Source organism: Geodermatophilus dictyosporus, assembly GCF_900115505.1.
Lineage (GTDB): Bacteria > Actinomycetota > Actinomycetes > Mycobacteriales > Geodermatophilaceae > Geodermatophilus > Geodermatophilus dictyosporus.
Window position 1 is genome coordinate 55,056 of the sequence record NZ_FOWQ01000012.1, and the last position, 92,204, is coordinate 147,259.

A 92,204-nucleotide genomic window follows, 5' to 3' on the forward strand; every position below is an offset into this window, starting at 1 on the left:
GCTGGGTCCAGTAGACGTCGAAGGCGTCGTAGGTGGACGCCTCGATCTCGGTCATCCACTTGCACGCCGAGACGTAGCCGTAGAGGCCGGGGATCAGCATCCGCACCGGGAAGCCGTGCTCCACCGGGAGCGGCTCGCCGTTCTGGCCGAAGGCGATCATCGCGTCCTCGACCTCGAGAGCCGCGCGGGTGGAGGCGCCGATCGTCATGCCGTCCTGCGAGCGGCAGACCAGCTGGTCGGAGCCGGCCTGGATGCCGTTCTCCCGGAGGAGGGCGCCCAGCGGGACGCCGGTCCAGCGGGCCGTGCCGGCCAGGGTGCCGCCGACCTCGTTGGAGACGCAGGTGAGCGTGATGTCGCGCTCGACCACGTCGTCGCGGTCGAACAGGTCGGCCAGCGTGTAGCTGCGCGGCGCGTCGAACATCCCGCGCAGCGCCAGCGAGTACTCCGCCGGCCGGATCTGCGGCACGGTGATCGCGGTGTCGACGCGGTAGAAGTCGCGGTCGGCGGTGAACAGCGGCGTCAGGCCGGGGACCTGCTCGGCGAGGTCCGCGCCGGCGGGCAGGGCCGGGGCCGGCGACGACGGCGTCGGCAGGCTGAGGTCCCCGCGCGCCCCGCTGACGTCGAAGCGGCGCTGCAGCAGCCGCCCGGCGCCCCCGGTCACCGCGGCCGCGCCGAGGGCGGCCCCGCCGGTGACGAAGAAGCGGCGGCGGTCCATGCCCGCGCCCTTGCGGTCGGCCATGGCGAGCGCGCCGCGCAGCCGGTCGAGCACGACCTCGTCGGCGTGCCGCCGGGTGGCCTCGTCGGCGGGGTCGTCGGCGGGGTCGTCGGCGGGGTCGTCGTCGGCCGGGTCGTCGTCGGCCGGGGCGTCGCCGGCCGGCGGGGCGGCGTACCGCGCGGGGGTGGGCAGGGTCAGCGGCCGGACCAGGACGAGCAGGGCGACCACGCCCGCGGCGGCGCCGGCCACCGAGGGCAGCGCGTCGAGCGGGCCGCCGGCGGGGCGGGTGACGGCGGCCAGCGCGCCCACCAGCCCGAAGAGGGCGATCCCGGCGACCCCGGTCCGGCGCGAGCGCAGCGAGACCAGGCCGAGGACCACCGCGTAGAGCGCGACGAGCACCAGCGTGCCCACGACGAGGGCGATCTTGTCGTTCTCGCCGAACGTCACGATGGCGAACTGCTTGACCGGCTCGGGGACCAGCGTGATGACCGCGTCCCCCACCGCCACGACGGGCGAGGAGGAGGGACCCACGAGGGCGGCCACGAGCTCGGCGGCACCGAGGGCGACGGCCGCGGCGAGCAGCCCGGCGAGCGCCGCGAGCGGCCGGCGCCGGCCCCGGCGGGCGGGCGACTGGGCCCCGCCCGGTCCGGTGGCCGGCGCGGCGGCCTGCTCGGTGGTGGTCACGGACTGTCTTCGCCGTGGACCGCCCGTTGGGTTCAGATCTGCGGTAACGGTTCAGTAACGGGCCGTCAGCGCAGCCCGGCCTGCCGGCGCGCGGTCATCGCGCGGTACCACTCGCTCGACGGTCGCAGCGCGAGCGCGACGACCCCGACGAGCGTGATGAGCAGCGAGAAGACCGACAGCGAGTCGAGGAAGCCCGAGCCCGCGATGCCCCCGCCGGTGCCGGACAGGGCGCTCAGGCCGAGAAGCACGCTCAGGCCCCCGAGCACCAGCAGGACGACGCGCGCCCAGTTGCGGCCCTTCCAGGCCAGCCAGATGAACAGCGCCTGCAGCGCGGTGAGCAGCAGGCCGAGCACCGCGCCCACGACGATCCCGGTGCGGACGACGTCCTCGCTGATCGTGGGGTCGTCGACGGCCGCGGCGGCCTGCGCGACCAGGCCGTCGACGTCGGAGAGCTGCACCACGGACGCGACGAGGCCGAGGATGAAGGTGGCGAGGAAGGCCCCGATCCCGACACGGACGGTGGTCGGCCGCTCGGGCGCCTCCGGCGGGAACTGCGGGCCGGGAGCCGACGGGGCGGGCGTGTAGCCGTGGGGCTGCCCGGGCCAGCCCTGCGGCGGGGGGCCCTGCGGCGACGGGTACTGCGGCGGCGGGTACTGCGGCGGCGGGTTCTGCCAGCCCTGCCCCGGCGGCGCCTGCCAACCCGGGTGTCCCTGCGGCGGCCGGCCCTGCTGGGGGTCCGGGCCGCCCTGTCCTGACGTCATCGCCTGCTCCCTGTCGTCCCTCGGGTGTCCTCCGATCGTCACGGACGGTGCGGACCGGGGCCAGGAGGAGGGGCTGATCGACACCGGATCGGTGCGGGACGCGCGAGGGCCCGCCGCCCCACGGGGGACGGCGGGCCCGGCTGCGGGTTCACGCGCGGCGGACCGTGAGGCCCTCGTCCGCCAGGTCCGCGGGCGCGTCGACGAGGACCTCGTCGCCGTCCCGCACCTCGCCGGCCAGGAGCGACCGGGCCAGCGGGTCGCCGATCGCCGACTGCACGAGCCGGCGCAGCGGGCGGGCGCCGTAGACCGGGTCGAACCCGTTGATCGCCAGCCACTCGCGCGCGGCGTCGGTGACCGTCAGCGTCAGCCGGCGCGCGGCCAGCCGGCGGGCGAGCACACCGACCTGGATGTCGACGATCCCGGCCAGCTCCTCGCTGCCCAGCGCGCGGAAGACCACGACGTCGTCGAGCCGGTTGAGGAACTCCGGCTTGAAGTGCGACCGGACGACGTCCATGACCGCGGCGCGGCGGGTCTCCTCCGGCAGCGACTGGTCGGCGATGAGCTGCGAGCCGAGGTTCGACGTCAGGATCAGGATGGTGTTGCGGAAGTCGACCGTCCGCCCCTGCCCGTCGGTGAGGCGGCCGTCGTCGAGGACCTGCAGCAGCACGTCGAAGACGTCGGGGTGGGCCTTCTCCACCTCGTCGAGCAGCACGACGGTGTAGGGCCGCCGCCGCACCGCCTCGGTGAGCTGGCCGCCGGCCTCGTAGCCGACGTAGCCGGGAGGGGCACCGACGAGGCGGGCCACCGAGTGCTTCTCGGAGTACTCGCTCATGTCGATGCGCACCATCGCCCGCTCGTCGTCGAACAGGAACCCCGCCAGCGCCTTGGCCAGCTCGGTCTTGCCGACGCCCGTGGGGCCGAGGAACAGGAAGGAGCCGGTGGGCCGGTCGGGGTCGGAGATGCCCGAGCGTGCCCGGCGGACGGCGTCGGCGACGGCGCGGACGGCGTCGGGCTGGCCGACGACACGCGTGGCGAGCTCGTCCTCCATCCGCAACAGCTTGGCCGTCTCGCCCTCGAGCAGCCGGCCCGCGGGGATCCCGGTCCAGGCCTGCACGACCTCGGCGATGTCGTCGGGGCCGACCTCCTCCTTGAGCATCGACTCGCCGGTCTCCACCGACTCCTCGGCCCGGGCCAGCGAGCGCTGCAGCTCGGGCAGCCGGCCGTAGCGCAGCTCCGCGGCCCGGGCGAGGGCGCCGTCGCGCTCGGCGCGGTCGGCCTCGGTGCGCACCGACTCGAGCTCCTCCTTGATGCGCTGGATCCGCTCGATGGCCGACTTGTCCTGCTGCCAGCGGGCGGTCAGCTCGTCGAGCTGCTGCCGGCGGTCGGCGAGGTCGGCGCGCAGCGCGGCCAGGCGCTCCTGGGAGGAGGGGTCGTCCTCCTTGGCCAGCGCCATCTCCTCGATCTCCATCCGGCGGACGGCCCGCTCGACCTCGTCGACCTCCACCGGGCGGCTGTCGATCTCCATCCGCAGCCGGCTGGCGGCCTCGTCGACCAGGTCGATGGCCTTGTCGGGGAGGAAGCGGGCGGTGACGTAGCGGTCGGACAGCGTCGCGGCGGCGACGATCGCGGCGTCGGTGATGCGCACGCCGTGGTGGACCTCGTAGCGCTCCTTGAGGCCGCGCAGGATGCCGATCGTGTCCTCGACGGAGGGCTCGCCGACGAAGACCTGCTGGAAGCGGCGCTCGAGCGCGGGGTCCTTCTCGATGTGCTCGCGGTACTCGTCGAGCGTGGTGGCGCCGACCATGCGCAGCTCGCCACGGGCCAGCATCGGCTTGATCATGTTGCCGGCGTCCATCGCCGAGTCGCCGGTGGCGCCGGCGCCGACGATGGTGTGCAGCTCGTCGATGAAGGTGACGACCTGGCCCTCGGCCTCGGTGATCTCCTGGAGCACGGCCTTGAGCCGCTCCTCGAACTCACCGCGGTACTTGGCGCCGGCCACCATCGCGCCCAGGTCGAGCGCCATGAGCCGCTTGCCCTTGAGGCTCTCGGGGACGTCGCCGGCCACGATCCGCTGGGCCAGGCCCTCGACGATCGCCGTCTTGCCGACGCCGGGCTCGCCGATGAGCACCGGGTTGTTCTTGGTGCGGCGGGACAGCACCTGCACGACGCGGCGGATCTCGGTGTCGCGGCCGATGACCGGGTCGATCCTCCCCTCGCGGGCGCGCTCGGTGAGGTCGACGGCGAACTTCTCCAGCGCCTGGAAGGTGCTCTCCGGGTCGGCGGTGGTCACCTTGCGGTTGCCGCGGACGGTGCGGAACGCCGCCAGCAGCGCGTCGCGGGTGGCCCCGGCGCTGCCGAGCACCGCGCCGGCCTCGCCCTCCGAGCCGGCCAGGCCGACCAGGAGGTGCTCGGTGGAGACGTACTCGTCGCCGAGGGCGCCGGCCTGCTCACCGGCGGCGTTGACGACGCGCAGGAGCTCGCGCGACGGCGAGGGCGCGGCGACGGTGGCACCGCTGACGCTGGGCATGCGCCGCAGTGCGGCCTCGGCCTTGGCGCGGACGTCGGCCGGGTCGGCCCCGGTCGCGGTCAGCAGCGGTCCGGCGATCCCGTCGGTCTGCTGCAGCAGCGCCACCAGCAGGTGCAGCGGCTCGAGGGCGGCCTGCCCCCGGTCGACGGCGAGCCGCTGGGCGGCGGCGAACGCCTCCTGGGAACGGGTGGTGAGCTTGCTCTCCATGGTCGGTGCGGACGGTCCTCTCGTCAGGGGGGAGCCGGGGTCGTCCCGGCCGGTTCGGGTGTCGTGAGCTGCAACGAACCAGGAGTTGAGTCTGTTCCGCTCAAGTCCCGTGGACCCCCGGGGACAACGGGGTCTTGCCTCGGAGGGGTTGACGAGCGACACAACTGCATGCCACGCGACAAGATGACTCCTACACTCGTCGCCATGACCCAGACGTCCGAGGACCCTCGTCTCCCCTCGCCGAGCGTGGCCCTCGACGACCAGCTCTGCTTCGCCCTCTACGCCGCCTCGCGCGCGATGACCGCGCGCTACCGGCCGATGCTGGAGGAGCTGGGCCTCACCTATCCGCAGTACCTCGTGATGATGCTGCTGTGGGAGGAGGACCAGCAGACCGTCGGCCAGCTCGGCCACCGGCTCGCGCTGGACAGCGGGACCCTGTCCCCGCTCCTCAAGCGGCTCACCTCCGCGGGCCTGGTCACCCGGCACCGCCGGGTCGAGGACGAGCGCTCGGTGTCCATCGCGCTCACCGACGAGGGGCGCGCCCTCCGGGACAAGGCGTTCGCCATCTCCCAGGACATGATCTGCGCGCTGCGGCTCGACGTCGACGACTTCGCCGACCTCAAGCAGACGCTGCACGTGCTCACCCAGCGCGTGACCGAGGCGCCGCGCAGCTCCTGACCGTGCGGTGGGTTGCGCCCAACCCACCGGGGTAGGGCGCCGGGGTCCGGCCGGCCAGACGACGCCGGCACCCCGAACGGAAGGCACCCGCATGCCCACCCGCACCGCACGCACCGCCTGGAACGGCACCCTCGAGCAGGGCTCCGGCCAGGTCGAGCTGAGCAGCAGCAAGGTCGGCACCTACGAGGTCAGCTTCCCCAAGCGCGCCGCCGACGAGGCCGGGGGCACCACCAGCCCCGAGGAGCTCGTCGCCGCGGCCCACTCGGCCTGCTACGCGATGCAGCTGTCGGCGAACATCGCGCAGGCCGGCGGCACGCCGCAGTCGCTGGAGGTCAGCGCCGACGTCTCCCTCGGCCCGGACCCGGCGGGCGGCTTCCGGCTCACCGGCATCGAGCTCACGGTGCGCGGTGAGGTCGAGGGCCTCGACGCCGCGGGCTTCGAGAAGGCCGCGCAGGACGCCAAGGTCGCCTGCCCGGTGAGCAAGGCGCTGACCGGCGTCGACATCTCCCTGGACGCCTCGCTCGACAGCTGAGCCTCGCACACGACGACGGCCCGCCCCCCTCGAGGGGAGCGGGCCGTCGTGCGTCCTCAGCGGGCGGTGCCGACCCGGTCGTCGTCGGCCAGGGCCGGCTCGGACTCGCGCTGCAGCCGCTCCTCGCCGCTCTCGGTGCGCAGGGCCACCTCGCGGATCAGCAGGACGGCGACGACCGCGACCACGGCGATGACCGCGGAGACGAGGAAGACCCGCCCCGTCGCGTCGCCGTAGGACACCCGGATGAGCTCCTGGACCGGCGCCGGCGCGTCGGCGAGGTCGGCCAGGCCGACGCCGCCCCCACCCGACGCGGCGGCGGCCTGCGGCGGCAGCCCGGCGGCGATGAGGTCGCCGACCCGGGCGCTGAGCACCGCGCCGAGCACCGAGACGCCGATCGTGCCGCCGAGGCTGCGGAAGAAGGCGACCGCGGAGCTGGCCGCGCCGAGGTCGGTGGCCGCCACGGTGTTCTGCACGGCCAGCACCAGGTTCTGCATCGTCATGCCGATGCCGACGCCGAGCACGAACAGGAAGACCCCGAGCAGGATCACGTCGGTCTCGTGGTCGACGGTCGCGAGCAGCCCGAAGCCGGCCACGACCAGGACCGAGCCGGCCACCAGGTAGCCCTTCCACCGGCCGTACCGGGTGATGAGCACGCCCGAGACGGTCGAGGAGACCAGCAGCCCGCCGACCATCGGGACGGTCAGCAGGCCGGCCGCCGTCGGCGAGTAGCCGCGCGAGATCTGCAGGTACTGGCCGAGGAAGACCGACGAGCCGAACATCGCCACACCGATCGCGACGCTGGCGACGACGGCCAGCGTGGTCGTCCGGTCGCGGAAGAGCCGCAGCGGGACGATCGGCTCGGCAGCCCGCAGCTCGGTGACCACGAAGGCGACGACGGCGGCGACGCCGCCCGAGAGGAACAGGGCGGTCTCCGTGGACGCCCAGGCGAAGCTGTCACCGGCGAGGGTGACCCAGATCAGCAGCGCCGAGACACCGGCGGTGAGGAACGCGGCACCGAGGTAGTCGATGCGCACCTCCCGCCTGGTCACCGGCAGGTGCAGGGTGCGCTGCAGCAGCACCAGGGCGACGACGCCGAACGGGACGCCGACGTAGAAGCACCAGCGCCAGCCCAGCCAGCTGGTGTCGACCAGCAGCCCGCCGAGCAGCGGGCCACCCACCGTGGCCACGGCCATCACGCTGCCGAGCAGGCCGGAGTACCGGCCGCGCTCGCGCGGGCTGATCATCGCGGCCATCGCGATCTGCACCAGCGCCTGCAGGCCGCCCAGGCCCAGGCCCTGCAGCACGCGCCAGGCGATGAGCGTCTCCACCGACTGGGAGAGGCCGGCCAGCATCGAGCCGACGACGAAGACGACGATCGAGACCTGGATGAGCAGCTTCTTGCTGAACAGGTCGGCGAGCTTGCCCCAGATCGGCGTGGACGCCGTCGACGCGAGCAGCGTCGCGGTGACCACCCACGTGTACTGGGACTGGGTGCCCCGCAGGTCGGTGATGATCGTGGGCAGGGCGTTGGAGACGACGGTCGAGGACAGGAAGGCCACGAACATCGCCAGCAGCATCCCCGAGAGCGCCTCGAGGATCTGGCGGTGGCTCATCCGGCCCTGCTGCTCGACCGGCGCGTCGGCGGCCGGGACGCGGACGGACGGCGCGACGGCGGCCGGGACGCGGGTGGCGGTCCCGGTCCCGGGTTCGCGGGTGGTGGTCACGGTGCTCCTGGACGGTTCGCGGTGGGTCGGGGCGGGCCGCGACGTCGGTGGCGCGGGTGCGGGGGCGGGAGGGCGGGCGCCGCTCACGAGGCGGCCCTGACGGGCTGGCGGGGTGACGTGGCGGCGCGGTCGAGGTCGGCGGCGAGGCGCTCGACCAGCCCGCTGAGCAGGCGGGCGTCGTCCTCGTCCCAGTCGGCGAGCGCGGCGGTGGCCCAGGCCGAGCGCAGCTCGCGGGTGCGCTCGAGCGCGGCGGCACCGGCCGGGGAGAGCCCGATGAGGCTGGCCCGGCCGTCGTGCGGGTCGGGCCGGCGCTCGACGTAGCCGTCCCGCTCGAGGGCGGCGACCTGGCGGCTGACGACGGAGACGTCGACGCCGGCGTGCGCGGCCAGGGCGCTGCAGCGCTGCTCGCCGTCCCGCTCGAGCGGGACCAGCAGCGTCCAGCCGAAGGAGGGCAGCCCGCCGTGGACGGACTCGACCGCGCGGGAGGGAACGTGCCGGCCGGTGCGCAGCAGCTGCACGACCCCGGCGACCAGGCGGTCGCGGGTGGCGGAGGTGAGGGGCATGGCGTCCTCGGGGGAGCGGAAGTGCTTGCAGACCACAACCATACGTCTAGTTGGTTGCGGTCGGCAACTTCCTCCTCTCCTCGTCAGTCGGTGCGGCCCGCGTCCTCCCGGAGCTCGGCGGCCAGGGCGGCGGCGGCCGACTGCAGCAGCGGCACCACCCGCGAGACGGCGTCCATGCCCAGCCGGCCGGCCGGCCCGGACACCGAGATGGCCCCGGCCGCCCACCCGCCGGGCACCGGGACGGCGACGCAGCGGACGCCGGCCTCCTGCTCGCCGTCGTCGACGGCGTAGCCCTGCGCGGCGATGCTCGGGAGCTCGGCGAGCAGCCGGTCGGGGTCGGTGACCGTGCGCTCGGTGCGCACCGGCATGCCGGCGCTGTCGAGCAGCCGGCGGGCGTGCTCGGGCGCCAGCTGCGCCAGCAGCACCTTGCCCACGCCGGTGCAGTGCAGGTGCACCCGCCGGCCCACCTCGGTGAACATCCGCATCGAGTGCCGGGACGGCACCTGGGCGGCGTAGACGACGCGGTCGCCGTCGAGCATCGCCAGGTTCGCCGTCTCGCCGATGGCGTCGACCAGCCGGGTCAGGTGCGGCTGGGCCCAGGTGGCCAGCGTGCGCGAGGAGCACTCGCCCAGGTGGATCAGCCGCGGGCCGAGGACGTAGCGGCGCGACGGCACCTGCCGCACGTAGCCCCGGCCGACGAGCGTGCGCACCAGCCGGTGGATGGTCGACACCGGGAGCCCGCTGTCGGCCGCCAGCCGGCTGATCGCCACCTCGCCGCCGGCGTCGGCCATCAGCTCGAGCAGCACGAACGCCCGCTCGAGCGACTGCACCCCCTCCGCCGCCCCTCCGGCCACCGCCGCACCTCCGTCCGGGACCCGTCTTGCGTCCCGGCGAAGGGGCGCACTACCGTCCGGGCCACCGTTTTCCAGACTGTAGACCGCTGTTTCCACATCGCGGAACACTCGGCATCCCCTGGCCGGCCCGGCACCGGGACCGGCACGACCGGATGCCGTGACCGGCGGGAGCGAGTAGACCCATCCCATCCACACCGACGCGACGAGGCGGACGGGAGGCCGGCACGTGAGCGGCATGCACGGCACGGAGACGACGGCGGGACCGGTCGAGGGCCCGGTCCCGCCGGAGGCCACCAGCGCCACCGGCGAGGCAGGCAGCAACCCCCAGGCCATGGCCGCGGTGGTCCGCGCGGTCGAGGCGGCGCTGCCCCCGGACGCGGTCGTCAGCGACCACATCCGGCTGCGCACCTACGAGTGCGACGGGCTGGCCCACTACCGGGTGACGCCGGCGCTGGTGGTGCTGCCGGAGACCACCGAGCAGCTGGCCGCCGTGGTGCGGGCCTGCTCCGAGCAGGGCGTCCCGTTCGTCGCCCGCGGGTCGGGCACCGGCCTGTCCGGCGGCGCGCTCCCCCGGGCCGACGGCGTCCTCGTCGTCACCTCGCGGATGCGCACCATCCACGAGGTCCGCCCCGAGGACCAGCGGGCCGTCGTCGACCCCGGCGTCATCAACCTCGACGTCACGCACGCGGCCAGCCCGAAGGGCTACTACTACGCGCCCGACCCGAGCAGCCAGCAGATCTGCTCGATCGGCGGCAACCTCGCGGAGAACTCCGGCGGGGCGCACTGCCTGAAGTACGGCTTCACCACCAACCACGTGCTCGGCGCGGAGTTCGTGACGCCGCAGGGCGACGTCGTCCAGCTCGGCGGGATGGCGCCCGACAGCCCCGGCTACGACCTGCTCGGCGCCGTCGTGGGCTCCGAGGGCACGCTCGGCATCGCGACCCGCACGATCGTCAAGCTGACCCGCCTCCCGCAGGAGGTGCGCACGGTGCTGGCCGGGTTCGCCTCCACCGACGACGCCGGTGCGGCCACCTCGGCCATCATCGGCGCCGGCATCGTGCCCGCGGCGATCGAGATGATGGACGCGCTGGCCATCGAGGCCGCCGAGGCCGCCACGAAGTGCGACTACCCGGCCGGCGCCGGCGCGGTGCTGGTGATCGAGCTCGACGGCGCGGCGGTCGAGGTGGAGCACGAGTTCGCCGAGGTCGAGCGGATCTGCCAGGAGCACCACGCCTTCGCCACCCGGGTGGCCACCGACCCGGCCGAGCGGGCGCTGATCTGGAAGGGCCGCAAGTCCGCGTTCGCCGCGGTCGGCCGGATCAGCCCGGACTACATCGTGCAGGACGGCGTCATCCCCCGGACGGCGCTGCCCGGCGTGCTGCGGTCGATCGCCGAGCTGTCGGAGTCCTCGGGCGTGCGGGTGGCCAACGTCTTCCACGCCGGCGACGGGAACCTGCACCCCCTGGTCCTCTTCGACGACGCGGTGGAGGGCGCCGCCGAGGCCGCCGAGGCCGTCAGCGGCGCCATCCTCGACCTCTGCATCTCCCACGGCGGGTCGATCACCGGCGAGCACGGCGTCGGCATCGACAAGGCCGCCTACATGCCGAAGATGTTCAGCGACGAGGACCTCGACACGATGCAGCTGGTCCGCTGCGCGTTCGACCCCGACGGCGTGGCCAACCCCGGCAAGGTCTTCCCCACCCCGCGGCTGTGCGGCGAGGTGCCCGGGAAGAAGAAGGGTGCCCCGCACCCGCTGGTCGCGGCCGGCAAGGCGGAGGCGTTCTGATGACCACCCTCGACGTCGACCTGACCGCCGCGCGCGCCGCGCTGTCCTCCGCCTGCGGGGAGGTCGCCGACGCCACCCCGGCCGACGCCGTCGACGGCGTGACGCCGGCCCTGGTGGCCCGCCCGGGCTCCACCCCGGAGGTCGCCGAGGTGCTGCGGGCCGCGGCGGCGCACCGCCTCGCCGTCGTCCCGCGCGGCCGCGGCACCAAGCTCACCTGGGGCCGGCCGCCCGAGCGGGCCGACCTCGTCGTCGACCTGAGCCGGATGGACGCCGTCCTCGACCACGCCGCCGGCGACCTCATCGTCGAGGCCCAGGCCGGGACCACCCTCGCCGAGGTGCAGCGGACCGTCGCCGGCGCCGGCCAGCGGCTGGCGCTCGACGAGACGGTGCCCGGCGGCAGCGTCGGCGGCACGCTGGCCACCAACGCCAGCGGGCCGGGCCGGATGGCCTTCGGCACCGCCCGCGACCTGCTCATCGGCGTCACCGTCGTCCGCGCGGACGGCGTGGTGGCCAAGGCCGGGGGTCGCGTGGTGAAGAACGTCGCCGGCTACGACCTCGGCAAGCTGGTCATCGGCTCGTTCGGCACGCTCGCCGTCGTCACCGAGGCGGTGTTCCGGCTGCACCCGCTGCCGGCCGCCCGCAGCGTGGTCTCCGCGCCGTTCGAGCGGCCGGAGGAGGCCCAGCGCCTGGTGCAGGCGGTGCTGCAGGCCCAGGTGGTCCCCTCCGCGGTCGAGGTCTCCTGGCGCCCCGGCGGTACCGGAACCGTCTCGGTGCTGCTCGAGGGCATCGAGGCCGGCGTCGAGGGCCGCACCGCCACCACCCGGCAGCTGCTGGGCGAGGCGTCCTCCGCGGCCGCCGAGCTGCCGGAGGACTGGGCCACCCTCCCCTGGTCGGGCCGCCCCGGCCGCCCGACCGCCCTCAAGGCGACCTTCGCGCTCTCCGGGCTGGCCCGGGTGCTCGAGACCGCCCGGACGGCGGCCGCCGACGCCGGGCTCGACCTGGACCTGCGCGGGTCGGCCGGGGCGGGCGTCCTGCACGGCGCCCTGCCCGCCGACGCCGACCCCGCCGCGGTGGCGGCGGTCGTCGAGCGGCTGCGCGCCGAGTGCACCGCCGTCGGGGGTGCGCTGGTGGTGCTGGACGCCGCCCCCGAGGTGGCTGCCGCGGTGGACGCGTGGGGTCCGGTGCCGGCGCTGGACCTCATGCGCCGGGTGAAGGAACGGTTCGACCCGGAGCGCCGCCTGGCGCCCGGACGGTTCGTGGGAGGCATCTGATGACGACGACGCCGGAGCGGCCGGTGGAGCTGGGCATGCCCGGCCGCGGCGCGTTCGACGAGCACCACCCGCCGTCGAAGGAGCTGATCAGCGACTGCGTGCACTGCGGGTTCTGCCTGACCACGTGCCCCACGTACACGCTGTGGGGCGAGGAGATGGACTCCCCGCGGGGGCGCATCTACCTGATGAAGTCGGGGCTCGAGGGCGAGCCGATGACCGACTCGATGGTGCAGCACTTCGACGCCTGCCTGGGCTGCATGGCCTGCGTGACGGCGTGCCCGTCGGGCGTGCAGTACGACAAGCTCATCGAGGCCACGCGGGCGCAGGTGGAGCGCAACCACGACCGCTCGCCGGGCGACCGCGCGCTGCGCAACGCGATCTTCGCGCTGTTCCCCTACAAGCGCCGGCTGCGCGCGCTGCGCGGCCCGCTGCGGCTCTACCAGCGCAGCGGCCTGCCGAAGGTGATCCGCCGCAGCGGCCTGCTCGAGCGGCTCGCGCCGAAGCTGGCGGTGATGGAGAGCCTGGCCCCGCCGCTGGAGAAGCGGGAGCCGATCCCCGCCCGGACGCCGGCCGCCGGTGCCCGCCGCGCCGTCGTCGGACTGCTCACCGGGTGCGTGCAGGGCGAGTTCTTCCCCGGCGTCAACGCCGCCACCGTGCGGGTGCTGGCCGCGGAGGGCTGCGACGTCATCGTCCCGCAGGCGCAGGGCTGCTGCGGGGCCCTGTCGGTGCACAACGGCCGCGACGACGAGGCCAAGCGCTTCGCCCGCCGCACCGTCGAGGCCTTCGAGAGCGCGGGCGTCGACTGGGTCGTGGTCAACGCGGCCGGCTGCGGCTCGAGCATGAAGGAGTACGCCGACCTGCTCGCCGACGACCCGGCCTACGCCGAGCGTGCGCGGGCCTTCACCGACAAGGTGCGCGACGTCTCGGAGATCCTCGCCGAGCTCGGCACCGTCGCCACGCGCCACCCGCTGGAGGTCACCGTCGCCTACCACGACGCCTGCCACCTGGCGCACGCCCAGGGCGTCCGGGCGCAGCCGCGGGCGCTGCTGCAGGAGGTCCCCGGCCTGCAGCTGCGGGAGATCCCCGAGGCGGCCATCTGCTGCGGCTCGGCCGGCATCTGGAACGTGCTCAACCCCGAGCCCGCCCGCGAGCTGGGCGACCGCAAGGCCGCCAACATCGTCTCCACCGGGGCGGCCCTGCTGGTGACGGCGAACCCGGGTTGCCTCATGCAGGTGGCCTCCTCGCTGCAGCGCCGCGGCGCGGACATCGGGATGGCGCACACCATCGAGGTCCTCGACGCCTCGATCCGCGGCCTGCCCGTGTCCTCGCTCGGGGTCCGGGGGTCCTAGCCGCGCCCCGGGGTCCCGGCGCCCCTGCTCCTCCGCACCACCGCACGTCCCACCCAGCCACGCGCCCTCACCGTCGTGGGAAGGAGCTCCGTTGTTCGAGCAGGTCGTCGACCCCGTCGGGGGGTCACTCGCACTCAGTGCCCTGGTGGCAGCGGTACCGCTGCTCACGCTGTTCGTGCTCCTCGGCGCGCTCAAGGTCAAGGCGTGGCTGGCCGGGCTGATCTCGCTGGCCGTCGCGCTGGTCCTGGCGATCATCGCGTTCCGGATGCCGGTCGGGCAGGCCGTGCTGTCGGCGACCGAGGGCGCGGCCTTCGGGTTCTTCCCGATCCTGTGGATCGTCATCAACGCGATCTGGGTCTACAACCTCACCGTCGCCACCGGGCACTTCGACGTCCTGCGGCGGTCGTTCGAGAAGGTCAGCCCCGACCAGCGGATCCAGGCGATCATCATCGCCTTCTGCTTCGGCGCGCTGCTCGAGGCGCTGGCCGGCTTCGGCACCCCGGTGGCCATCAGCGTCGTCATGCTCATGGCGCTGGGCTTCCAGCCGATGAAGGCCGCCGCGGTGGCGCTGATCGCCAACACGGCGCCGGTCGCCTTCGGCGCGCTGGCCACCCCGATCGTCACCCTGGCGACCGTCACCTCCGGCGTGAGCGACGACGCCCGGCTGACCGTCGACACCCTCGGCGCGATGGCCGGCCGGCAGACCCCGATCCTGGCCGCGTTCGTGCCGCTGGTGCTCGTCCTCGTCGTCGACGGCAAGCGCGGGATCAAGGACACCTGGCTGGAGGCCCTCGTCGCCGGCGTCTCCTTCGGCATCGCCCAGTTCATCGCCGCGAACTACATCTCCGTGCCGCTGACCGACATCATCGCCGCGCTCGTGGCAGCGGCCGCCGTCGTCGGGGTCGTCCGCGTGCGCAAGGCGAGCTACGAGCCGGTCACCGCGGCCACGCTGGCCGGGGGCACGGCGGCCGCCGGGGGCGGCGGTCGTGACCGCGGCGGCGTCGGCGCCACCGCCGGCGAGGAGCTCGGTGACGCCCCGGGCCGGCAGGCCGCGCGCGACCCGCACGCCCCGGCCGCCGGGACCGACGGCGCGCCGGTGCTGCCCGACACCCGCGCCGAGGTGGTGAAGGCCTACGCCCCCTACGGGATCATCATCGTGATCTTCGCCCTGGCCAACCTCGGCCCGGTGAAGAGCGCGCTGGGGCAGGCGCCGTGGACGACGACGTTCCCCTGGCCGGGGCTCAACGTGTTCGCGGCCGGGTCGGACACCGAGCTCGCGTCGACGACGTTCACCTTCAACTGGCTGCCGGCCGCGGGCACACTGATGATCTTCGCCGGCCTGGTCACCATGCTGGTCCTGCGGATCTCCCCCGCGAGGGCGCTCAAGGCCTACGTCGACACCTACCGCGAGCTGAAGTGGGCCATCGTCACCGTCATGGCGGTGCTGGCGCTCGCCTACGTGCTCAACCAGTCGGGGATGACCAGCCACCTCGGCCGGGCACTGGCCGAGACGGGCTCGTTCTTCGCCTTCCTGTCGCCCATCCTCGGCTGGATCGGCGTCGCGGTGACCGGCTCGGACACCTCCGCGAACGCGCTGTTCGGGGCGCTGCAGGTGCAGGCGGCGACCAACGCCGGCCTGGACCCGGTGCTGCTGGCCGCGGCCAACTCCTCCGGCGGCGTCATGGGCAAGATGGTCAGCCCGCAGAACCTGGCCATCGCGGCGGCCGCGGTGGGCATGGCCGGCCGGGAGGGCGAGCTGTTCCGGAAGGTCTTCGGCTGGAGCATGCTGCTGCTCCTGCTGATGTGCCTGATCGTGGTGCTGCAGGCCTCACCGGTGCTCGGCTGGATGGTGCCGGGGTCCTGAGGGGGGACCCCTCCGCGGCGTCCCGCTGACGACGGCGCCCCCGTACCGGTCCTCGGTACGGGGGCGCTGTCGCGTCGGCTCAGCCGCGGCCGGCCGACTCCGCCTCGCGGGCCTCGCCGAGCCGGTTGAGCCGGGCCAGCAGGTCGCCGAGCGTGGCGACGTCCTGCGCCGGCCAGCCCGACAGGTCGGCCTCCCAGCGGGCGCGGCGCGCCTCGCGGATGCGGGCCAGCCGGGCCGAGCCCTCCGCCGACGTGGTGAGCACCTGGGCCCGCCCGTCGTCCGGGTCGGGCTCGCGGGTGACCATGCCGAGCTCGACCAGCGAGGACACCTGGCGGCTGACCGTGCTCTTGTCCAGGCCCAGCCGGGCGACCAGGTCGCTGGCGCGCAGCGGGCCGGCGTCCTGCAGCAGGGCCAGCAGGCCGTAGGCCGCGCCGTCCAGGTCGGGGTGCAGCTCGCGCGCCAGCCGCGCCGAGATGGCCCGCGACCGGCGCAGCAGCAGGCCGATCTCCCGCTCCAGCCGGACGAAGGACTCGTGCGCGTCCGGCTGCTGCGGCACCTGCTCGGCGCTCACCTCTCGTCCCGGGGGTGCCAGACGACGAGCGCGGAGCTGGCCTGCCGGACCGGCACCAGGTCGGCCCGCCGCAGCGGGGTGCCGAAGCCGCTGCGCAGGGCGGACTCCGCAGCGATCCGCCGGCGGTCGGTGTCCTCGAGCTCGTCGACCAGCTCGTGCACCCGCTGCCGCAGCGCCTCGACCTGCGACTCGAGGTCGATGATCCGCTTGATGCCGGCCAGGTTGACGCCGTCCTCCTGGGACAGGCGCTGCACCTCCCGCAGCAGGGCGACGTCGCGCGGGCTGTACCGGCGGCCCCCGCCGGGCGTGCGACCCGGCGTCACCAGGCCCAGCCGGTCGTACTGACGCAGCGTCTGCGCGTGCATGCCGGCCAGCTCGGCGGCCACCGAGATGACGAAGACGGGGGCGTCGTCGGCCACGGCGCGGGCGGCGTCGCGCCGCCCGCGTCCGTCGGCGCTCACCGGGAGCTCCCCTTGTCCGCGCCCTTCTCCACCATCGCGGTGATCTGCGGCCGCGGGTCGGGCAGCTCGGCGTCGAGGGTCTTGACCGCCCGCTCCGCCTCGGCGGACAGCCGCTGCGGGACGGCGACCTCGATGGTGACCAGCAGGTCACCGGAGCGGCCGCGGCCGGGGACGCCCCGCCCGCGGACCCGCAGCGTCCGTCCGCTGGCGGTGCCCGCGGGGACCTTGAGCGTCACGTTGCCGTCGAGGGTGGGCACGGTGAGCGTCGTCCCGAGGACCGCCTCGGGGAAGGTGACCGGCACGGTGAGCGTCAGGTCGTCGCCCTTGCGCCCGAACAGGTCGTGGTCGCTGACGTGCACCACGACGAACAGGTCGCCGGCCGGGCCGCCCCGCCGGCCGGGGGCGCCCTTGCCCGCCAGCCGGATGCGCTGCCCGTCCTTGACGCCGGCCGGGATCCGCACGGTGATCGTGCGGGTCTGCGTGGTGACGCCGTTGCCCGCGCAGGTCGGGCACGGGTCGTCGACCACCGATCCGCTGCCGCGGCAGGCGCGGCAGGGCTCGGAGAAGGCGAACGCGCCCTGGCTGCGGCTGGTGACGCCGGCGCCGCCGCACACCTCGCAGGTGTGCGGCGAGGTGCCCGGGCGGGCACCGCTGCCGTGGCAGGTCGGGCAGGTGCCCGGGCTCTGCATGCGCAGCGGCACCGTCACGCCGAGGACGGCCTCCTCGAACGACAGCGTCGCCTCGGTCTCGACGTCCTGCCCGCGGGCCGGGCCGGACGCCGCCTGCGAGCGGGCCCGCGCCGAGCCCGGCGCGGCAGCGCCGCCACCGCCGAAGATGTTGCCGAAGATGTCGCCGAGCCCGCCGGCACCGGCGCGGCCGGCCCCGCCCGCGGCGCCCCCGAAGAGGTCGCCGAGGTCGAAGGGCTGCCCGCCCCCGGTGCCGCCGGGGAAGCCACCCGGGAACCCGGCCCGCGCCCCGGCACCGCCGGAGCCGAAGAGCCGGCGGGCCTCGTCGTACTCACCGCGCCGCTTGGGGTCGGAGAGCACGTCGTAGGCCTCGGAGACCTCCTTGAAGCGGTTCTCGGCGTCGGTGTTGCCCGGGTTCTTGTCCGGGTGCAGGTCGCGGGCCAGCTTGCGGTAGGCCTTCTTGATCTCCGCGGCGTCCGCGCTCTGGGAGACGCCCAGCGCGGCGTAGTAGTCCTTCTCGATGAAGTCCCGAGTGCTCATCGGGCGCCTCCTCTCCTCACGTCGGGACGGCCGGTCAGCCGGCGGCCGGGGTCTCCCCCGGCACACCGCTGCCGGGCGTCGTCTCCGTGCCGGTCGCGTGCTGGGCGGCCGGCTCCGGCGCGGCACCACCGGCCGGCTCGGTCACGGCCACCATGGCGGTGCGCAGCACGCGCTCGCCACGGCGGAAACCCTGCCGCAGCACCGTCGTCGCCGTCGGCACCTCGACCGTGTCGGACGTGTCGTGCAGGACGGCCTCGTGCAGCGCCGGGTCGAACGGGTCGCCCGCGACGCCGAAGGCCTCCACGCCCAGCCCGTCGAGGACGCCGAGGACGCGGTCGGCCACCACCTTGAAGGCGCCGGTGAGGTCACCGTGGTCGCGGGCCCGCTCGATGTCGTCGACGACCGGGAACAGCTGCGCGGCGAACCGCTCGGCGGCCTGGTCGACGACGAGGGTGCGGTCGCGGTCGACGCGCCGCCGGTAGTTGGCGTACTCGGCGGTCACCCGCTGCAGGTCCTCGGTGCGCTCGGCCAGCTGGCGGGCCGTGTCCCCGGCCCCGTCGTCACCGGCCGCCACCGCGTCCGGGGTGACCTCCGGGCCGGCGACCGTCTCGTTCTCGCTCATCTGCTCCCCTGGCGATGGGTCGGCTGTGGACGGGCCCGGCGGGGCGCCGGCCGGCTGCTCGCCGGCCGGCGCCCGCACCGTGCCGCTGACGGGGTCGATCCGCCGCTTGTCACGGATCACGACCCGCGGCTGCTCGTCCCCCTGGCTCATCGGCGGTCGGCGTCCTCGTCGACGATCTCGGCGTCGACGACGTCGTCGTCACCCGACGGGGCCGAGGCACCCGAGGCACCCGGGGCACCAGAGGCGCCCGCGGCGCCGGTCGCACCGTCACCGGTGCCGCCGGCACCGGCCTCGGCCTGCTGGGCGTAGAGCGCCCCGCCGACCTCCTGCGAGACGCGGGCGACCTTCTCCTGCGCCGACTTGATCGCGGCGATGTCCGAGCCGCCGAGGGCGGAGCGCAGCTCCGTGAGGGCCTCGCCGAGCTCCTCCTTCTTGTCGGCCGGGATCCGCTCGCCGTTCTCGGCCAGGAACTTCTCGGTCTGGTACTGCAGCGACTCGGCCAGGTTGCGGGTCTCGGCCTCCTCGCGGCGGCGCTTGTCCTCCTCGGCGTGGGCCTCGGCGTCGCGCATCATCCGCTCGATGTCGTCCTTCGGGAGGGCCGAGCCGCCGGTGATGGTCATCGACTGCTCCTTGCCCGTGCCGAGGTCCTTGGCGGTCACGTGCACGATGCCGTTGGCGTCGATGTCGAAGGCGACCTCGATCTGCGGGACACCGCGCGGCGCCGGGGGCAGACCGGTCAGCTCGAACATGCCGAGCTTCTTGTTGTACATCGCCATCTCGCGCTCGCCCTGGAAGACCTGGATCTGCACGGAGGGCTGGTTGTCGTCGGCCGTCGTGAAGATCTCCGAGCGCTTGGTCGGGATCGTGGTGTTGCGCTCGATGAGCTTGGTCATGATCCCGCCCTTGGTCTCGATGCCCAGGGACAGCGGGGTGACGTCGAGCAGCAGGACGTCCTTGACCTCGCCGCGCAGCACGCCGGCCTGCAGGGAGGCGCCGATGGCGACGACCTCGTCGGGGTTGACGCCCTTGTTGGGCTCCTTGCCGCCGGTCAGCTCGCGGACCAGGTCCGAGACGGCCGGCATGCGGGTCGAGCCGCCGACGAGGACGACGTGGTCGATCTGGCCGATGGAGATGCCGGCATCCCGGACGACCTGGTTGAACGGCGCGCGGGTGCGCTCGAGCAGGTCGGCGGTCATCCGCTGGAACTCGGCGCGGGTGATCGTGACGTCGAGGTGCAGCGGGCCCTCGGCACCGGCGGTGATGTAGGGCAGGTTGACGTTGGTCGACTGCGCGCCCGACAGCTCGATCTTGGCCTTCTCGGCGGCCTCGCGGAGCCGCTGCATGGCCAGCTTGTCCTTCGACAGGTCGATGCCGTTGGAGGCGTTGAAGGTCTTGACCAGGTGGTCGACGACCTTCTGGTCCCAGTCGTCGCCGCCGAGGTGGTTGTCACCCGCGGTGGCCTTGACCTCGATGACGCCCTCGCCGATCTCGAGCAGCGAGACGTCGAAGGTGCCACCACCGAGGTCGAAGACGAGGATCGTCTGCTCGGTCTCGCCCTTGTCCAGGCCGTAGGCCAGCGCGGCCGCGGTCGGCTCGTTGACGATGCGCAGGACGTTGAGGCCCGCGATCTCACCGGCCTCCTTGGTGGCCTGGCGCTGCGCGTCCTCGAAGTAGGCCGGGACGGTGATGACGGCGTCGGTCACCGGCTCGCCCAAGTAGGTCTCGGCGTCCCGCTTGAGCTTCTGCAGGATGCGGGCGCTGATCTCCTGCGGCGTGTAGCGCTTGCCGTCGATCTCGCCGGTCCGCCAGTCGGTGCCCATGTGGCGCTTAACCGAGCGGATGGTGCGGTCGACGTTGGTGACCGCCTGGTTCTTGGCCGACTGGCCGACGAGGACCTCGCCGTTCTTGGCGAAGGCGACCACCGACGGGGTGGTGCGCGAGCCCTCGGAGTTCGCGATGACCGTCGGCTCGCCGCCCTCGAGGACGGTGACGACGGAGTTGGTGGTGCCGAGGTCGATACCGACCGCTCGAGCCATGGAGCTGGCCTCTCTTCCGTGTGCGTGCTGGGGTCGTGCTGGTCCGGAGGTCGTCGGGCGGGCGCCGGCGCGGCGCTCACAGCCGCCTTGCGTCGGGTCCGCTCAACTTTCCTGCCCACCCTAACGGCACTCCCGCCACGGGTGTTCCCCGCCCCGCCCACGTCCTCCCCCGTGACACGGCCCACACCGCCCGTCACCGCCCCGTTGCCCCTCCTCCCGCAGTCCCCTCCAGCGGTGCCGCCCTCACCTCGTGGTGCCCGTCCTCACCCCGCAGCGCGAGGTCGGGCACCACGGGGTGAGGACCGCGGTCGCCGTCCACAGATCCGCACGACGGCGACCACCCGGCGGGCGGGGTCACCAGACTCCCCGCGTGCACCCCGTCCTACGAGCCGCAGCCGACCGCCAGTGGGGGTTGTTCACCGCCGTCGACGCCCGCCGGGCGGGCTACGGCCACGACGAGATCCGCGTCCTGTGCCGCACCGGGATCTGGGTGCGGTTGCGGCGTGGCGTCTACACGACCGCCGAGCGCCTGGGCGACCTCGGTGGGCGGCCGCACGGCGTCGACTGCCTGGCCGCCCTGCTCCTCCTGGACCGGCCCGAGACCGTCATCAGCCACGGCTCGGCCGCCCGGATCCTGGGCCTCCCCGTGTGGGACGGGCTCGAGCGCACGGTCCGCCTGACCGACCCCCACCAGTGGCGGGCCGGCTCGGGCTTCCGGGTGAACTGCGCACCGCTCGACACCCACGAGGTGGTCCGGCGCGGCCCCTTCCGCCTCACCTCCGTGGCCCGCACGCTGGTCGACTGCGCCCGGGAGTGGCCGCTGGAGGACGCCGTCGTCGCGCTGGACGCCGCACTCCTCGCCGGACGGACGACACCCCGCGAGCTGTCCCGCGTGGCGGCGGCGCAGCACTGCTGGCGCGGAGCACCCCGCGCGCGACGGGCGATCGGACTGGCCGACGGGCGTGCGGAGTCACCCCTCGAGACCCGCGGGCGACTGCGCATCGTCGGGTCGGACCTGCCGTCGCCGGACCTGCAGGTCGAGATCCGCACCGGCCCGCGACTCGTCGGCGTCGTCGACGCCTGGTTCGACGACGCCGCGGTCGCCGTCGAGTTCGACGGCCGCCTGAAGTACACGGACCCCTGGGGCGACCGTTCCCCCGGCCAGGTCGTGTGGGAGGAGAAGCGGCGCGAGGACGGGCTGCGTGCGCTGGGCATCCGCGTCGTCCGCATCGCCGACGCAGATCTCGGCGACGGGTGGCCGGCCGTCGCGGCGGACATCGCCGATCTGCTGGCCGCACCGGGGCCGGCGGTCCGGCGCTTCGCCGCGACGCCACGCACCCGCGGCCGACTACGGACCGCGTGAACCGCGTCGACTCCGCACCCGCCCGCACCTCGTGGTGCCCGACCTCACCCTGCAGGACGAGGTCGGGCACCACAGGGCGAGGACGACGGCGCCGGAAGACCGCACCGGACGACGGCACGGGACGACGGCACCGGACGACGGGGGACGACCCGCGGGTGACCCGCCTCACTCGCGGCCGACAGACACCACGGCGCGGGACACCCCGGTCAGGTGTCCCGGCCGACCCGCCGGTCCCGAACGGGCCGGTCAGCGGGCCGACGGCGGGGCTGCGAGCACCGTGCCGCGACGGTGGGTCGGGGCTCGGCGCCCACGGTTACCGCCGAGTAACCTGTGGTCCGGCCAGCTATCGTGCTGGGCTGCGTGGGCACAGGCGCCCACGCGCGATCCGCCGCCGGTCCGCGGGCCGGTGAGGACGGCGGCGAGGCCCCTCTCGCACCGTCCGGGCGGACGGGAGCAACCGACGCCGCTGGGCGTGGGGAGAGGGAATCATGACGGGCCCCCTGCAGATCGTGCTCGGCACGATCAGCGCGCTGTTCCTCATCGTGGCGGTCGTCTTCGCCTACCGCGCCGTCCGCGCGATGGTGCGGATCATCCGGACCGGCCAGCCGGACGCCACCCGCAACGGCCCGGTCGGACCGCGGCTCAAGACGCTCGCCGTCGAGTCGCTCGGCCACACCCGGATGCTCAAGTGGTCGGCCATCGGCGCCGCCCACTGGTTCGTCTTCATCGGCTTCTACGGCCTGTTCCTCACGCTGGTCGAGGCCTTCGGCGAGGTGTGGAACCCGGCCTTCCACCTGCCGCTGATCGGCGAGTGGAGCCTGTGGAACCTCTTCGCCGACGTCATCGGCGCCGGCACGGTCCTCGGGATCCTGTACCTGATCTACCGGCGGCAGAAGGACCACCCGCGCCGGCAGGGCCGCACCAGCCGATTCGCCGGCTCCAACGAGGGCCGCGGCTACTTCGTCGAGGCCGTCGTCCTCACCGTCGGCACCTGCATCCTGCTGATCCGCGGGCTGAAGGTCTCCTCCGGGCTCACCGAGGCGCCCACCTGGTCGCACCCGGTCTCCAGCCTGCTGGCCACCGTGCTGCCCGACAGCCCTGACCTGCTCAGCGTCGTCGCCTTCGTCAAGATCGTCGTCTCGCTGGCCTGGCTCGTGGTCGTCAGCCGGATCCTCAACATGGGCGTCGCCTGGCACCGGTTCAGCGCGTTCTTCAACATCTACTGGAAGCGCAACGACGACGGCAGCGTCGCGCTCGGCCCGCTGCAGCCGATGACCTCGAACGGCAAGCCGATCGACTTCGAGGACCCGGGCGAGGACGACGTCTTCGGCCGCGGCAAGATCGAGGACTTCACCTGGAAGGGGATGCTCGACTTCACCACCTGCACCGAGTGCGGGCGGTGCCAGAGCCAGTGCCCGGCGTGGAACACGGGCAAGCCGCTCAGCCCCAAGATGGTGATCATGGACCTCCGCGACCACCTGTACGCGAAGGCCCCCTACCTGCTCGGCGAGAAGACCGCGAGCGAGACCGCGCCGGACTACGACGTCCTGAAGCCCAGCGACGAGCAGGTCTGGGCGTCGGGCTACGCCCGCATCGAGGGCACCAACGACGCACAGGCGCACCGCCCGCTCGTCGGCACCCTCGAGGAGGGTGGGGTCATCGACCCCGACGTGCTGTGGAGCTGCACCAACTGCGGCGCCTGCGTCGAGCAGTGCCCGGTCGACATCGAGCACGTCGACCACATCGAGGACATGCGCCGCTACCAGGTGCTCATCGAGTCCAACTTCCCGTCCGAGGCCGGCGTGATGCTGCGCAACCTCGAGAACCGCGGCAACCCCTGGGGCGTGAGCCCGAGCACCCGCGAGGACTGGATCAAGGACATGGACTTCGAGGTGCGGATGGCCGACGGCCCGCTGCCCTACGACGTCGAGTACCTGTTCTGGGTCGGCTGCGCCGGCGCCATCGACGACCGCGCCAAGAAGGTCACCAAGGCCGTCGCCGAGCTGCTGCACACCGCCGGCGTCGAGTTCGCCGTCCTGGGCTCCGGGGAGACCTGCTCGGGTGACCCGGCCCGCCGCATGGGCAACGAGTTCGTCTTCCAGATGATGGCCCAGGAGAACGTCGAGACCCTCAACGGCGTCTTCGAGGGCCGCGTGCCGGGCACCCGCAAGATCGTCACCACCTGCCCGCACTGCTTCAACTCGCTGGGCCGCGAGTACCCGCAGGTCGGCGGCGAGTACGAGGTCGTGCACCACACGCAGCTGCTCAGCCAGCTGGTGGAGGAGGGCCGGCTCACCCCGGTCACCCCGATCGACCGCAAGGTCACCTACCACGACCCGTGCTTCCTCGGCCGGCACAACAAGGTCTACACGCCGCCGCGGGAGATCCTCGACAGCGTGCAGGGCCTCTCCACCCAGGAGATGCACCGCTGCAAGGACCGCGGCTTCTGCTGCGGCGCCGGCGGCGCGCGCATGTGGATGGAGGAGAAGATCGGCAAGCGGATCAACGTGGAGCGCACCGAGGAGGCCCTGGGCCTCGACCCGGACGTCATCTCCACCGCCTGCCCGTTCTGCATCACGATGCTCTCGGACGCCCTGACGTCGAAGAAGCAGAACGGCGAGGCCGCCGAGCACGTCGAGGTCCTCGACGTCAGCCAGATCCTGCTCCGCTCGATGGCCCCGGTCGGCACGCCGGGCACCGAGCACGGCGCAGAGGTCGGCACCGCCGACGACGACGTCGCGGGCACCGGCTCGGCCGCCACGGGACACGGCCAGGCATAACGCGCGGAGCACCACCCCACGGACGCCGTCGGCGACGGAAGGACCCCCTGCCCCCCACCACCCGCACGCTCGCGCGCGGTGGGGCCCTGCAGGGGGCCGCCGGCCGGCGGCGTCCGTCGTCCCGGGCCGGTGCCGGAGGGCGGCGCTGACCAGCGGATTGGTTGCAGCGTGCACCCGGCAGGCACCATCGGGGGGTGACCCGCACCGCCGCCGCCCCCGGCACCGCCGCCACCCCCGACCGACGGCGGGGCCTGCTCCTGGTGGCGGTGGCCATCGTGCTGACCGCGGCCAACCTGCGGACGGCGGTCTCCTCGGTCGGCCCGGTGCTCGAGGAGCTCGAGGCCGGGCTCGGCGTCTCCAGCGCCGCCGCCGGCGTGGTGACGACGATGCCCGTGGTCTGCTTCGCCGCGATCGGCTTCGCCGGCCCACCGCTGGCCGCCCGCTTCCGCGACGCGCACGTTCTCGCCGGCGCCCTGCTGGTCATGGCCGCGGGGCTGGTGCTGCGCGCCGTCGTCGACTCCTTCCCGCTCTTCCTGGTGGGGACGGCGCTGGCCATGGTCGGCGGCGCACTGGGCAACGTGCTGCTGCCAGGACTGGTCAAGCGCTGGTTCCCCGCGAACACCGGGCTGCTGGTGGGCGCCTACAGCGCGGCCATGGCCATCGGCGGCGCGGTCGCGGCGACGGCCACCGCGCCGATCGCGGCCGCGGCCGGCCCCGACGGCTGGCGGCTGGGCCTCGGCGTCTGGGCGGTGCTGGCCCTCCTCGCGGCGCTGCCCTGGTTCCTCACCCCGCGGCGGCCCGGCAGCTCCCGCGGGGAGCACCGCGCCGTCCGTCTCGGGCCGCTGCGCCGCAGCCCGACCGCACTGGTCCTGACGCTCTTCTTCGGCCTGCAGGCGACGCAGGCCTACGTCGTCATGGGCTGGTCCGCGCAGTACCTGCGCGACGCCGGCCTGAGCGCCGCGGCGGCCGGGCTGCTGCTCGGGGTCAACTCCGTCGTGGTCATCCCCGTCAACGCCGTCGCGCCGGCGCTCGCCGTGCGGCAGCGCCTGCAGCGGCCGCTGCTGCTGGGGTTCATGGCCTGCTACGTCGTCGGCTGGGGCGGGCTGTTCCTGGCCCCGCGCAGCGTCCCGTGGCTGTGGATGTCGGTGCTCGCCGTCGGCATGGGCACCTTCAGCATGGTGCTCGCGCTCATCGGCGTGCGCGCCCGGACGGCGGAGACGACCGCGGCGCTGTCGACGTTCACGCAGAGCTGGGGCTACGTCCTGGCCGCCGCCGGCCCGCTGCTGGTGGGCGTGCTGCGCGACGTCACCGGCGGCTACACCGGCATGTTCTGGCTGGTCGGCATCACCACCGTCGGCCTGACGGTCACCGGGTGGCTGGCCACCCGCCCGCGCCACGTCGACGACGAGCTGCCCGGCTGGTCGCCGGCGGCGGTCAGCCCTGCGGACGCCGCGTCTCGGCGCGGGTGAAGTTGCGGAACGAGCGCGACGGCGTGGGGCCGCGCTGGTCCTGGTAGCGGGACCCGTAGACCGCCGAGCCGTAGGGGTGCTCGGCGGCCGAGGTCAGCCGGAACAGGCACAGCTGGCCGATCTTCATGCCCGGCCACAGCGTGATCGGCAGATTCGCCACGTTGGACAGCTCCAGCGTGATGTGCCCGGAGAAGCCCGGGTCGACGAAGCCCGCCGTCGAGTGGGTGAGCAGGCCGAGACGGCCCAGCGAGCTCTTGCCCTCCAGTCGCGCGGCGAGGTCGTCGGGGATCGAGACCAGCTCGAGGGTCGACCCGAGCACGAACTCGCCGGGGTGCAGCACGAACGGCTCGTCGCCGTCGGTCTCCACCAGCGTGGTCAGGTCGTCCTGCTGCTGCGCCGGGTCGATGTGGGTGTAGCGGGCGTTGTTGAACACGCGGAAGAAGCGGTCGAGCCGGACGTCGATGCTCGAGGGCTGCACCAGCCCCGCGTCGTGCGGCTCGATGCCGAGACGCCCCTCGGCGATCGCGGCGCGGATGTCGCGGTCGGACAGCAGCATGGCGCGGAGTCTAGGGAGCGCGGTCTCATCCTCCCGGGTCAGACCCGGTGCCCACCTCCTCAGCCGGGCCGGGCCGCGTGCCGATGCCGTCCTGCTGGCCCGTCGGAGGCCGGCATCGCCCGGGCGTGCTCCCGGGCCGGGAGGAGGGCACGTGTCGACCCTGAGGAGGCGCACCCAGGCGGGTGTGCTGGTGACGGCCGTGGTGGCCGGCTACGCGGGAGCGGCGGCCTACACGGCGCTGGCCGCCCCCGCCGTGGCGGCCGCCGCGGACTTCGGCCCCGGTGACGGACTGACCCGCTACGTGGTCACCGCGACGACCGGGGACGCCGCCGGGCTGCTGGAGCCGCTGGCGGCACTGGAGGGCGTGGCCAACGTGCAGCGCCTCAGCGACGGCCGGGCCCTGGTGGCCACCGGCTCGCTCGACGAGGACGACCTGGCCGCGGTGGACGGCGTGGCGGCGGCGGAGCCCTCCCCCACCGCCGAGGTGTTCGGCACGGTGAGCGACCCCTACGTGCCGGCCTACGGGTGGTACCTGGACAACACCGGCCGCAACGCGCCGGGGCAGACCGCGGTGCCCGACGCCGACACCGACGCGCCCGACGGCTGGGCCGGCGGCCGTGGCTCCGGCGTGGTCGTCGCCGTCGTCGACACCGGCTACGACTCCGACCACGAGGACCTGGCCGGCGCGCTGTGGACCAACCCGGCCGAGCCCTGCGGCACGCTCGACACCGACCGCAACGGCAAGGCCGGCGACTGCCACGGCTGGAACTTCACGACCAACTCGCCGGACGTCGACAACGGCGCCAACGGCAGCCACGGCGCGAGCGTGGCCGGGTCGGTCGGCGCCCGCGCCGACAACGGCCGCGGTGCCGCCGGCATCGCCCCCGAGGTGACGATCATGCCGCTGGCCGTGGGCAGCGGGAGCGGGGTCGACGTCCTGCTGGGCGCCGAGGCCATCCGCTACGCCGCCGACCACGGCGCCGACGTCGTCAACGCCTCCTGGGGCGGCCAGCTCTCCGGCTGGCCGCTGGAGGTGCTGCGTTCCGCGGTGGCCTACGCGGGCTCCAAGGGCGTGCTGGTCGTCGTCGCCGCGGGCAACGACTCCGCCGACCGCGACCGCAGCCCGGTCTACCCGGCCAACCTGACCGAGCCGAACGTCATCACCGTCGGCTCGAGCACCGCCGCCGACACGGTGAGCACGTTCTCCGCCTACGGCGCCACCGCGGTCGACCTGTTCGCGCCGGGCAGCCGGGTGCTCTCCACCTGGAACGACGGCGGCTACCGCCTCGTGGACGGCACCTCGTTCTCCTCCCCGATGGTCGCCGGGGCCGCCGCCCTCTACCGGGCCGCACTGCCCGGCGCCACGGTCGCGCAGGTGCGCCAGGCGCTGCTGGAGGACGTCGACCAGGTGGCGGCCTTCCGCGGCCGCTCGGTCACCGGTGGCCGGCTCTCGGTCGCCGGCCTGGCCGACGCCGGGCTCGGGGCGGTCGACTACACCTTCTCCGGGATGACGGCACCGGCCGGTGTCGTGGCCCCGCGGATCGCGGTGACCGGCACGGCCGCGCCGGGCTCCTTCGCGGTGACGCTCGGCCTGGGCATGTGGCACGAGGGCACCGTGTGGGCCGTGGCCGACGTCCCCGTCGTGCTCGACGGCGCCACCGTGACGACGGACGACGAGGGGCAGGCGACCTTCGCCCTCGGCGCCCGCACCAGCCTGGCCGGCCTCGACCTGGCCCCGACCGTGCCGCTGGCCGACGGGCGGTACGTGCTCACCGTCCAGCTCACCCGCGACGGCGCGCCGCTCGGCACCACGCGCGCGGCCCCGCTGCTGGTCGGCTCCGGCGCCCAGGCCGGTCCCGGCACGGGCGGGGACGAGGGCGGCTCCGGCACCCCGGACACCGGCACCCCTGACACCGGCACCACGCCCGGCACCACGCCCGGCACCACGCCCGGCACTGGCGACGGCGGCACGGGCACCGGCGACGGCGGGACGGGCACGCCGGGTACGGGCGACCCCGGTGCCGGCACGCCCGACACCGGCAACGGCTCCGGCGGCTCCGGCGGCTCGGGCACCGGGGACCCTGGCGACGGCGGCACGGGCACCCCCGGTACCGGGGACCCCGGCGCCGGCACGCCCGACACCGGCAACGGCTCCGGTGACTCCGGTGACTCCGGTGGCTCCGGGGAGGGCAGCGCGCCCTCGCCCGTTGTGCCGGGCACCCCCGCTCCCGGCGGCACCCCGCCGCCGTCGGGCAGCGGCGGGACGCCCTCGCCGGGCGAGGGCGGCGAGCTCACCTTCCCCGCCCGCGGGCAGTTCCGGATCACCTCGATCAGCCCGGTGCGGGTCAGCGTGGACGGCGGCACCCAGGTGCGCATCACCGGCGAGGCCCTGCCGGACGGGGCGCGGGTGCTCGTGGGTACGACCGGCGCGGCACAGGTGGTCAGGAGCACCACCACCGAGCTGGTGTTCCGCGCACCGGCCCGCGTGGTCGGGCGGTACGACGTGACGGTCTTCGCCCCCGACGGCCGCCTCCAGGTGCTCGGCCTCGTCCTGGAGTACGTCGACACCACGTCCGGCGGGACCGCACCGGCACCCGGTCCGGGCGGGACCACGCCGGCACCCGCGCCGGCACCGGCACCCACCCCGGCACCGGCTCCCGACCCGGCACCGGCACCGGCACCGAGCCCCGCGCCGGCACCGAGCCCCGCGCCGGCACCCGGACCGGCGGCCGGCGACCGGTCCGACGTCCGGACCGGCCCGGCCGGGCAGCGCCTGGTGCGCTCCGCCCGCCTGGCCGCGCTCCCCGCGTCGGTCTGGGCGCAGGACTGCTCGTCGTCCTGCCGCGGCGTCGTCCTGGACGCCTGAGGGCCGGGTCGGGCCGGGGGCCCTCACCGCCCCCGGCCCGGCCCGCTCGGCTGACGTCCGACCGCCGCCTGCCGACACCTGGCGCACGACCCACCCGAGGCGGGAGGACCCGCGTGCCGGAGACCATCCCGCGGACGACCGCACGACGCGAGGCCCGTACGACCGTCCGCCCGACCGGGGAGGGGCGCACCTTCTCGGCGGAGGAGCTGGTCGTCTCCAAGACCGACCCGCGCGGCGTGATCACCTACGCCAACGACGTCTTCCTCAGGGTCGGCGCCCACACCCTCGACGAATGGCTGAGCGGCTGCGGTCGGAGGCCACCGGCTTCCTGGCCGACATGCGCCGCTGAGCCCCGGGGCGCCGGGTGCGGGTCCCCGCCGCACCCGGCGGCCGCATGTACCGTGACCGTCAGTGCGGCGGCCGGTCGGCCGCCCGGTCCTGACGTCGGGCGGGGTCCCCGCGCCCTGGCGTGCGCGCGGGGAGGGGTCGTCCTGGAGGTGCGCGTGTCCGCGGATGCCGCCGCGCGCCCCGAGACCGCGGGCGTCTTCGCCGGCGACAGCGAGAACGGCCGGCTGATGGCCGCCTTCGACTGGTCGACGACGCCGGTCGGGCCGGTGGAGGACTGGCCGGCGGGCCTCCGCCACGCCGTCCGCACGGTGCTGGCCTCGCGGTTCCCGATGATCCTGACCTGGGGCCCGCGGTACACGCAGTTCTACAACGACGCCTACGCCACCCTCATCGGCGCCAAGCACCCCGGCGCCATCGGCGAGGACCTGCGGGTGACCCTCGCCGAGGGCTGGGCCGCGCTGCAGGAGCCCGTCGAGCACGCGATGGCCACCCGTGAGGCGTCCTGGATCCCCCAGCTGCTGCTGCTCCTCGAGCGCGCCGGGTACCGCGAGGAGACCTACTTCACCGTCTCCCACGCCCCCGCCTTCGGCGACGCCGGCGAGGTGGCCGGCATGCACGCGGTCTGCACCGAGGTGACCCGCCAGGTGGTCGCCGAGCGGCGGCAGCGGCTGCTGCACGCGGTGTCCACCGCCGCCGGCCGCCGCGAGGACGAGCACGACCTCGCCGTGCAGGTCTGCCGGGCGCTGGGCGAGGAACCGCTCGACGTCCCCCTCGCCGCGGTGTACCTCACCGGCGACGGCGGGCGGCTGCGGCGGGCCGCCGTCGCCGGTGAGGCCGCCGACCGGCTGCCTGCCGTCGCCGCGTCCGCCGAGGAGCTGCGCCGGGTGGACGTCGCCGCCCTCGGCGTCGCCGGCGGCCCGTTCGGCGACGCGGTCGGCGACGCGGTCGTGCTGCCGCTGTCGGGCGGGGCCGGGCGCGAGCCGGTGGGCGCCCTGCTGGTGGGCGTCAACCCCAACCGGGCGCTGGACGCCGAGTACCGCACCTTCCACGAGCTGCTGGCCGGCCAGGTGGCCGGCGCCGTCGTCGACGCGCGGGCGTACGCCGCCGAGCGCGCCCGTGCCGAGGCGCTGGCCGAGCTCGACCGGGCCAAGACGACCTTCTTCTCCGACGTCAGCCACGAGCTGCGCACCCCGCTGACCCTGCTGCTGGCCCCGATCACCGACGCGCTGGCCGAGTCCGGCGGGGCGCTGCCGCCGGCCGTCCGCGAGCAGCTCACCCTCGCGCTGCGCAACGGCCAGCGGCTCAAGCGGCTCGTCGACGACCTGCTGGAGTTCGTCAGCATCGAGTCCGGCCGGACGGCGGCCGTGCGGGTCGGGGTCGACCTGGCCGCCACCACCGCCGAGCTGGCCGGCGTGCTGCGGGCCGCCGCCGAGCGGGCCGGGCTGACCCTCACCGTGGACTGCCCGCCGCTGTCGCGACCGGCCGCCGTCGACCCGCGCATGTGGGAGAAGGTGGTCCTCAACCTGGTGGCCAACGCGGTGAAGTACACCTTCGTCGGCGGCATCGTGGTGCGGCTGCGCGCCGAGGACGACGAGGTGGTGCTGCAGGTCTCCGACACCGGCGTGGGCATCCCCGCCACCGAGCTGCCCGCGCTCTTCGAGCGCTTCCACCGGGTGCCCGACTCCCCCGCCCGCAGCCGGGAGGGCACCGGCCTGGGCCTGGCGCTGGTGCGCGAGCTGGCCGGGCTGCACGGCGGCACGGTCGACGTCCAGAGCGCGCCGGGGGTGGGCAGCACCTTCACCGTGCGGCTGCCCTTCGGCGAGCCCGACACCACCGAGGTCCCGCCGTCGGTGCCGGCCGCCGTCCGTGGCGCCGCGCTGACCCCCTGGGACGACGACCCGAGCTGGTCCGAGCGCCCGGCCGCGCCCCCCGGCGTCCTGGGCACCGTGCTGGTCGTCGACGACAACGCCGACATGCGCGCCTACCTGACCCGGCTGCTGGCGCCGTCCTGGACGGTGCGGACGGCGGCCGACGGCGAGGAGGCGCTTCGCGACGTGGCCCGGTCGCGGCCCGACGTCGTGCTGACCGACGTGATGATGCCCGGCGTCGACGGCTTCGGCCTGCTGCGGGCGCTGCGCGCCGACCCGGGCACCCGCACCGTCCCGGTCGTCATGCTGACCGCCCGGGCCGGGCAGGAGGCCGCCGTCGAGGGCTTCGACGCCGGCGTGGACGACTACCTGGCCAAGCCCTTCGAGTCCGCGGAGCTCCTCGGCCGGCTGCGGTCGGTGCTCGAGCGCTCCCGCGGCCGCCGCGAGCCCGCGCCACCGGCTCCGGCAGCCCCCCGGGCCGCGGCCCCCGTGCCGCGCCCGCCCCGTCCCCGCGCCGAGCGGGCCGCTCCCGTGCCGGCACCGGCCCCGGCTGCGTCGGGTCCGGTGCCGGCGACCGCGTGGCGCTTCCCGTCCACGCCCGCGTCGATCCCGCCGCTGCGGCGCCGGTTGCGCGCGCTGCTCACCGACGCCGGCCTCGACGAGCACCGCGTCTACGACCTGCTCCTGGCCGCCTGCGAGGCCGCCACCAACGCCGTCGAACACGCTCAGGACCCGACCGAGCCGTTCGTCGACGTGCGGGTGACGGTGGAGGACGGCGCCGTGGAGATCGCCGTCCACGACCACGGCCAGTGGCGCGAGCGGACCGCCAGCATGGACCGCGGCCGAGGGTCGATGCTGATGAGCGCCTTCGCCGACGTCGTGGCGACGACCGGTCCGACCGGGACGACGGTGGTCATCCGCAGCCCGCGCCCCTCCGACGGGCACACCGCGGCCTGAACGGTGCCGCGGCTTGCTACGCTGGTGGACGGCTCCAGGGCCACCGCGGGTGTAGTTCAATGGCAGAACATCAGCTTCCCAAGCTGACAGTGCGAGTTCGATTCTCGTCACCCGCTCCGTAGAGCCGCAGGCCAGCGGCCTGTTGGTCCTCTGTAGAAGTTCTGTAGGACTACTTGACAGACCTCTCTGCACCGCTCGTGACCCTGGTCTTCCGCTCGTTGGGTCATGAGTAGGTCACGCTGGGGCCACCGTATGACCTGGTGAGCGCCCCAGCCGCTGGTGGTTGCGGCCCCCGCGACTCCGCGCCTGGCCGCTGTCCCAAAGCGGCCCACTCAGGGACAGCCGGGACGTCTTGCGGGTCGTGCTCTCGTCGGGGACGGGCGGCCGGGGGCAGTCGTCAGCCTGCGGCCGTCGCGGCCGGTGCCTCGGTCCCTGCGTCGCCGGCCGGGCCGGCGTAGGGGTTGTCGATGATGTAAAGCCACCCGCCGTCGGGCTGGCGTTGAGCAACCTCGGCCGTGATCGCCGACATGGACTCGCCTCCGGCGGTGAGTGTCCACTTGTTGCTCAGGATGGCCAGATCACCCGCCTCGATGATGTATCGGGTGGTCACAGTCATGCGGCCCTTCATGGCGCACACCTGGATGACCTGCTCGCGGATGGCCTCGTGGCCCGTGATCGTCGAGCCGTCAGGCAAGACCATATGGGCGTTCTGGGCGTACAGGCCGACAAAGCCCTCGACGTCCTCCTTGTTGATCGTCCGCTTGACGGCCGAGTGGATGTCCTCGAGGGCCAAGCCGTGTGCCATGGAGTCACCTGTCAGCAGGAGGACGGGCCGGACGGACCGTAAGCCCATTCTTGACGCCGAGATGGGCGCGGTCTCGCGTCGCCTCTCCGGCCGGGGCTCCCGCGCATGTTGATGACCCCCCGCGGCCGACACCGCTCGCTGAGCAACCCCCAGGAGTCCGAAGCGATCTGACTGTCTCTGAAGCCGCATTCAGGGTCATTTACGTCCAGCCGACGTTGTCCCAGGTCCGTTGCTGGGTGGGTCCCTCAGCGGCTCACCAAGGGCTAGCACGGAAGTGGCACGAGGTGGAGAGTCAGGCGCTCATCCGATTCCCCCGGAGGACTGTTCCATGTACCTGCGACTCTCTCGCGCGACCTTCGACCCCGGCACCATGAGCGACGAGCAGATCACCGTCCTGGATCAGGGAGTTGCGGACGCACTCAAGACGCAGCCGGGCTTCATCTCCTACCAGAGCGGGGTGAACCGTCAGGCTGGCACCATGGTGGCGATCAGCACCTGGCAGGACGAAGAGTCGGCCAACTTCCCCCGAGAGGCTCTCGGCGGAGTCATCCCCAAGGCCATGGACCTCGGCCTCCGGATGGAAGCTCCCGAGATGTACGACCTGGGCGTCACAGCCTGACTTGGGGGCCGACCCCAAGAAGACGTTGCGGAACGCTGTGGGCGCTGGTCGAGCCGCTGATCCCACCGCACAGGCCCGCTGTGCACGGGCGCACCGGCCGGCCCCGCACGGCTGACCGGGACGTGCTCGAGGGCATCGCGTTCGTGCTGTCGCACGGATCGGCTGGACCAAGCTGCCCGGCGAGTTGGGCTACGGGTCGGGCTGGACCTGCTGGCGGCGGATGCACGAGTGGGCCGAGGCCGGCGTCTTCGACCGACTGCACACCGTCGTGCTCCACCGGCTCGGCGAGCAGGGCCGACTGGACTGGTCGCGGGCCAGCCTCGACAGAGTCAGCGTCCGGGCGAGAAGGGGGGGGTGAGCTGACCGGCCCCAACCCCACCGACCGGGCCAAGGCCGGCAGCAAGTACCACCTGCTCGTCGACGCGCACGGACCACCGCTCAACGTGGCCGTCTCCGGTGCCAACCGGCACGACAGCCCCTTCGTCGAACCGCTCCTCGACGGCATGCCGGCGATCCGCCGCGGCGGCCGCGGCCACCCACACCGCCGACCGCTGAAGCTGCACGGGGACAAGGGCTATGACAACCCGCGGGTGCGCCGCTACCTGCGCCGCCGCGGCATCACCGCGAGGATCGCCCGCCTCGGCCGGGACTCCAGCGCTCGCCGCGGCCGGCCCCGCGGGGTCGTCCAACGAACCCTGGGCTGGCTGCTGCCCTACAAACGCCTCCCGCTGCGCTACGACCGCGTGATGATCGGCAGCTCCCAAGCTGACAGTGCGAGTTCGATTCTCGTCACCCGCTCTCCCCTTCCGCCGGGGCGAGTCGCCTCCCTCCACTGGCCTGCCACGAGCCCGTCGACGTCTGATGACTCTGTCTCTCCGCGCTTCACCGTCTTGACCTGCGGGAACTGTCTTACCCCGGTCGTAAGTTCGGCTCGTGGAGGAGATCGGGGAGGACGCGCCGCCGGTGGGCGGTCTCCTCGGCCTGCTCGTCGCCGAGTCGCCGGAGGTGCGGCGGCTGCCGGTGGCGTTGCTGTCGCGGGAGCAGAAGGCCGCCGAGTTGGTCCGGGTGCAGGCGGTCAAGGCGATGACCGCTGCCTACGAGGCGGAGCTGGTGCTGGGTCTGGCCGACGACAGTCCCGACGACCTGGACCCGGCGCCCGGGACGCCTGGTATCAAGCGGGAGTCGTGGGCGCCTGACCCGGAGCTGCCGGGCGTGAGCGAGTTTTTCACCGCGGAGTTGGCGGTGGTGCTGAACTGCGGGCGCCGCAGCGCCTCCCTGCTGGCGCACCGGGCGTGGGTCTACCGCGAGTCGCTGCCCGGCACCTGGACGGCACTCGCGGAGGGTGTGCTGGACGAGGCGCGGGCGAAGGTGCTCGTCGACGTGCTGCAGCACACCGACCCGGCGGTGGCCCGGCAGGTGGAGTCCCAGCTGCTGCCCCAGGCCACCGGCTGGACCACGCACACCCTGCGCAAGCGGGCCGTCGCCGCCCTCCTCGCTGTCGACGCGGACGCGGTCGATGCCCGGCGCAAGGACGCCGAGCGGCAGGCCGACGTGCGCGTCTACCCCTCCCCGCGCGAGGGCATGTCCACGCTGGCCGCCGATCTGCCGGCGCCGTGCTTCGACCTGGTCGACCAGCTCGCGGTCCTGCTCAAGCAGGACGGCGACGACCGGCCGATCGGGCAGCTGCGCGCCGCCGTGCTCGCCGACCTCGTCCAGCGGCCCTGGGACGACACCCGCCCGCCGGTCACCGCGCACCTGCAGCTGTCCGCCACCCTCAGCGCCCTGGCCGGCCACTCGAGCGAGGCCGGGGAGGTCAACGGGCTGCCGATCACCATCGGCCACCTCCGCGACCTCCTCACCCGGCTCGACGCGCTGGGTGTCCGGACACCGGCGGGCGGGTCGGCGATCCTGGCGCTCACCGACGACGACGGCGCCCTCCGCGCCACCACCACCCTCGACCGGCTCCGCCGCCTGGCCAAGCGCGGCTGTGCCACCCACCCGGCCGTCGACTGCGGGTGCGCGGTGCTCGACCGGCCGGCCGAGGTCGACACCTACCAACCCAGCGCCGGGCAGCAGACGTTCGTGCACACCCGCGACCGCACCTGCCGCTTCCCCGGCTGCGGCCAGCGCGCCGGGTGGGCCGACGCCGACCACGTCATCGCGCACGCGCACGGCGGGCCCACCGACTGCGCCAACCTGTGCTGCCTGTGCCGCAGCCACCACCGGCTGAAGACCTTCGCCCCCGGCTGGCGCTTCCAGATGAGCCCCGACGGCGTGCTCATCGTGACCACCCCGTCGGGGATCACCCGCACGACGAAACCGCCGGGCGTGCGACGACCACCACCGGACGACACCGGCCCACCGCCACCGACGCCGCCGACCGAGCCGGACGACGACCCACCACCGTTCTGACCGGCGCAACGGGAGCGGCCGTCGACCTCCGTCGACCAGGCCGGAGCGGACACCCGACAACCCGGTTGTCCGTACCTCGTGCGGCTGCGAGGGTCGCCGCGTGCCCGAGCCCGGACAGCTGGCGTCGGTCCTGCGGACCTGGGCCGCGTGCGGCCTCGGGGACCAGGTGGCGGGCGCAGCGGCGCGGCGGACCGGCGCCGCGGCGGGCACCCACACCGTGGTGCTCGTCGAGGGGGCCAGCGACCACGAGGCCGTCCTCGCGGTCGCGGCCGCGCGTGGGCGCGACCTGGCCGCCGAGGGCGTGTGCGTCGTCTCCATGGGTGGGGCGACCAACGTGCGCCGGTACCTGCCGCTCCTGGGGCCCGGCGGGCTCGACGTCCGTGCCGCCGGCCTCTACGACGCCGCGGAGGAGCCCGTCTTCCGGCAGGCACTGGCCGCGCGAGAGCACGGGCAGGGGCACGGAGCCGCGACACCCCGGCCGGACCTGGCCCGGTCCGGCTTCTTCGCGTGCGTCGCCGACCTCGAGGAGGAGCTCATCCGGGCCGTGGGCACCGCCGGCGTCGAGGCGGTGGTCCGGGAGCTCGGCGAGTCGCGCGGGCTGGCCACGCTCCGCCACCAGCCCGCCCACCGGGGATGCTCCCCGGAGCAGCAGCTGCACCGGTTCCTGGGCACCACCAGCGGCCGCAAGGCCCGCTACGCGCGCGCCCTCGCCGAGCGGCTCGACCCGTCGTCGACGCCCGCGCCGCTCGAGCGCCTGCTCACCGCCACCCGGCTCAGTGCACCACCGGCACGCTCTCCAGGGTGAACTCGCCGCTGCGGAGCTCCCCCGCGCGCTCGTAGACGGCCGCGACCGCGCCCCGCGGCATGGCCGCCGACCACGACAGCCGCCAGGCCCCGGGCACGGCACCGTCGCCGAAGAGCCGCTTCCCGGGGCCGACGACGACCGGGTAGGTGAGCAGCCGCAGCTCGTCGACGAGGTCCTCGCGCAGCAGCGTCTGCACCAGCCCGGCGGAGCCGTGCACCTGCAGCTCCCCGCCGTCGCGGTCCTTGAGCGCGCGGACGGCCGACGGGACGTCGCCCTCGAGCAGCCGCGCGGTGCCGTCCCAGTCCACCGACGTCAGCGTCCTCGAGGCGACGTGCTTGGTCCTGCGGTTGAGCGCGGTGGCGATCGGGTCGCCGTCCTGCGGCGCGTGCGGCCACCAGGACTCGAAGATCTCGTAGGTCCTGCGGCCGAGGAGGAAGTCCTCCGCGCCGGCGAACCACCCGACGATCCGCTCGCCGGTCTCGTCGTCGAAGTACGGCGGCTGCCAGCCACCGGAGGCGAAGCCGCCCGAGGTGTCCTCGTCCGGAGCGCCGGGTGCCTGCACGACGCCGTCGAGGGTGAGGAAGGCGGTGACCACCAGCCTGCGCACGGGGAGCTCCTCTCGTGGGGGACACAGCGTCGACCGCCCACGGCGCACGGACTCATCGGTGCGACGGCGCTCACCGGGGTGACGGCGACCGATGAGTCCGCCGGCCGGCACCGGTCGTCAGGGCATGAGGACGGCGGAGGTCGTGGCCGTGCCGGCGGTCGACGACGGCCCGGCCTGGGCGCAGGTGGCCCTGCTAGTGACCCGCGGGCACGCCGTCGTCGTCACCGTCCACCCGGAGGCAGCCGTCGACCTCGCCACCGTCGACCTGCTGGCGCGGTTGGTGCTGGCCGCCCGCCGCTCGGGCGGGCGGCTCGTCCTCGACCCGCCGCACCCGGGGCTGCGGCGGGTCGCCGGCCTGCTCGGCCTGCGCGAGGCCCTCGGCCTCTGAGGGTGCTCAGTCCGTGCCGGACTCCATCGCCGCCCGGTCCAGCAGCTCCTCGTCACCGCCGCGGGCGCCCAGGGAGGCGATCGCCTCGGCGCCGCCCTCGACCATGTCCCCGATCAACCCGGTGGCCGCGGCCTGCGCCGCCCCGACCAGCGCCGGCTGCTCGGTGCCGACCATCCCCAGCCGGGCGTACTGCTCGAGCTTGGCCCGCGAGTCGGCGATGTCGAGGTTGCGCATGGTCAGCTGGCCGATCCGATCGCCGGGGCCGAAGGCGGGCTCCTCGGTGCGCTCCATCGACAGCTTGTCCGGGTGGTAGCTGAACGCCGGCCCGGTGGTGTCGAGCAGCGACCAGTCCTCGCCGCGGCGCAGCCGCAGGGTCACCTCGCCGGTGACCGCCATGCCGACCCAGCGCTGCAGCGACTCCCGCAGCATCAGCGCCTGCGGGTCCAGCCAGCGGCCCTCGTACATGAGCCGGCCCAGCCGCCGGCCCTGCAGGTGGTAGGTCTCGAGGGTGTCCTCGTTGTGGATGGCGTTGACGAGCCGCTCGTAGGCGGCGTGCAGCAGTGCCATGCCCGGCGCCTCGTAGATCCCGCGGCTCTTGGCCTCGATGACCCGGTTCTCGATCTGGTCGCTCATGCCCAGCCCGTGCCGGCCGCCGATGGCGTTGGCCTCCAGCACCAGGTCGACGGCGGAGTCGAACTCCTTGCCGTCGATCGACACCGGCCGGCCGTGGGCGAAGCCGATCGTGACGTCCTCGGTCGGGATCTCCACGGCAGGGTCCCAGAACCGCACGCCCATGATCGGCTCGACGATCTCGATGCCGGTGTCGAGGTGCTCCAGCCGCTTGGCCTCGTGGGTGGCGCCCCAGATGTTGGCGTCGGTGGAGTACGCCTTCTCCGCGCTGTCCCGGTAGGGCAGGCCGTGCGCGGTCAGCCACTCCGACATCTCCCGGCGCCCGCCGAGCTCGTCGACGAACTGCGCGTCCAGCCAGGGCTTGTAGATCCGCAGGGAGGGGTTGGCCAGCAGGCCGTACCGGTAGAAGCGCTCGATGTCGTTGCCCTTGAACGTCGAGCCGTCGCCCCAGATCTGGACGTCGTCCTCGAGCATCGCGCGCACCAGCAGCGTCCCGGTGACCGCGCGGCCGAGCGGGGTCGTGTTGAAGTAGCTGCGCCCGCCGGAGCGGATGTGGAAGGCGCCGCAGGTCAGGGCGGCCAGGCCCTCCTCGACCAGCGCCTCACGGCAGTCGACGAGCCGGGCGATCTCCGCGCCGTACGCGCCGGCGCGACCGGGCACCGAGCCGATGTCGGGCTCGTCGTACTGGCCGAGGTCGGCGGTGTAGGTGCAGGGGACGGCGCCCTTGTCGCGCATCCACGCCACCGCCACGGAGGTGTCCAGACCACCGGAGAAGGCGATCCCGACGCGTTCGCCGACGGGCAGCTGGCTGAGCACCTTGGACATGGCATCAGTATGCACGACTCTGCATGACGACTCACCGACGGGCGGAGGCGGCTCAGTCTCCCGTGGCCACCGGGCGGGCGGGGTCGCTGCTGTACTGCGACCAGGAGCCGGGGTACAGCCGCCCGGCCGGGAGCCCGGCCAGCTCCAGGGACAGCAGGTCGTGGCAGGCCGTCACGCCGGAGCCGCAGTACACGACCACCGGGTCGTCCCCGGTCACGCCCGCGGCGGCGAACCGCTCCCGCAGCGCGTCCGCGGGCAGGAAGCGGCCGTCGGCGTCGAGGTTGCCCCGGCACGGCACGTTGACCGCACCGGGGACGTGCCCGGCGCGCGGGTCCACCGGCTCGTGCTCACCGCGGAACCGGGCGGGGTCGCGGGCGTCGACCACGACGTTCGCCGGGTCGAGGACGTCCGGCACGCCGGCCAGCCGCTCGGCCGGCCACGGCCGGGGGGTGGACACCGCCGGCGCCACGTCGGGGGCGGGCTGCTCCAGCGGGCCGTCCCAGGCGGCGAGCCCGCCGTCGAGCAGCGCGGCCTCGTGGCCGGTCGCCCGCAGCAGCCAGACCAGCCGGGCGGCGACCGTGCCGCCGGCGTCGTCGTAGGCGACCACGGTGGTGTCGTCACCGATGCCGAGGGCGGCCATGCCGGCGGCGAACACCTCGGGATCGGGCAGCGGGTGCCGGCCCTCGGCGGGGCTGCCGGGGGCGGCCAGCCAGAGGTCGAGGTCGACGAACACCGCGCCGGGCAGGTGCCCGGCGTCGTAGGCGGCGCGGCCGGACCGGCCGTCGAGGTACCAGCGGACGTCGGCGAGCCGGACGTCGTCGCGGCGGTCCCGCCACCAGGCGACGTCGACGACGGGAGGCAGCACACCGCGACCGTACGTCCCGGGCGCGTCTGCCAGCCTGGCCGCGTGCTGCTCACCCCCGCCGACGAGGCTCGCCTGGTCGCCCGGCTGCGCGCGGCCGGCTGCGTCTTCGCCGAGGACGAGGCCCGGCTGCTCGCCGACGCCGCGGCCACCGCCGCCGACCTCGACGCGCTGGCCGGACGACGGGCGGCCGGCGCCCCGCTGGAGCACCTGCTCGGCGTGGTCGAGTTCTGCGGACTGCGGGTCGCCGTCGGCCCGGGCGTCTTCGTCCCCCGGCAGCGCACCGCGGCCCTCGTCGCCCGCGCCGCCGCGGAGGCGCGCGCCGTCGCCGCCCGGACCGGACGGCGGCCGGTCGCGGTGGACCTGTGCTGCGGCTGCGGCGCGGTCGGCCTGGCGCTGGCCACCGCGGTCGGGCTGGCCGAGCTGCACGCCGCCGATGTCGACCCCGCCGCGCTGCCGTACGCGCGGCGCAACCTCGGGCCGGTGGGCGGGCAGGTGCACGGCGGGGACCTCTACGACGCCCTGCCGGCGCGGCTGCGCGGCCGGGTCGACGTCCTCGTCGTCAACGCGCCCTACGTGCCCACCGCCGCGCTGGCCCTCCTGCCACCCGAGGCGCGACTGCACGAGGCGCGCACCGCGCTCGACGGCGGCCCCGACGGGCTGGACGTGCACCGCAGGGTGCTCACCGGCGCGCCGGACTGGCTCTCCCCCGGGGGCGGTCTGCTGATGGAGGTCGGCGAGGTCCAGGCGCCGGCGCTGGCGGCGGCCGCCGCGGACGCCGGGCTGTCCGTCCGGGCCGACACCGACCCCGACGACGGCACGACGGTCGTCACGGTCACCCGGACCTGCACTCCGGCCGTCTGAGTTCCGGTATCCGGGTCCTTGGTCCCTGTCCGACCGGGCAGGGGGGCGACAGGATCGCCCCATGGCCGACACGCCCGTGGAACCGCTCCGGCTGGCTCCGCTGCTGCCGCGCCGGCCCCGCCCCCGTCTCGTGGTGCACGTCGACGGCTCGTCCTCCTCGTACGGCGCCCTCGTGTGGGCGCTGCGGGAGGCGGCGCGCCGGGACGGCACGGTGCTGGCCGCCGGAGTGGTCGACAGCCCGGCCGACAGCCTCGTGCCGGTGCCGCGCGGGGTCGACGAGCGGCAGCGCGCCGCGGTGCTGGCCCAGGTCGAGGCGCAGGTGGTGCGCGCCATCGCCGAGACCGGCGTGACCGGCCGCGTGCGCACGGCCACCGTGGAACAGCCCGTCTTCGACGCACTGGAGGCCGCCGGCCGCGGCGGGGACCTGGTGCTCGTCGCCGGCTCCGGTCGCACGCTGCTGCGACCGGTGGTCCCCCGCAGCCACGGGCGCCGCCTGCCCCGCGGCGCGTGAACGACCCCGTCGCCGTCGACCGGCGGAGGCGGGGCACACCCTCCGGACGGGCCGTGACCCCGCCCGGCCCGGAGGGCCCGCCGACGGGAGGCGAGCCGGCGCTGGCCGCCGCGGTGCGGGCCGCGGCCGCGGGCGGGCACCTCGAGGCGACGCTGCGCGGCCTCGTCGAGGCCGCGGTCGCGCACGTCGACGCCACGTACGGCGCGCTCGGCGTGCTCACCCGCGACGGCAGCCGGCTGGACCGGTTCGTCATCGTCGGGATGGACGACACCGACGGCGAGCGCATCGGCCGGCTGCCGGCCGGCGAGGGCATCCTCGGCCTGCTCGTGCAGCACCCGGTGCCGCTGCGGCTCGACGACCTCGGCACGCACCCGGCCTCCGTCGGCTTCCCGACCGGGCACCCGCCGATGCACTCCTTCCTCGGGGTGCCCGTGTGCGTGCGCAACGCCGTCTTCGGCCACCTCTACCTCACCGAGAAGCGCGACGGCGGGCCGTTCACCGAGGCCGACGAGGAGGCGGTGCTCGCCCTGGCCGCCGCCGCCGGGCTGGCCATCGAGAACGCCCGGCTGGCCGAGGCCGCCGAGCGCGGCCGGGCGTGGGTGCAGGCGGCCACCGAGGTGTCGACGGCGCTGCTGTCGGGTGCCGACCCGGTCGCGGTGCTGCAGACGGTGGTGGAGCGCGCGCACCTGCTCAGTGGCGCGGACCTCGCCGGCGTGCTCGTCGCGGAGGAGGAGGACGCCGGCGCGCTGACCATCGCCGCGGCCGCGGGGCCGGCCGCCGACGAGCTCGAGGGCGTGCGCATCCCGCTGGAGGACACCCACGTCGGGCGGGTGCAGCGCACCGGCGTCGGGGAGCTGGTCGACGACATCCGCGCCGACCCGGTCCGCGGCCGGCACGCCCCGGTGGCCGTCGAGCTGATCCGGGACTACCGGTCCTCGGTGATCGCCCCGCTGGGTCGCGCCCTGGGCACGGTGATCTGCCTGCGCCGGGACGGGCGCGAGCCCTTCGACACCGAGGACCTCGACGCGCTGTCGGCGTTCGCCGCGCAGGTCGCCGTCGCCCTGGAGCTGGCCCGCAGCCAGCGGCGCGAGCGCCGGCTGCAGGTGCAGGCCGACCGCGACCGCATCGCCCGCGACCTGCACGACCACGTCGTCCAGCGGCTCTACGCCACCGCCCTCTCGCTGGACCGGGTCAGCCGGTCGCTGGAGGACGCCGACCCCTACGCCGCGCACCGGGTGGGCCGCAGCGTCGACGAGCTCGACGGCACGATCGCGCAGATCCGCTCGACGATCTTCGGGCTGCACGACGGCGCCACCGCCCCCGCCGGGCTGGGCCGGCTGGTCACCGACGCCGTCCGGCAGGCCACCGAGGGGTCGGAGGTGCAGCCGGACCTGCGGCTGCGCGGCGACCTCGACGCACTGCCCGCCGGGCTGGCCACCGACGTGCTCGCCGTCGTGCGCGAGCTGGTGAGCAACGTCGTCCGGCACGCGGGGGCCACGCGGGTGGCGGTGACCGTGGACGCCGGTGACGAGGGCCCCCACGGCGAGGTCGCCGTGGTGGTCACCGACGACGGCCGGGGGCTGCCGGCGGTGTCCGTGCGCAGCGGCCTGGCCAACCTCGCCGAGCGGGCCGCGTGGCACCAGGGCCGGCTGACGACCGCGGGCGGGCCGGCCGGGACCCAGGTGACCTGGACGGTCCCCCGCCCGCCGCCCTGACGCCTCAGCCGGGCCGGTGCCCGCGCAGCTCGGTGGCCAGGATGGCCGCCTGGGTGCGCCGCTCCAGGCCCAGCTTGGCCAGCAGGTGGCTGGTGTAGTTCTTGACCGTCTTCTCCGCCAGGCCCATCCGCTCGCCGATCTGCCGGTTGGTCAGGCCCTCGCCGATGAGCGCCAGCACGCTGCGCTCCTGCTCGGTCAGCACCGCCAGCCGCCGGGAGACGTCGCCGTTCGCGCGCGGTCGCCGTCCGGGGCCGTTGGTCAGCGTGCCGCCGGCCGCGATCGTGTGCACCGCGGACACCAGGTCCGCGCCGCGCACCTGCTTGACCACGTAGCCGGCGGCGCCTGCGGCGAGGGCGGCGGCGATCGCGTCCTCGTCGGCGTAGCTCGACAGCACCAGGCAGCGGACGGCGGGCAGCCGCTCGCGCAGCCGGCGGACGAGGTCGGCGCCGTCGCCGTCGGGCAGCCGCATGTCCACCACGGCGACGTCGGGCCGGACGGCGGGACCGCGGGCGAGCGCCTCCGCGACGCTGCCTGCCTCCCCCACCACGACGAGCCCGGGGTCGTCCTCGAGGACCTCGGCGACACCGCGACGGACGACCTCGTGGTCGTCGATGAGGAACACCCGGACCGGGGACGAGGTGGCAGACACGGACGGCCTCCCCTGCGCACTGCGGCTGTGGTGACACAGCGTAGTGCGCGTTCGGCCGCGACGGCGCGCTTACACCGGTAGCAGTAGCGCTGCGTAGAGGGTCAGCCCCGGTCCGAAGGCCATCGCGACGACGGGGCCGTCGACGTCGGCCAGCTCCTGCAGCACGAGCAGCACGGTGGCCGACGAGCAGTTGCCGTGCTCGGCGAGCACCCGCCGGGAGGCGCCCATCTGCTGCTCGGTCAGCCCGAGCTCGTCGCGGACGACGTCGAGGATGCGCGGGCCGCCGGGGTGCACCGCCCAGCCGGCCACGTCCTCCACCCGCAGGCCCGCGCCGTCGAGCAGCTCGCCGACCACGTCGCCGACGTGCCGGGACAGCACGTCGGGCACCCGCGGCGAGAGGCCCATCCGGAAGCCGAGGTCGGTGACGTCCCAGGTCATGTGGTCGGCGGTGGAGGGGTCGGTGCGCGCGACCACCCCGGCCAGCCGCCGCCCGCGCCCGGCGCCGGGCTCGACGACGACGGCGGCCGCGGCGTCGGAGAACAGCGCGTGCGCCACCACCTGGTCCAGTTCCCGCTGGGCCGGCTGCACGTGCAGGCTGGTCAGCTCGCAGCACAGCAGCACCGCGGGGCGGGAGCGCGCGGCGACGAAGTCGCCGACGGCCGCCAGCCCGGGGACGGCCGCGTAGCAGCCCATGTGCCCGACCAGCAGCCGCTGCAGCCCCGGCGGCATGCCCAGGTCGCTGGCCAGCCGGATGTCCAGCCCCGGGGTGGCGTACCCGGTGCAGGTGGCCACGGCGAACAGGCCGACGTCGCCGGGGGCGAGGCCCGCGTCGTCGAGCGCGCCGGCCACCGCCTGCTTGCCCAGCGGCAGCGCCTCCTGGACGTAGCGGGCCATGCGGGCGCCGGTGCCCCACCCGCTGAGGTCCTCGTCGACGGGGTTGGCCACCGCGTGCCGGGTGCGCACGCCGGCGCCGTCCCAGATCCGGCGGGCCGCGCGCACGCCCGCGTAGTGCCGGGCGAAGAAGCCGTCCCACGCCGCGTCCTGGTCGAGCGTCGCCGGCAGGGCCGCGCCGGCGCCGGTCAGCACCGCGGCGCTCACCCGCACTGCCCCGGGGTCGCGGTACCGGTCGGCAGCGAGGTCATGTCCCCGACCGTACGTGCGGGTGCACCGCCGCGGCCACGGTGCCCCCGCCGTCGCCGGGCGGCGGTGCGTCGCGCTTGCGGCCGTATCCGGCGAACAGCACCGCCGTGGTCGGCAGCGGGCGCATCCGGACGACGTCCCGGCGGCCGCGCCGCCAGGCCACCACGTCGCGCAGCGACGGGCGCAGGCCGACCAGTCGCAGGTCCAGGCCCAGCCGGTCCGCCGCGGCCAGCAGCCGGCGCCGGTCGACGAACAGGGCGGGGTCGTGGATGCCCGGCGGGGGCCCGCCGGGCAGCCGCTCGGCGATCCGGATGGCCACCAGCGCGGCCAGCCGGGTGGCCGCGATGGCGTCGACCACCAGCGTGCCGCCCGGGCGCAGCACCCGGGCCGCCTCGGCGAGCACCGCGACGTCGTCCTCGACGTGCTCGAGCACCTCCCCGGCCACCACCACGTCGGCGCACGCGTCGCGCAGGGGCACGGCCAGCACCGACCCGCGGACGGCGAGCACCCCGTGCCGGGCGGCCACCGCCAGCCCGGGGCCGCCGAGGTCGACGCCGACGTGCCGGTAGCCCAGCCGGGCGGCGTGCGGCGCCATCAGCCCGCCACCGCAGGCCAGGTCGACCAGCAGCGCGCCGGGCCCGGGCGACGGCGGGACGTGCTCGGCGCGCGAGGCGGCCAGCCAGTGCAGCATCGCGAACCCGCCGGAGGTCTCCCACCACTGGTCGGCGAGGGCGTCGTACTGCGCCGGGTCGTTGCGGCGCGGGTCGTCGAGGCGCACGGGCGGGGCTACTTCTTCTTCAGCGGGTCGTGGCCCCAGTTCATCAGCGAGTACCGCCACCTCGAGCCCTCGACGTCCTCCTTGGCCGGCTCCTGCGCCAGGTGCCGCTGGACGTAGCCGTGGACCTTCTTCATGTGGGCGAGGTCGTCGTCGGTGAGGTCGCCCTTCTTCTTGCGCAGGATCTCGACGATCCGCCGTCCCGACTCGTGCCCGGTGGACTCCCCGGAGCCGCCGCTCTTCTGCCCGACGGACTGCGACTCGTCGGTGTCCAGCCACTCCTGCAGCTCCGAGGCGCTCATGTTGACCGCCTCGTCGAAGTCCCTCTTGATCGTGTCGCGGTCGTCGTCGGCCACAGCCCCTCCTCGGTCGGTCCCCCGGCGGTACCGCGGCGCCGACCTCGGGAAACGGGTGTCGCGCGACGAGGCCGACGGGTACCGCGCCACGCGTGGGCGGGGACGGGCCGGCGACCGACGACGGGACACCCCTGCGCGGCCGGTCCCGGGCGGCCGCCCTCCGCAGCGCCCGGGCGCGCGGGGAGACCCTCGACCAGCTCCTCGACCGCAACCTCGCCGAGCTGCTGCAGGAGCTGCGGGTGGCGATCACCGGCGTGCAGGTGCTCTTCGCCTTCCTCCTCGGCCTGGCCTTCACCCAGCGCTTCACCGAGCTCGACGCCTTCGCGCTCACCGTCTACACGGTGACCCTGATGGCCACGGCGCTGGCCACGGTGGTGCTCGTCGCGCCGGTGTCGTTCCACCGGCTGGTGTTCCGGCGGCGGCAGAAGGCGGCGCTGATCGCGGTGGCCGACCGGATGCTGGTGGCCGGCCTGGCGCTGCTGGTGGTGGCCATCAGCAGCGGCGTGCTGCTCGTGCTCGACGTCGTCCTGGGGCGGGGCCCGGGCCTGCTGGGCAGCGCGCTCGTGCTCCTCGTCGCGATCGGCCTCTGGTACGGGCTGCCGGTGCGGGCCCGGCGAGCGGGCACCGACGACGACACCGGCGACGACGACACCGACGACGACGACACCGACGACGGCACCGGTGACGGCACCGGCGACCCCGGGTCGGCGGCCGGGCCGGGACGGCCCGCAGGATGAGGCGACGCGTCCCCGCCCCACCCGGAGGTCGTCCGTGTCCGTCACCGTCGTCGGCAGCCTGAACGAGGACGTGCTGGTCGCCGTCGGGCGGCTGCCCGGCCGCGGGGAGACGGTGGTGGGCCGGGAGGCGGTGCTCGCACCCGGCGGCAAGGGCGCCAACCAGGCGGCGGCGGCGGGACGGCTGGCCGGGTCCGGCGTGGTGATGGTCGGGCGGGTGGGCGACGACCCGGCCGGCGCGCGCCAGGTGGCCGCCCTGCGCGAGGCGGGGGTGGACACCTCGCGGGTGCTACCGACCCCGGGCACCCCGACCGGCTCGGCGACGATCCCGGTCGAGGACGGCAGCGGCGAGAACCTGATCGTCGTCGTCCCCGGGGCCAACGCCGCGCTGACGCCGGCCGACGTCGACGTGCCGGAGGTGCAGCGGGCGGCGGTCGTGCTGCTGCAGCTGGAGGTCCCGCTCGACGCGGTGCAGGCCGCCGCCGACGCGGCGTCGGGGACGGTCGTGCTCACCCCCGCCCCACCGCAGCCGCTGCCGCCGGAGCTGCTGGCCCGCGTCACCGTCCTGGTGCCCAACGAGCACGAGCTCGCGCAGCTGGCCGGCACCGAGCCCGGCGAGCGCTCGCCCGCCGAGCTGGCCGGGCTGGCGCGCTCGCTCGGGGCCGCCGCGACCGTGGTGACCCTCGGCGCCCGCGGTGCGCTCGTCGTGCCGGAGGACGGGCCCGTGGTGCTGCAGGCCCCGCCGCCGGTCGGGGCCGTGGACACCACCGGCGCGGGCGACTGCCTGGCGGGCGCGCTCGGCGTCGCCCTCGCCCGCGGCGCCGACCTGCGCGGCGCGGTGCGGGAGGCCGTCGCGGCGGCGGCGCTGTCGACCACGGGGACCGGCGCCCGGGGCGCGCTGCCCGGCCCCGACGCCGTCCGGGAGCTGCTGGCCGGCATGCCGCCCGCCGTCCCGGTCGGCTGACCGCCGGAGGTTCACCCGGCCGGTCGCGGGGCAAGGCCCCGGAGCACCGACCCGCGACCCGAGGAGGACGCCGTGACCGAGCCCGAACGGCCCCCGCGCACGCCCGAGCGCGCGGAGGGCGACCCGGACCAGCAGGAGACCGACGACGGCCGCACCCCGCGCGCGGAGGACCCGGCCGAGGGCCGGCCCCTCGGCGACGGTCCCGCCGACAGCCCGTCCTGAGCCCGGACGGACCCGTCCACCCCCTCCTCCCGTGCTGCCGCGGCCGCGCGCACGGGAGGCGGGCACGGGGTCGTCCCACGGGTCCCACGCCTCACCACCGTCCCGACCAGCGCGTTCGCCCCTCGGTCACCCGGAGCGATCACCCGTGCCGGGGGACCGGCGCGCCGTGGACTGATCCGTCACGGGAGGCGGCACCATCCCCGGTGTGACCGCCGCTGCCCTGCCCCTCGCCGACGCCGACAGCCCGGCCCCGGTCCGCCGCAGCCGCGCGGAACGGGAGGCCATCGTCCTCGACACCGCCGAGCGGCTCTTCGCCGGGCGCAGCTCGCGCAGCGTGGGCATGGACGAGCTCGTCCGCGAGACCGGCCTGGGCAAGATGACCGTCTACCGGCTGTTCCGCAGCAAGGACGAGCTGGTCGGGGCCTACCTCGCGCGCAAGGCGGCCACGGTGCTGGCCACCATCGACGCCGAGCTGCAGCGCCTGTCGCACGACCCGCGCGCCGCGCTGCTGTCGGTGGTCGGCGTCGTGGAGCGCGACGTGACCCGGGCCGGCTTCCGCGGCTGCCCGTTCACCAACGTCAGCAGCGAGTACGACGACCCGCAGCACCCGGCCCGCGTCGCCGCCGCCGACTACAAGTTCGGGCTGCACGGCCGCCTCGAGCGGCTCGCCGAGCAGGTCGCGCCGGGCGGAGGCGAGGACCTCGCCGCGCAGGTGCACCTCATCGTCGACGGCATGTACCTCTCCGGTGGCCTGCTCGGGCCCGACGGCCCGGCCGCGCACGGCCGCCGGCTCGCCGAGCGACTGGTCGACCTCGCCGCCGCCGACTCGGCCGCGGCGCGCCCGGCCCTGGTCACCTCCGCCTGAGCCACCTCCGCCTGAGCCACCTCCGCCTGAGCGCGGGCCCGGCCCGGCGGCCCACCTCTCGCCGGGCGCGGCCCGGTCCCAGCCCGCAGGATGGGCCGGTGACCGCCGACCGCAGCCGTCCCGACCTCGACGACACCACGGTCGAGGGGCTGGGCAAGCTCTCCGAGGCCCTCGAGACGATCGAGCAGGCGCGCGGTCAGCTCTACGGGTTCCACCAGCACTCCGGCAAGGCCGACCTGCTGCTGCAGGACGCGGTCGAGCTGTTCCGGAAGGCCGGGCACACCCGGTTGGCCGACGACCTCGACCGCGACCTCGTCGGGCGCAACGTGATCGCCGACCGCTGGACCTTCCAGATCGTCGAGGACTACGACGCCTCGTACTGGTCGGTCTTCCGCGCCTTCGACGAGCGCGCCCGCACCGAGCTGTCCGACGGCGACCGGCACGTCTACGAGGCCCGGATGAAGCAGCGCGAGCGCAGCGCCGGGCACCCCGCGCACGAGGCCGGGCCCGCGCTGTCGGAGTGAGCCCGCCCGGTCGCCACCCGGCCGCCGGGGACGCAGACTCGCCAGGGTGAGCACCCGCGAGCAGAAGATGCCCGAACCGGAGACCCCGCGCTCCGTCGGCCCCCTCGGCAGCGCCACGTCCGGTCCGCCGGCGCCCGACTCCGACGGCCCGGAGGACACCGGTCCGGCCGACGGCGCCGCCGGCCCCTCCTGGCCGCCGGCGGGGACCGAGCCGGCCGCCCACCGCGACTGAGGTCCCGTTTGACCCGGCGCCCCGGCGGACAGACCCGGGACGTGACCACTCCCGGAACGCCTGCCGAGCCCCGGCCCTCCGCCCCGGGCACCGACCCGTTCGCGACCGGCTACGGGACCTCCCCCGCCGGGTCCGCACCCACCGGGACGACGCCGGGCGGCACCTCCCCTGCCCCGACGCGGCCCTCGGGTCCCTCCCGTGCGGGCCGCGCCGGGCGAACCGCCGGCCGCGGCCTCGCGCTGGTCCTGCTGATCGCCGTCACCGTCGTCCTGGTGCTGTTCGCCGTGTTCAACGGCGAGACCGTGCCCATCAGCCTCGTCTTCACCGACGTGCGCGCGCCGCTGGTCGTCGCGCTGCTCATCGCCGCGGCCCTCGGCTTCCTCGTGGCCGCGCTGCTCGGCGCCGTGCTCGCCGCCCGCCGCCGCAACCGCTGACCCCCGCCGGACGCCGCGACCCACCCCCTGCGGGCGTGTCCCACCGCACGGCCTTGCTCCTGGTTACCCGCCGGTAATAGCTTCGCTACCGGCGGGTAACCACGCTCGCCGCACCGGCACGGAGCACGGGAGCGACACGGCATGGGCCACTACACCGCGAACCTGCGGGACCTCGAGTTCAACCTGTTCGAGTTCCTCGACACCAAGGACCGGTTCGGCACCGGACCCTTCGAGCAGATGGACGCCGGGACCGCGCGCGGCGTGCTCGCCGAGGTCCGCCGGCTGGCCGAGGGCCCGGTCGCGGCCTCCTTCGCCGACGCCGACCGCAACCCGCCGGTGTTCGACCCGGCCACCCACTCGGTGACCCTCCCCGAGTCCTTCAGGAGGTCGGTCCGGGCCGTCGAGGACGGCGAGTGGTACCGCCTCGACCTGCCCGAGCACCTCGGCGGGTTCGGCGCCCCGCACGCCCTCACCTGGGCCGCCTTCGAGATGATCCTGGGCGCCAACCCCGCCGTCTTCATGTACGGCTCCGGCGCGGCCTTCGCGGCCATCCTCCACGAGCTCGGCACCCCCGGCCAGAAGCGCCTGGCCGAGCTCATGCTCGAGCGGAGGTGGGGCGCCACGATGGTGCTCACCGAGCCCGACGCGGGCTCCGACGTGGGCGCCGGCACCACCAGGGCCGTGCAGCAGCCCGACGGCTCGTGGCACGTCACCGGGGTCAAGCGGTTCATCACCTCGGCCGAGCACGACCTGAGCGACAACATCGTCCACCTGGTGCTGGCCCGCCCCCGGGGCGCGCGGGCCGGCACCAAGGGGCTGTCGCTGTTCGTCGTCCCCAAGTTCCACGTCGACCTCGCCACCGGCGCGCTCGGCGAGCGCAACGGCGTGTACGTCACCAACCTCGAGGAGAAGATGGGCCTGAAGGTCTCCACGACCTGCGAGCTCACCTTCGGTGCCGGCCCGGTGCCGGCGCGGGGCTGGCTCGTCGGCGAGGTGCACGACGGCATCGCGCAGATGTTCCGGGTCATCGAGCACGCCCGGATGTTCGTGGGCACCAAGGCGATCGCCACGCTGTCGGCCGGCTACCAGCAGGCCCTGGCCTACGCGAAGGAGCGGGTGCAGGGCGCCGACCTCACCACGACGTCGAAGGACGCCCCGCGGGTCACCATCACCCACCACCCCGACGTGCGCCGCTCGCTGATGCTGCAGAAGGCGCACGCGGAGGGCATGCGGGCGCTCTACCTGTACGCGGCGAGCTTCCGCGACCGGGTCACCGCGGCCGAGGTCGCCGGCACCGCCGACGGCGAGGAGGCGCGCCTGGCCGCCCGCGTCAACGACCTGCTGCTGCCGGTGGTCAAGGGCTACGGCTCCGAGCGCGCCACCCAGCTGCTCACCAGCGAGTCGCTGCAGTGCCTCGGCGGGTCCGGCTACCTGCGGGACCACCCGATCGAGCAGTACGTCCGCGACTCCAAGATCGACACCCTCTACGAGGGGACGACGGCGATCCAGGGCCAGGACCTCTTCTTCCGCAAGGTCGTCAAGGACGGCGGCGTCGCGCTGACCTGGCTGGCCGGCCAGGTCCAGGCCACCATCGACGCCGAGGCGGGCAACGGCCGGCTCAAGGAGGAGCGCGCGCTGCTGGCCACCGCGCTCGCCGACGTGCAGGGCATCCTCACCGCGATGTTCGGCCACCTGACGGCCGCGCAGGAGGACGTGACCTCGCTGTACCGGGTCGCGCAGAACACCACCCGGCTGCTCATGGCCGTCGGCGACCTCGTGACCGGGTGGCTGCTGGTCCGCCAGTCGGAGGTCGCCCTGACCGCCCTGGCCGGGGAGGTGGCCGAGCGGGACCGGTCCTTCTACGAGGGCAAGCTCGCCGCCACCCGGTTCTTCTGCACCCAGGTGCTGCCCCGGCTGTCCGCCGAGCGGGCCGTCGCCGAGGCCACCGACAACGCGCTGATGGAGGTCCCCGAAGCGGCGTTCTGACCCCGTCGACGGCGGCCGGCCCCGCCCCGCGGTGCCCGACCTCGCGCTGCGGGGTGAGGACGGGCACCGCAGGGCGAGGCCGGTGGTCCCACCGCCGCCGGTCGTTTCGGGGGGACGACGGCGGGCATGGCACCCCCGGACAGCGCCGTCGGACAGGAGGAACCCGTGAGCGACCCGCAGGGCAGCGACCGGATCCAGCAGGGTGTCCCGACCGCGTCGGGCACCGGCGACAACAGCAGCACGGGCACCGGCTCGAGCTTCGACGACGTCCCGCTCACCGCCGACGAGGCGATCGAGCGCGACGCCGCCAGCGACGACGACCTGCCGGCCCGTGCCGACTCCGACGTCGCCCGGGCGCGCACCGGCGGCCCGTCGGGCGAGGTGTCCGGCCCCACGCCCCGGTCCGGAGGAGGGAACGACTGATGAGCGAGCCCGACCACACGGGGTACCGCGAGTCCCCCGACACCTCCGACGGGCCGACCGACGCGAACATGGTCGACGGGGTCCCCGGCGAGGACCGCGCGGACGCCGGGGAGAGCGACGTCACCCTCACCACCGACGACGACGCCCAGCGCGACGACTCCGTCGTCCGCGGCGGCAACCAGGCCGGTTGACGCGCGGGTTCAGATCCAGCCGTGGCGGCGGGCGACCTCGACGGCGGCGTGCCGGTTGGCCGCGCCGAGCTTGCCCGCGGCGGCGGACAGGTGGTTGCGCACCGTCCCCGGTGACAGGTGCGCGCGGGCGGCGATCTCCTCGACCGGGGCGCCGCCGGCCGCCAGCTCCAGGACGTCGGCCTCCCGCGGGGTCAGCGGGCTGTCCCCGGCGCTGATCGCCTCCGCGGCCAGCTCGGGGTCCACGTAACGGCCGCCGCGGGCCACGGTGCGGACGACGTCGGTGAGCACCGGTGCCGACACGGTCTTGGGCAGGAAGCCGCGCACCCCGGCCGCCAGCGCGCGCTTGAGGTGCCCGGCCCGGCCGTGGCCGGTCACGATGACCACCGCGCAGCCCGGCAGCAGGCCGCGCAGCCGCCCGGCGACGGTGATGCCGTCGAGATCGGGCATCTGCAGGTCGAGGACGGCGACGTCGGGCGCGTGTGCCCGGGCCATGGCCAGCGCCTCGTCCCCGGAGGCGGCCTGTGCGACGACCTCGAGGTCGTCCTCCAGCGCGAGCAGCGCGGCCAGGGCGGAGCGGATGAGGTTCTCGTCGTCGGCCAGCAGCACGCGGATCACACCCGCACCCCCACCGGGACGGTCGCCGTCAGCACGAAGCGGCCGCCCTCGCGGCGGGCCGACAGCCGTCCCCCGGGCGCGGCCAGCCGCTCGGCCAGCCCGGTGAGCCCGGCGCCGCGGTCCCCGTCGCCGGTCACGCCGTCGTTCACCACCCGCAGCTGCGCGACGCCGTCCGACGTCGACAGCGCGATCGTGCAGGTGGTCGCACGGCTGTGCCGCAGCACGTTGGTCACCGCCTCCCGCACCACCCAGCCCAGGGCCGTCTGCACCGGCGCGGGCAGGACGACCGCGCCGTCCTCCCCGCTGACGGTCACCTCGACGCCGGCGGCCCGCAGCACCGACCGGGCGCCGGCCAGCTCGCCGGGCAGGTCGCTGCCGCGGTAGCCGCGGACGACGTCGCGCACCTCGCGCAGCGACTCCTCGGCCACCCGGCTGATGTCGGTCAGCTCCTCCACCGCGCCCTCCCGGCCGCGGCGCACCAGCTCCGCGGCGAGCTGGCTCTTCACCGCGATCGCCGAGAGGTTGCGGCCCATGACGTCGTGCAGGTCGCGGGCGAAGCGCAGCCGCTCCTCGGCGACGGCGAGCTGGGCCTGCACGCCGCGGGTGCGCTCCATCTCGACGACGACGTCGAGCACCCACACGGAGAACCGGAAGGCCAGCACCAGCCCGGTGACGGCGGCCGTGAAGACGGCGGCGAGGACCAGCGCCGTGGCCCACGGCTCGCCGGCGAGCAGCAGCACCCCACCGACCAGCAGGCCGACGCCGGCCGAGGCGCGGGTCAGCACGCGCGTCGTCCAGACCGGGGAGGCGGCGGTCAGCAGCATGGCCAGCGGGAGGGCGACCAGCCAGCCCGTGCCGGTGTCCCCGGGCCGGGTCAGCCCCTCGGCGACGCCGGTGCCCGCGGTGACCGCGGCGGCGCCCAGCGCGGCGGCCAGGGGACCGGTCTGCAGGGAGCGCCGGGTCCAGCGGGTGGCCAGCCCGGCGCGGGCCAGCACGACGCCGGTGACGGCCACGGAGACCGAGCCGGCCAGGTACAGCCAGTCGGCGGGCGTGGTCCCGACGCCCTCGGCGCCCAGGACCATCAGCGCGAGCGCGGGGGTCAGCGCCAGCCAGCCGTAGAAGGACCACCGCGTGTAGAGGTCCAGGCGCTGGGGGTCGGTGCGGCTGCTCCACCACCGCGCGACGGTCGGCACGGCCCTCATGCTGCCGTACCGACCGCCGCCCGCCGGGGGATCCGGCGCGCCCGTCCTCAGCGCCTGGGCGCCCAGCGGAACCACCGCAGGCTCGCCGCGCCGGCGAGGACCACCCAGGCGGCCGCGACGGCGAGCGGGACCAGCGCCGCCCACCACAGCTCGGCGCCGGCCACCGCCTCGCCCTGCCACGTGCGGCCGGTCAGGCCCAGCTGCACCAGCTCCACGACCGGCGTCAGCGGCAGCAGCCGGGCTCCCGTGGCCAGCGCCTCCGGCAGCGCGACCAGCGGGAAGAACACCCCGGAGAGCGCCGTCGCCCCGAGCACGACCGGCAGGGTGGTGACCTGCGCGGACTCCGGCGTCCGGGTCCAGACGCTGCTCAGCGTGGCGAGCACGACCATGAGCACCGCGCCGAGCAGCACGGCCAGCACCGGCAGCACGGGGTCGACGGGCGCGCGCCACTCGCCGAGGACGACGACGCCGACCGCCACCACGGCGATCTGGACGGCCGTGACCAGCAGCGTCGGGACGGCGGTGGCGGCGAGCACCTCGCCGTCGGTGAGCTCGCCGGTGCGCATCCGCTGCAGCACGAGGGCCTCGCGCCGGGCGACGTAGGTGACGACCAGGTTGTAGTAGGTGAGGAAGACCAGCGTGAACGCGGTCGCGGAGACCAGCAGGGTCTGCCCCAGCGGGGCGTCGCCGGACCCGAACAGCGGGACCAGCGCCACCAGCAGCAGCGGCGAGAGCACCGAGTTGACCACGGCGGTGCGGTTGCGCAGCAGCAGCCGGGTCTCGGCGCCGGCGAGGGCACCGATGCGGCGGAGGCGGGACGGGCCACCGGGGACGGCGGTGGCGGTGCGGACGGCGGTGGCGGTCATCGGGGGCTCCTGTCGGGAGGGGGGTCAGCCGAGGTCGGCGCCGTCGGCGACGGCGAGGAAGGCCTGCTCGAGCGAGGCGGCGCGGGCCTGCAGGCCGTGCAGCTGCACCCCGGTGCGGGCGGCCCAGGCGAGCAGCTCGGCGAGCACGGGCTGCAGGTCGCGGGTGTGCCACTCGACGCGGGGGCCGGGCGCGGCGACCTCGACGGTCGCGGGCACCGGCGGCTGCGGGGTGCCCGGGTCGAGGCGGAAGGAGATGGTGGCCGGCTGGGTCTCGGCGATCTCCTCGCGGGTGCCGGCGACCACCACCGTGCCGGCGCGCATGATCGCGATCCGGTCGGCCAGCTGCTCGGCCTCCTCGAGGTGGTGCGTGGTGAGCACGACCGCGGCACCGTCGTCCACCAGGCCGCGGACCAGCCGCCACACGGCGCGGCGGCTCTCCGGGTCCAGGCCGGTGGTGGGCTCGTCGAGGACCAGCACCCGCGGGCGGCCGAGCAGCGCCAGCGCGAGGTCGAGCCGGCGGCGCTCGCCGCCGGAGAGGCTGCGCACCCGGACGTCGGCGCGGCCGGTGAGGTCCACCTGCGCCAGCGCGTCGGCGACCGGGCGGGGCGCAGTGAGGGTGCCCGCCCAGGTGCGCACGGTCTCGGCGACGGTCAGGTCGCCGGGCAGGCCGCTGGCCTGCAGCAGCACGCCCAGGTGCGGGCGGACGGCGGCCCGCTCGCGGCGCGGGTCGGCGCCGAGGACGCGCACCGAGCCGCCGGAGGCCGGCGCCAGCCCCTCGAGCACCTCCAGGGCCGAGGTCTTGCCGGCCCCGTTGACGCCGAGCAGCGCGAGGACCTCGCCGGGGCGGACCTCGAAGGAGATGCCCCGCACGGCCTCGAACGAGCCGTACCGGCGGCGCAGGTCGGTGACCTCGACGACGGGCGCGGCGACGGGTGCCGGGACCGGCGCGAGGGTGGGTGTCGGGTGCACGGCGGGGCCTCCTCGGGGTGCCCGCCGGCCGGGGGTCGGCCGCTGTCGTCCGGGCACGTCCCCACGCTCCCGCCGCCCCCGGCCGGGCACAGGTGCCGTCCCTCACGACCTGGAGCCGCACGCACACGGGCCCCCCATGACGGGTGTCATGGGGGGCCCGTGCGGCGCCGCGGCTCAGACCCCGGCGGTCGTCCGCCGCCCGCGGCCTCGACGGCGTCGTCGGCGCCGAGGTCGCGAACGCGGGTCCCGCCGCAGGAGAGCGCCGCCACCAGCGTGACGACGGCGCACACCGCGACGTACACGGCCACCCGGCCCGGTGTCGGGTCGGGGTCCGACGCCAGGCCGGGCCGCGCACCGCCCCCATGTGTCCCGGGACAGTTCTGGCCGACGGACCATGTGTGCCCGGCCCATGTCCTGGGCCCGTCGCGGCGCGGGGGCCCGCCGTCCGGTCCATGTGCGGGAGCACCACCGTCCGGTGCACGGGTGTGTGGAGAGCACCCGTGGGAGTGACCGGCGCCACGGTCTACCGTGCCGCCATGGGCGCGGAGGACCTCGAGGGTCGGCGGGCGATGGTGACCGGTGGCGGCTCCGGCATCGGGCGGGCGGTGGCCGCGCGGCTGGCGGAGGCCGGCGCCGCGGTGGTCGTCGTCGACCGCGACGCCGCGGCCGCCGAGGAGGTGGCCGCCACGGTGGGGGGCACGGCCGTGACGGCGGACCTCTCCGACCTCGCCGCCGTCGACGCGCTCGACCTCGACGTCGACGTCCTGGTCAACAACGCCGGCTTCCAGCACGTCGCGCCGGTGCACGAGTTCCCGGTCGAGGTCTTCTCGACCATCCAGCGGCTCATGGTGGAGGCGCCGTTCCGGCTGGTCCGCGGGGCGCTGCCGCACATGTACCGGCGCGGCTGGGGGCGGGTCGTCAACCTCACCTCGGTGCACGGCCACCGCGCCTCGCCCTACAAGTCGGCGTACGTGACCGCCAAGCACGCGCTCGAGGGGCTGTCGAAGGTGGTCGCGCTCGAGGGGGCGCCCCACGGCGTCACCTCCAACTGCGTGGCGCCGGCCTACGTGCGCACGCCGCTGGTCGAGGGGCAGATCGCCGACCAGGCGCGCACGCACGGCATCTCCGAGGACGAGGTGGTCGAGCAGGTCATGCTCGCCCCCGCGGCGCTCAAGCGGCTCATCGAGCCGGCCGAGGTGGCCGAGGCCGTCGCCTGGCTGTGCTCGCCGGCCGCCACCTCGGTCACCGGCACCTCGCTGCGCATGGACGGTGGGTGGACCGCCCACTGATGACCGGGCCAGGCAGGGTGCCGGCCGTGGCCCGGATCGGGGCACCGACCGCCGACGGCGCCGGCCGGTCCCCCCGCGCCACCTCCGCGGCCGCGGAGTACCTGCGGCTGGTGCTCGACGACGCCGCGGCGATCGAGTTCGAGGGGCCGCTGGTGCGCGCCCGGGCTGCGGGCGCCGACGCCGGGACGCTCGCCGAGCTGGAGGGCGTGCGGCTGCTCGCGCTGCAGGTGCGCGCCGCGTTCGCCGCCCGCCGCCGCCGGGAGTCCGAGCTCTCGGCGCTGTTCGACACGGCCAGCGACCTGGCCACGCTGCGTGGCGTCGACTCGGTGCTCACCGCGATCGTCCGGCGCGCGCGGCAGCTGCTGGGCACCGACGTCTCCTACCTGACGCTCAACGACGACGCCCGCGGCAACACCTACATGCGGGTGACCGACGGCTCCGTCTCGGCGCGGTTCCAGGCGCTGCGGCTGCCGATGGGCGCGGGCCTCGGCGGGCTGGTGGCGCAGACGGCGGCGCCGTACGCGACGGCGAGCTACTTCACCGACCCGCGGTTCCACCACACCGACGAGATCGACGACGGCGTCCGCGAGGAGGGCCTGGTCGCCATCCTCGGCGTCCCGCTGATCCGCGGGTCGCAGGTCATCGGGGTGCTCTACGCCGCCGACCGCACCGAGCGGGCCTTCGACCGCTCCGAGGTGGCGCTGCTGGGCTCGCTGGCCGCGCACGCCGCGATCGCCATCGACAACGCCCGGCTGCTGGAGGAGACCCGCACCGCGCTCGAGGAGCTGTCCGCGGCCACCCGCGAGCTCCGCGCGCACACCGAGTCGGTGGAGCGGGCCGCGGGCGCGCACGACCGGTTCATCGGCGTCGTCCTGCGCGGCGGTGGGGTGGAGGGTGTCGCGGCCGCCGTGACCGAGGCCCTCGGCGGCCGGATCACGGTGCTCGACGAGGAGGGCCGCCCGACCGCCGGGGACGACGGGGCGGCCGCGCTGCCGCCCGACCCCGCCGGCGCGCTGGCGCTGGCCCGTTCGACCGGCCGCACGGTCCGCGACGGCGAGTGGTGGACCGCCGCGGTCACCGTGGGCAGCGACCTCCTCGGCGGGCTGGTGCTCCGGCAGGCCGCCGACCTCTCCGACGCCGACCAGCGGATCCTCGAGCGCGCCGCGCTCGTGACCGCGCTGCTGCTGCTCATCCGGCGCACCGCCAGCGAGGCGGAGGGCCGGGTGCGCGGCGAGCTCGTCGACGAGCTGCTGACCGTGCCGCTGCGGGACCCCGACGGGCTGCGCGAGCGCGCCCGCCGCCTGGGCGCCGACCTCGACCGGCCGCTGGCGGTGGTCGCCGTCCGGGTGGACGAGCGCTGCCGGGGGCGGGCGCTGGCCGCCGCGACCCACCTGGCCGCCACCCGCGGGGGTCTGGCCGGGACGCAGGACGGCCGCGTCGTGCTGTGCCTGCCCGACCTCGCCGCCGCGGACGCCGCCGCGCTGGTGCGCCGGGAGGTGGCCGCGGCGGTCGGCCGGCCGGTGACCGCGGGCGGCGCCGGGCCGGTGCACGGCCCCGCCGCGGTGGCCGGCGCCTGCGCAGAGGCGGGGCGCTGCGCGTCGACGCTGGAGGCGCTGGGGCGGGCCGGTGAGTCGGCCAGCGCCGACGAGCTCGGCTTCGTGGGGCTGCTCGTGGGCGAGGGCCGCGACGTGCCGGGTTTCGTCGCCGCGACCCTGGCGCCGGTGCTCGACTACGACGCGCGCCGCGGCACCGACCTGGTGGCCACGCTGCGCGCCTGGTTCGACACCGGCGGCTCCCCCGCGCGGGCCGCCGAGGTGCTCACCGTGCACGTCAACACCGTCACCCAGCGGCTGGACCGGGTGGGCCGGCTGCTCGGCCGCGACTGGTCGGCGCCCGACCGCGCGCTGGAGCTGCAGCTGGCGCTGCGGCTGCACCGGCTGACGACCGCCGGGGGCGGCTGACCGTCAGCCCAGGAACCCCGGCGGGACGGTCGAGTCCCAGGTCTGCCGGCGCCTCCCGCAGCGCCGGCAGACCTGGTGGTCGGGGCCGCGCAGCCGCTCGTCCTCGGGGTGGCGCTGCACCCAGGCGTGCGCTCCCAGGAGGCACAGCAGGGGCTTCGGGGTGGTCCGCGTCTCGCCGGCCATGGCGATCGCCTCCCTCGTCGGAGGCGACCAGGGTGGCACCGCGGCGTGTCCCGCGGGTGGGTCCGAGGTCCCTCCGGCCGCACCTACCCTGGTCCGGTGACCGCCGTCCTGCCCCGCCTGTCCGCGGCGGAGTGGACGGCGCGGGCCGCGGCGCACGACGCGCGGGTGCAGCGGTGGACCGCACCGCACCGGGAGCGCCGGCGCCGCGGCGAGAGCCACCCGGTGCTCGACTTCCTGTTCACCTACTACTCCGAGACGCCGGGCCGGCTGCGCCGCTGGCACCCGGGGCCCGGTGTCGCGCTGGCGCCGTCCGCCGACGGGCCGGCGCCGCACGCGGCCTGGCGGTGGTACGCGACCGGCGACGACGGGACGGTGCGCCTCGACGTCGCCGCCCTCCTGGCCGACCGCGGGCCGACCGTGCGCTTCGTGCGGGACCTGCTCGCCGCCACCGCGGCGCGGCCGGCGCACACCGGCTGCTTCGGGCTGCACGAGTGGGCGATGGTCTACCGCGCCGACGAGCGCCGGCACGCCGTCCCGCTGCGGCTGGGACGGGCGGGCACCGACGCCGTCGTGGAGTCCGCCACCGTCCGGTGCAGCCACCACGACGCGTTCCGCTTCTTCACCCCGGAGGCCGTCGGGCTCAACCGGCTGCGGCCCACGCGGGACACGCAGGTCGCGACGGAGCAGCCGGGGTGCCTGCACGCGACGATGGACCTCTACAAGTGGGCGTACAAGCTCTCCCCCGCCGTCCCCGGCGAGCTGGTGGCCGACTGCTTCGCGCTCGCCGTCGAGGTGCGCGAGCTCGACATGCGGGCCTCGCCCTACGACCTCGCCGACCGCGGCTACGCACCGGTGCGGATCGAGACGCCGGAGGGCCGCGCGGAGTACGCGGCCGCCCAGCGCGCGTTCGCCGGCCGCGCCGCCCCGCTGCGGCAGCGCCTGGTCGACGTCTGCGACGAGCTGCTCGGCTCCTGACCTCCCCGCGGTCGCCGGGGCCGGCCGCAGCGACGCCGTACGGTCGGGAGGTGACCTCCGCACGCTCCGACCGCTGGCTGCGGCTCGACGGCACCACGAACACCCGGGACCTCGGCGGCCTGCCCACCACCGACGGCGGGACGACGGCGTTCGGCCGGGTGCTGCGCAGCGACAACCTGCAGACGCTCAGCGACGACGACGTCCGCCGGCTGGTCGGCGAGCTGCGGCTGCGCGACGTGGTCGACCTGCGCACCACCGCCGAGGTGCTGCTCGAGGGCCGCGGCCCGCTGCGGTCGGTCGAGGAGGTCACCCACCGGCACTTCACGCTGCTGCCCGAGCGGGGCCACCACACCGACGTGTTCGCCGTCGAGGAGGACGAGCTGCCCGACCTGCCGGCCGACTGGGTGGAGACGGTGCTGCCGCGGCAGACCACCGAGGCCGACGAGGTCGAGCCGCCGGCGGTGCGCGCCTACCTCGGGTACCTGCACCACCGGCCGGAGAACGTGGTCGCGGCGCTGCGCGCGCTGGCCGACGGCGACGGGGACGGCGCCGCGGTCGTGCACTGCGCGGCGGGCAAGGACCGCACGGGGGTGGTCGTCATGTTCGCGCTCGCGGTCGCCGGCGTGCCGGACGAGGAGATCGTGGCCGACTACGCGATGACCGCCGAGGTCATCGACGACCTGGTGGCCAAGCTGCGCGAGTCGCCGACCTACGCCGAGGACATGTCCCGGCGCGACGTGGCCAGCCACACGCCGCGGGGGGAGACGATGCGGCGCGTGCTCGAGCTGCTGCGCGAGCGGCACGGCGGCCCGCTGGGCTGGCTGGACGCGCACGGCTTCGGCGCCCGCGAGCAGGCCGCGCTGCGCGCCCGGCTGCGCTGAGCGCCCGGATGCGGTGGACTCCGCGCCGGGTCAGCTCGCCGGGCGCGGGGAGGGCGTCGGCGGGCGGTCGCGGTGCTTGTGCCGGTACATCGCGGCGTCGGCGTCGCGCAGCAGCTGCTCGGCGACGGCCGCGACGTCGCTCACCCGGCCGCTGTGCACCGCCACACCGGTGCTGGTGCCGACGTCGACGGGGGTGCCGTCGAGCCGGAAGGGATCGCCGAAGGCCTCGGCCACCCGGGCGACCACGCTGCCGGCGTCGGCGGGGGTGCCCAGCCGCGGCAGGAGCACGGCGAACTCGTCGCCGCTGAGCCGGCCGACCGTGTCGCCGGGACGGACCGCGGCGCGCAGCCGGGCCGAGACCTGGCGCAGCAGCTCGTCACCGGCTGCGTGGCCGAGCGTGTCGTTGACCGCCTTGAAGCGGTCCAGGTCGCAGAACAGGACGCCGACGGCGCCGCCGTCCGGCACCGCGGCCAGGGCTGCGGCCAGGCGCTCGCGGAACAGCACCCGGTTGGGCAGCCCGGTCAGCGCGTCGTGGGTCGCCTGGTGGCGGACGGTCTCGAGCAGCCGGGCCTTCTGCAGGGCGGTCGAGGCCTGGTCGCCGACACCGCGCAGCCGCGCCAACACGTCGCGGTCGGGGCCGTCCCCGAGCTCACCCGCCGTCCAGCTGGCGGTGACGACGCCGAGGAAGGTGGTACCGGCCAGCAGCGGCACGGCGACGGCGCTGTGCAGGTCGAGGGAGCCCAGCAGCGTCCGGAGCGGGCCGCTGCTCCGGTCGGTGTCGAGGACCCGCGGCTCGCGGTCCGACAGCATCCCGAACAGCTCGGGCACGTCCTCGGCGCGCAGCGTGGTGGTGCGCAGGACGATCTCGGCCTCGGGGCGCAGCCCCACGCAGGCGGTGGTCCGCAGGGCCGCGCTCGCCGGCTCCCAGAGCATGACGCCGGAGCTGCCGCAGCCGACGATCCGGGGCAGCGCGTCGGCGACCACGGCGCAGACCTCGTCGGCGTCGGCGGCCAGGGCCAGCCGGTGCGCCAGGTCGAGCAGCGCGCCGGCCCGCCGGGCCTCCGAGCGGCTGTCCTCGAGCGCCAGGACCAGGTCCAGGGCCGCGGCGGCGTGGCCGGCGTAGGCGGCGAGCATGGCCCGTTCGTCGCCGAGGCCGCCGTCGCCGGGGCGGTGCAGTGCGGCCAGCCGGCCGTGGGTGCGCCGGGCGGAGGCGACGTCCACGGTCACCGCGCCCGGGCCGAGGTCCTCACCGGCGAGCAGCCGCGCGGTGAGGCCGGGGACCTCCGCGGCGGGCAGGCCGGCGCTGTGCACCAGCGGGGCGCCCCCGCCGGGTGCGGAGACGGCCAGCAGGTAGGCGGGCGCGAGGACGGCGGCCGCGGCGCGCTCCACGATGCGGGCGAGGACCGTCTCGAGGTCACCGCCGTCGACCAGGTCGGTGGCCGCCGACTGCAGGCTGCGGACCTGCTCGCGCAGCGCCGTCAGCTCGGGGTCGGCCGACACCGAGCGCCGCCGGCCCCACGGCCGGCGGGACCGCCGGTCCCAGGAGAGGTGGTAGACGCACGCCTCGTACCCGGAGGACTCGCACTCCTCGTGCACGACGCGCGCCGGGGCCAGGCCGAAGATCGTGGGGATCATCGTGATCAGGCCGCGGGCGTAGTCGCAGTCGAGGCGCGAGTGCGCGTAGCCGTCGTGCAGCTCGTAGCGCAGCGTCGCCGAGGTGGGCCCGACCTCCTGGACGGTCATCGTCGAGGTGGTGCTGAAGTTGGCGACCGCCTTGGGCAGCCGCTGGAAGACCTGGCGCGGGGAACCCATCGCGCGCACGAGCACCACCAGGGCCGGCGCCATCCCGGTGCGGAGCGACTCCGCGCCCATGCGGAACATGACGTTCGGGTCGCCGAGCAGCTCGGTGGCGGCGGTGAACAGCCGGATCCGGGTCTCGTAGCTGGTCCAGGTCGAGGGCTGGGTGAGCTCCTCGGCGGTGTGGGGGACCTGCGCCCGGCGCAGCACCTCCTGCACCGCGTCCTCGCCGAGCTCCTGGCGGACGAAGGCGAGGACCAGCCCCGTGGTCGCGCCGGACGTCTCCCGTGCCTCGGCGGGGGCTCCCGCGGGCTCGGGTCTGCCGGGTCCGGGTCGTGCCCCCGGACGTCCTCCACTCATGCCCGCTCCATCGGCACCGCCCGGTCTCGGGTTGAGCCACCCGACCCCAAGGGGGGCACCCGGTGCGACGATCAGGTGACCTGGTCGTCGCGCGTCCTCCCCGACGGTGGGCGGTGAGGGAGGACGGGCTGCGGTGCGCGAGGACGCCGGCGGCACCGGCCCCGGACAGGGCTCGGCCCCGGACCGCGAGCGCGGGCCGGGGCCGTGAGACGGGCCGTGAGGCCGGCCTCCCCGTACGTCGGGGAGCGGCCCCGCTGCAGGGTCCCGCACCGGGCGCCGGCGAGGTGCGGGGGCAGCGAGGTCCTTCGTCAGACGCGCGGCGTCCAGGCGCTGTTGGCCATGGTGAGCAGCTCGTCGCGCATCGCCGGGCTGCTGCTGCGGGCGAGGGCCCGGTCGAGGGCGCGCCGCGTCCGAGCCGCCTGCCGCCGCTGCCGCCAGGTGGTCCCGCTGTTCATGTCCGTCGTCTCCTCTGCGGTACTTCCGGTGGGTGCACCAGTAGTAAAGCAGGCAGATCCGCGGATATTCCGACGATGCTGAGGTCGTGTAGGTCACTTCCCGACGATCGTTCACCCTGAGGGGTGAGACCGGCCCCGCGGCCGGCCCCCATCTCAGCCCCGGACGAGGACGGCGCGCGCGGCGGCCCGGCCGGCGCGCGGGTCGTCGGCGGCGAGCGCGGCCGCCGCGGCCTCCTGGCAGGCGGGCAGGTCCACCGTGGCCAGCCGGGCGCCGACGCCGGCGACGGCCGGGGCGGCGCAGGACAGCGAGGTGACCCCGAGGCCGACGAGGACGCAGGCCAGCAGCGGGTCGGCAGCCGCCTCGCCGCAGACCCCCACCGGCTTGCCCACCCGGCGCCCGGCGGCCGCGGCGGTCTCGACCAGCGCCAGCAGCGCCGGCTGCCACGGGTCGGTGAGGTCGGCGAGGTCGGCCGAGAGCCGGTCGGCGGCCAGCGCGTACTGCGAGAGGTCGTTGGTGCCGATCGACAGGAAGTCGACGTGCTGCAGGACGCGGTCGGCGAGCAGCGCCACCGAGGGCACCTCGACCATGACGCCGGGCACCAGGCCCCGGGCGCGCACCCGGGCGGCGAAGTCGGCGGCCTCCCCCACCGTGGCGACCATCGGTGCCATCACCCACGGCGAGGCGCCGGTGCGCCGCGCGGCCTCGGCCACCGCGTCGAGCTGGCGGTCGAGCAGACCCGGGTCGCGCCGGGCCACCCGCAGGCCGCGGACGCCCAGGGCGGGGTTGGCCTCCTCGGGCGGCGTGGCGAACTCCAGCGGCTTGTCCGAGCCGGCGTCGAGGGTCCGCAGGACGACGCGGCGGCCGGCCGCGGCCTCGAACACGGCCGCGTAGCCGCGGGCCTGCTCCTCCACCGTCGGCTCGGCGGCGCGGCCGAGGAAGGCGAGCTCGGTGCGGAAGAGCCCGACGCCCTCGGCGTGCGCGGCGACGGCCAGGCGGGTGCCCTCGCCGTCCTGGACGTTGGCGAGCACCGGCACCGGCACGCCGTCGCGCGTGGTGGCCGGACCGGTGTAGCCGGCCAGCGCCGCGGCGGCCCGGCGCGCGGCCTCCAGCTGTCCGGCGGCCGCCTCCGGGTCCGGGTCGACCGTGACGGTGCCCTCGTCGGCGTCGAGCAGCACGGTGGCGCCGGCGGGCACCGCGTCGAGGCCCTCGACCGCGACGACGAGGGGCAGGTTCAGCTGGCGGGCGATGATCGCGGTGTGGCTGGTCGTGCCACCCAGCCGGGTGGCCAGGCCGACGATCCGCGCCGGGTCGAGGCCGGCGGTGTCGGCGGGGGCCAGGTCGTCGGCCAGCAGCACCGAGGGCTCCTCGGGCGCGGGCACCCCCGGCTCGCCCTGGCCGGTCAGCTCGGCGACGACCCGGTCCCGGACGTCCCGGACGTCGGTGACCCGCTCGGCCATGACCCCGCCCAGGGAGGTGAAGACGTCGACGAACTGCTGCGCGGCCTGGACGGTGGCCACCGTGGCGGGCAGGCCGGCGGCGATCCGCTGCTCGACCGCGCCGAGCAGGCCGCGGTCGCGCGCCAGCCCCGCGGTGGCGGAGAGCACCTCGGCGGTCATCCCGGTCGCGGCCGCGGCGCGCTCGGCGAGCCGGCCGGCCACGGTCTCGGCGGCGGCGACGAAGCGCGCCTCCTCCTCGGCGCGCGCGGATTCCGGCAGCTCCTCGTACGTCTCGGCGGGCAGCTGGACCGCGCCCGCGGGACGCACCACCGGGCCGAGGACGACACCGGGGACGACGGGGGTCCCGGTGAGGACGCCGGACGCGGGGCGGTCCGTGCTCGGAGCGCTCTGGGTGGTGGAGGACATGCGCACCTTCTCGGGGTCGGAGGAGCCGTGCAGGGCGGGGACGCCGTCGTCCGTCGGTGACCAGACTCACCAATCGGTGTTGACTTGTCAACGGAAGCAACGTAGAACAACACCAAGACAGACCCGAACCCACACGTTCGGACACCGTTCCGGAACGTCCGCGACTCCTCGCGGCGGCCGGACGACGAGGTGAGGAGGTGGGCCGGTGTACGCGGAGGAGCGCCAACAGGCGATCGCCACGCTGGTCACCGAGCAGGGCCGGATCGCGGTGACCGCCGTGGCCGAGCAGTTCGGGGTGACCACCGAGACGGTGCGCCGCGACCTCGCCGTCCTCGAGCGGACCGGGGTGCTGCGCCGGGTGCACGGCGGCGCGGTCCCGGCCGGGGCGCTCACCCTGGTCGAGACGGCGCTGGCCGAGCGCAACGCCACCCGCGCGGAGGCCAAGCGCAAGATCGCCGCCGCGGCGGCCGACCTGCTGCCCGCGCCCGGCGGCAGCCTGCTGCTCGACGGCGGCAGCACCACCGCGGCGCTGGCCGAGGTGCTCCCCGCCGACCGGAACCTCTTCGTCGCCACCAACTCGGTGCCGATCTCCGCGCGGCTGGCCACCTCCCCGGGCCTGACGCTGCACGTGCTCGGCGGCCGGGTCCGCGGGCTGACCCAGTGCGCCGTCGGCGAGACGCCGGTGCGGGCGCTGGCCGAGCTGCGCGTCGACGTCGCCTTCCTCGGCGCCAACGGCATCACCCCCGGGCACGGGCTGACCACCCCCGACGAGGCCGAGGCCTCGGTCAAGCGGGCGATGGTGCGCGCCGGGCAGCGGGTGGTGGTCCTCGCCGACGGCAGCAAGCTCGGCCGCGAGCACCTCGTCCGCTTCGCCGCTCTCGACGACGTCGACGTCGTGGTGACCGACAGCGGCGCGGACCCGGCGGTCGTCGCCCGGCTCGAGGACGCCGGCGTCGAGGTCGTGGTCGCGTGAGCGGCGGCCGCGTCGTCACGCTGACGGCCAACCCCAGCCTCGACCGCACCCTGGTCCTCCCCGGCCCGCTGGCCCGGGGCGGGGTCGTGCGGCTGGGCACCAGCTCCACCGAGCCCGGCGGCAAGGGCGTCAACGTCGCCCGCGTGCTGGCCGCGGCCGGCGCCGACGTCACCGCCGTCGTCCCCGCCGAGGACGCCGACCCGCTGGTCACCGCGCTGCGGGTCCTCCGCCTGCCGCTGGTCACCGTGGGCACCGGCGCCCCGGTGCGCACCAACTACACGCTCACCGAGCCCGACGGCACCACCACCAAGCTCAACGAGCCCGGCACCGCCCTCGACGCGGGCACCCGGGCCGCGCTCACCACGGCGCTGGCCGCGGCCGCCGAGGGCGCGGCGTGGGTGGTCCTGTCCGGCTCGCTGCCTCCGGGCACCCCGACCGACTGGTACGCCGACCTGGTCCGGGCCGTGCGCGGCACCGGCGCGCGGGTCGCCGTCGACACCTCCGAGGCGCCGCTGCTGGCCCTGCTCGCGGCCGGCGCCGATGCCGCCCCCGACCTGGTCAAGCCCAACGCCGAGGAGCTGGCGCAGGTGGCCGGCACCACCGAGGCCGCGCTGCTCGCCGACCCCGCCGCCCTGTCGGCCGCGGTGCGGGCCCTGCACGACGGCGGCATCGCCGAGGTGCTGCTGACCCTCGGCGCCGACGGCGCCACGCTGTCGACCGCCGGCGGCGAGGTCTGGTCGGCCCGGCCGCCGCGGATCACCGTCCGCAGCACGGTCGGTGCCGGCGACTCCAGCCTGGCCGGCCACGTGCTCGCCGACCTCGCCGGGGCCCCCGCCGCCGAGCGCCTCCGCCGCGCGGTCGCCACCGGAGCGGCGGCCGCCGCGCTGCCCGGCTCCGCGCTCCCCACGCCCGACCAGGTCGACCTGGCCGGCGTCTCCGTACAGCCCGGCCTGCCCGGGTCCGTCCCACCCGCAGCACCCGCAGCACCGCCCGCACAGCAGCCCGTCCCGGCCGCCGGCCGGGACGTCCCCTGACGCCCCGGAAGGTCCGTCATGTCCGCACTCATCACCCCCGAGCTGGTCGTCCTCGACACCGACCTCGGCTCCGACAAGGCCACGGTGGTCCGCCGGCTGGCCGGCCTGGTGGCCGACGCCGGCCGGGCGACGGGCGCCGAGGCGCTCGCCGGGGACGCGCTGGCCCGCGAGGCCCAGGCGGCCACCGGTCTGCCCGGCGGGATCGCCATCCCGCACTGCCGCTCGGCGGCCGTGACGCAGGCGTCCCTGGCCTTCACCCGGCTCAGCCCGGGCGTCGACTTCGGTGCCGCCGACGGCCCGGCCGACCTGGTCTTCCTCATCGCCGCCCCCGCGGCCGGCGACGCCGACCACCTCACGCTGCTGTCCGCGCTGGCCCGCGCCCTGGTGCGGCCGGACTTCGTCGCCGCGCTGCGGGCCGCCGCCACGCCGGCCGACGTCGTGGCCCTCGTCGAGGAGGTCGTCTCCCCGCAGCCGGCGACCGGCGCCAGCGCGGCCACCTCGGTCCCGGCACCGGCCACCTCGCCGGCCGCCGCGGCCCCGGCGTCCACCGGGCAGACCGCCGCCCGCCGCCGGCTGGTCGCCGTCAGCGCCTGCCCGACCGGCATCGCGCACACCTACATGGCCGCCGACAAGCTCACCGCGGCCGCCCAGGACGCCGGCGTCGACCTCGTCGTCGAGACGCAGGGCTCGTCGGGCGCCACGCCGCTGGACCCGGCGGTCATCCGCGACGCCGACGCGGTGATCTTCGCCGTCGACGTGGGCGTCCGGGACCGGGACCGGTTCGCCGGGAAGCCGGTGATCCAGTCGGGAACCAAGCGGGCCATCAACGAGCCCGACGTCATGATCCGCGAGGCGCTGGCCGCCGCCGACGACCCGAACGCCCGCCGCGTGCCGGGCTCCGGCACGGCCGGCGAGCCCGCCGCCGCCTCCTCCGCGGGCCGCCCGGGCACCGCCACGGAGATCCGCCGCTGGCTGCTCACCGGCGTCAGCTACATGATCCCGTTCGTCGCGGCCGGCGGTCTGCTCATCGCGCTGGGCTTCCTCTTCGGCGGGTACCAGATCGTCAACCCCAACCCCGACGTCGAGGGCCAGAGCTACGCGCTGAGCTGGGTGCTCAGCAACTCGTTCTTCGACCTGCCCACCGCCGCGCCCACCGAGGGGCTCAACGACGGCTTCCTCGGCTACCTCGGCGCGGTCTGCACCGTGCTGGGCCAGGCCGCGTTCGGGTTCCTCGTGCCGGCCCTGGCCGGGTACATCGCCTACGCGATCGCCGACCGCCCGGGCATCGTCCCCGGCTTCGTCGTCGGCGCCGTCTCGGTGAGCGTGGGCGCCGGCTTCATCGGCGGCCTGGTCGGCGGCATCATCGCCGGCTTCGCGGCCCGGTGGATCGCCTCCTGGAAGCTGCCCACCGGCGTCCGCGGGCTGCAGCCGGTCGTGATCATCCCGCTGCTGGCCACGCTCATCTCCAGCGGCATCATGGCCGTCCTGCTCGGCCGCCCGCTGGCCGCCGCGCTCACCGGCCTGGGCAACTGGCTCAACGGCCTGACCGGCACCTCCGCGGTGCTGCTCGGCATCATCCTCGGCCTGATGATGTGCTTCGACCTCGGCGGCCCGGTGAACAAGGCGGCCTACGTCTTCGCCACCACCGGCCTGGCCGCCGGCAGCGGCGCCCCGCTGGTCATCATGGCGACCGTCATGGCCGCAGGCATGGTGCCGCCGCTGGCGATGGCGCTGAGCACGCTGGTCCGCCCGAAGCTCTACACCCCGGCCGAGCGCGACAACGGCAAGGCGGCCTGGCTGCTGGGCCTGTCGTTCATCTCCGAGGGCGCCATCCCGTTCGCCGCGGCCGACCCGCTGCGGGTCATCCCCTCGATGATGCTCGGCGGTGCCACCACCGGCGCGATCGTGGCGGCCAGCGGCGTCGAGCTGCGGGCCCCGCACGGCGGCATCTTCGTGTTCTTCGCGATGAGCGGCGTGCTGATGTTCCTGGTCGCCCTCGTGGTCGGCACCGTGGTCGGCGCCCTGGCGGTCACCATCGCCAAGAGCATCGGCCGCACCAAGGCAGACGCCGTCCCGGAGGACGCCGTCGACCTGGCCCACGCCCACGCCGCCGCCCCGGCCTCCACGGTCAGCGCGCCCGCGCGGGCCTGACCGGGCAGGCTGGACCCAGCACCCCTGACCCCACCCCAGAAGCGAGGACGAGGAATGCCCAGCCAGACCGTCACCGTCGGCTCCCGGGTCGGCCTGCACGCCCGCCCGGCCGCGCTCATCGCCGAGGCGGTGGGCAAGGCCGGTGTCCCGGTCACCCTGGCCACTCCCGGCGGTGCGCCGGTCGACGCCGGGTCGCCGCTGATGATCATGACCCTCGGCGCCCAGAAGGGCACCGAGGTGACCGTCACCAGCGACGACCAGTCCGTCGTCGACCAGATCGCCGGCCTGGTCGCGCAGGACCTGGACGCCGAGTAGCACCCGCACCGCACGACGACGGCGCCCGTCCCCTCGGCCGAGGGGGCGGGCGCCGTCGTCGTGTGCGGAGCTCAGCTCAGGGCTGGTCGGGGCGGGAGACGTCGCCGCGCCAGGCGCCGGTCTCGGTGCCGCGGCTCTCGATGAACTCCTTGAACCGCTTGGCGTCGGCCTTGACCTGCCGGTCGTCGAAGCCGAGCGCGGCGCCGGCCTTCTCCACGATGCCGGTGGGCTCCCAGTCGATCTGGATCATCACGCGGGTCCTGGCGTCGTCGAGGCGGTGGAAGGTGACCACACCGGCGTGCTTGGCATCGCCGCTGGTGCTGGTCCAGGCCACCCGCTCCTCGGGGTGCTGCTCGGTGATCTCGGCGTCGAACTCACGCTTGACGCCGTCGATGTTGGTGATCCAGTGGGTGCGCGTGTCGTCGAGCTGGGTGATCCGCTCGACACCGCCCATGAACTGGGGGAAGGACTCGAACTGCGTCCACTGGTCGTAGGCGACCCGGATGGGGACGTCGACGTCGACGGACTCCTGCACGCTGGCCACGGTGCACGCTCCTCTGGCTCGGGATGTCGTTGCGGTCCCGTTCGCCCTACCCCTGCCGTCGCGCGAGGACACGTGGGATCCGCGCAGGCCGGCGCACCGTCCGCACCGCCACGGACGGCCCCGCCCCGGCACACTCCCGGCTGTCGGAGGACCTCGCGGCCGCACGGCGGGAGCGGAGGACGGATGGCCGGGGAGCGCACGGCGACGGTGGTCGGCGGGGGGATCGCCGGCCTGGCGGCCGCGGCCGCGCTCGTCCGGGCCGGCTGGCAGGTGACCGTGCTGGAGCGGGCCCCGGAGTCCGGCGAGGTCGGCGCGGGTCTCGCGGTCACCCGCAACGGCATGGCCGCGCTGGACGCCCTGGGCGTCGGCGACCGGGTCCGCGGCCTCGGACACGAGACGTTCGGTGCGGGCACCCAGGACCGGAACGGCCGCTGGCTGCTCCGGCTGCCCGACCCGCGGGGCGACCCGGGGTCGGCGAACCGCGCCTGGGGGGGTGCACCGGCTGCACCGGGCGCAGCTGTTCCCGGGCGCGCGGCTGCGGTACGGCGGGGGGACCAGCTGGCGCGCGGTGGTCGAGCTGCCCGGGAGGACGGACGACGGGTTCGTGGCGCTCTGGGGTCCGCGCGCCGAGTTCGGCACGGTGCCGATCAGCGACACGGAGCTCCACTGGTACGGCTACGTCCCCTCCCCCGCCGGGGTGCGCTCCGACGACGAGCTGGCCGCGACCGTCGCGCACTTCTCCGGCTGGTCCCCGCACGTGCGCGCCGTGCTGGCGGCCACGGGACCGGACCGGCTCCTGCGGCACGACGTCCACCACCTGCCCGGGGGGCTGCCCAGGTACGTCCACGGGCGGACGGCGCTGATCGGGGACGCCGCCCACGCCGTGCTGCCGACGATGGGCCAGGGCGCCGACACCTCGCTGGAGGACGGTGTCTGCGTGGGTCGCCTGGTCGCCGCGCCGGTCTCCGCCGGCGCCCCGCTCGCCGGCGCACTGGCCGCCTTCGACCGGGCCCGCCGGCCGCGGTGCCGGCGCATCGCCCGCCGGTCGCTGCAGACGGCGCGTCTCGGCGCCCACCTGGGCGGCGGGTGGCCGCAGACGGCGCGCAACGCCGTCCTGCGCCACGTGCCGGCCGGGCCCCTGGCCGAGGCCGGCACCGGGGTGCTGCGCTGGACCCCGCCGGCGACCACGGCGCCCTGACCACGTCCTGGCACGGACCGGTCGTTCCGACGCCGTGATCGCCGGGGGACTCAGAAGGCCAGCGCCGTCCCGGGGTCGGACAGCAGCGCGCCCACGTCGGCGAGGAACCGGGAGCCCAGCTCGCCGTCGACGATGCGGTGGTCGAAGGACAGGGCCAACTGGGTGACCTGCCGCGGCCGGACCCTGCCCTTGTGCACCCACGGCATCTCGCGCACCGCGCCGAAGGCCAGGATCGCCGACTCGCCGGGGTTGAGGATCGGCGTCCCGGTGTCGACGCCGAAGACCCCGACGTTGGTGATGGTGATCGTGCCGCCGCTCATGTCGCCCGGCGCCGTCCGCCCGGCCCGGGCCGTCTCGGTCAGCTCGGTCAGCGCGGTCGCGAGCTCGGGCAGCGAGAGCCGGCCCGCGTCCTTGACGTTCGGGACGACCAGCCCGCGCGGGGTGGCGGCGGCGATGCCCAGGTTGACCTGCCCGTGGACGACGATCTCCTGCGCCGCCTCGTCCCACGAGCTGTTGACCATCGGGTGCCGGCGCGCGGCCAGCAGCAGCGCCTTGGCCACGAACAGCAGCGGGCTGACCTTGACCCCGGCGAACTCCGGGCGGGCGGCGATCCGCTGCCGGAGCTTCATCATCCGGGTGACGTCGACGGTCAGGAACTCCGTGACGTGCGGCGCGGTGAAGGCGCTGGCGACCATGGCCGCCGCCGTCGCCCTGCGGACGCCCTTGATGGGGATCCGCTGCCCGCCGGGGGCAGCGGCGGGCGCCACGGCGGGTGCCCGGGCGGGGACGGGCTCGGGTGCGGGCCCGGCCGCGGCGGCGGTGACGTCCTCGCGGGTGATGACGCCGCCGGCGCCGCTGCCGGACAGCGCGGCGAGATCGACGCCGAGGTCCTTGGCCAGCTTGCGGACCGGCGGCTTGGCCAGCGGGCGCAGCCGGCCCCGGCCCGGGGCGGCCCCGAGCGCGGTGGCGGCCTCCTCGGCCGCCGCGTGCGCCTCGGCCTGGCGCCCCACCTCCAGACCGCCGTGGCGCACCGGCTTGACGGTCATGTCCGGGGCGGTGGCCAGCAGCGGCGGCCGGTCGTGGCCACCGGAGCCGTAGTCGGCGCCGGGCGTCGCCGCCGGACGCGCGGGCGGCGGGCCCCCGCGGCGGGGACGGCGGCGGGCCTCGGTGGTGCGCGGCCCGTAGCCGACGAGCACCGCCGTCCGGCCACCGGGCGCCGCGCCGCCGATCAGCCCGGCGGCGGGCTCCTCGGACCCGGCGCCGTTCCCCGCGGGCGCCGGGGCGGCCGGGGCGGCCGGCGCGTCGGCGCCGTCGTCGATGGTGATGATCGGCGTGCCGACGTCGACGGTCGTGCCCGCCTCGAACAGCAGCTCGGTCACCGTGCCGGCGTAGGGCGAGGGCAGCTCGACGGCGGCCTTGGCGGTCTCCACCTCGCACAGCGGCTGGTTGACCGTGACCGTGTCCCCGACGGCCACGAGCCACTGCAGGATCTCGCCGTCGGTGAGGCCCTCACCGACGTCGGGCAGCTTGAACTGGCGCAGCGCCATCTCAGAACTCCATCGCACGGTCGACGGCGTCGAGCACCCGGTCGAGGTCGGGGAGGTACTCCTCCTCGAGCTTCGACGGCGGGTAGGGCGTGTCGTAACCGCCCACCCGCAGCACCGGGGCCTCCAGGGAGTGGAAGCACGTCTCGGTCACCCGGGCGGCGATCTCCGCGCCCAGGCCCAGGGTCACCGGCGCCTCGTGGACGACGACGCAGCGCCCGGTGCGCCGCACCGAGTCGAACACCGGGTCGAGGTCGAGCGGGCTGATCGTGCGCAGGTCGACCACCTCCACCGAGCGGCCCTCCTCCGCGGCGGCCTCGGCGGCCTGCAGCGCCGTCTTCACCATCGGGCCGTAGGCGAGCACCGTGACGTCGTCGCCGCCGCGGACCACCCGCGAGGCGAACAGCGGGCCGGGGGTGGCGCCGGTGTCGACCTCGGCCTTCTCCCAGTACCGCCGCTTGGGCTCGAGGAAGACGATCGGGTCGGGGTGGGCGACGGCCTGCTGGATGCCCCAGTAGGCGTCCACCGGGTTGCTGACCGCGACCACCTTCAGGCCCGGCGTGTGCGCGAAGTAGGCCTCGGGGCTCTCGCTGTGGTGCTCGACCGCGCCGATGCCGCCCCCGAAGGGGATGCGGATGACGATCGGCATCGGCAGCTTGCCCCGCGAGCGGGCGTGGATCTTGGCCACCTGGGTGACGATCTGGTTGTAGGCGGGGAAGACGAACCCGTCGAACTGGATCTCGCACACCGGCCGGTAGCCGCGCATGGCCAGGCCGACGGCGGTGCCGAGGATGCCGGCCTCGGCCAGCGGGGTGTCGACGACGCGGTCCTCCCCGAAGTCCTTCTGCAGGCCGTCGGTGATCCGGAAGACCCCGCCGAGCCGGCCGATGTCCTCGCCCATGAGCACGACCTTCGCGTCGTCCTCCATGGCGCGGCGCAGGCCCAGGTTGAGGGCCTTGCCGATGGTCAGCGTCTCGGTCACCGGTGCTCGCTCCCCTCGAAGGAGGCCTGGTAGGCCTCGAACTCCGCCTGCTGCGCGGCCAGGGTCGGCGTCTGCTCGGCGTAGACCTGGTCGAACATCGCCGTGCCCGGCGGGTCGGGCATCTCCACGGTGCCCGTGCGGATCCGCTTCGCCAGCTCGTCGGCCTCGGCCTCGACCGAGTCGAAGAAGGCGGCGTCGGCGACGCCGCTGCGCGACAGGTAGGCCTTGACCCGGGCGATCGGGTCCCGCAGCTTCCACTCCTCCAGCTCGCTGGCCAGCCGGTAGCGGGTGGGGTCGTCGGAGGTCGTGTGGGCGCCCATCCGGTAGGTGAAGGCCTCGACGAAGGTCGGCCCCTGGCCCTCCCGGGCGGCGGCGAGCGCCGCGCGGGTGACGGCCAGGACGGCGAGCACGTCGTTGCCGTCGACGCGGACGCCGGGGAAGCCGAAGCCGGCCGCCCGCTGGTAGAGCGGCACCCGGGTCTGGCGCTCGAGCGGCACGCTGATCGCGTACTGGTTGTTCTGGCAGAAGAAGACGACCGGGGCGGAGAAGCTGGCCGCCCAGATCATCGCCTCGTTGACCTCGCCCTGGCTGGTGGCGCCGTCACCGAGGAAGGCCAGCGTGGCGCTCTCGGCGCCGTCGCGCTGCAGGCCCATGGCGTAGCCGGTGGCGTGCAGGCACTGGGCGCCGATGACGACGGTGTAGAGGTTGAAGGCCGTCGCGACCGGGTCCCAGCCGCCGTTGTCGACGCCGCGGAACAGGCTGATGACGTGCAGCGGGTCGACGCCGCGGGTCCAGGCCACGCCGTGCTCGCGGTACGTGGGGAAGGCGACGTCGCCGTCCTGCAGCGCGCGGCCGGCGCCGATCTGGGCGGCCTCTTGGCCCAGCAGCGAGGCCCAGATGCCCAGCTCGCCCTGGCGCTGCAGCGCGGTCGCCTCGACGTCCCACCGGCGCACGAGCACCAGGTCCCGGTAGAGGTCGCGCAGCTCCTCGGCCGAGACGTCGATCGCGTAGTCGGGGTGCTCGACCCGCTCGCCCTCCGGCGTCAGCAGCTGCACGAGGTCGGGCTGCTCGGGGAGGTGGGGCGCTGCCGCCCCCGGTACGGGGTCGACCACCTCGGTGGTCGCGCTGGACACGCTCACGTGCTCCTCCTCGCCGTCGTCCGCGGGCCGCCGGGGTCACCGGTCGGGCTCGCGGGGTGGGACGTCCTGCGGTGCCGGGGTGTGGCACCACTCACACATCGTGGCACGGCCCGCGTGTGAGCGAGCACACCACCACCCGGTCGAGGTGCGCAAGCCCCCGCGCACGAGTTGAGCAGGATGGGGTCGAGGGGTTGCGCCGGGGTGTCAGACTGACGCCGTGCCCGCGCCTCCGGACCGCCTGGACGCCACCGACGCGCGCCTGCTGCAGGCCCTCGGCGCCGACCCCCGCGCCACCGTGATGGCGCTGTCGCAGCAGCTGGGACTGGCCCGCAACACCGTGCAGGCCCGGCTGGCGCGGCTGGAGGCCGGCGGCGTGCTGGCGCCGTTCGAGTCGCGGGTGCGCCCCGAGGCGCTGGGCTACCGGCTCTCGGCGTACGTGACCGTGCAGGTGGTGCAGCGCGGCCTGGAGGAGGTCGCCGCCGCGCTCGCCGCGCTCCCCGAGGTGCTCGAGGTGACCGCGCTGTCGGGGGCGGCCGACCTGCTGGTGCGGGTCGTCGCCGTCGACGCCGACGACCTGTGGCGGCTGACCGAGCAGGTGCTCGCGCTGCCCGGCGTCCAGCGGACCGACACCGCGCTGGCGCTGCGCCGCTACGTCGACCACCGCATGGGCCCGCTGCTCGAGCGCGCGGCCGGCGGGGACCGGGCCGCCGAGTAGCGCGACCTCCCGGTCAGGACCCGGCCCGGCGCACCCGGACCGGGCCGCGCGCGGTGGCCACGTCGACGACCGCGCCGCGCTGGGTGACCTCGACCGCGCCGGCCGCGGCCAGCCGGCCGGCCGCGGCGCGGGCCTCCGGCATGAGCGCGCGCCAGCCCTCCGGGTCGACCGCGCGGGCCGCCTCCGACGGGCAGATCGTCGCGCCCGGTGCCCGGACGTCGAGCAGCGCGGCGATCGCGCGCTCCAGGGCGGGGCCGGCGTCCTCCACTCCCCCAGAGTGCGCCGTTTCCACTGGTCGCGCGCCCGGGTAGACCGCCGACATGGCGAAGCGCACCGCGGTGGGGACGTTCGGCAAGGGGCGGCGAGGCATCAGCAGGACCGGCTGGGCACTGCGCGGAGCCGCGGCCGGGGCGGCCGGGACCACGGCGCTCAACGCCGTCACCTACCTCGACATGGTCGTGCGCGGCCGCGGCACCAGCTCGACGCCGGAGCAGACGGTGGCGGCGCTGGCGCAGAAGGCCCACGTCCCCATCCCCGGCGACGAGGAGCACCGGCAGAACCGGGTGCAGGGCCTCGGGCCGATCACCGGCCTGGTCGCCGGCATCGGGGTCGGGGTGCTGATCGGGCTGGCCCGCGCCTCCGGCTTCCGGTCGCAGCCGCTGGTGGGCACGCTGCTCACCACGCTCGGGGTGCTGGTGGCCTCCAACGGCCCGATGACCGCGCTCGGGATCACCGACCCGCGCACCTGGTCGGCCACCGACTGGGCCAGCGACGTCGTGCCGCACCTGGCCTACGGCGCCGTCGTCAAGACCACGATGGACGCCTTCGACCGCCTCTGACCCCGGGCACCTCCGCGGCGGCGCCCGCTCAGGCGGCGGTGAGCCGCCCCGCCAGGCGGTCGACGCCCGGTCCCGTCAGGTGCTCCAGTCCCGCGGGCCGGCCGGACACGGCCAGGAGCAGGTCCGACAGCGGGCCTCGGACCCGGGGCCCCTCCCCCGCGGACCAGTCGGCGTCGGTCGCCACGAGCTGCAGCCCCGCCACCCGTCGCGGTCCGCCCATGAGCCGGTTCCCCGCGAGGTGCTCCAGCACCCGCACGGCGACGTCGGGCGGCGTCTCGTGCCGCCGGCCGAGCGGGCGGGCGACGTCCTGGGCGTGCACGACGACGTCCATGAGCGGGTCCATCGGGCCGCTGAGCGGCATCCGGCGTGCGGACTCCGCGCTCTCGCGCAGCTGCCGCACCAGCTCGGCGGGGGCGAACGCCGCGGACCGGCGGTGCGCCACGTCCACCGTCATCCGGTCGAAGCTGCCCCGCGCCCGGATCGCGTCACGGACGACGGACGGGAGGGTGGCGCGGGTGGTCACCGTGAGGTGGGCGACGACGTCGCGGACCGTCCACGCCGGGCACAGCGACCGCACCGACCAGCCGGCGTCGTCCAGCCCCTCCGCGAGGCCGGCCACGGCCAGCCGCTCGGCCCGTACGGCGGCCTGGACCTGCTCCGGCTCCATGGTGCGCTGTGCCACGTGTCCTCCAGGGGTGCTCGTCGGTCCGGAGGAGGAGACCCGGGCCGGGCGCCGGAGTCATCGGTGCCCACTCCTGGTCAGGCGGGCGGGAGACCCCAGCCGGCCTCGTCGACGCCCCCCGGGACGGGGGCGTCGGGGTCGTAGGGCGTGCGGGTGAAGACGAAGGTGCCCACGTCGAGGTGGTCGGCGGCGATCCGCAGGGGCTCGCCCGCGTAGTAGCCGTCCAGGCCCACCCAGGTTCCGTCGCCGCGCCGGCAGAAGCGGCTGGCCCGCCCCGGCCGCCCGGGCAGGGGCCCCAGGTGCAGCAGCCCGCCGGGCAGCGCGCGCAGCGCGACCGGCGCCGGCCCCCAGTACCAGACCCCCAGTTGCGCCGGCGGCACCGGTGACGGCGAGGGCCGCCACGCCTCGACCACGCGTGGCTCGGCGGCCCGCAGGTCGGCGAGCAGGCCCGGGACGAGCACGTCCAGGCCGCTGGTCGTGTTGGCCAGCGAGACGCCGCCGGTGCCCTCCTCGCGGTCGACGAACACCCCGGCGAGGAAACCGGGCATCGAGCCGCCGTGGCCGGTCAGCGTGCGCCCGTCGACCCGCAGCACCTGCAGGCCGAGGCCGTAGGCCGACCACGCGGGCGAGGACGGGTCGACGCCCGCGGGCACCGCCATCTCCTCGAGCGTCGCCGGGGACAGCACGTCACCGGTGTCGCCGAGCAGGAACACCGCGAAGCGGGCGAGGTCGGCGAGCGTCGCCCACAGCTGCCCGGCGGCGGCCATCACGCCGGCGTCGTGCTCGGGCTCGGGCAGCACGACGTCGGCCCACGGGTGCACCGCGTACCCCTGCGCGGCGCGGCCGGACGGGCGGGGCGTCGTCCGTGCCATGCCCAGCGGCGCGAGCACCTCGGCGGTGACGGCGTCCGCCCACGACCGGCCGCGCAGCCGGGACACCAGCTCGCCGAGCAGGCCGAAGCCGAGGTTGGAGTAGTGGAACCGCCGCGCCTCCCCGAGGACGACGTGCTCACCGGTCAGCCCCAGGTCGGCCAGCGAGCCGCCCGGCACGCGCTCCCACCAGCCGCCGGGGCTCTCCGCGGCCGCGCCGGCCAGGTGGGAGAGCAGCTGGCCGATGCTGCGGTCCCCGAACGGCGTGCCGGGCACGTGCCGGTCCAGCGGGTCGTCGAGCCCGAGCCGGCCCTCGTCGCGCAGCCGCATGACCGCGACCGCGGTGACGGTCTTGCTGATCGACCCGAGCCGGTACTGGACGTCGGCGTGCGGCTCGGCCACGTCGCCGCGGCCGGCCGACCAGACCAGCCCGCCGTCGCGGACCACCCCGGCCACCAGACCGGGCGCGCGGCCGTCGCGCTGCACGCGGGCGGTGCGCGCGAGCAGGGTGCGGGCGGTCGCGGGCAGCACGGGCTCGGCCATGCCCGGAACGGTAGGTCAGGCGCGCGCAGGCGCCCGCAGCCGGCCGGTCCGCCCGGCCCAGCGCTCGAACACCACCGTGGCCAGCGGCGGGATCGAGGCGGCGAGCGCGAGCAGCGTCGTCCACCGGGACCAGCCGAGCACCCGGGCGGTCACCAGCGCGACGAGGACGTAGGCGACGAACACCGCCCCGTGCACCGGCCCGAAGAACTGCACGCCCGCCTCCGAGGTCTGCGGCACGTACTTGACGTACATCCCCGCCAGCAGGCCGACCCAGGACAGGGCCTCGGCGACGGCGACGGCGCGGAAGGCGAGGACGACGGTGCGCGGGTTCATCGGGAGCGGGTCCTCCGGGGTCGAGCGGCTCTCCCCCGTCCAACGCCGGGCCGGTCGCGGGGATCCCGTCGCGCGGTGTGACCTGCGCAGCAGGGGCCGGCGACCCCGCCGGTCAGACCAGGCGGCGGGCGCCGACGTAGCCGCCCATCGAGTCGACGGTGGCGACCTTGACCACGTCCCCCGACGTCGGTGCGTGCACCATCTGGCCGTTGCCGATGTAGATGCCCACGTGGCTGACCGGGCTGTAGAAGAACACCAGGTCACCGGGCTGGAGCTGGGAGCGGGAGACCGCGGTGCCCATCTTCGACTGCATGCTGCTGGAGTGCGGGAGGCTGATGCCGGCCGCGCGGTAGGCGTACTGGGTGAGACCCGAGCAGTCGAAGGAGCCGGGACCGCCGGCGGCCCAGACGTAGGGCTTGCCGCGCTGGGCCATGGCGGTGGCCACGATGGTCGAGGCGGCACCGCTGTCGCCCGCCGGGACGGCGGCGGTGGGCTCGGCGGCGGCCGGGGACGACGACGGCGCGCTGCTGTCGGCGGGGGCGCTGCGCTCCTCGTCACGGCTGGCGCGGGCGCCCTCGGCGGCGTGCGCGGCCGCGGCGGCCTCGAGGGCGGCACGCCGCTCCTCGGCGCTCAGCCGGGCGAAGTCGGCCTGGTACTCGGCGATCTGGCCCTCGAGGTCGGCCTGCTGGGCGGCGACGTCGTCGTAGAGGCGCTGCGCCTCGGCGGCGGCCTCGGCGGCCTGCGTCTGCGCGGCCGTGGCGGAGTCGGTGGCGACGACGGCCTGGCCGAGCAGCTCGTTCTGGTAGCCGGCGACGCCCTGCAGCAGGGTGACCCGGTTGACGAACTCGTCGGCGTCGGCACTGGTCATGAGCGCCTGCAGCGAGCCCATGCTGTCGCCGGTGTAGGCCGAGCGGGCGATGCCGACGACCTGCCGGCGCGCGGTGTCGACGGCGGCCTGGGCCTGGGCCTGGGTCGCGGCGGCGGCCTCGGCGGCGGCCTGCTGGGCGGCCAGCGCCTCGCGCGCCTCGTTGAAGCGCTCGGTGACGACCTCGAGCTCGTGCCCGCGGGCGGCGACCAGCTCGGCGGCCGCGGCCGCGCTGACCGGCTCCTCGGCGGCGGCCGGCGTGGCGGCCAGCCCCAGGCCCAGGCCGAGGACGCCGGCGAGGGCGAGGACGGCGCGGCGGCGCGACCGGCCGGTCGCGGGCAGGCCGGAGGGGGTCGTGCGGGGGAACGCCACGGTCGGCGACTCTCCTTCTCCCAGGCCGCCTACCGGGTTAGCTGACGGGTTCGGGCGTGGAGTCGCCCGGCGCGCACGCGCGCTACACCCCAGGACTGCGATGGGTCCCCGGCCCGGTGACCCGTAGGGGGCACCGGCTCGACGGCGTCCACGGGGTGTCACCCAGGTCGGTGACGGAGCGCCCCGTTGGACACACAGAGAGTAAGGCCGAGACCCCGGCGTGACAATCCCCCTCCGGTGATCCGCCGGCGGCGACCCCGGTCACGGTCGGCACAGCCCGCTGGCGTGGCCCTGTTTGGGACGGGTCCGGGCCGAGCAGGAGTCCGGGCATGTCCTCCTCCACCCGGATGCGCCTCGCCCGGCCGCTCGTCGTGCTCGCCCTGCTCGGGTCCGTGGTCGCCTGCGGCGACAACACCGACTTCTCCCGGGGGCCGACGAACTGCGACTCGGCAGGGGGGAACGCCAGCAACGAGAACGACGCCAGCTGCCAGGAGACCGGCGAGAACCCGGGCAACGACGCGCCGACGACCGACGACGCGAACCCCGGCGGCTGAGCACCACGGCCGGACCGACGGCGGGCACGGGACCTCCCGGAGGGGTGGCGTGAGCCGGTGAGCCGTGGGCGGACGTGGACGGCGGCCCGGCTCGGGGCCGAGGCGCGGGTGCTGCTGGGCAGCACCCGGCGCCAGCTCCGCGGTCGCGACCTGGCGCTGATCGCCGCGGGCCTGACCTTCTACGCCGGGATCGCGGTGGTGCCGCTGCTGCTCGTCGCCGTCCGGCTGACCGCGCTGGTCACCTCCCCGGAGGAGGTGCGCGCGCTGACGGGGCGGCTCACCGAGCTCCTGCCGGCCCAGCTGGGGGCGCCGGAGGCGGTCGAGCGGCTGGTGGCCGCCGGGGTGCGGGTGGACCTGCTGGGGTTCCTGCTGGCGCTGCTGCCGATGTCGCTCTACGGCGAGGGCCTGCGCCGGGCGCTGCTGCGGTTCAGCCAGCGGCAGGAGACCCTCACGGCCTGGCGCGGGCGGCTGCTCGCGCTGCCCCTGGTCCTGTTCACCCCCGCGCTGCTCTACCCCCTGCTGCTGGCCGCCTCGGTGATGGCCGACACCCTGCGGGAGGAGGGCCCGGCCGCGGCGCTCGCCCGGTTCGCCGTCGGGTACTACTCGGTGCTGTTCGTGCTCACCGTGCCGCTGCTGTGGGGGTTCGGCGTCGTGGCCGGGGGCCGGCACCGCCGCGGTGCGCTGGTCACCGGGGCGCTGTTCACCGCGGCCTGCCTGTCGGGCTTCCTGCAGGGTTTCGTGCTGTTCCTGTCCCTGCCGCTGGACCTGGGGGCGCCCTTCGGCGGCCTGGTGGCCGTCGGCGCGGTGGTCGCCATCGCCCTGTGGATGTTCCTGCTGCACCTGGTGCTGCTCGGCGGGTGGCTGCTCACCCAGGCCCTCGACGAACGGCTGACCCGCCCTCAGGCAGGGGCGCCGGGCCCGCCGGGCGGGAACGCCGGGGGCCCGCCCGGGGCGGGCGCGGGCGCGCCGGGTGCCGTGGGGGGCTCGGGCGCCGGCGGGCCTCCCGGGGCCGGCCCGGGCTCGGGTGCCGGCTCGGGTGCCGGTTCCGGCGCCGGTTCGGGGGCCGGCTGGGGCTCGGGCGCCGGCGGCCCGGTGGGTGGCGCCGGCGCGGGGGCGGGCGGCTCCGGCTCGGGTCCCGGCGCGGGCTCCGGCTCGGGCTCCGGAGCCGGCTCCACGTAGTCGCTGCCGTTGCTCACCAGGACGAGGACCTCCTGGCCGGGCACCGCGCGGCTGCCGCGCGGCGGGCTGGTGCCCAGCAGCGTGCCCGCCGGCTCGTCGCTGTCGACCCGGGCCGTCCGCGGGGCGAACCCGGCGTCGGTGAGCGCGGCGGTGCAGCTGCGCACGCCCGAGCAGCCGGGCACCGGGCGGGTGTTGCCGTTCAGCACCGTCTCGTCGGCCGGCGGGAACTCCCCGCTCCCGCGGGCCTCCAGGATCGGCGCCATCGCGTCGCGCCAGATCGTGGCGCCCTTGCCGCCGCCGAACCCGCCGACGTCCTCGTTCTCCTTGGGGTTGAGCACCATGACGCTGGCGGTGATCTCGGGGGTGTAGCCGACGAAGGCCACCGAGTAGTTGTCCTGCGAGGTGCCGGTCTTGCCCGCGATCTGGTGCCCGCGCACGTAGGCCCGCGCCCCCGTCTGGCCCGGGTTACCCGGCTCGACGTCGCGGCGCAGCATCTGGTTCATGGTGTCGGCGACACCGGGCGGGATGGCCTCGGGCGTGCACCGGTCGCCGACGGGCAACGGCTCGCCGTCGGCACCGAGCGCGGGCCGGCCGTGCTGGTCGAGCACGGCCGTCACCGGGACGACGTCGCACTGCGTGCCGCTGGCGGCGAACGTCGAGTAGGCGCTGGCCAGCGCCAGCGGGCTGGTGGCCTCCGCGCCGAAGGTGAACGAGCCGCGGTTCTCGTCGATGATCTGCTGCGCCAGCCCGGGCGGGCTGAACTGGAACAGCCCCATCGCCTCGGCCATCCGCACCGGCTCCTCCACGCTGCCGAGGGCGTCCTCCAGCGCGAGGAAGTAGGTGTTGGACGACTGGTAGAGCGCCGTCGTCAGGTCCAGCGTCGGCCGGTAGCCCGACCCGGCGTTGCGCACGCAGTACCGGCCGTCGGTGTCGCGGCCCTGGCAGGGACCGGAGTACACCCGCGACACGTAGGGCTCGGGCGCGGTGAGCGTGTAGTGGGAGGAGTAGCCGCGGGCCAGCGCCGCCGCGGCGACGAACACCTTGTAGGTCGAGCCCGAGCCCTGGCTGGGCCAGGTGTTGAGGTTGAACGACTCCTGCCGGAGGTCGGAGCGGTCGTAGCCGAAGACCCGGTTGACGCTCATCGCCAGCAGGTGGCCGGTGCCGGGCTCCACCGCGGTGAACATGCCGGCCAGCGAGTCGTCGACGGCCAGCGTCTGCAGCACCGCCGCGTCGCCGGAGCGCTGCAGCTCGGGGTCGAGCGTCGTCTGGACGACGTAGCCGCCGTTGTCGAGCTGGTCCTGGGTGAGCCCGAGCTCCTGGGTGAGGTGGCGCTGCACGAAGTCGCACACGTAGGGGCCGACGGTGGCCTGCACGCAGCCGCGCGGCGGTTCGGGGCCCGGCGCCAGACCCAGCGGCTCGGCCTGCGCCGCGGCGGCCTCGTCGGCGCTCACGTACCCCTGCTCGGCCATCCGGGACAGCACCTCGTTGCGCCGCGCCAGGGCCGCGTCGGGCGCGGTGAACGGGTCGTCGGAGGTGGGGCTCTGCACGAGCCCGGCCAGCAGCGCGGCCTGCGGCAGGCTGAGCGCGGCGGCGTCGACGCCGAAGAAGGCGCGGGCGGCGGGCTGCACGCCGTAGGCGTTGGAGCCGAAGTAGACGATGTTGAGGTAGCGGGTGAGGATCTCGTCCTTGCCGTAGACGTCCTCGAGGGCCAGCGCCAGGCGGGCCTCGCGCAGCTTGCGGCCCAGCGTCTGCTCGGTGGCGGCCTGCCGCTCCTCCGGGGTGTCGGCGGTCTGCAGCAGCGTCTGCTTGACCAGCTGCTGGGTCAGCGTCGAACCGCCCTCCTGCACGCCGCCCGCGGCGAGGTTGGTGGCCAACGCGCGCAGCGTGCCCTGCACGTCGAGGCCGCGGTGCGACCGGAACCGGGCGTCCTCGATGGCGACCATCGCCTGCTTCATGACCTCGGCGATCTCGCCGGGCTCCACCGGGTCGCGGTTCTCGTCGTAGAAGTAGGTGATCGGCTCGCCGTTGGCCGCCAGCAGCACGGTGTTGCCCGGCGGCGGGTCGACGGTGAACTCGGTGGGCAGGTCGCCGAGCAGGCCGGTGGACTGCTGGGCGGCCACCGCGGGGACGCCGACCCAGGGGAGGAGCACGCCCGCCACCAGCGCCCCGGCGACCACGATCGTCGCGACCAGGCGCAGCAGCGCGAAGCCCCGGCTCTGCTGCCGGTCCATGGGCCCCCCTTCTCGGCCGCGCCCATGCAAACGGAGATCGTCGGCGACCACAACCACCCGCGCCGTACGGGTGACACCGCTCACGCCGTCAGCAGCGCCGGCAGGTCGTCGCGGTGCAGGACGACGAGGGTGCTCACCGCCCGGGTGAGCACCACGTAGAGGCGGTTGAGGCCCCGCGGCTCGGCGGCGGCGATCGCGGCCGGGTCGGCGACCACGACCGCGTCGAACTCGAGGCCCTTGGCCAGCGTCGCGGGGACGACGGCGACCCGCTCGGCGGCGGTGCCGTCGTCGGCCAGCACCCCGGCGGGCAGCCCGGCGTCCTGCAGCGCCCGCGCCACCCCGGGCACCGCGGCGTCGGCGCAGACGACCCCCACCGACCCGGGCCCGGCGGCCAGCGCGGTGACGACGTCGGCCAGCGGGCCGGCGAGGTCGGCGACCGGCCGCACCTCCAGCGCCCCGGGCTCGCGGCGCACGGCGGTGGCCGCGGGCAGGCCGGGCGCGATGGCCGGCAGCAGCCGGTTGGCGTAGTCGAGCACCTCGGCGGGCACCCGGTAGCCGCGGGTCAGCGGCCGGACCGCCGTGTCCGGGCGGCCCAGCCCGGCCAGCGTGGGCGCCCACTCCGACGGCGACCACGGACTGGTGGCCTGCGCCAGGTCGCCGAGCACGGTGAGCGACCCGGCGGCCAGCCGGCGGGCCACCGCCCGGCACTGCATGGGCGAGAGGTCCTGCGCCTCGTCGACGACGACGTGGCCGTAGCCGGCGGTGCGCTCGACCAGCCCGGCTGCCTCGTCGACGAGGACGGCGTCGGCCTCGGTCCACGGCGCGGTGCGCACCGAGCGGGTGGCCGGCCGCAGCAGCAGTGCCTGCTCGTCGTCGGTGAGCACCCCGCGCGCGGCGCGGGCGAGGACGGCGGGGTCGGTGAGCAGGTCCGCGACCAGCCCGGCGGGGTCCCGGGCCGGCCAGACGGCGTCGCAGAACGCGCGCACCTCGGGGCTGCGCGCGGCCCGGCGGGTCTCGGCGTCGGTCGGGCTGCCGCCGGCCTCCTCCTTCTGCCGGCGCGCGTCCTCGGCCAGCAGCAGCGCGAGCCGCTCCCGCCCGGCGGCGTGGTGCAGGCGCTGCTGGTCGTCGGCCACCCGGCCGCGGCGGCGCAGGTCGTCGACGTGGCGCTTGAGCCGCTCCACCGGCACCCGGTAGCGGCGGCCGGCCAGCGGGACCAGGACGTCGTCGGCCGGCTTGGCGATGGCGCCCCACAGCGCGCGCTCGAGCACCTGGGCCATGCGGGCGTCGCCCTTGAGCGCGGCGACCTCCGGGCGGTCCTGCGCCCGCACCGGCACCCGGCCGGTGAGCCCGGCGACCGTCGTCTGCTCGACGTCGACCTCGCCGAGGGTGGGCAGCACCTGCTCGATGTAGCGCAGGAACGCCCGGTTGGGCCCGACGACGAGCACGCCGGTGCGGGCCAGCTGGCCGCCGTGCGTGTACAGCAGGTAGGCCGCGCGGTGCAGGCCGACGGCGGTCTTGCCGGTGCCCGGGGCGCCCTGCACGCAGACCGACTCGGCCAGCGGCGCGCGCACGATCTCGTCCTGCTCGGGCGCGATGGTGGCCACGATGTCGCGCATCGGGCCACTGCGCGGGCGCTCGATCTCCTGCCTCAGCAGGGCACCGTCGCCCTCGTCGCCGGCACCGAGCAGCTCGTCCTCGTAGCCGGTCAGCTCGCCGCCGGAGAAGCCGAACCGCCGGCGGCGGACCAGGCCCTGCGGGTCGGCGGCGCTGGCCCGGTAGAAGGGCCGGCTCATGGGCGCGCGCCAGTCGATGACCACGGGCCGGCCCGTGGCGTCGCGGACGTGCCGGCGGCCGATGTGGAAGGTCTCGTCCGCGGTGTCGGTCCGGCCGAAGAACGGCGGGACGCCGGGATCGGCGGCCAGCGAGCGCAGCCGCTCGGCGCGGGCGGCGCCGAGGCGCTCGGAGGCCCACGCGTCGACCCCGGCGTCGGCGACGGCGGAGGCGGCGGCGCGCATCCCGGTCAGGCAGTCCCCGGCGAGGGCCAGGTGGGCGCGCTCGGCGGCGAGGACGGGATCGGTCGGGGTGGCGGAGGTGGTCGTGTCGGTCGGTGTCGCGGACACGGTCGGTGGACGTTACGCCGTCCGCCGGCTGCCGTCCTCCGACTTCCGCACGCTAGGGGCGGTCGCCGGGCTCCACGACGTGCACCTGCACCGCCCGGAACTGCGCCGGGGTGGCCAGCAGGGCCTCCTTGGTGGGCTCGCCGACCTCCAGGGCCGGCTCCCGGCGCAGTACGGCGAGCGGGGCCAGCCGCGGGTCGGCGAGCACGCCGTCGACCATCCCCCGGTCGCCGCCGGTCACGACCGCCACCACCTGCGCCGCGTGCGGCAGCAGCACCCGCGCGGCGGTGTCGGCGGCGGCCGAGACGACCGCGTCGGCCTGGTTCGCCCGGCGGCGGGCGAACCGCTGCTGCGACCAGCCGCCGGCGGCGCTGCGGCCCTGCACGAGACGGGTGTCGACCTTGGAGACGACGAGGTCGCTGCCGGCGAAGACGCCGACCGCCCAGCGCCCGCGGCGCACCAGCAGGACGGCGACGTGGCGGGGCTGCCGGGCGGCGGCGGTGAACGCCGTGAGCAGCGGGGCCGACGGGGTCCAGCCGAAGGGGGCGCGCAGGGCGACGGTGGTGCCGTCGGCGCAGGTCAGGCGCAGCGTCCCGTCGTCGTCGACGGTGGTCTGCAGCGCGCCGTGCCGGGCGGCGACGCCGTCGACCCAGCGGCCGAGGCGCTCGGGGGCGACGCCGAGGACGCGGCCACCGCCGGCCGCGGGGCGGGGCCGGGTCAGCGGGCCATCGCGGGCTCGGCGGCGTGCTCGGCCGGCACGTGCAGCAGCCGCTGGAACGCCAGGACGACGACGGCGGCCAGGCCCGCCGAGACCGTCGCGACCAGGAAGGCGGAGTTGGCGCCGTACGTGTCGACGATCTTGCCCGCGGCCGAGGTGCCGACGGCCACGCCGAGGCCGAGGGCGGTGCCGATCCAGGTGAACGCCTCGGTGACCGCCGACCGCGGCACGATCAGCTCGGCGAGGGTGAAGGAGCTGATCAGCGAGGGCGACACGGCCACGCCCGCCACCACGACCAGCGGGAGCATCACCCAGACGTTGCCGACGAGCGAGAGCGGCACGGTCAGCACGGTCAGCACCGCGAGCACCACCAGCAGCCGGTGCCGCAGCGGGTGCCGCCAGTGCACCGCGCCCCAGCCGATCCCGCTGGCCATGGAGCCGAGCGCCAGGCCGGCGATGAGCACGCCGGACAGCGCCATGGCGTCGGCCTCGTCGGCGAAGGCGACCAGGGCGATCTCCAGGGTGCCCAGGATCGAGCCGACCGCGGCGCCCACGACGAAGAGCACCCTCAGCCCCGGCGTGCGGATCGCGGCGGGGCCCCGGCGGGCCTCGTGCCCGTGCGGCGGCGGCTCGGTGCGGCCCTGTGCCGCGAACAGCAGGGCGCCGACGACGGCCAGCACGAAGGCGGTCACCACGCCGGAGGTCGCGTGCCCCGTGGTGGAGAGGAAGGTGACCAGCACCGGCCCGACGATGAAGACGAACTCGTCGACGACGGACTCCATCGCCAGCGCGGCCGGCAGCCGCGTGGTGCCGCGCAGCAGGTGCGTCCAGCGCACCCGGATCATCGAGGCGACCGGCGGGATGCACGCCCCGGCGAGACCTGCGGTGACGAAGAAGGTCCAGCGCGGCCAGTCCTCCTTGACCGCGGCCAGGAACAGCGCGCCGGCGGCGGCGAAGACCACGACCACCGGGAGCAGCGTCCGGCGCTGGCCGTGGGTGTCGGCCCACCGGCCGAGCAGCGGCCCGGCGATCGCGGTGGTGACCGCGCCGGCGGCCGCGACGGCACCGCCCAGGCCGTAGGACCCGGTCTCGGAGGCCACGAGCAGCACGCAGCCCAGACCGACCATCGACAGCGGCAGCCGGCCGATGAAGGCGGCGAGCACCATGGGCAGCGCGTGCGGCGTGCGCAGCACGTGAAGGTAGGGATTGAGCACCGGGGCGGGACCTGTCGTCAGGGGACGCGGGTTCGCGCGCCACGCTAACCGACGTCCGCGCGCTCAGCAGTCAGACCGCTCCGTTCCGTGCGGGGCGGCGGCGGGCCCCGCCCCGGACGACGCTGTCCGGTGCGGGGCCCTGGACCCGCGCGGGCGGCCCTCCTGCAGGGCCCCGCCCCGAGCGTCAGCGAGGGGTGGGGGGCAGGAGGGCCCTTCCTCAGGCGAGCCGGCTCTTGAGGATCTCCAGCTCGTCCCACATGGTGCTGGGCAGCTTGTCCCCGAACTTCTCGAACCACTCGGTGATCTGCGGGATCTCCTGGCGCCACTCGTCCTTGTCGACGGCGAGCGCCTTGCGGACCTGGTCCTCGGTCATGCCCAGGCCCGAGACGTCGAGCGAGTCCGCCGTCGGGACGTGGCCCACCGCGGTCTCCTCGGCGGCGGCGGTGCCCTCGAGGCGCTCGACGACCCACTTGAGCACCCGGCTGTTCTCGCCGAAGCCCGGCCACAGGAAGCCGCCGTCCTCGTCGCGGCGGAACCAGTTCACGTAGAAGATCCGCGGCAGCTTGGTCGAGTCGTGCATCTTGCCGGTCTCGACCCAGTGGCCGAAGTAGTCACCGGCGTTGTAGCCGATGAACGGCAGCATGGCGAACGGGTCGCGGCGGACGACGCCGACCGCGCCGGTGGCCGCCGCCGTCGTCTCCGAGGACAGCGTGGCGCCCATGAACACGCCGTGGTTCCAGTCCCGGGCCTCGGTGACCAGCGGGATCGTGGTCTTGCGGCGGCCGCCGAAGAGGATCGCCGAGATCGGCACGCCCTTCGGGTCGGTGTACTCCGGCGCCAGGATCGGGCACTGGGTGATCGGGGTGCAGAACCGCGAGTTCGGGTGCGAGGAGGGCTCGTCGGAGTCCGGAGTCCAGTCCTGCTTCTTCCAGCTGGTGAGGTGCGCCGGCGGCTCCTCGGTCATCCCCTCCCACCAGACGTCGCCGTCGTCGGTGAGGGCGACGTTGGTGAAGACGGAGTTGCCGTTGTCGATGGTGCGCATCGCGTTGGGGTTGGTGTCCCAGCCGGTGCCCGGGGCGACGCCGAAGAGCCCGTACTCCGGGTTGATGGCGTAGAGCCGCCCGTCCTCACCGAACCGCATCCAGGCGATGTCGTCGCCGATGGTCTCGACCTTCCACCCGGGGATGGTCGGCTCGAGCATCGCCAGGTTGGTCTTGCCGCAGGCGCTGGGGAAGGCGCCGGCGACGTAGTACGTCTTCTGCTGGGGGCTGGTCAGCTTGAGGATCAGCATGTGCTCGGCGAGCCAGCCCTCGTCGCGGGCCATCGCCGAGGCGATCCGCAGCGAGTAGCACTTCTTGCCCAGCAGGGCGTTGCCGCCGTAGCCCGAGCCGTAGGACCAGATGGCCCGCTCCTCGGGGAAGTGCACGATGTACTTGGTCTGGCTGCAGGGCCACGGCACGTCCTCCTGGCCGTCGGCCAGCGGGGCGCCCAGGGAGTGCATCGCCGGCACGAACGGCCGGTCGGTGCCCATCGCCTCGAGGATGCGGCTGCCGATGCGGGCCATGACGCGCATCGAGACGACGACGTACTCCGAGTCGGTGAGCTCGACGCCGAACATCGGGTTCTCGGCCTCGACCGGGCCCATGCAGAACGGGATGACGTACATCGTCCGGCCGCGCATCGAGCCGCGGTACAGCTCGGTCATGACGGCCTTCATCTCGTCGGGGGCCATCCAGTTGTTGGTGGGCCCCGCGTCGGCCTCGTCGACCGAGCAGATGAACGTGCGGTCCTCGACGCGCGCGACGTCGCTGGGGTCCGACGCGCACCAGAACGAGTTGGGCTTCTTCGCCAGGCGGGTGAAGGTGCCGGCGTCGACCAGCCGCTGGGTCAGCCGCTCCCACTCCTCGTCGGTGCCGTCGACCCACACCACCTGGTCCGGCTGCGTCAGCTCCGCCATCTCGCGCACCCACGCCAGCAGTCGGGCGTGGGTGGTGGGGGCGTTGTCGAGACCGGGGGTGGCCACTGAAGTCACGGCGTCTCCATCCTCTGGGGCACGCCGGGTGTCGACGACACCGGCGCCGGGTCCGGGACGGCGGTGGATCTCCGGCCGTCCGGGTCGGGTCAGCGTACAAGCGGGGACACCCGCCTGTAACGGTGAGAGATGTTACGTCCTAGACGTCTTGCCACCTCAGGTCAGGATGGCTTTCGCCCGCCATCGACGGGGTCCGCGCCGCCGTCGGGAAGGCTCGACGTCTTGCTGCCCAACCCACCGGTTGAGGCTTCGTTGAGTGGGTGCCTCCCGGCGGCGGTCCAGTCCGGGCAGCTGACGCTCGATAGAGGCGTGGGGACGCGGCTCGTGGTCCCTTGAGGTGCTCGCGCTCTGCCCGGCCGCGGTCGACGGCGCAGCGGAGGCAGGGATGTTCGCAGGAATCGACAGCCACAAAGACACCCTGGCCGTGGCGGTGATCGACGACGGCGGCCGGGCGGTGGTCGTCCGCCAG

The 92,204-nt window shown here is 75.6% G+C and carries 82 protein-coding genes, 1 tRNA gene, 3 pseudogenes and 1 riboswitch (1 of these 87 only partly in view); of the genes and pseudogenes, 44 read left to right on the plus strand and 42 right to left on the minus strand.

Features of this window, described 5'->3' with window-relative positions:
* The 3 genes from BMZ33_RS22035 to clpB form a co-directional block, all read right to left on the minus strand.
* Positions 1 to 1,399 carry the 5' portion of a molybdopterin-dependent oxidoreductase gene (locus BMZ33_RS22035; RefSeq protein WP_091116809.1) on the minus strand. The gene continues 359 nt to the left of window position 1, outside the view, so 1,399 of the gene's 1,758 nt are visible here — the first part of the coding sequence; it begins with the start codon at positions 1,397 to 1,399; the stop codon falls past the left edge of the window.
* Between the two features lie 65 nt (positions 1,400 to 1,464).
* On the minus strand, positions 1,465 to 2,160 hold the full coding sequence (locus tag BMZ33_RS22040) for a hypothetical protein (RefSeq protein WP_091116813.1): 696 nt from the start codon (positions 2,158 to 2,160) through the stop codon (positions 1,465 to 1,467).
* A 148-nt stretch (positions 2,161 to 2,308) separates the two neighbouring features.
* A complete protein-coding gene (gene clpB, locus BMZ33_RS22045; protein WP_091116815.1) occupies positions 2,309 to 4,894 on the minus strand; it encodes an ATP-dependent chaperone ClpB in 2,586 nt (861 codons plus the stop codon).
* 204 nt (positions 4,895 to 5,098) lie between these two features.
* Between clpB and BMZ33_RS22050 the strand changes: the two genes are divergently transcribed.
* On the plus strand, positions 5,099 to 5,572 hold the full coding sequence (locus BMZ33_RS22050) for a MarR family winged helix-turn-helix transcriptional regulator (RefSeq protein ID WP_169064713.1): 474 nt from the start codon (positions 5,099 to 5,101) through the stop codon (positions 5,570 to 5,572).
* Between the two features lie 91 nt (positions 5,573 to 5,663).
* Positions 5,664 to 6,104, plus strand: coding sequence for an OsmC family peroxiredoxin (locus BMZ33_RS22055; protein WP_091116823.1), 441 nt, complete (start codon positions 5,664 to 5,666; stop codon positions 6,102 to 6,104).
* Between the two features lie 56 nt (positions 6,105 to 6,160).
* Here the strand turns inward: BMZ33_RS22055 and BMZ33_RS22060 are convergent, their stop codons facing one another.
* The 3 genes from BMZ33_RS22060 to BMZ33_RS22070 all read right to left on the minus strand — a co-directional run bounded on the left by BMZ33_RS22060 (position 6,161) and on the right by BMZ33_RS22070 (position 9,245).
* Positions 6,161 to 7,828, minus strand: a complete 1,668-nt coding sequence (locus BMZ33_RS22060) for a DHA2 family efflux MFS transporter permease subunit (RefSeq protein ID WP_169064714.1) — start codon at positions 7,826 to 7,828, stop codon at positions 6,161 to 6,163.
* 83 nt (positions 7,829 to 7,911) lie between these two features.
* The gene (locus BMZ33_RS22065) at positions 7,912 to 8,391 is read right to left on the minus strand and encodes a MarR family winged helix-turn-helix transcriptional regulator (RefSeq protein WP_091117058.1); all 480 of its coding nucleotides are present in this window, start codon (positions 8,389 to 8,391) and stop codon (positions 7,912 to 7,914) included.
* Between the two features lie 83 nt (positions 8,392 to 8,474).
* Positions 8,475 to 9,245, minus strand: coding sequence for an IclR family transcriptional regulator (locus tag BMZ33_RS22070; protein ID WP_169064715.1), 771 nt, complete (start codon positions 9,243 to 9,245; stop codon positions 8,475 to 8,477).
* A gap of 235 nt (positions 9,246 to 9,480) precedes the next feature.
* On the opposite strand from BMZ33_RS22070, the gene BMZ33_RS22075 reads away from it, so the two are divergent.
* From BMZ33_RS22075 to BMZ33_RS22090, 4 genes are all read left to right on the plus strand, one after another.
* Positions 9,481 to 11,031, plus strand: a complete 1,551-nt coding sequence (locus BMZ33_RS22075; RefSeq protein WP_244524319.1) for an FAD-binding oxidoreductase — start codon at positions 9,481 to 9,483, stop codon at positions 11,029 to 11,031.
* Positions 11,031 to 12,302, plus strand: a complete 1,272-nt coding sequence (locus BMZ33_RS22080; RefSeq protein WP_091116827.1) for an FAD-binding oxidoreductase — start codon at positions 11,031 to 11,033, stop codon at positions 12,300 to 12,302. The genes BMZ33_RS22075 and BMZ33_RS22080 overlap by 1 nt, the downstream gene beginning before the upstream one ends.
* Positions 12,302 to 13,651 (plus strand): glycolate oxidase subunit GlcF, encoded by a 1,350-nt coding sequence (glcF, locus tag BMZ33_RS22085; RefSeq protein WP_169064717.1) that lies wholly within the window; start codon positions 12,302 to 12,304, stop codon positions 13,649 to 13,651. Before BMZ33_RS22080 ends, glcF begins: the two co-directional genes overlap by 1 nt.
* Before the next feature lie 91 nt (positions 13,652 to 13,742).
* Complete coding sequence (locus BMZ33_RS22090) at positions 13,743 to 15,515, plus strand: L-lactate permease (protein WP_091116830.1); 1,773 nt, start codon at positions 13,743 to 13,745, stop codon at positions 15,513 to 15,515.
* A 79-nt stretch (positions 15,516 to 15,594) separates the two neighbouring features.
* Here the strand turns inward: BMZ33_RS22090 and BMZ33_RS22095 are convergent, their stop codons facing one another.
* From BMZ33_RS22095 to dnaK, 5 genes are all read right to left on the minus strand, one after another.
* Entirely contained in the window at positions 15,595 to 16,086 is a 492-nt protein-coding gene (locus tag BMZ33_RS22095) for a MarR family winged helix-turn-helix transcriptional regulator (protein ID WP_169064718.1), read from the minus strand.
* Positions 16,083 to 16,547 carry a heat shock protein transcriptional repressor HspR gene (locus BMZ33_RS22100; RefSeq protein WP_091116833.1) on the minus strand — a complete coding sequence of 155 codons (465 nt, stop codon included), beginning with the start codon at positions 16,545 to 16,547 and terminating at the stop codon, positions 16,083 to 16,085. Before BMZ33_RS22100 ends, BMZ33_RS22095 begins: the two co-directional genes overlap by 4 nt.
* Positions 16,544 to 17,773 (minus strand): molecular chaperone DnaJ, encoded by a 1,230-nt coding sequence (dnaJ, locus tag BMZ33_RS22105; protein ID WP_091116836.1) that lies wholly within the window; start codon positions 17,771 to 17,773, stop codon positions 16,544 to 16,546. The genes BMZ33_RS22100 and dnaJ overlap by 4 nt, the downstream gene beginning before the upstream one ends.
* Positions 17,774 to 17,807: 34 nt before the next feature.
* On the minus strand, positions 17,808 to 18,395 hold the full coding sequence (gene grpE, locus BMZ33_RS22110) for a nucleotide exchange factor GrpE (RefSeq protein WP_169064719.1): 588 nt from the start codon (positions 18,393 to 18,395) through the stop codon (positions 17,808 to 17,810).
* A 146-nt stretch (positions 18,396 to 18,541) separates the two neighbouring features.
* Positions 18,542 to 20,431 (minus strand): molecular chaperone DnaK, encoded by a 1,890-nt coding sequence (gene dnaK, locus BMZ33_RS22115; RefSeq protein ID WP_091116844.1) that lies wholly within the window; start codon positions 20,429 to 20,431, stop codon positions 18,542 to 18,544.
* A 370-nt stretch (positions 20,432 to 20,801) separates the two neighbouring features.
* Here dnaK and BMZ33_RS22120 point away from each other — a divergent pair, with 370 nt between their 5' ends.
* The 3 genes from BMZ33_RS22120 to BMZ33_RS22130 all read left to right on the plus strand — a co-directional run bounded on the left by BMZ33_RS22120 (position 20,802) and on the right by BMZ33_RS22130 (position 26,043).
* The gene (locus BMZ33_RS22120; RefSeq protein WP_091116847.1) at positions 20,802 to 21,794 is read left to right on the plus strand and encodes a type IV toxin-antitoxin system AbiEi family antitoxin domain-containing protein; all 993 of its coding nucleotides are present in this window, start codon (positions 20,802 to 20,804) and stop codon (positions 21,792 to 21,794) included.
* 488 nt (positions 21,795 to 22,282) lie between these two features.
* The gene (locus BMZ33_RS22125) at positions 22,283 to 24,574 is read left to right on the plus strand and encodes a (Fe-S)-binding protein (protein ID WP_091116851.1); all 2,292 of its coding nucleotides are present in this window, start codon (positions 22,283 to 22,285) and stop codon (positions 24,572 to 24,574) included.
* Between the two features lie 194 nt (positions 24,575 to 24,768).
* Entirely contained in the window at positions 24,769 to 26,043 is a 1,275-nt protein-coding gene (locus BMZ33_RS22130) for an MFS transporter (protein ID WP_091116855.1), read from the plus strand.
* On the opposite strand, the gene dcd is transcribed toward BMZ33_RS22130, so the two are convergent.
* The gene (dcd, locus tag BMZ33_RS22135) at positions 26,009 to 26,599 is read right to left on the minus strand and encodes a dCTP deaminase (protein WP_091116858.1); all 591 of its coding nucleotides are present in this window, start codon (positions 26,597 to 26,599) and stop codon (positions 26,009 to 26,011) included. The two genes, BMZ33_RS22130 and dcd, sit on opposite strands and share 35 nt — an antisense overlap.
* Before the next feature lie 151 nt (positions 26,600 to 26,750).
* Here dcd and BMZ33_RS22140 point away from each other — a divergent pair, with 151 nt between their 5' ends.
* From BMZ33_RS22140 to BMZ33_RS22150, 3 genes are all read left to right on the plus strand, one after another.
* The gene (locus BMZ33_RS22140) at positions 26,751 to 29,465 is read left to right on the plus strand and encodes a S8 family serine peptidase (RefSeq protein WP_136697389.1); all 2,715 of its coding nucleotides are present in this window, start codon (positions 26,751 to 26,753) and stop codon (positions 29,463 to 29,465) included.
* 503 nt (positions 29,466 to 29,968) lie between these two features.
* Complete coding sequence (locus BMZ33_RS22145; protein WP_169064720.1) at positions 29,969 to 32,638, plus strand: ATP-binding protein; 2,670 nt, start codon at positions 29,969 to 29,971, stop codon at positions 32,636 to 32,638.
* Positions 32,639 to 32,683: 45 nt separating this feature from the next.
* Positions 32,684 to 32,754, plus strand: a tRNA-Gly gene (locus tag BMZ33_RS22150).
* 281 nt (positions 32,755 to 33,035) lie between these two features.
* Here BMZ33_RS22150 and BMZ33_RS22155 read toward each other — a convergent pair.
* Entirely contained in the window at positions 33,036 to 33,443 is a 408-nt protein-coding gene (locus tag BMZ33_RS22155) for a YybH family protein (protein ID WP_169064721.1), read from the minus strand.
* A 328-nt stretch (positions 33,444 to 33,771) separates the two neighbouring features.
* Here BMZ33_RS22155 and BMZ33_RS22160 point away from each other — a divergent pair, with 328 nt between their 5' ends.
* The 4 genes and pseudogenes from BMZ33_RS22160 to BMZ33_RS22175 all read left to right on the plus strand — a co-directional run bounded on the left by BMZ33_RS22160 (position 33,772) and on the right by BMZ33_RS22175 (position 37,279).
* Positions 33,772 to 34,062 carry an antibiotic biosynthesis monooxygenase family protein gene (locus BMZ33_RS22160; protein ID WP_091116867.1) on the plus strand — a complete coding sequence of 97 codons (291 nt, stop codon included), beginning with the start codon at positions 33,772 to 33,774 and terminating at the stop codon, positions 34,060 to 34,062.
* A pseudogene (locus tag BMZ33_RS23830) lies at positions 34,059 to 34,809 on the plus strand (IS5 family transposase); the annotation flags it as partial. The gene BMZ33_RS22160 and the pseudogene BMZ33_RS23830, both read left to right, overlap by 4 nt.
* A 186-nt stretch (positions 34,810 to 34,995) precedes the next feature.
* Positions 34,996 to 36,474 carry an HNH endonuclease signature motif containing protein gene (locus BMZ33_RS22170; protein ID WP_169064722.1) on the plus strand — a complete coding sequence of 493 codons (1,479 nt, stop codon included), beginning with the start codon at positions 34,996 to 34,998 and terminating at the stop codon, positions 36,472 to 36,474.
* A 100-nt stretch (positions 36,475 to 36,574) separates the two neighbouring features.
* Positions 36,575 to 37,279, plus strand: a complete 705-nt coding sequence (locus BMZ33_RS22175; RefSeq protein WP_091116868.1) for a TOPRIM nucleotidyl transferase/hydrolase domain-containing protein — start codon at positions 36,575 to 36,577, stop codon at positions 37,277 to 37,279.
* Here BMZ33_RS22175 and BMZ33_RS22180 read toward each other — a convergent pair.
* Positions 37,248 to 37,886, minus strand: a complete 639-nt coding sequence (locus BMZ33_RS22180; protein WP_091116871.1) for a dihydrofolate reductase family protein — start codon at positions 37,884 to 37,886, stop codon at positions 37,248 to 37,250. The two genes, BMZ33_RS22175 and BMZ33_RS22180, sit on opposite strands and share 32 nt — an antisense overlap.
* A 124-nt stretch (positions 37,887 to 38,010) precedes the next feature.
* Between BMZ33_RS22180 and BMZ33_RS22185 the strand changes: the two genes are divergently transcribed.
* Entirely contained in the window at positions 38,011 to 38,274 is a 264-nt protein-coding gene (locus tag BMZ33_RS22185; protein ID WP_091116874.1) for an STAS domain-containing protein, read from the plus strand.
* Between the two features lie 6 nt (positions 38,275 to 38,280).
* Here BMZ33_RS22185 and argG read toward each other — a convergent pair whose 3' ends face one another.
* Together argG and BMZ33_RS22195 are read right to left on the minus strand one after the other, a co-directional pair.
* The gene (gene argG / locus BMZ33_RS22190) at positions 38,281 to 39,729 is read right to left on the minus strand and encodes an argininosuccinate synthase (protein ID WP_091116878.1); all 1,449 of its coding nucleotides are present in this window, start codon (positions 39,727 to 39,729) and stop codon (positions 38,281 to 38,283) included.
* 52 nt (positions 39,730 to 39,781) lie between these two features.
* Entirely contained in the window at positions 39,782 to 40,594 is an 813-nt protein-coding gene (locus BMZ33_RS22195) for a sulfurtransferase (RefSeq protein WP_091116882.1), read from the minus strand.
* A 42-nt stretch (positions 40,595 to 40,636) separates the two neighbouring features.
* On the opposite strand from BMZ33_RS22195, the gene BMZ33_RS22200 reads away from it, so the two are divergent.
* From BMZ33_RS22200 to BMZ33_RS22210, 3 genes are all read left to right on the plus strand, one after another.
* Positions 40,637 to 41,455 (plus strand): putative protein N(5)-glutamine methyltransferase, encoded by an 819-nt coding sequence (locus tag BMZ33_RS22200; protein ID WP_169064723.1) that lies wholly within the window; start codon positions 40,637 to 40,639, stop codon positions 41,453 to 41,455.
* A gap of 61 nt (positions 41,456 to 41,516) precedes the next feature.
* Positions 41,517 to 41,966, plus strand: coding sequence for a universal stress protein (locus BMZ33_RS22205; RefSeq protein ID WP_091116886.1), 450 nt, complete (start codon positions 41,517 to 41,519; stop codon positions 41,964 to 41,966).
* A gap of 53 nt (positions 41,967 to 42,019) precedes the next feature.
* On the plus strand, positions 42,020 to 43,681 hold the full coding sequence (locus BMZ33_RS22210; RefSeq protein WP_169064724.1) for a sensor histidine kinase: 1,662 nt from the start codon (positions 42,020 to 42,022) through the stop codon (positions 43,679 to 43,681).
* 4 nt (positions 43,682 to 43,685) lie between these two features.
* On the opposite strand, the gene BMZ33_RS22215 is transcribed toward BMZ33_RS22210, so the two are convergent.
* The 4 genes from BMZ33_RS22215 to BMZ33_RS22230 form a co-directional block, all read right to left on the minus strand.
* Entirely contained in the window at positions 43,686 to 44,330 is a 645-nt protein-coding gene (locus BMZ33_RS22215; RefSeq protein WP_091116889.1) for a response regulator transcription factor, read from the minus strand.
* Between the two features lie 69 nt (positions 44,331 to 44,399).
* Complete coding sequence (locus tag BMZ33_RS22220; RefSeq protein ID WP_091117092.1) at positions 44,400 to 45,428, minus strand: type III polyketide synthase; 1,029 nt, start codon at positions 45,426 to 45,428, stop codon at positions 44,400 to 44,402.
* Positions 45,429 to 45,468: 40 nt separating this feature from the next.
* Positions 45,469 to 46,248: a methyltransferase domain-containing protein gene (locus BMZ33_RS22225; RefSeq protein WP_091116893.1), complete on the minus strand. Its 780-nt coding sequence runs from the start codon at positions 46,246 to 46,248 to the stop codon at positions 45,469 to 45,471.
* An 8-nt stretch (positions 46,249 to 46,256) separates the two neighbouring features.
* Positions 46,257 to 46,601, minus strand: coding sequence for a DUF3140 domain-containing protein (locus BMZ33_RS22230; RefSeq protein ID WP_091116899.1), 345 nt, complete (start codon positions 46,599 to 46,601; stop codon positions 46,257 to 46,259).
* 92 nt (positions 46,602 to 46,693) lie between these two features.
* Between BMZ33_RS22230 and BMZ33_RS22235 the strand changes: the two genes are divergently transcribed.
* From BMZ33_RS22235 to BMZ33_RS22275, 10 genes are all read left to right on the plus strand, one after another.
* Positions 46,694 to 47,338: a DUF6328 family protein gene (locus BMZ33_RS22235; RefSeq protein ID WP_169064725.1), complete on the plus strand. Its 645-nt coding sequence runs from the start codon at positions 46,694 to 46,696 to the stop codon at positions 47,336 to 47,338.
* Positions 47,339 to 47,372: 34 nt separating this feature from the next.
* Complete coding sequence (locus BMZ33_RS22240; protein ID WP_091116903.1) at positions 47,373 to 48,299, plus strand: ribokinase; 927 nt, start codon at positions 47,373 to 47,375, stop codon at positions 48,297 to 48,299.
* Positions 48,300 to 48,371: 72 nt separating this feature from the next.
* Positions 48,372 to 48,521, plus strand: a complete 150-nt coding sequence (locus tag BMZ33_RS23610; protein WP_169064726.1) for a hypothetical protein — start codon at positions 48,372 to 48,374, stop codon at positions 48,519 to 48,521.
* Between the two features lie 205 nt (positions 48,522 to 48,726).
* On the plus strand, positions 48,727 to 49,386 hold the full coding sequence (locus tag BMZ33_RS22245) for a TetR/AcrR family transcriptional regulator (RefSeq protein ID WP_091116907.1): 660 nt from the start codon (positions 48,727 to 48,729) through the stop codon (positions 49,384 to 49,386).
* 98 nt (positions 49,387 to 49,484) lie between these two features.
* On the plus strand, positions 49,485 to 49,910 hold the full coding sequence (locus BMZ33_RS22250; protein WP_091116911.1) for a hypothetical protein: 426 nt from the start codon (positions 49,485 to 49,487) through the stop codon (positions 49,908 to 49,910).
* A 46-nt stretch (positions 49,911 to 49,956) separates the two neighbouring features.
* Positions 49,957 to 50,142: a hypothetical protein gene (locus BMZ33_RS22255; RefSeq protein ID WP_091116915.1), complete on the plus strand. Its 186-nt coding sequence runs from the start codon at positions 49,957 to 49,959 to the stop codon at positions 50,140 to 50,142.
* Positions 50,143 to 50,183: 41 nt separating this feature from the next.
* Positions 50,184 to 50,576 carry a LapA family protein gene (locus tag BMZ33_RS22260; RefSeq protein WP_091116918.1) on the plus strand — a complete coding sequence of 131 codons (393 nt, stop codon included), beginning with the start codon at positions 50,184 to 50,186 and terminating at the stop codon, positions 50,574 to 50,576.
* Between the two features lie 141 nt (positions 50,577 to 50,717).
* Positions 50,718 to 52,562, plus strand: coding sequence for an acyl-CoA dehydrogenase (locus BMZ33_RS22265; RefSeq protein WP_091116922.1), 1,845 nt, complete (start codon positions 50,718 to 50,720; stop codon positions 52,560 to 52,562).
* 165 nt (positions 52,563 to 52,727) lie between these two features.
* Positions 52,728 to 52,985 carry a hypothetical protein gene (locus BMZ33_RS22270; protein ID WP_091116925.1) on the plus strand — a complete coding sequence of 86 codons (258 nt, stop codon included), beginning with the start codon at positions 52,728 to 52,730 and terminating at the stop codon, positions 52,983 to 52,985.
* Entirely contained in the window at positions 52,985 to 53,176 is a 192-nt protein-coding gene (locus BMZ33_RS22275; protein ID WP_091116929.1) for a hypothetical protein, read from the plus strand. Before BMZ33_RS22270 ends, BMZ33_RS22275 begins: the two co-directional genes overlap by 1 nt.
* A gap of 9 nt (positions 53,177 to 53,185) precedes the next feature.
* Here the strand turns inward: BMZ33_RS22275 and BMZ33_RS22280 are convergent, their stop codons facing one another.
* From BMZ33_RS22280 to BMZ33_RS22295, 4 genes are read right to left on the minus strand one after another with little or no spacing between them, the layout of a single operon-like run.
* Positions 53,186 to 53,791 (minus strand): response regulator transcription factor, encoded by a 606-nt coding sequence (locus tag BMZ33_RS22280; protein ID WP_091116931.1) that lies wholly within the window; start codon positions 53,789 to 53,791, stop codon positions 53,186 to 53,188.
* Entirely contained in the window at positions 53,788 to 54,984 is a 1,197-nt protein-coding gene (locus BMZ33_RS22285) for a sensor histidine kinase (RefSeq protein WP_091116934.1), read from the minus strand. The genes BMZ33_RS22280 and BMZ33_RS22285 overlap by 4 nt, the downstream gene beginning before the upstream one ends.
* 56 nt (positions 54,985 to 55,040) lie before the next feature.
* On the minus strand, positions 55,041 to 55,859 hold the full coding sequence (locus tag BMZ33_RS22290) for an ABC transporter permease (protein WP_091116939.1): 819 nt from the start codon (positions 55,857 to 55,859) through the stop codon (positions 55,041 to 55,043).
* Positions 55,860 to 55,883: 24 nt separating this feature from the next.
* Positions 55,884 to 56,828: an ABC transporter ATP-binding protein gene (locus tag BMZ33_RS22295; protein ID WP_091116943.1), complete on the minus strand. Its 945-nt coding sequence runs from the start codon at positions 56,826 to 56,828 to the stop codon at positions 55,884 to 55,886.
* 536 nt (positions 56,829 to 57,364) lie between these two features.
* Here BMZ33_RS22295 and BMZ33_RS22300 point away from each other — a divergent pair.
* The gene (locus BMZ33_RS22300; RefSeq protein WP_091117095.1) at positions 57,365 to 58,117 is read left to right on the plus strand and encodes a 3-hydroxybutyrate dehydrogenase; all 753 of its coding nucleotides are present in this window, start codon (positions 57,365 to 57,367) and stop codon (positions 58,115 to 58,117) included.
* A gap of 26 nt (positions 58,118 to 58,143) precedes the next feature.
* A complete protein-coding gene (locus BMZ33_RS22305; protein WP_169064727.1) occupies positions 58,144 to 60,078 on the plus strand; it encodes a helix-turn-helix domain-containing protein in 1,935 nt (644 codons plus the stop codon).
* A 3-nt stretch (positions 60,079 to 60,081) separates the two neighbouring features.
* On the opposite strand, the gene BMZ33_RS22310 is transcribed toward BMZ33_RS22305, so the two are convergent.
* The gene (locus BMZ33_RS22310) at positions 60,082 to 60,261 is read right to left on the minus strand and encodes a hypothetical protein (RefSeq protein WP_091116947.1); all 180 of its coding nucleotides are present in this window, start codon (positions 60,259 to 60,261) and stop codon (positions 60,082 to 60,084) included.
* Positions 60,262 to 60,357: 96 nt separating this feature from the next.
* On the opposite strand from BMZ33_RS22310, the gene BMZ33_RS22315 reads away from it, so the two are divergent.
* Both BMZ33_RS22315 and BMZ33_RS22320 read left to right on the plus strand, forming a co-directional pair.
* On the plus strand, positions 60,358 to 61,236 hold the full coding sequence (locus BMZ33_RS22315) for a 3-methyladenine DNA glycosylase (RefSeq protein ID WP_169064728.1): 879 nt from the start codon (positions 60,358 to 60,360) through the stop codon (positions 61,234 to 61,236).
* A gap of 50 nt (positions 61,237 to 61,286) precedes the next feature.
* Positions 61,287 to 62,117, plus strand: coding sequence for a tyrosine-protein phosphatase (locus BMZ33_RS22320; RefSeq protein ID WP_091116953.1), 831 nt, complete (start codon positions 61,287 to 61,289; stop codon positions 62,115 to 62,117).
* A gap of 30 nt (positions 62,118 to 62,147) precedes the next feature.
* Here the strand turns inward: BMZ33_RS22320 and BMZ33_RS22325 are convergent, their stop codons facing one another.
* The 3 genes from BMZ33_RS22325 to BMZ33_RS22330 all read right to left on the minus strand — a co-directional run bounded on the left by BMZ33_RS22325 (position 62,148) and on the right by BMZ33_RS22330 (position 66,592).
* Positions 62,148 to 64,274 (minus strand): DUF2378 family protein, encoded by a 2,127-nt coding sequence (locus BMZ33_RS22325; protein ID WP_091116957.1) that lies wholly within the window; start codon positions 64,272 to 64,274, stop codon positions 62,148 to 62,150.
* Between the two features lie 308 nt (positions 64,275 to 64,582).
* Positions 64,583 to 64,729, minus strand: coding sequence for a hypothetical protein (locus BMZ33_RS23615; RefSeq protein WP_169064729.1), 147 nt, complete (start codon positions 64,727 to 64,729; stop codon positions 64,583 to 64,585).
* Between the two features lie 153 nt (positions 64,730 to 64,882).
* Positions 64,883 to 66,592 carry a putative PEP-binding protein gene (locus BMZ33_RS22330; protein ID WP_091116960.1) on the minus strand — a complete coding sequence of 570 codons (1,710 nt, stop codon included), beginning with the start codon at positions 66,590 to 66,592 and terminating at the stop codon, positions 64,883 to 64,885.
* A gap of 205 nt (positions 66,593 to 66,797) precedes the next feature.
* Between BMZ33_RS22330 and BMZ33_RS22335 the strand changes: the two genes are divergently transcribed.
* From BMZ33_RS22335 to BMZ33_RS22350, 4 genes are read left to right on the plus strand one after another with little or no spacing between them, the layout of a single operon-like run.
* Positions 66,798 to 67,565, plus strand: a complete 768-nt coding sequence (locus BMZ33_RS22335) for a DeoR/GlpR family DNA-binding transcription regulator (protein ID WP_091116963.1) — start codon at positions 66,798 to 66,800, stop codon at positions 67,563 to 67,565.
* Positions 67,562 to 68,599, plus strand: coding sequence for a 1-phosphofructokinase family hexose kinase (locus BMZ33_RS22340; RefSeq protein WP_091116966.1), 1,038 nt, complete (start codon positions 67,562 to 67,564; stop codon positions 68,597 to 68,599). The genes BMZ33_RS22335 and BMZ33_RS22340 overlap by 4 nt, the downstream gene beginning before the upstream one ends.
* Positions 68,600 to 68,617: 18 nt before the next feature.
* A complete protein-coding gene (locus BMZ33_RS22345) occupies positions 68,618 to 70,750 on the plus strand; it encodes a PTS fructose transporter subunit IIABC (RefSeq protein WP_091116969.1) in 2,133 nt (710 codons plus the stop codon).
* Positions 70,751 to 70,804: 54 nt separating this feature from the next.
* Complete coding sequence (locus BMZ33_RS22350) at positions 70,805 to 71,065, plus strand: HPr family phosphocarrier protein (protein WP_091116973.1); 261 nt, start codon at positions 70,805 to 70,807, stop codon at positions 71,063 to 71,065.
* A 76-nt stretch (positions 71,066 to 71,141) separates the two neighbouring features.
* Here the strand turns inward: BMZ33_RS22350 and BMZ33_RS22355 are convergent, their stop codons facing one another.
* Entirely contained in the window at positions 71,142 to 71,609 is a 468-nt protein-coding gene (locus tag BMZ33_RS22355; protein ID WP_091116977.1) for an SRPBCC family protein, read from the minus strand.
* A 183-nt stretch (positions 71,610 to 71,792) separates the two neighbouring features.
* On the opposite strand from BMZ33_RS22355, the pseudogene BMZ33_RS24325 reads away from it, so the two are divergent.
* Positions 71,793 to 72,005 (plus strand): annotated as a pseudogene (locus BMZ33_RS24325) (FAD-dependent oxidoreductase); the annotation flags it as partial.
* A 97-nt stretch (positions 72,006 to 72,102) separates the two neighbouring features.
* A complete protein-coding gene (locus tag BMZ33_RS22360) occupies positions 72,103 to 72,807 on the plus strand; it encodes an FAD-dependent monooxygenase (RefSeq protein ID WP_169064730.1) in 705 nt (234 codons plus the stop codon).
* A 50-nt stretch (positions 72,808 to 72,857) separates the two neighbouring features.
* Here the strand turns inward: BMZ33_RS22360 and BMZ33_RS22365 are convergent, their stop codons facing one another.
* The 3 genes from BMZ33_RS22365 to pdhA are packed head-to-tail and all read right to left on the minus strand — an operon-like array spanning position 72,858 to position 76,472.
* The gene (locus tag BMZ33_RS22365) at positions 72,858 to 74,354 is read right to left on the minus strand and encodes a dihydrolipoamide acetyltransferase family protein (RefSeq protein WP_091116980.1); all 1,497 of its coding nucleotides are present in this window, start codon (positions 74,352 to 74,354) and stop codon (positions 72,858 to 72,860) included.
* A gap of 1 nt (position 74,355) precedes the next feature.
* Positions 74,356 to 75,333 (minus strand): alpha-ketoacid dehydrogenase subunit beta, encoded by a 978-nt coding sequence (locus tag BMZ33_RS22370; RefSeq protein ID WP_091116983.1) that lies wholly within the window; start codon positions 75,331 to 75,333, stop codon positions 74,356 to 74,358.
* Positions 75,330 to 76,472 (minus strand): pyruvate dehydrogenase (acetyl-transferring) E1 component subunit alpha, encoded by a 1,143-nt coding sequence (gene pdhA / locus BMZ33_RS22375; RefSeq protein WP_091116987.1) that lies wholly within the window; start codon positions 76,470 to 76,472, stop codon positions 75,330 to 75,332. Before pdhA ends, BMZ33_RS22370 begins: the two co-directional genes overlap by 4 nt.
* Positions 76,473 to 76,689: 217 nt before the next feature.
* On the opposite strand from pdhA, the gene BMZ33_RS22380 reads away from it, so the two are divergent.
* Positions 76,690 to 77,187, plus strand: a complete 498-nt coding sequence (locus BMZ33_RS22380; protein ID WP_091116990.1) for an Lrp/AsnC family transcriptional regulator — start codon at positions 76,690 to 76,692, stop codon at positions 77,185 to 77,187.
* Between the two features lie 13 nt (positions 77,188 to 77,200).
* Here the strand turns inward: BMZ33_RS22380 and BMZ33_RS22385 are convergent, their stop codons facing one another.
* Entirely contained in the window at positions 77,201 to 77,455 is a 255-nt protein-coding gene (locus BMZ33_RS22385) for a DUF3253 domain-containing protein (RefSeq protein WP_169064731.1), read from the minus strand.
* A gap of 52 nt (positions 77,456 to 77,507) precedes the next feature.
* On the opposite strand from BMZ33_RS22385, the gene BMZ33_RS22390 reads away from it, so the two are divergent.
* Complete coding sequence (locus BMZ33_RS22390) at positions 77,508 to 78,026, plus strand: hypothetical protein (protein ID WP_091116998.1); 519 nt, start codon at positions 77,508 to 77,510, stop codon at positions 78,024 to 78,026.
* A 28-nt stretch (positions 78,027 to 78,054) separates the two neighbouring features.
* Here BMZ33_RS22390 and BMZ33_RS22395 read toward each other — a convergent pair whose 3' ends face one another.
* From BMZ33_RS22395 to BMZ33_RS22410, 4 genes are all read right to left on the minus strand, one after another.
* The gene (locus BMZ33_RS22395) at positions 78,055 to 78,708 is read right to left on the minus strand and encodes a maleylpyruvate isomerase family mycothiol-dependent enzyme (RefSeq protein WP_169064732.1); all 654 of its coding nucleotides are present in this window, start codon (positions 78,706 to 78,708) and stop codon (positions 78,055 to 78,057) included.
* Between the two features lie 77 nt (positions 78,709 to 78,785).
* Positions 78,786 to 80,120, minus strand: a complete 1,335-nt coding sequence (locus BMZ33_RS22400; RefSeq protein ID WP_091117005.1) for a serine hydrolase domain-containing protein — start codon at positions 80,118 to 80,120, stop codon at positions 78,786 to 78,788.
* 15 nt (positions 80,121 to 80,135) lie between these two features.
* Positions 80,136 to 80,453 carry a DUF3817 domain-containing protein gene (locus BMZ33_RS22405; RefSeq protein WP_091117008.1) on the minus strand — a complete coding sequence of 106 codons (318 nt, stop codon included), beginning with the start codon at positions 80,451 to 80,453 and terminating at the stop codon, positions 80,136 to 80,138.
* Positions 80,454 to 80,565: 112 nt separating this feature from the next.
* Positions 80,566 to 81,690, minus strand: a complete 1,125-nt coding sequence (locus BMZ33_RS22410; protein ID WP_169064733.1) for a C40 family peptidase — start codon at positions 81,688 to 81,690, stop codon at positions 80,566 to 80,568.
* 12 nt (positions 81,691 to 81,702) lie between these two features.
* A riboswitch (cyclic di-AMP (ydaO/yuaA leader) is annotated at positions 81,703 to 81,833 on the minus strand.
* A 186-nt stretch (positions 81,834 to 82,019) separates the two neighbouring features.
* Here BMZ33_RS22410 and BMZ33_RS22415 point away from each other — a divergent pair.
* A complete protein-coding gene (locus BMZ33_RS22415) occupies positions 82,020 to 82,244 on the plus strand; it encodes a hypothetical protein (protein WP_091117011.1) in 225 nt (74 codons plus the stop codon).
* A gap of 108 nt (positions 82,245 to 82,352) precedes the next feature.
* Positions 82,353 to 83,120 (plus strand): annotated as a pseudogene (locus BMZ33_RS23840) (YhjD/YihY/BrkB family envelope integrity protein); the annotation flags it as partial.
* A 23-nt stretch (positions 83,121 to 83,143) separates the two neighbouring features.
* On the opposite strand, the gene BMZ33_RS22425 reads toward BMZ33_RS23840, so the two are convergent.
* From BMZ33_RS22425 to BMZ33_RS22445, 5 genes are all read right to left on the minus strand, one after another.
* On the minus strand, positions 83,144 to 85,654 hold the full coding sequence (locus tag BMZ33_RS22425; protein ID WP_091117015.1) for a transglycosylase domain-containing protein: 2,511 nt from the start codon (positions 85,652 to 85,654) through the stop codon (positions 83,144 to 83,146).
* A gap of 80 nt (positions 85,655 to 85,734) precedes the next feature.
* Entirely contained in the window at positions 85,735 to 87,774 is a 2,040-nt protein-coding gene (locus BMZ33_RS22430) for a HelD family protein (protein ID WP_169064734.1), read from the minus strand.
* A gap of 52 nt (positions 87,775 to 87,826) precedes the next feature.
* Positions 87,827 to 88,492, minus strand: a complete 666-nt coding sequence (locus tag BMZ33_RS24570) for an acVLRF1 family peptidyl-tRNA hydrolase (RefSeq protein ID WP_091117110.1) — start codon at positions 88,490 to 88,492, stop codon at positions 87,827 to 87,829.
* The gene (locus BMZ33_RS22440; protein WP_169064735.1) at positions 88,489 to 89,682 is read right to left on the minus strand and encodes an MFS transporter; all 1,194 of its coding nucleotides are present in this window, start codon (positions 89,680 to 89,682) and stop codon (positions 88,489 to 88,491) included. The genes BMZ33_RS24570 and BMZ33_RS22440 overlap by 4 nt, the downstream gene beginning before the upstream one ends.
* A gap of 238 nt (positions 89,683 to 89,920) precedes the next feature.
* Entirely contained in the window at positions 89,921 to 91,735 is a 1,815-nt protein-coding gene (locus BMZ33_RS22445) for a phosphoenolpyruvate carboxykinase (GTP) (RefSeq protein ID WP_091117024.1), read from the minus strand.
* Between the last annotated feature and the right edge of the window lie 469 nt (positions 91,736 to 92,204).

Bases quoted from the DNA above. Each gene is read 5' to 3' on its own strand.
- BMZ33_RS22330 (WP_091116960.1), bottom strand. From the start codon at position 66,592: ATGTCCTCCACCACCCAGAGCGCTCCGAGCACGGACCGCCCCGCGTCC.
- argG (WP_091116878.1), bottom strand. From the start codon at position 39,729: ATGTCCAAGGTGCTCAGCCAGCTGCCCGTCGGCGAACGCGTCGGGATC.
- BMZ33_RS22185 (WP_091116874.1), top strand. From the start codon at position 38,011: ATGAGGACGGCGGAGGTCGTGGCCGTGCCGGCGGTCGACGACGGCCCG.
- BMZ33_RS22080 (WP_091116827.1), top strand. From the start codon at position 11,031: ATGACCACCCTCGACGTCGACCTGACCGCCGCGCGCGCCGCGCTGTCC.
- grpE (WP_169064719.1), bottom strand. From the start codon at position 18,395: ATGAGCGAGAACGAGACGGTCGCCGGCCCGGAGGTCACCCCGGACGCG.
- dnaJ (WP_091116836.1), bottom strand. From the start codon at position 17,773: ATGAGCACTCGGGACTTCATCGAGAAGGACTACTACGCCGCGCTGGGC.
- BMZ33_RS22205 (WP_091116886.1), top strand. From the start codon at position 41,517: ATGGCCGACACGCCCGTGGAACCGCTCCGGCTGGCTCCGCTGCTGCCG.
- BMZ33_RS23615 (WP_169064729.1), bottom strand. From the start codon at position 64,729: ATGAACAGCGGGACCACCTGGCGGCAGCGGCGGCAGGCGGCTCGGACG.
- dcd (WP_091116858.1), bottom strand. From the start codon at position 26,599: ATGCTGCTGTCCGACCGCGACATCCGCGCCGCGATCGCCGAGGGGCGT.
- BMZ33_RS22265 (WP_091116922.1), top strand. From the start codon at position 50,718: ATGGGCCACTACACCGCGAACCTGCGGGACCTCGAGTTCAACCTGTTC.
- BMZ33_RS22065 (WP_091117058.1), bottom strand. From the start codon at position 8,391: ATGCCCCTCACCTCCGCCACCCGCGACCGCCTGGTCGCCGGGGTCGTG.
- BMZ33_RS22050 (WP_169064713.1), top strand. From the start codon at position 5,099: ATGACCCAGACGTCCGAGGACCCTCGTCTCCCCTCGCCGAGCGTGGCC.
- BMZ33_RS22390 (WP_091116998.1), top strand. From the start codon at position 77,508: ATGGCGAAGCGCACCGCGGTGGGGACGTTCGGCAAGGGGCGGCGAGGC.
- BMZ33_RS22075 (WP_244524319.1), top strand. From the start codon at position 9,481: ATGCACGGCACGGAGACGACGGCGGGACCGGTCGAGGGCCCGGTCCCG.
- BMZ33_RS22055 (WP_091116823.1), top strand. From the start codon at position 5,664: ATGCCCACCCGCACCGCACGCACCGCCTGGAACGGCACCCTCGAGCAG.
- BMZ33_RS22365 (WP_091116980.1), bottom strand. From the start codon at position 74,354: ATGGCGCTGCGCCAGTTCAAGCTGCCCGACGTCGGTGAGGGCCTCACC.
- BMZ33_RS22155 (WP_169064721.1), bottom strand. From the start codon at position 33,443: ATGGCACACGGCTTGGCCCTCGAGGACATCCACTCGGCCGTCAAGCGG.
- BMZ33_RS22290 (WP_091116939.1), bottom strand. From the start codon at position 55,859: ATGACCGCCACCGCCGTCCGCACCGCCACCGCCGTCCCCGGTGGCCCG.
- BMZ33_RS22160 (WP_091116867.1), top strand. From the start codon at position 33,772: ATGTACCTGCGACTCTCTCGCGCGACCTTCGACCCCGGCACCATGAGC.
- BMZ33_RS22405 (WP_091117008.1), bottom strand. From the start codon at position 80,453: ATGAACCCGCGCACCGTCGTCCTCGCCTTCCGCGCCGTCGCCGTCGCC.
- BMZ33_RS22040 (WP_091116813.1), bottom strand. From the start codon at position 2,160: ATGACGTCAGGACAGGGCGGCCCGGACCCCCAGCAGGGCCGGCCGCCG.
- BMZ33_RS22300 (WP_091117095.1), top strand. From the start codon at position 57,365: ATGGGCGCGGAGGACCTCGAGGGTCGGCGGGCGATGGTGACCGGTGGC.
- BMZ33_RS22425 (WP_091117015.1), bottom strand. From the start codon at position 85,654: ATGGACCGGCAGCAGAGCCGGGGCTTCGCGCTGCTGCGCCTGGTCGCG.
- BMZ33_RS22325 (WP_091116957.1), bottom strand. From the start codon at position 64,274: ATGAGTGGAGGACGTCCGGGGGCACGACCCGGACCCGGCAGACCCGAG.
- BMZ33_RS22350 (WP_091116973.1), top strand. From the start codon at position 70,805: ATGCCCAGCCAGACCGTCACCGTCGGCTCCCGGGTCGGCCTGCACGCC.
- BMZ33_RS22400 (WP_091117005.1), bottom strand. From the start codon at position 80,120: ATGGCCGAGCCCGTGCTGCCCGCGACCGCCCGCACCCTGCTCGCGCGC.
- BMZ33_RS22310 (WP_091116947.1), bottom strand. From the start codon at position 60,261: ATGGCCGGCGAGACGCGGACCACCCCGAAGCCCCTGCTGTGCCTCCTG.
- BMZ33_RS22125 (WP_091116851.1), top strand. From the start codon at position 22,283: ATGACGGGCCCCCTGCAGATCGTGCTCGGCACGATCAGCGCGCTGTTC.
- clpB (WP_091116815.1), bottom strand. From the start codon at position 4,894: ATGGAGAGCAAGCTCACCACCCGTTCCCAGGAGGCGTTCGCCGCCGCC.
- BMZ33_RS22275 (WP_091116929.1), top strand. From the start codon at position 52,985: ATGAGCGAGCCCGACCACACGGGGTACCGCGAGTCCCCCGACACCTCC.
- BMZ33_RS22345 (WP_091116969.1), top strand. From the start codon at position 68,618: ATGTCCGCACTCATCACCCCCGAGCTGGTCGTCCTCGACACCGACCTC.
- dnaK (WP_091116844.1), bottom strand. From the start codon at position 20,431: ATGGCTCGAGCGGTCGGTATCGACCTCGGCACCACCAACTCCGTCGTC.
- BMZ33_RS22415 (WP_091117011.1), top strand. From the start codon at position 82,020: ATGTCCTCCTCCACCCGGATGCGCCTCGCCCGGCCGCTCGTCGTGCTC.
- glcF (WP_169064717.1), top strand. From the start codon at position 12,302: ATGACGACGACGCCGGAGCGGCCGGTGGAGCTGGGCATGCCCGGCCGC.